This window comes from Caballeronia sp. EK (genome assembly GCF_014384845.1).
GTDB lineage: Bacteria > Pseudomonadota > Gammaproteobacteria > Burkholderiales > Burkholderiaceae > Caballeronia > Caballeronia jiangsuensis.
In genome coordinates, this window is sequence record NZ_JACSUE010000002.1 from 742,972 (window position 1) to 856,420 (window position 113,449).

At 64.0% G+C, this 113,449-nt stretch carries 102 protein-coding genes (2 of these 102 running past the window's edge); 40 read left to right on the forward strand and 62 right to left on the reverse strand.

The window, feature by feature from the left end; translation table 11 throughout:
• Nucleotides 1–195 carry the 5' portion of a LysR family transcriptional regulator gene (locus tag IAG25_RS07830; protein ID WP_187604334.1) on the reverse strand. The gene continues 675 nt to the left of window position 1, outside the view, so only the first 195 of its 870 coding nucleotides appear in the window; its start codon is at nucleotides 193–195; its stop codon lies off the left edge, out of view.
• A 101-nt stretch (nucleotides 196–296) separates the two neighbouring features.
• Between IAG25_RS07830 and IAG25_RS07835 the strand changes: the two genes are divergently transcribed.
• Nucleotides 297–1,301 (forward strand): zinc-dependent alcohol dehydrogenase family protein, encoded by a 1,005-nt coding sequence (locus IAG25_RS07835; RefSeq protein ID WP_187604335.1) that lies wholly within the window; start codon nucleotides 297–299, stop codon nucleotides 1,299–1,301.
• Between the two features lie 4 nt (nucleotides 1,302–1,305).
• Here the strand turns inward: IAG25_RS07835 and IAG25_RS07840 are convergent, their stop codons facing one another.
• Nucleotides 1,306–1,833, reverse strand: coding sequence for a chromate transporter (locus IAG25_RS07840; protein WP_187604336.1), 528 nt, complete (start codon nucleotides 1,831–1,833; stop codon nucleotides 1,306–1,308).
• A gap of 4 nt (nucleotides 1,834–1,837) precedes the next feature.
• Nucleotides 1,838–2,437 carry a chromate transporter gene (locus IAG25_RS07845; RefSeq protein ID WP_187604337.1) on the reverse strand — a complete coding sequence of 200 codons (600 nt, stop codon included), beginning with the start codon at nucleotides 2,435–2,437 and terminating at the stop codon, nucleotides 1,838–1,840.
• Between the two features lie 171 nt (nucleotides 2,438–2,608).
• Between IAG25_RS07845 and IAG25_RS07850 the strand changes: the two genes are divergently transcribed.
• The 3 genes from IAG25_RS07850 to IAG25_RS07860 all read left to right on the forward strand — a co-directional run bounded on the left by IAG25_RS07850 (nucleotide 2,609) and on the right by IAG25_RS07860 (nucleotide 4,831).
• Nucleotides 2,609–3,172: a cytochrome b gene (locus IAG25_RS07850; RefSeq protein ID WP_187604338.1), complete on the forward strand. Its 564-nt coding sequence runs from the start codon at nucleotides 2,609–2,611 to the stop codon at nucleotides 3,170–3,172.
• A gap of 119 nt (nucleotides 3,173–3,291) precedes the next feature.
• Nucleotides 3,292–4,416, forward strand: coding sequence for a VIT1/CCC1 transporter family protein (locus tag IAG25_RS07855; protein ID WP_187604339.1), 1,125 nt, complete (start codon nucleotides 3,292–3,294; stop codon nucleotides 4,414–4,416).
• A 49-nt stretch (nucleotides 4,417–4,465) separates the two neighbouring features.
• On the forward strand, nucleotides 4,466–4,831 hold the full coding sequence (locus IAG25_RS07860; protein WP_187604340.1) for a VOC family protein: 366 nt from the start codon (nucleotides 4,466–4,468) through the stop codon (nucleotides 4,829–4,831).
• A 41-nt stretch (nucleotides 4,832–4,872) separates the two neighbouring features.
• Here IAG25_RS07860 and IAG25_RS07865 read toward each other — a convergent pair whose 3' ends face one another.
• From IAG25_RS07865 to IAG25_RS07890, 6 genes are read right to left on the reverse strand one after another with little or no spacing between them, the layout of a single operon-like run.
• The gene (locus IAG25_RS07865; protein ID WP_187604341.1) at nucleotides 4,873–5,910 is read right to left on the reverse strand and encodes an NAD(P)-dependent alcohol dehydrogenase; all 1,038 of its coding nucleotides are present in this window, start codon (nucleotides 5,908–5,910) and stop codon (nucleotides 4,873–4,875) included.
• 32 nt (nucleotides 5,911–5,942) lie between these two features.
• Nucleotides 5,943–6,689, reverse strand: a complete 747-nt coding sequence (locus tag IAG25_RS07870) for an SDR family oxidoreductase (protein WP_187604342.1) — start codon at nucleotides 6,687–6,689, stop codon at nucleotides 5,943–5,945.
• Nucleotides 6,690–6,699: 10 nt separating this feature from the next.
• The gene (locus tag IAG25_RS07875; RefSeq protein WP_035505675.1) at nucleotides 6,700–7,680 is read right to left on the reverse strand and encodes a sugar-binding transcriptional regulator; all 981 of its coding nucleotides are present in this window, start codon (nucleotides 7,678–7,680) and stop codon (nucleotides 6,700–6,702) included.
• A 45-nt stretch (nucleotides 7,681–7,725) separates the two neighbouring features.
• On the reverse strand, nucleotides 7,726–8,577 hold the full coding sequence (locus IAG25_RS07880) for a carbohydrate ABC transporter permease (protein WP_035505735.1): 852 nt from the start codon (nucleotides 8,575–8,577) through the stop codon (nucleotides 7,726–7,728).
• An 11-nt stretch (nucleotides 8,578–8,588) separates the two neighbouring features.
• Nucleotides 8,589–9,518 carry a carbohydrate ABC transporter permease gene (locus IAG25_RS07885; protein WP_222946406.1) on the reverse strand — a complete coding sequence of 310 codons (930 nt, stop codon included), beginning with the start codon at nucleotides 9,516–9,518 and terminating at the stop codon, nucleotides 8,589–8,591.
• Nucleotides 9,519–9,545: 27 nt separating this feature from the next.
• Nucleotides 9,546–10,916 (reverse strand): ABC transporter substrate-binding protein, encoded by a 1,371-nt coding sequence (locus tag IAG25_RS07890; protein ID WP_187604343.1) that lies wholly within the window; start codon nucleotides 10,914–10,916, stop codon nucleotides 9,546–9,548.
• A gap of 177 nt (nucleotides 10,917–11,093) precedes the next feature.
• Between IAG25_RS07890 and IAG25_RS07895 the strand changes: the two genes are divergently transcribed.
• Together IAG25_RS07895 and IAG25_RS07900 are read left to right on the forward strand one after the other, a co-directional pair.
• Nucleotides 11,094–12,215, forward strand: a complete 1,122-nt coding sequence (locus IAG25_RS07895) for an ABC transporter ATP-binding protein (RefSeq protein ID WP_187604344.1) — start codon at nucleotides 11,094–11,096, stop codon at nucleotides 12,213–12,215.
• Between the two features lie 371 nt (nucleotides 12,216–12,586).
• Entirely contained in the window at nucleotides 12,587–13,471 is an 885-nt protein-coding gene (locus IAG25_RS07900; RefSeq protein WP_187604345.1) for an EAL domain-containing protein, read from the forward strand.
• Nucleotides 13,472–13,560: 89 nt separating this feature from the next.
• On the opposite strand, the gene IAG25_RS07905 is transcribed toward IAG25_RS07900, so the two are convergent.
• The 16 genes from IAG25_RS07905 to IAG25_RS07980 form a co-directional block, all read right to left on the reverse strand.
• Nucleotides 13,561–13,845: a type II toxin-antitoxin system RelE/ParE family toxin gene (locus IAG25_RS07905; RefSeq protein WP_187604346.1), complete on the reverse strand. Its 285-nt coding sequence runs from the start codon at nucleotides 13,843–13,845 to the stop codon at nucleotides 13,561–13,563.
• On the reverse strand, nucleotides 13,842–14,120 hold the full coding sequence (locus IAG25_RS07910) for an antitoxin of toxin-antitoxin stability system (RefSeq protein ID WP_187604347.1): 279 nt from the start codon (nucleotides 14,118–14,120) through the stop codon (nucleotides 13,842–13,844). Before IAG25_RS07910 ends, IAG25_RS07905 begins: the two co-directional genes overlap by 4 nt.
• A 61-nt stretch (nucleotides 14,121–14,181) precedes the next feature.
• Nucleotides 14,182–16,089, reverse strand: a complete 1,908-nt coding sequence (locus IAG25_RS07915) for a M60 family metallopeptidase (protein WP_187604348.1) — start codon at nucleotides 16,087–16,089, stop codon at nucleotides 14,182–14,184.
• Between the two features lie 16 nt (nucleotides 16,090–16,105).
• Nucleotides 16,106–17,491 (reverse strand): sigma 54-interacting transcriptional regulator, encoded by a 1,386-nt coding sequence (locus IAG25_RS07920; protein ID WP_187604349.1) that lies wholly within the window; start codon nucleotides 17,489–17,491, stop codon nucleotides 16,106–16,108.
• 5 nt (nucleotides 17,492–17,496) lie between these two features.
• Entirely contained in the window at nucleotides 17,497–19,197 is a 1,701-nt protein-coding gene (locus tag IAG25_RS07925; RefSeq protein ID WP_309243925.1) for a TadG family pilus assembly protein, read from the reverse strand.
• 27 nt (nucleotides 19,198–19,224) lie between these two features.
• On the reverse strand, nucleotides 19,225–19,497 hold the full coding sequence (locus tag IAG25_RS07930) for a DUF3613 domain-containing protein (RefSeq protein ID WP_255503607.1): 273 nt from the start codon (nucleotides 19,495–19,497) through the stop codon (nucleotides 19,225–19,227).
• 37 nt (nucleotides 19,498–19,534) lie between these two features.
• Complete coding sequence (locus IAG25_RS07935; protein ID WP_255503579.1) at nucleotides 19,535–20,260, reverse strand: pilus assembly protein; 726 nt, start codon at nucleotides 20,258–20,260, stop codon at nucleotides 19,535–19,537.
• Nucleotides 20,261–20,264: 4 nt separating this feature from the next.
• Nucleotides 20,265–21,209 (reverse strand): type II secretion system F family protein, encoded by a 945-nt coding sequence (locus IAG25_RS07940; RefSeq protein WP_187604521.1) that lies wholly within the window; start codon nucleotides 21,207–21,209, stop codon nucleotides 20,265–20,267.
• A gap of 2 nt (nucleotides 21,210–21,211) precedes the next feature.
• Nucleotides 21,212–22,180, reverse strand: a complete 969-nt coding sequence (locus tag IAG25_RS07945; protein ID WP_187604352.1) for a type II secretion system F family protein — start codon at nucleotides 22,178–22,180, stop codon at nucleotides 21,212–21,214.
• On the reverse strand, nucleotides 22,173–23,543 hold the full coding sequence (locus IAG25_RS07950; protein ID WP_187604353.1) for a CpaF family protein: 1,371 nt from the start codon (nucleotides 23,541–23,543) through the stop codon (nucleotides 22,173–22,175). The genes IAG25_RS07945 and IAG25_RS07950 overlap by 8 nt, the downstream gene beginning before the upstream one ends.
• Before the next feature lie 3 nt (nucleotides 23,544–23,546).
• Nucleotides 23,547–24,812 carry a fimbrial protein gene (locus tag IAG25_RS07955; protein ID WP_187604354.1) on the reverse strand — a complete coding sequence of 422 codons (1,266 nt, stop codon included), beginning with the start codon at nucleotides 24,810–24,812 and terminating at the stop codon, nucleotides 23,547–23,549.
• The gene (locus IAG25_RS07960; protein WP_187604355.1) at nucleotides 24,809–26,203 is read right to left on the reverse strand and encodes a type II and III secretion system protein family protein; all 1,395 of its coding nucleotides are present in this window, start codon (nucleotides 26,201–26,203) and stop codon (nucleotides 24,809–24,811) included. Before IAG25_RS07960 ends, IAG25_RS07955 begins: the two co-directional genes overlap by 4 nt.
• 24 nt (nucleotides 26,204–26,227) lie before the next feature.
• A complete protein-coding gene (gene cpaB, locus IAG25_RS07965; protein ID WP_187604356.1) occupies nucleotides 26,228–27,151 on the reverse strand; it encodes a Flp pilus assembly protein CpaB in 924 nt (307 codons plus the stop codon).
• A 33-nt stretch (nucleotides 27,152–27,184) separates the two neighbouring features.
• On the reverse strand, nucleotides 27,185–27,643 hold the full coding sequence (locus IAG25_RS07970; RefSeq protein ID WP_187604357.1) for a TadE/TadG family type IV pilus assembly protein: 459 nt from the start codon (nucleotides 27,641–27,643) through the stop codon (nucleotides 27,185–27,187).
• Entirely contained in the window at nucleotides 27,640–28,134 is a 495-nt protein-coding gene (locus tag IAG25_RS07975) for an A24 family peptidase (protein WP_187604358.1), read from the reverse strand. Before IAG25_RS07975 ends, IAG25_RS07970 begins: the two co-directional genes overlap by 4 nt.
• A 150-nt stretch (nucleotides 28,135–28,284) precedes the next feature.
• Complete coding sequence (locus IAG25_RS07980; protein WP_187604359.1) at nucleotides 28,285–28,461, reverse strand: Flp family type IVb pilin; 177 nt, start codon at nucleotides 28,459–28,461, stop codon at nucleotides 28,285–28,287.
• Between the two features lie 587 nt (nucleotides 28,462–29,048).
• Between IAG25_RS07980 and IAG25_RS07985 the strand changes: the two genes are divergently transcribed.
• Nucleotides 29,049–30,464, forward strand: a complete 1,416-nt coding sequence (locus IAG25_RS07985) for a collagen-like triple helix repeat-containing protein (RefSeq protein WP_187604360.1) — start codon at nucleotides 29,049–29,051, stop codon at nucleotides 30,462–30,464.
• A 98-nt stretch (nucleotides 30,465–30,562) separates the two neighbouring features.
• A complete protein-coding gene (locus IAG25_RS07990) occupies nucleotides 30,563–32,275 on the forward strand; it encodes a ShlB/FhaC/HecB family hemolysin secretion/activation protein (protein ID WP_187604361.1) in 1,713 nt (570 codons plus the stop codon).
• Between the two features lie 44 nt (nucleotides 32,276–32,319).
• Here the strand turns inward: IAG25_RS07990 and IAG25_RS07995 are convergent, their stop codons facing one another.
• A complete protein-coding gene (locus IAG25_RS07995; RefSeq protein WP_187604362.1) occupies nucleotides 32,320–32,607 on the reverse strand; it encodes a DUF4148 domain-containing protein in 288 nt (95 codons plus the stop codon).
• A 128-nt stretch (nucleotides 32,608–32,735) separates the two neighbouring features.
• Nucleotides 32,736–33,179 carry a MarR family winged helix-turn-helix transcriptional regulator gene (locus IAG25_RS08000; protein ID WP_035509686.1) on the reverse strand — a complete coding sequence of 148 codons (444 nt, stop codon included), beginning with the start codon at nucleotides 33,177–33,179 and terminating at the stop codon, nucleotides 32,736–32,738.
• A 145-nt stretch (nucleotides 33,180–33,324) separates the two neighbouring features.
• Between IAG25_RS08000 and IAG25_RS08005 the strand changes: the two genes are divergently transcribed.
• Nucleotides 33,325–34,866 (forward strand): DHA2 family efflux MFS transporter permease subunit, encoded by a 1,542-nt coding sequence (locus IAG25_RS08005; RefSeq protein ID WP_187604363.1) that lies wholly within the window; start codon nucleotides 33,325–33,327, stop codon nucleotides 34,864–34,866.
• Between the two features lie 27 nt (nucleotides 34,867–34,893).
• Here IAG25_RS08005 and IAG25_RS08010 read toward each other — a convergent pair whose 3' ends face one another.
• From IAG25_RS08010 to IAG25_RS08025, 4 genes are all read right to left on the reverse strand, one after another.
• Entirely contained in the window at nucleotides 34,894–36,963 is a 2,070-nt protein-coding gene (locus tag IAG25_RS08010; RefSeq protein WP_187604364.1) for a putative bifunctional diguanylate cyclase/phosphodiesterase, read from the reverse strand.
• 106 nt (nucleotides 36,964–37,069) lie between these two features.
• The gene (cls, locus tag IAG25_RS08015) at nucleotides 37,070–38,341 is read right to left on the reverse strand and encodes a cardiolipin synthase (protein WP_187604365.1); all 1,272 of its coding nucleotides are present in this window, start codon (nucleotides 38,339–38,341) and stop codon (nucleotides 37,070–37,072) included.
• 100 nt (nucleotides 38,342–38,441) lie between these two features.
• Nucleotides 38,442–39,251, reverse strand: coding sequence for a DUF4410 domain-containing protein (locus IAG25_RS08020; RefSeq protein WP_187604366.1), 810 nt, complete (start codon nucleotides 39,249–39,251; stop codon nucleotides 38,442–38,444).
• A gap of 235 nt (nucleotides 39,252–39,486) precedes the next feature.
• The gene (locus tag IAG25_RS08025; RefSeq protein ID WP_187604367.1) at nucleotides 39,487–40,299 is read right to left on the reverse strand and encodes a hypothetical protein; all 813 of its coding nucleotides are present in this window, start codon (nucleotides 40,297–40,299) and stop codon (nucleotides 39,487–39,489) included.
• 198 nt (nucleotides 40,300–40,497) lie between these two features.
• Between IAG25_RS08025 and IAG25_RS08030 the strand changes: the two genes are divergently transcribed.
• The gene (locus IAG25_RS08030) at nucleotides 40,498–41,286 is read left to right on the forward strand and encodes an SDR family NAD(P)-dependent oxidoreductase (RefSeq protein ID WP_035509673.1); all 789 of its coding nucleotides are present in this window, start codon (nucleotides 40,498–40,500) and stop codon (nucleotides 41,284–41,286) included.
• A 2-nt stretch (nucleotides 41,287–41,288) separates the two neighbouring features.
• Here IAG25_RS08030 and IAG25_RS08035 read toward each other — a convergent pair whose 3' ends face one another.
• Nucleotides 41,289–42,713 carry a UdgX family uracil-DNA binding protein gene (locus IAG25_RS08035; RefSeq protein ID WP_187604368.1) on the reverse strand — a complete coding sequence of 475 codons (1,425 nt, stop codon included), beginning with the start codon at nucleotides 42,711–42,713 and terminating at the stop codon, nucleotides 41,289–41,291.
• Nucleotides 42,713–43,924: a putative DNA modification/repair radical SAM protein gene (locus tag IAG25_RS08040; protein ID WP_187604369.1), complete on the reverse strand. Its 1,212-nt coding sequence runs from the start codon at nucleotides 43,922–43,924 to the stop codon at nucleotides 42,713–42,715. The genes IAG25_RS08035 and IAG25_RS08040 overlap by 1 nt, the downstream gene beginning before the upstream one ends.
• Before the next feature lie 115 nt (nucleotides 43,925–44,039).
• Here IAG25_RS08040 and IAG25_RS08045 point away from each other — a divergent pair, with 115 nt between their 5' ends.
• The 3 genes from IAG25_RS08045 to IAG25_RS08055 all read left to right on the forward strand — a co-directional run bounded on the left by IAG25_RS08045 (nucleotide 44,040) and on the right by IAG25_RS08055 (nucleotide 45,310).
• Nucleotides 44,040–44,261 (forward strand): hypothetical protein, encoded by a 222-nt coding sequence (locus tag IAG25_RS08045; protein WP_187604370.1) that lies wholly within the window; start codon nucleotides 44,040–44,042, stop codon nucleotides 44,259–44,261.
• A 67-nt stretch (nucleotides 44,262–44,328) separates the two neighbouring features.
• Nucleotides 44,329–44,700, forward strand: coding sequence for a hypothetical protein (locus IAG25_RS08050; protein WP_187604371.1), 372 nt, complete (start codon nucleotides 44,329–44,331; stop codon nucleotides 44,698–44,700).
• A 307-nt stretch (nucleotides 44,701–45,007) separates the two neighbouring features.
• Nucleotides 45,008–45,310: a hypothetical protein gene (locus IAG25_RS08055; RefSeq protein ID WP_255503581.1), complete on the forward strand. Its 303-nt coding sequence runs from the start codon at nucleotides 45,008–45,010 to the stop codon at nucleotides 45,308–45,310.
• Between the two features lie 12 nt (nucleotides 45,311–45,322).
• Here IAG25_RS08055 and IAG25_RS08060 read toward each other — a convergent pair whose 3' ends face one another.
• A complete protein-coding gene (locus IAG25_RS08060) occupies nucleotides 45,323–46,255 on the reverse strand; it encodes an aldose 1-epimerase (RefSeq protein WP_187604372.1) in 933 nt (310 codons plus the stop codon).
• Complete coding sequence (locus IAG25_RS08065) at nucleotides 46,252–47,052, reverse strand: phytanoyl-CoA dioxygenase family protein (RefSeq protein ID WP_187604373.1); 801 nt, start codon at nucleotides 47,050–47,052, stop codon at nucleotides 46,252–46,254. Before IAG25_RS08065 ends, IAG25_RS08060 begins: the two co-directional genes overlap by 4 nt.
• 211 nt (nucleotides 47,053–47,263) lie before the next feature.
• Here IAG25_RS08065 and IAG25_RS08070 point away from each other — a divergent pair, with 211 nt between their 5' ends.
• From IAG25_RS08070 to IAG25_RS08090, 5 genes are all read left to right on the forward strand, one after another.
• A complete protein-coding gene (locus tag IAG25_RS08070; RefSeq protein WP_255503582.1) occupies nucleotides 47,264–48,352 on the forward strand; it encodes a LacI family DNA-binding transcriptional regulator in 1,089 nt (362 codons plus the stop codon).
• 128 nt (nucleotides 48,353–48,480) lie between these two features.
• Nucleotides 48,481–49,488, forward strand: coding sequence for an ABC transporter substrate-binding protein (locus tag IAG25_RS08075; protein WP_035509698.1), 1,008 nt, complete (start codon nucleotides 48,481–48,483; stop codon nucleotides 49,486–49,488).
• Nucleotides 49,489–49,559: 71 nt separating this feature from the next.
• Complete coding sequence (locus tag IAG25_RS08080) at nucleotides 49,560–51,122, forward strand: sugar ABC transporter ATP-binding protein (RefSeq protein WP_187604374.1); 1,563 nt, start codon at nucleotides 49,560–49,562, stop codon at nucleotides 51,120–51,122.
• A complete protein-coding gene (locus IAG25_RS08085; protein ID WP_035509646.1) occupies nucleotides 51,112–52,092 on the forward strand; it encodes an ABC transporter permease in 981 nt (326 codons plus the stop codon). Before IAG25_RS08080 ends, IAG25_RS08085 begins: the two co-directional genes overlap by 11 nt.
• Nucleotides 52,093–52,099: 7 nt before the next feature.
• Nucleotides 52,100–53,053, forward strand: coding sequence for an ABC transporter permease (locus tag IAG25_RS08090; protein WP_187604375.1), 954 nt, complete (start codon nucleotides 52,100–52,102; stop codon nucleotides 53,051–53,053).
• Between the two features lie 55 nt (nucleotides 53,054–53,108).
• On the opposite strand, the gene IAG25_RS08095 is transcribed toward IAG25_RS08090, so the two are convergent.
• Together IAG25_RS08095 and IAG25_RS08100 are read right to left on the reverse strand one after the other, a co-directional pair.
• Nucleotides 53,109–54,503 (reverse strand): MFS transporter, encoded by a 1,395-nt coding sequence (locus IAG25_RS08095; protein ID WP_187604376.1) that lies wholly within the window; start codon nucleotides 54,501–54,503, stop codon nucleotides 53,109–53,111.
• Between the two features lie 221 nt (nucleotides 54,504–54,724).
• Entirely contained in the window at nucleotides 54,725–54,979 is a 255-nt protein-coding gene (locus IAG25_RS08100) for a DUF6723 family protein (protein WP_187604377.1), read from the reverse strand.
• Between the two features lie 308 nt (nucleotides 54,980–55,287).
• Between IAG25_RS08100 and IAG25_RS08105 the strand changes: the two genes are divergently transcribed.
• From IAG25_RS08105 to IAG25_RS08115, 3 genes are all read left to right on the forward strand, one after another.
• Entirely contained in the window at nucleotides 55,288–60,162 is a 4,875-nt protein-coding gene (locus tag IAG25_RS08105; RefSeq protein ID WP_187604378.1) for a response regulator, read from the forward strand.
• 313 nt (nucleotides 60,163–60,475) lie between these two features.
• The gene (locus tag IAG25_RS08110) at nucleotides 60,476–61,105 is read left to right on the forward strand and encodes a hypothetical protein (RefSeq protein WP_187604379.1); all 630 of its coding nucleotides are present in this window, start codon (nucleotides 60,476–60,478) and stop codon (nucleotides 61,103–61,105) included.
• A 7-nt stretch (nucleotides 61,106–61,112) separates the two neighbouring features.
• Nucleotides 61,113–61,697, forward strand: coding sequence for a hypothetical protein (locus IAG25_RS08115; protein ID WP_187604380.1), 585 nt, complete (start codon nucleotides 61,113–61,115; stop codon nucleotides 61,695–61,697).
• A 102-nt stretch (nucleotides 61,698–61,799) separates the two neighbouring features.
• Here the strand turns inward: IAG25_RS08115 and IAG25_RS08120 are convergent, their stop codons facing one another.
• Nucleotides 61,800–62,918 carry a 3-deoxy-7-phosphoheptulonate synthase gene (locus tag IAG25_RS08120; protein ID WP_222946407.1) on the reverse strand — a complete coding sequence of 373 codons (1,119 nt, stop codon included), beginning with the start codon at nucleotides 62,916–62,918 and terminating at the stop codon, nucleotides 61,800–61,802.
• Between the two features lie 166 nt (nucleotides 62,919–63,084).
• Between IAG25_RS08120 and IAG25_RS08125 the strand changes: the two genes are divergently transcribed.
• Nucleotides 63,085–63,759 carry an HAD family hydrolase gene (locus tag IAG25_RS08125; protein WP_035509627.1) on the forward strand — a complete coding sequence of 225 codons (675 nt, stop codon included), beginning with the start codon at nucleotides 63,085–63,087 and terminating at the stop codon, nucleotides 63,757–63,759.
• A gap of 13 nt (nucleotides 63,760–63,772) precedes the next feature.
• Nucleotides 63,773–64,798 (forward strand): aldose epimerase family protein, encoded by a 1,026-nt coding sequence (locus IAG25_RS08130; protein ID WP_255503583.1) that lies wholly within the window; start codon nucleotides 63,773–63,775, stop codon nucleotides 64,796–64,798.
• A gap of 7 nt (nucleotides 64,799–64,805) precedes the next feature.
• Here IAG25_RS08130 and IAG25_RS08135 read toward each other — a convergent pair whose 3' ends face one another.
• From IAG25_RS08135 to IAG25_RS08160, 6 genes are all read right to left on the reverse strand, one after another.
• Nucleotides 64,806–65,942, reverse strand: coding sequence for a porin (locus tag IAG25_RS08135; RefSeq protein WP_187604382.1), 1,137 nt, complete (start codon nucleotides 65,940–65,942; stop codon nucleotides 64,806–64,808).
• A 186-nt stretch (nucleotides 65,943–66,128) separates the two neighbouring features.
• Nucleotides 66,129–67,634, reverse strand: a complete 1,506-nt coding sequence (locus IAG25_RS08140) for an ATP-binding cassette domain-containing protein (RefSeq protein WP_187604383.1) — start codon at nucleotides 67,632–67,634, stop codon at nucleotides 66,129–66,131.
• Nucleotides 67,631–68,557, reverse strand: coding sequence for a branched-chain amino acid ABC transporter permease (locus IAG25_RS08145; RefSeq protein ID WP_187604384.1), 927 nt, complete (start codon nucleotides 68,555–68,557; stop codon nucleotides 67,631–67,633). The genes IAG25_RS08140 and IAG25_RS08145 overlap by 4 nt, the downstream gene beginning before the upstream one ends.
• Before the next feature lie 2 nt (nucleotides 68,558–68,559).
• A complete protein-coding gene (locus IAG25_RS08150) occupies nucleotides 68,560–69,435 on the reverse strand; it encodes a branched-chain amino acid ABC transporter permease (protein ID WP_187604385.1) in 876 nt (291 codons plus the stop codon).
• 84 nt (nucleotides 69,436–69,519) lie between these two features.
• A complete protein-coding gene (locus tag IAG25_RS08155; RefSeq protein ID WP_238215122.1) occupies nucleotides 69,520–70,758 on the reverse strand; it encodes an ABC transporter substrate-binding protein in 1,239 nt (412 codons plus the stop codon).
• Nucleotides 70,759–70,961: 203 nt separating this feature from the next.
• Nucleotides 70,962–71,858, reverse strand: coding sequence for a LysR family transcriptional regulator (locus tag IAG25_RS08160; RefSeq protein ID WP_187604386.1), 897 nt, complete (start codon nucleotides 71,856–71,858; stop codon nucleotides 70,962–70,964).
• 92 nt (nucleotides 71,859–71,950) lie between these two features.
• Here IAG25_RS08160 and IAG25_RS08165 point away from each other — a divergent pair, with 92 nt between their 5' ends.
• The 5 genes from IAG25_RS08165 to IAG25_RS08185 all read left to right on the forward strand — a co-directional run bounded on the left by IAG25_RS08165 (nucleotide 71,951) and on the right by IAG25_RS08185 (nucleotide 77,288).
• A complete protein-coding gene (locus tag IAG25_RS08165; protein WP_187604387.1) occupies nucleotides 71,951–72,727 on the forward strand; it encodes an NAD(P)H-dependent oxidoreductase in 777 nt (258 codons plus the stop codon).
• A 755-nt stretch (nucleotides 72,728–73,482) separates the two neighbouring features.
• Nucleotides 73,483–74,109: a glutathione S-transferase family protein gene (locus tag IAG25_RS08170; RefSeq protein ID WP_187604388.1), complete on the forward strand. Its 627-nt coding sequence runs from the start codon at nucleotides 73,483–73,485 to the stop codon at nucleotides 74,107–74,109.
• A 15-nt stretch (nucleotides 74,110–74,124) separates the two neighbouring features.
• Nucleotides 74,125–74,760 carry a glutathione S-transferase family protein gene (locus IAG25_RS08175; RefSeq protein ID WP_187604389.1) on the forward strand — a complete coding sequence of 212 codons (636 nt, stop codon included), beginning with the start codon at nucleotides 74,125–74,127 and terminating at the stop codon, nucleotides 74,758–74,760.
• Nucleotides 74,761–74,850: 90 nt separating this feature from the next.
• Nucleotides 74,851–76,494 carry an acyl-CoA synthetase gene (locus IAG25_RS08180; protein WP_187604390.1) on the forward strand — a complete coding sequence of 548 codons (1,644 nt, stop codon included), beginning with the start codon at nucleotides 74,851–74,853 and terminating at the stop codon, nucleotides 76,492–76,494.
• Nucleotides 76,495–76,508: 14 nt separating this feature from the next.
• The gene (locus IAG25_RS08185; RefSeq protein WP_187604391.1) at nucleotides 76,509–77,288 is read left to right on the forward strand and encodes an enoyl-CoA hydratase; all 780 of its coding nucleotides are present in this window, start codon (nucleotides 76,509–76,511) and stop codon (nucleotides 77,286–77,288) included.
• A gap of 4 nt (nucleotides 77,289–77,292) precedes the next feature.
• Here IAG25_RS08185 and IAG25_RS08190 read toward each other — a convergent pair whose 3' ends face one another.
• Both IAG25_RS08190 and adh read right to left on the reverse strand, forming a co-directional pair.
• Nucleotides 77,293–77,682, reverse strand: coding sequence for a DUF779 domain-containing protein (locus IAG25_RS08190; protein WP_187604392.1), 390 nt, complete (start codon nucleotides 77,680–77,682; stop codon nucleotides 77,293–77,295).
• Between the two features lie 56 nt (nucleotides 77,683–77,738).
• The gene (gene adh, locus IAG25_RS08195) at nucleotides 77,739–79,259 is read right to left on the reverse strand and encodes an aldehyde dehydrogenase (protein WP_035508704.1); all 1,521 of its coding nucleotides are present in this window, start codon (nucleotides 79,257–79,259) and stop codon (nucleotides 77,739–77,741) included.
• Nucleotides 79,260–79,785: 526 nt separating this feature from the next.
• Here adh and IAG25_RS08200 point away from each other — a divergent pair.
• Together IAG25_RS08200 and IAG25_RS08205 are read left to right on the forward strand one after the other, a co-directional pair.
• Complete coding sequence (locus IAG25_RS08200; RefSeq protein WP_187604393.1) at nucleotides 79,786–81,183, forward strand: L-lactate MFS transporter; 1,398 nt, start codon at nucleotides 79,786–79,788, stop codon at nucleotides 81,181–81,183.
• A 21-nt stretch (nucleotides 81,184–81,204) separates the two neighbouring features.
• Entirely contained in the window at nucleotides 81,205–81,342 is a 138-nt protein-coding gene (locus IAG25_RS08205; RefSeq protein WP_035508698.1) for an MFS transporter small subunit, read from the forward strand.
• An 82-nt stretch (nucleotides 81,343–81,424) separates the two neighbouring features.
• On the opposite strand, the gene IAG25_RS08210 is transcribed toward IAG25_RS08205, so the two are convergent.
• Together IAG25_RS08210 and IAG25_RS08215 are read right to left on the reverse strand one after the other, a co-directional pair.
• On the reverse strand, nucleotides 81,425–81,727 hold the full coding sequence (locus IAG25_RS08210; protein ID WP_187604394.1) for a type II toxin-antitoxin system RelE/ParE family toxin: 303 nt from the start codon (nucleotides 81,725–81,727) through the stop codon (nucleotides 81,425–81,427).
• The gene (locus IAG25_RS08215; RefSeq protein WP_187604525.1) at nucleotides 81,724–81,966 is read right to left on the reverse strand and encodes a type II toxin-antitoxin system ParD family antitoxin; all 243 of its coding nucleotides are present in this window, start codon (nucleotides 81,964–81,966) and stop codon (nucleotides 81,724–81,726) included. Before IAG25_RS08215 ends, IAG25_RS08210 begins: the two co-directional genes overlap by 4 nt.
• 520 nt (nucleotides 81,967–82,486) lie before the next feature.
• On the opposite strand from IAG25_RS08215, the gene IAG25_RS08220 reads away from it, so the two are divergent.
• Nucleotides 82,487–82,792 carry a high-potential iron-sulfur protein gene (locus tag IAG25_RS08220; protein WP_187604395.1) on the forward strand — a complete coding sequence of 102 codons (306 nt, stop codon included), beginning with the start codon at nucleotides 82,487–82,489 and terminating at the stop codon, nucleotides 82,790–82,792.
• 7 nt (nucleotides 82,793–82,799) lie between these two features.
• Here the strand turns inward: IAG25_RS08220 and IAG25_RS08225 are convergent, their stop codons facing one another.
• Nucleotides 82,800–83,396 (reverse strand): DUF4019 domain-containing protein, encoded by a 597-nt coding sequence (locus IAG25_RS08225; protein ID WP_255503584.1) that lies wholly within the window; start codon nucleotides 83,394–83,396, stop codon nucleotides 82,800–82,802.
• Between the two features lie 86 nt (nucleotides 83,397–83,482).
• Between IAG25_RS08225 and IAG25_RS08230 the strand changes: the two genes are divergently transcribed.
• Complete coding sequence (locus tag IAG25_RS08230; RefSeq protein ID WP_187604396.1) at nucleotides 83,483–84,355, forward strand: endonuclease/exonuclease/phosphatase family protein; 873 nt, start codon at nucleotides 83,483–83,485, stop codon at nucleotides 84,353–84,355.
• On the opposite strand, the gene IAG25_RS08235 is transcribed toward IAG25_RS08230, so the two are convergent.
• From IAG25_RS08235 to IAG25_RS08245, 3 genes are all read right to left on the reverse strand, one after another.
• Nucleotides 84,352–85,419, reverse strand: coding sequence for a M14 family metallopeptidase (locus IAG25_RS08235; RefSeq protein ID WP_187604397.1), 1,068 nt, complete (start codon nucleotides 85,417–85,419; stop codon nucleotides 84,352–84,354). The genes IAG25_RS08230 and IAG25_RS08235 overlap by 4 nt on opposite strands.
• 10 nt (nucleotides 85,420–85,429) lie before the next feature.
• Nucleotides 85,430–86,623, reverse strand: coding sequence for a M20 aminoacylase family protein (locus IAG25_RS08240; protein WP_187604398.1), 1,194 nt, complete (start codon nucleotides 86,621–86,623; stop codon nucleotides 85,430–85,432).
• Between the two features lie 95 nt (nucleotides 86,624–86,718).
• The gene (locus IAG25_RS08245; RefSeq protein ID WP_187604399.1) at nucleotides 86,719–87,615 is read right to left on the reverse strand and encodes a LysR substrate-binding domain-containing protein; all 897 of its coding nucleotides are present in this window, start codon (nucleotides 87,613–87,615) and stop codon (nucleotides 86,719–86,721) included.
• Nucleotides 87,616–87,805: 190 nt separating this feature from the next.
• On the opposite strand from IAG25_RS08245, the gene IAG25_RS08250 reads away from it, so the two are divergent.
• From IAG25_RS08250 to IAG25_RS08285, 8 genes are all read left to right on the forward strand, one after another.
• Entirely contained in the window at nucleotides 87,806–89,122 is a 1,317-nt protein-coding gene (locus IAG25_RS08250) for an MFS transporter (RefSeq protein ID WP_187604400.1), read from the forward strand.
• Between the two features lie 615 nt (nucleotides 89,123–89,737).
• Nucleotides 89,738–90,238, forward strand: coding sequence for a (2Fe-2S)-binding protein (locus IAG25_RS08255; RefSeq protein WP_255503608.1), 501 nt, complete (start codon nucleotides 89,738–89,740; stop codon nucleotides 90,236–90,238).
• A gap of 11 nt (nucleotides 90,239–90,249) precedes the next feature.
• Nucleotides 90,250–91,254: an FAD binding domain-containing protein gene (locus tag IAG25_RS08260; RefSeq protein ID WP_187604402.1), complete on the forward strand. Its 1,005-nt coding sequence runs from the start codon at nucleotides 90,250–90,252 to the stop codon at nucleotides 91,252–91,254.
• Between the two features lie 21 nt (nucleotides 91,255–91,275).
• Nucleotides 91,276–93,498: a xanthine dehydrogenase family protein molybdopterin-binding subunit gene (locus IAG25_RS08265; protein ID WP_187604403.1), complete on the forward strand. Its 2,223-nt coding sequence runs from the start codon at nucleotides 91,276–91,278 to the stop codon at nucleotides 93,496–93,498.
• 132 nt (nucleotides 93,499–93,630) lie between these two features.
• Nucleotides 93,631–94,344 (forward strand): YecA/YgfB family protein, encoded by a 714-nt coding sequence (locus tag IAG25_RS08270; RefSeq protein ID WP_187604404.1) that lies wholly within the window; start codon nucleotides 93,631–93,633, stop codon nucleotides 94,342–94,344.
• Nucleotides 94,345–94,512: 168 nt separating this feature from the next.
• Nucleotides 94,513–94,803 carry a nucleotidyltransferase family protein gene (locus IAG25_RS08275; protein ID WP_187604405.1) on the forward strand — a complete coding sequence of 97 codons (291 nt, stop codon included), beginning with the start codon at nucleotides 94,513–94,515 and terminating at the stop codon, nucleotides 94,801–94,803.
• Nucleotides 94,772–95,167 (forward strand): HepT-like ribonuclease domain-containing protein, encoded by a 396-nt coding sequence (locus IAG25_RS08280; RefSeq protein WP_255503585.1) that lies wholly within the window; start codon nucleotides 94,772–94,774, stop codon nucleotides 95,165–95,167. Before IAG25_RS08275 ends, IAG25_RS08280 begins: the two co-directional genes overlap by 32 nt.
• 163 nt (nucleotides 95,168–95,330) lie before the next feature.
• Nucleotides 95,331–97,508 (forward strand): malate synthase G, encoded by a 2,178-nt coding sequence (locus IAG25_RS08285; protein WP_187604406.1) that lies wholly within the window; start codon nucleotides 95,331–95,333, stop codon nucleotides 97,506–97,508.
• Between the two features lie 51 nt (nucleotides 97,509–97,559).
• Here the strand turns inward: IAG25_RS08285 and IAG25_RS08290 are convergent, their stop codons facing one another.
• The 10 genes from IAG25_RS08290 to IAG25_RS08335 all read right to left on the reverse strand — a co-directional run.
• Nucleotides 97,560–97,745, reverse strand: a complete 186-nt coding sequence (locus IAG25_RS08290) for a 4-oxalocrotonate tautomerase (RefSeq protein ID WP_187604407.1) — start codon at nucleotides 97,743–97,745, stop codon at nucleotides 97,560–97,562.
• A gap of 33 nt (nucleotides 97,746–97,778) precedes the next feature.
• On the reverse strand, nucleotides 97,779–98,555 hold the full coding sequence (locus tag IAG25_RS08295; protein ID WP_187604408.1) for a class II aldolase/adducin family protein: 777 nt from the start codon (nucleotides 98,553–98,555) through the stop codon (nucleotides 97,779–97,781).
• Nucleotides 98,533–99,444, reverse strand: coding sequence for an urea transporter (locus IAG25_RS08300; RefSeq protein WP_187604409.1), 912 nt, complete (start codon nucleotides 99,442–99,444; stop codon nucleotides 98,533–98,535). The genes IAG25_RS08295 and IAG25_RS08300 overlap by 23 nt, the downstream gene beginning before the upstream one ends.
• 110 nt (nucleotides 99,445–99,554) lie before the next feature.
• Nucleotides 99,555–99,761 carry a hypothetical protein gene (locus IAG25_RS08305; protein ID WP_187604410.1) on the reverse strand — a complete coding sequence of 69 codons (207 nt, stop codon included), beginning with the start codon at nucleotides 99,759–99,761 and terminating at the stop codon, nucleotides 99,555–99,557.
• Nucleotides 99,762–99,889: 128 nt separating this feature from the next.
• Nucleotides 99,890–100,837, reverse strand: coding sequence for a GNAT family N-acetyltransferase (locus IAG25_RS08310; RefSeq protein WP_187604411.1), 948 nt, complete (start codon nucleotides 100,835–100,837; stop codon nucleotides 99,890–99,892).
• A gap of 688 nt (nucleotides 100,838–101,525) precedes the next feature.
• Nucleotides 101,526–102,371 carry a N(5)-hydroxyornithine transformylase PvdF gene (locus tag IAG25_RS08315; RefSeq protein ID WP_187604412.1) on the reverse strand — a complete coding sequence of 282 codons (846 nt, stop codon included), beginning with the start codon at nucleotides 102,369–102,371 and terminating at the stop codon, nucleotides 101,526–101,528.
• Nucleotides 102,372–102,431: 60 nt separating this feature from the next.
• Nucleotides 102,432–104,621, reverse strand: a complete 2,190-nt coding sequence (locus tag IAG25_RS08320; RefSeq protein ID WP_187604413.1) for a TonB-dependent siderophore receptor — start codon at nucleotides 104,619–104,621, stop codon at nucleotides 102,432–102,434.
• Nucleotides 104,622–104,668: 47 nt separating this feature from the next.
• Nucleotides 104,669–106,030 carry a lysine N(6)-hydroxylase/L-ornithine N(5)-oxygenase family protein gene (locus IAG25_RS08325; protein ID WP_187604414.1) on the reverse strand — a complete coding sequence of 454 codons (1,362 nt, stop codon included), beginning with the start codon at nucleotides 106,028–106,030 and terminating at the stop codon, nucleotides 104,669–104,671.
• A gap of 13 nt (nucleotides 106,031–106,043) precedes the next feature.
• Nucleotides 106,044–111,029 carry a non-ribosomal peptide synthetase gene (locus tag IAG25_RS08330; protein WP_187604415.1) on the reverse strand — a complete coding sequence of 1,662 codons (4,986 nt, stop codon included), beginning with the start codon at nucleotides 111,027–111,029 and terminating at the stop codon, nucleotides 106,044–106,046.
• A 25-nt stretch (nucleotides 111,030–111,054) separates the two neighbouring features.
• Nucleotides 111,055–113,449, reverse strand: partial view of a non-ribosomal peptide synthetase gene (locus tag IAG25_RS08335; protein ID WP_187604416.1) — the 3' end only. The gene runs 7,166 nt beyond the window's last position; the window shows 2,395 of its 9,561 coding nt (coding positions 7,167–9,561); the start codon falls outside the window, past its right edge; its stop codon occupies nucleotides 111,055–111,057.

Sequence of the window (113,449 nt, forward strand, 5' to 3'; positions counted from 1 at the left end):
TTCGTCGGTCAGTACGAAACCATCGCTCGTACGCTGGAAAAGCACATGACCCAGCGATTCTTCGAGCGCGCGCAGTCGCCGCCCCATCGTCGGCTGGGTTTGCCCGATCATCCTCGCGGCCGCGCCGAGCGTACCGCTTCGGGCGATCGCGAGGAAGATGCGAACGTCACTCCATTCGAGATTCGCTCCATTCATTTTCGTATGAACGCCGTGCAGTTCTGTCGATTTACATGCCAACGTGCATGGCGGAGTATGAGCGCATTGCAATCAACCTTCAATGTTTCCGGGAGCCCACGATGTCCACCATGCAAGCACTCGTACTCAATCGTCATAACGGCCCGCTCGAACTCGTCGAGTTCGATCGTCCCGAACCTGGGCCGGGGCAAGTACTCGTGCGCATCGCGGCGAGCGGGCTCAATCCGCTCGACACGAAGATCCGCGCGGGCGCCGCCGCCCATGCGAAACATCCGCTTCCGCTCGTGCTCGGCATCGATATGGCCGGTGTCGTCGAAGCAGTCGGTGCGGGCGTCGATGCGTTCAAGCCGGGCGATGCGGTCTATGGCATGACAGGTGGTGTCGGCGGCATTCAGGGTTCGCTCGCGCAATATGCCGCGGTCGATGCCGCGCTTCTCGCGCATAAGCCCGCGAATCTTTCGATGCGCCACGCGGCCGCGCTGCCGCTCGCTTTCATCACGTCTTATGCGGGCATCGTCGATCGCGCGCACTTACATGTGGGACAAACCGTGCTCGTGCAAGGCGGCGCCGGTGGCGTCGGGCACGTGTCCGTGCAACTCGCGCGCGCACTCGGCGCGCATGTATTCGCGACCGCAAGCGAGCGCGATCACGCCTTCATTCATAGCCTCGATGCGACGCCGATCGATTACCGCAAGACGAGCGTCGAGCAGTACGTCGCGGCGCATACGAATGGCGCGGGCTTCGATCTCGTCGTCGATACGGTCGGCGGCGCTTCACTCGATGCATCGTTTGCAGCGGTAAAGCACTTCGGTCATGTCGTCAGCGCGCTGGGATGGGGCACTCATGCGCTCGCGCCGCTTTCGTTTCGCGAGGCAAGTTATTCGGGCGTGTTCACGCTGCATCCGCTATTGACGGGACAGCATCGCGCGCATCACGGCGAGATGCTGTATGAAGCGAAGCGGCTTGCCGAAGCGGGCAAGCTCGTGCCTCGCATCGATGCGAGACGCTTCGACTTGAACAGCGCCGAGCGTGCTTACGAAGCGCTGCTGGATGGCACGGCGCGCGGCAAGATCATCGTCGATGTGGATGCAGCGCTCGTCGGCTAGGCAATCAGCCGAACACGCCCGCGAGACCGAGGAGCGCGCTCGCCGCGACGAGATAGATCGGATTGAGCTTGCTGCGATAAGCGACCGCCGCGCATACGACCGTACAAAGCGCGCGCGACACGTTCACATCCGTCTCGCGCGCAAACACATAAGCGGCCGATACGAGCAAGCCCACGGTCACGGGTGCGAGTCCCTTGCGAATCGCGGTAACGATGCGCGAGTCCTGCCTGCGCTCCACCCATGCGCTCACGAAGTAGGCCATCAAGGAAGAAGGCAGGATCTTCGCGACCGTCGAAACGAGCGCACCGGCAAGCCCTGCCGCCTGAAAGCCGATCAACGCGACCGCCATGCCGTTCGGACCCGGCGCGGCCTGCGTGATCGAGAAGAACGTGACGAACTGCTCGCCCGTGACCCAGTGACGCGTATCGACCGCATAACGCTGGATATCGGCGAGCGTGGCATTCATGCCGCCCACGGCGAGCAGTGACCAGATCGAGCCATGCACGAAAAGATCGGCGAGCGTGCTCCACATCGCGTCAATCCTTGCGCGCGCGGCGCAGCATCGCGATCGTGCCGAGCGGCCCGAGCACGGCAAGCACGATCAGAAGCGGAATCTTCATCAGCGCAATGCCGATGAACGTTGCCGCCACGAGCACGATGCTCGCCACGCTGCGGGGCAGACTCGTCACGAGCTTGAGCACGGTCGCGATCACGAGCCCCGTCGCGGCTGGCATGAGTCCCGCGAAGAGATGTTCGGTGATCGCCGCATGTCCCCACCGGGCATACGCATAACCGACGCCGATCGTGATGATGGTCGGCGCGAGATACAGCCCGAACACCGCGATCGCCGCGCCCTTCGCGCCGCGATATTGCCGCCCGAGCACGGTCGCGATGTTCGCGACGTTCGGGCCCGGCAGCAATTGAGCGAGCGGCAACAACTCCGCGAACTCGCGATTCGTGAGCCAGCCCAGACGCTCCACCAGCATGCGCCGCGCCCACGGCAATACGCCGCCGAAACCCGTCAGTCCGATAAAAAAGAAAGCCTTGAAGAGCGCGAACGAAGTGGGCACGGGCGGTGCGCCGGACGTGTTCGTTTCGCTCAACGATGTGGCGGCGTGGATCGTATGGGGAGTCATCGTGATGCGTGTAGTCGGGAAGGAGCGTGGTCGCTGGGGGCACCTTTATGCCGCAAGCCCTGAAAGCCATACTATCTCAGTTGCCTGACCGATGAATCACGGAAAGCCGTGGCCCTAAGGCTCCGTTAAGCCTGTTCTCCGACAATTGCGGTCTCATCGGAGGATCGGCCCATGCGACTTGAATCCGCGTCTGCTTACAATACGCCCGCACGTCTCTTTCACTGGATTACCGCACTGCTCCTGCTCGTTCAGTACGTGCTCGCCTGGACGATGCCGGACGTACATCGCGACACGAAGCCCGTTGGTTTGATCGCGTGGCACCTGGGCGTCGGCGTCGCGATCGTTCTGCTCGTATTCGTGCGCCTTCTCTGGCGCAGCATGCATGCCGCGCCGCCCGAGCCCGCAACCTTGCCGGCCGCCTTGCGCGCCCTCGGGCGATACACGCACTGGCTGCTTTACCTCCTGCTGATCGCGGTGCCGTTGATGGGCTGGGCCAATGCGTCGTCGCGGGACTGGTCCGTCACGCTGTTCGCGTCGATCCCGATGCCGCCGCTTTCGCCCACCGGATCGCCGGTCGGCCACGCGCTCGGCGACTGGCATCGCGTGTTCGCGTGGGTGCTGCTCGCGCTCGTGGGCCTGCATGTCGGTGCGGCGCTGTTTCATCAGTTCGTCTTGCGCGATAACACGCTGGCGCGCATGCTGCCGTCTCATCGCAAGCAGGCTGCGACTAAATAACGACGACGATGAGACGCGATTCCATTCTCACTCAACGCGTATCTTAGGGATATTAGCGACGAGACACGTCGTTCGTCTTTACTCTTTAATCAACGAGACGAACGATAAAAGGTGACGTCATGGCGTCCCAGACCGAACTCAAACGCTTCAGCTCCAATCTCGCCGACGAACTCGACAGCGCCGCGCTATACGACACGCTCGCACAAGCCGAAAAGCAGGAAGACAAGCGGCGCGTCTATGCGGAACTGGCCGAGGCGGAGCGGCGTCACGCCGACATATGGGCCGCGAAATTGCGGGCGAACGGCGTATCGGTGCGAACGCATCGCATCGGCGCGAAAACGCGGATCATGCGCACGCTCGCCCGGACGTTCGGACCGGACTTCGTGTTGCGCTCGGTCGCCGCCGGCGAAATGGCCGATCGCGACAAATATGCGAGCCAGCCCGATGCGGCGCAGATGTCGGCGGAGGAACGGCATCACGCGGATATCGTGCAGGACGTGGCGAATCGCAACAAGGGTTTGAGCAAAGGAGGCGCGATTGCAGCGGCGGAATCGTGGCATCGCGGCGTGGCCTCGGGCAATGATTTGCGGGCAGCGGTGCTTGGCGCGAACGATGGCCTCGTGTCGAACTTCTGCCTCATCATGGGCGTCGCGGGCGCGGGCAGCGACAGCAGAACGGTGCTGCTTACGGCATTCGCGGGCCTTGTTGCAGGCGCAGCGTCGATGGCGCTCGGCGAGTGGCTCTCAGTGACCAACGCACGCGAACTCGCGCGCACGCAAATCGCGAAGGAAAAGGACGAGCTGGACCACATGCCCGATGCGGAGCGCCACGAGCTCGCGCTCATCTATCAGGCGAAAGGCATCGACGCCGCAGAAGCCAGGCGCGTCGCCGCCCAGATCATGCGCGACAAGGACAAGGCTCTGGATACGTTGACGCGCGAGGAACTCGGCCTCGATCCGCGCGAGCTTGGCGGCAATCCCTGGACCGCCGCGCTCGCATCCTTCACGTTGTTCGCGGTGGGCGCGATCATTCCGGCCATCGCGTTTCTGTGGGCCAGCGGCGCTACCGGCATCGCGCAATGTATCGTGTTGAGCGGACTCGGCCTGGCGGGCATCGGCGTGTTCACGTCGCTGTTCAATGGACGTGGCGCGATCTTTTCGGCGACGCGGCAAGTGCTGATCGGCATGGTCGCCGCGGGTTGCACGTTCGGACTCGGCAAGTTGCTGGGCGTGTCGCTTTCGTGACATGCTTGCGGCACTACACTACGCCTTTTATCCCACTCGATCCTTCCCGATGAACCAACTTCTCTCGCTGCGCCCTTTTGTCCCCGCCAAAGACTTCGACCTGTCCAAGCGCTTCTATGAAGCATTGGGCTTTCGCATCACGCATCAGGACGACAACATCGCGATGCTGAAAGCCGAAAGCTTCAGCTTCATTCTGCAGAACTTCTACGTGAAGGAGTTCGCGGAAAACTGCATGCTCCAACTGCTCGTGCGCGACGTCGACGCGTGGTGGCGCGACGTGAACCCCGAGAGCTTGAGCGAGCGCTTCGCAGTCAATCCCGCGCGTGCGCCCGCGATGCAGAGCTGGGGAATGAAGGTCGGCTTCGTGTTCGATCCCTCCGGCGTGCTGTGGCATGTGGCCGAGGCGCCGTTCTGACGCGCCGATGCAGCCTGTGGCGCGTCATATGAATCGCGATCTCATTCTTCCAGTACGATCTGCACCTTCACGTCGGTCGGCACGCCGCTCGCCGCTTCCTCGAATGCCTTGATGCCTTCCGCGAACGGAAACGTGCGCGAGATGAACGGCTTCACATCGAGCTTGCCCGATGCGATCAACTGAATTGCACGCGGAAAGATATTGGCGTAGCGAAACACCGATTCGATGCGCGCCTCCTTGATCTGCACCGCGACCACATCGAGCGGTATCGCGTGCTGCGGCATGCCGACGAGCACGAGGCAGCCGCCGGGACACAGCAGATCGACGATGCCGTCGAACGCCTTCTCGTTGCCGCTCGCCTCCAGCACGATGTCCGCGCCCCAACCGTCTGTCAGTTCGTTGACGACATCGAGTACGCGCCGGTCGCGAATGTTCACGGCGGTCACGCCTTGCACAGCGCCGATCAGATCGAGCTTCTCCTGCACGAGATCGCAGACGATCGCGCGGCTGCAGCCACCGGCGAGCGCGGCGAGCGCGCACATCATGCCGATCGTGCCCGCGCCGAGCACGACGGCCACGTCGCCCGGTTTGATCGCGGCTTTCTTCGCGGCCTGCAGGCCGATCGACAATGGCTCGACGATCGCCCCTTCCGCGAAGCTCACGTTATCCGGCAGCTTGTACGTGAACGCGGCCGGATGCACGACATAAGGCGCGAGACAGCCGTTGACCGGCGGCGTCGCCCAGAAGCGCACTTTCGGATCGAGGTTGTACAGACCTTCGCGCGATGCGCGCGACTCCATGTCCGGCACGCCCGGCTCCATGCATACCCGATCGCCGGCCTTCAGATGCTTCACTTCGTCGCCCACTTCGACCACCGTGCCCGATGCCTCGTGCCCGAGCACCATCGGCTCGTTGACGACGAACGGTCCGATGCGGCCATGCTGGTAGTAATGAATATCGCTGCCGCAAATGCCGACCGTATGAATCTTGATGCGCACGTCGCGCGGACCCACGACCTGCGGCAGGCTGAACGGACGCAAGCTGATGCGTCGTGCTTCCTCGAGAACCAGTGCTTCCATCGTCGTTCCTTTGATTAGAGAAATTGGCGGGTTCAACAGGACTGGAATCCGCCGTCGACCAACAGACTCACGCCGCTCACCATGCTCGAATCTTCGGAGAGCAGATAGGCGATCGTTCGCGCCACTTCGACCGGCTGCACGAAGCGGTTCATCGGTATGCGGGCGAGCATCGGTGCGGACTTGGCGGGATCGCTCCAGGCGCGCTCGCCCATGGGCGTCATCGTGACGGTCGGCAGCACGGCGTTCACGCGGATGCCATGCGGACCGAGTTCGTTCGCCATCACGCGCGTCATGGCGTCGAGTCCGCCTTTCGATGCGCAATACGCGGCGTGCAGCGCAAAGCCCACATTCGCCGACAGACTCGACACGTTGACGATCGACCCGCCCACGCCGTGCGCGATCATGCTCTTCGCGCACTCCTGCGCGACGATCATCGTGGCGCGCAGATTCACGTTCATCGTCATGTCGAAGGCTTCGACGGTCGTGTCGAGAAACGGCTCCAGGATAGCGATACCCGCGTTGTTCACCAGCAGATCGACGGGCTGAACCGCACGCGCCGCTTCGCGCGCAGCGTGAGCATCGGCGAGATCGACGGCGATGGTTTCGCAGCCCGTCTCCTTCTTCAACGCATCGAGGTCGGTGGCGCTGCGGCTCAGTGCGATCACGCGCGCGCCGCGCTCGATCAGCAGATGCACCGTGGCGTGACCGATGCCCTTGCCCGCGCCCGTGACGAGCACGGTCTTGCCCGCGAACTCGCGGTTTCTGTCGATGGCTGTCATGGTGTCGTCTTCAAGGCTCGTCGCACAGACGTCTTGCGGTGTCTTCGTCGGTCACGAGCACCGATGGATAACGCCCGCGCAACGCCGCGCGCGTCACATGGAATTTCTTCTTGCCGCCGCTCACGAGAATCACGCGCTTCACGCGGCGCAAGTCGTCCAGCGTGATCGCGACGGTGCGCCGGTTCAGCGGATGATCGATCAGCTCGCCGTCTTCATCCATGAAATGGCCGAGCATGTCGCCGACCGCGCCCGCCTTCTGCAGCGTGCGCAGTTGCTCGGGATTGTCGATGCCGTAAGTCACGACGAGCGATTCCGTCAGATCGCCGCACGTGAGCAACGCGAGGTCGGCGTTGCGCGCGAGTTCGTACGTCTCGCGCACGGTTTCTTCCTGAAGGATCACGTCGCGCGCCTTCTGGCTGCTCACGTAGATCGGCGCGGCGAAGAGATAGCCATCGGCGCGGCAGATGTTCGCGAAGTCCGACACGATATCGAACGTATTGATGCTCGGACAATGCGACAGCCCGCCCTGCAACGACACCGCCGACACCGCGCCATACGTGCGCTGCGGCATCGCGCGCAGCACGGCGCGAATCGTGCGGCCCCAGCCGAGACCGATGGTTTGCCCTGCCACTATCTGCTTCGCGAAGTACGACGCCGCGCCGATGCCGAGCGCCGCGTTGTTCGCTTCGTTGTTCGCGCCGGTCGGCACGACGACCGCGCATTCGAGGCCGAAGCGTTTCGCGAGCGCTTCTTCCAGCGCGACGCAAGGCGCGATCTTGCTGTTGATCGTGATCTGCACGAGACCGGATTCGCGGCTCGCGGCGAGCAGCCGGTTCACGCGCACGCGGTTGCTGCCGATGCGTTGCGCGATCTCCTGCTGCGTCAGATTGCCGACATAGTAATGCCACGCGACGCGCGCCTGCAGCTCTTCTTCCGAATCGATGGAATCGTCCGCTTCCGCGATGGCGATGGGCGGTGCGCTCTTGCTCATGCTTGTGGTCATGCTGTCCATTGTTTGATGAAAGGCCGCGGCATTCTATTTCACCGCGCCCATCGTCAGGCCTTGCACCAGTCGGCCCGACACGAGCAGCGCGAACACGACCATCGGCAGCACGATCAGCGTGCCCGTCGCCATGATCTCGCCCCACGGCAACTCATAGCCGCTCATATAGCTCGTCGCGGCGACGGGCGATGTGATCGCGTCGCTGCGCGTCAGCACGAGCGCATAGAGCAGATCGTTCCACGAGAAGATGAACGCGAAGATCGCGGAGACGACGATGCCCGGCATCGCGAGCGGCAGATTGATGCGCCAGAACACGCGCCACGGCGATGCGCCGTCGAGGCGCGCGGCTTCGTCGAGTTCCACCGGGATGTTGCGGAACTGATCGGTGCAAATCCATACAACGATCGGCAACGAGAACGTCAGATACAGCAGGATCAGCACGATATGCGTATCGACGAGATCGAGCTTCGTCGCGATCAGGAAGAACGGCACCGCGAGCACGACCGGGCTCACCATGCGGTTCGAGATGAACCAGAACCACAGGTCTTCCTTGCCGCGAAATTCGTAGCGCGCGAGCGCATATGCGGCGGGCGTGCCGAGCAGGATCGCGAGCACCGTCGTGCTGCTCGCGATGATGAGCGAGTTCAGCAGACTGCCCGCCACGTCATGCTCGAAGAGCGCCGCCGAGTAGTGATGAAATGTCGGCGAGAAGAGCCACTTCGGTGGATATGCGAGCGCGTCGGCCTGGCTTTTCAGGCTCGTCGTGACCATCCAGTAGAACGGAAACACCGAGGACAGAAACACGACGACGAGACCGAGAAAATGCCATACCGTGGCGCGTTTTCTCGCGGCGCGTGCGCGCTTGGCGCGCTGCGTGACTGGCATGTCGATCGAACTCACGCGGCCTCCCGATACACGAAACGGATATAAAGACGCGACAGCACGATCGTCAGGATGAGCAGGATGATCGCCTGTGCGGACGCCATGCCCTGATCGAAGAGACGAAAGCCCACGCGCTGGATATAGACGCTGATGAATTCCGTCGCGGCTCCGGGTCCGCCGCGCGTCATGGTGAAGACGGCGTCGAACATCTTGAGCATGTCGGCGGAGCGAAGAATGAGAATGGCCGTGAGGCCCGGAAGCAGATACGGACGCTGCAAGTGCCAGAGAATCATGCTCCACTTCGGCGTTTCGAGGCGCGCGGCTTCCTCGGCTTCCTTCGGCACCATCGACAGTCCGGCGAGCAGGATCAGCGCGCAGAACGGCGTCCATTGCCAGATATCCATGATCATCACGGAGACGAACGCGAGCGTCGGGTCCGCGAGCCAGTCCTGCGGCGGAATGCCGATGAGACCGGTCAGATAGTTCGCCACGCCGAACTGACGATTGAAGATCAACCGCCCGATGAGGCCGACGACCGCATACGTCGTCGCCATCGGAATGACGAGGCTGACACGCGCCGCCGCGCGCATCCACGGCAATTCCACGCGATGAAGCATGAGCGCGGCGAAGAGCCCGAGCGCGATCTCGATCGGCAACGTGAGGCACAGGAACAGTGCCGTGCGTCCGAGCGCGCCCCAGAAGCTCGGATCGGTCAGCGTCGCAACATAGTTGTCGACGCCGATGAACGGCGTGCCCGAAGCCAGATCCGCGAGCTTGTATTGATGAAACGAGTTATAGAGCGCGAGCAGCAGCGGGTAGATGCCGATGATCGCGAGCGCGGCGATTGCGGGTATCAGGAACCAGAAGGCGGGCGAGCGCGGCACGATGCCGAAATAGCGCGCGGGCTTGCGCGGCCCTCGCGCACGTATTGCAGGTGATGCCATTCGTCGCCTCCGGTTCCTTGAATGAAATTACTTCAGCAAAGGCTTCTTGCCGTCGTAATAGCCCGCTTTCTTCAGGATGTCCTCGGTCTTCTGACCGATGGTCTGCGCGCCTTCCTTCACCGTCACCTGGCCGAGCATCATCTTGCTGCCCCATTCGCCGATGACTTCCGACACGGCCGGCCATTCCGGGAAGCGCGGACGATAATCCGGCACGCCGCCCTGCCACGATTCGACCATCGGCTTCACGAACGGGTACTTGTCCTGCACGGCCTTGTCCTGATAGATCGCCATGCGCGCCGGCACGCCGCCCGCTTCGAGATAAGGCTTCGCCATCGCTTCGGACGTGATCCACTGAATGAAGAGCCACGACGCCGCCTGCTTCTTCGCGTTCGACTTCGCGTTCACGGCAAGCGAGAAGCCGCCGAGCGCGGGCTTGAGGCCGGCGGGACCCTTCGGCTCGGTGGTGATTGCAAGACAGTTGCCGAGCTTCGACTTGCTCGGATCGGTCAGCGTCGGATAGAACGCGGACCACTCCGTGATCATCGCGACCTGGCCTTGCGCAAGCGCGTTCACCGCTTCCGCATGATCGAAGTCGACGATGCCCGGCGGCATGTACTTCATCAGCTTCTGCCGGTATTCGAGGCCCGCCTGCGATTGCGGCGACATCAGATTCGACTTGAACTTCGCATCGAGCAGCGAGCCGCCGTTCGGCCACAGCACACGCATGAAGCTGTCCGCAGATTGTGTCTCGCCGCGCCGCGACTGCAACGCGAAGGCGAACTTGTCGCCCTTCGTGAGCTTCGGCGCATAGGTGTTGAGCAACTCGTCCCAGGTCTTCGGCGGCTCGTCGAAACCCGCGTCCTTCAACATGCACTTGTTGTAGAACATGAGACCGGAATAATTATCGAACGGCAGACCGTACGTAACCTTGTCCCACGTGCCGAACGAATCGAGCAGGATCGGGAAAAAGCCCTTGAGATTCAGGCTCGGGTCCGCGAGCTTCGGATCGTCGGTGAACTTCTTGATCGGCACGAGCCACTTGTTGCTCGCGAATTCGCCGATCCACACGACATCAACGAGCACGATGTCCTGATCGCCGCCGCCCACGAAGTTGAGCACTTCCTTCTCGCGCGTGTTTTCGTACGGAATCACTTCCCAGCGCACCTTGATGCCCGTCTCTTTCTCGAACTGCGGGATCAGTTGCTGCGCGGCCTTGTAGCCGGGACGATCGAGAAAGATGGCCTTGATCGTGGTGCCCGAATACGGCTGCGCCGCTTCCTTCAGAGTCCAGGCTTGCGCGTTCGATGCGGCGAACGCCGCGCTCGCCGCCAGAAGAACGACTGCCGCGACGTGTTTGATCGGCCCGAGCTGCGTGGCCGGGATGAAGCGCTTCTTCATGCCTGTCTCCTTGGTTTTTATCGAGCGGGTGAGGCTTGCGGGTTCGGTTTTGTCCTGCGTCGTTTCACTTGTAATTTCGGTTTTACAATTGTATATTTTGGCGCGAACAGGTTGTCAAGAAGAAATTCGACGATGCGTCCGATGCTGCATTGCCGCAGCGGCACAGGGAGACAACGTATGAGCGCAGTTCATTTGCAGCAAATTCGCAAGGCCTTTGCGGGCGTGGATGTTCTGAAGGGCGTGGACATCGAGGTGACCGATCGCGAGTTCATGGTCTTCGTCGGTCCTTCGGGTTGCGGAAAATCCACCTTGCTTCGCACCATCGCCGGACTGGAGCGCAGCGACTCGGGGCAAGTGCTGATCGGCGGCGAAGACGTGACCGATCTCGAACCCTCGCAACGCGGCGTCGCGATGGTGTTTCAGTCGTATGCGCTCTATCCGCACATGTCGGTGTACGAGAACATCGCGTTCGGGCTGCGCATGCTCAAGCTGCCCGAAGCGCAGATCAAGGAGCGCGTGCATCGCGCGGCGGAAATCCTGCAGATCGGCCAGTTGCTCGAACGGCGTCCGCGCGCGTTGTCGGGCGGGCAGCGTCAACGCGTCGCGATTGGCCGCTCGATCGTGCGCGAACCGAAGGTCTTTCTCTTCGACGAACCGCTCTCCAATCTCGATGCCGCGTTGCGCGTGCAGATGCGCCTCGAACTCATCAAGCTGCACAAGCAACTCAACGCGACGATGATCTACGTCACGCACGATCAGACCGAAGCCATGACGATGGCCGATCGCATCGTCGTGCTGAATCACGGCCGCGTCGAGCAGATCGGCTCGCCGCTCGAGCTCTATCGCACGCCGCACAATCGCTTCGTTGCGGGCTTCATCGGCTCGCCGAAGATGAACTTCATGGACGTGCGCGTGATGCGCGTCGATGCCGCGGGCGTCACCATCGAATTGCCCGGCGGCGAGCCGCTTACTCTGCCGTTCGCCGCTTCGACGGTGAGAGCGGGCGAAACGCTCACGCTCGGCATACGGCCCGAGCATTTCATCGAGGCATGCGGCGGCGATATCGACAGCGGCCTGTCCGGCGAAGTCATGGTGATCGAGCATCTCGGCGGCGAGACGCTGTTGCATGTGCGGCTGCCGAACGAGCTCGTGATTCAGGTGAAAGGCTCGGGCGAATCCACCGCCGTCGAAGGACAACGGCTGAACGCGGGCTTCAGCATTCGCCACGTGCATCTGTTCCGCGAGGACGGCAGCGCGCTCGAACGGATGCGGCCAGTGGAGCAGACCGCGACCGCCTGACGATCAAGTTCGCGGGAGATTGCTTTTTGATCGCGCGATGACCGGCACTCGCGGTCCATAGGTCGCTAGTCGGGATTGCAAATGTTCCAGGATCGTCCGGCACAAACTGCAAAATCGCATCTCAATGCCGCTCAATGCAACTGCCGCTTATGTGCGGCACCCCACATAGCGCGTAACACGTCACGAATTCGCTACGTAACCCTGAACGCAACGTAACGCTCTGTAGCGCAAGCGTGACGGTCTGAGACGGCGCGCAAACGTTATCCTGCATGGAAGACCGGCGTGAACCGCTTCGTATCGCACACAGACGCCGTGGCTGGCATGAGTCGTGCAACCGCTCCCACGACCAACTGGGAGGGGATGGCTCAAGCATGAACAGAACGACACACGGCTCGCCTGTCGCGAAAGCCGCGCCGAACTCGGATCATGCATTCAGGCATCGCATACTCGATGGCCTCAAGGCCGGAGAATTCTGCATCGCCTATCAGGGAATATACCGAGTCGACAGCGGCGAACTCGCGCAAATGGAAGCGTTGATTCGCTGGCGTCATCCGGAGTACGGCGTATTGCTGCCGGGCGCATTCAGCGATGCGTTCAAGGACGCGGAGATCATGCGCGAATTCACATGGTTCGTGCTGGACGCCGTTGCGTCGGAAGTCGAGGCATGGCGAGCACGCGGCGGCGCGCATTATTCGGTCGCGGTGAACGTGCCGCCATCGGTCGCGGCGCTGCCCGGCTTCGCGGATCGCATGGACTCGATCTGCCGCGCGCACGGGCTCACGCCCGATTGCATCGAGCTCGAATTGCTGGAGAGCGAGGATCTGGCGCGCATGCCGTCGATGCCGAAGGTAGTGAGGCGTCTGAAGAACAAAGGCGTGAGCGTGGCGATGGACGATTTCGGCACGGGCTATTCGTGTCTAGCGGCGCTCGGTCCGATCGACTTCGGCACTGTGAAAATCGCAAAGGAACTGCTGGCCGAAGCGCCGCGCTGCCCGAATGCGTGTCTGGTGTTCTCGTCGGTGCTTGCGCTACTGACGCGGCTCAAGGTGGCGATCGTCGTCGAGGGTGTCGAGACGGCGGCGCAGGCGCAGTGGCTCGCACAGTGGCCGCATGTCCTCGCGCAGGGCTTCTTTCTTGCAAGGCCCGCATTCGGCATCGATAACGTGCCCGGCGCGCGTATCGGCCGCGCGATGACAAGGCGCAGGACGACGCGGCGTGACGAGTCCCGGAGCATGCGACTCGCCGATGCGGCGTGACGTATCGAAGCGTTTCTGGCAGCCCTCGTAAAGCCAGAACTTGGCCGACGCCTCGCGCGTCGGCGTCTTTTTTTGGGATTTCCCGGAGTCTATCTACGTGGTGGCGGCCATCGACGCGACGTATGAACCAGCGCCAGCACCCAGACATCATCGCCGTCGATTTCGTAGACCAACCGATAGTTCTCGTGCGCAATCATTTCCCGCGTGCCGGCTATCTTCCCGGGTCGTCCGAGTTGCGCGTGAATAGCCAAACGCCCGGCCACTGCGCTGAACAGTTCGTCCATGCGAGCTGCCGCTGCCGGATTGTCTTCTGCAATGTAATCCCACACATCTTCGCGGTCCTGCAACGCCTCAGGCGTCCACACTACCGTCATGCTTTACCCGCCGTTCGAGCGCGGCGAGCGGCAAACTTCGCTTCGACCTCATCGTTCGATTGCCCTCGGCCGTCGCGCATCGACTTGCGAGCGACCTCGACCTTTTCACGTAGATACACATCGTATTCGCGCGCTTCACGCTGACGCTGGATGAACTCTCGCATCAACTCGCGAAGCACCTGAGATGCGGGCCGGTGCGCGGCATCGGCAGCGGCCATGAATTCTTCTCGCAACTCCGGCTCCAGCTTCATCGTAAAAACCGCTTCCTTTGGCATGACACGCTCCCGCATTCGATACTGCGAAAGTATATACGTTTTCATTACCTCGTTCGACGCTTCAAATCCTCGTACGCGTCAAATCCATCGCCGGCGCCTTCAGCTTCAACCCACCGATCGCCGCGCGCGTGCCCGCGTCGACCGGCAGTCCCCATCGCTCGAAGAAATCCCTCAAATCCAGATTCGCCGCGATACACGCGCGCAGCACGAAGTTCTGCACTTCGCGCTTCTCGCCGCCTTCATCCTCCGTCAGCGGATGCAACCGATAATACTTGTGCAGCCGCGCATAGAAGCCGTCGCCGAGCGCGCGGCGCAACTGTTCGTACATCACGAGCCTGATCCAGAGCGCTTCGGATGGCACCGGAAACGATGCATCGTCGAGAAAATTGCGCGTCGGCTGCGCAAGGTAAAGCGCCGCGAGATCCAGCCGGTTCTTTCTGCCGCGCGCATCGACCACCTGCAGCAACGGCGAGGCCATCGGCGTACCGAGACGTTGCAACGCATGCAGCGAGTAGAGGTTCACCGTCGTCTCCGTGACGCCCGGCCATGTCCAGTCCCATTGCTGATACATGTGGCCCATCTCGTGCCACACGCCCCATTCATCGGCCCTCGCGGGCTGAAGCAAAGTCTCGGCGGCGCTGTTCAAAGGCAGGCCGATCATGTAGTACGTCGCATACAGATACGTGTTCTGCAACTCCGCGTGCGTGGAAATCGCGTCCTGCACGAAATGCACGCGCAATGGCGAAGGCGCATCGAGCGCGCTCGATCCGTCGAGCCCGGCCAGTTCATCGTGATAGCCCATGACGCGCTCGACATAGCCGAGCAGCGTGGCCGGGTCCGCCGCGCCCGCCTTGTCGTACATCGAACGCGCGACGGTGAACATCGTGCGCCTGCCGACCATCTCGACGAGCGGCGCATCGGCGTAGCGTTGCAGCATCGCGCGCCATTCGAGGAGCGTCGTCGTGCCTTCGACATAGAACGGCACGGCACGGCCGCCTTCGCGCACGAAGACATCGACGGAAGTACGCGGCCGCTCGTTGAATCCGCTATCGATATATTCGAAGTAAAGCAGGCCATCGCGCGACGCGACGAATTCATTGCGCCCTTCCGTCGCGAGGATCATCTGCGGATCGCCCGCGGGCTGACGCCGGTAGAAGCCGTTCTTGTTGCCGACCATGATGACGAGGCCATCGGGGCCGTCGTCGGCGAGACCGCTTACGTCGATCACGACGGACTCGCCCTTCGACACATACAGCCCCGACGGATGAGAGTCGGTCCAGCGAAAGCCGCCGAGCCTGTCGGCTTCGATCGCATCGGGCGCATACGCGCTCAGGTGATAGCGCTTCGCGGCGTTGTCATAGGTCGATTGCGGGGCTGCATCGAGCGTGCGATACGCATGTTCGGCGTCTTCGTTGTGCACCTCGTACAGACGCCATTGCCCGGCCTGCGCGTTCGCTTCGACCAACGCGCCGTCGCGCAGCGCATGATGCGCGACGACGAGACCCGTCTTCGTGCCGGTCGCCGCGATGGTCACCGCGTTCGCATCGGCTTCGATGCTCCAGTTCTGCCGCGCTTCGCCCGATGGCGCTTCGAGATCCACGCGCGCGCCGAGCGTCACGTATCGTCCGTAGAGCTTCGAATACAGGCGAAAGCCGCTGCCCTCTTTATCGACGGTCCATATCTGCGCCGCGGCGAGCTCGGGCGTCCATTTCGACTGGACGAGCGCGATCGTGCCGTCCGCTTGCTGGTGCGCCGTCAATGCCTTGAACGAGGCGTTCGAGACGATATAGAAGTCGCCTTCCCCGACTTTCGCGCCCGCGCCGTAGGGCACCTGCATCGCGCCGGGCGTCACCGCAAAGCGCGAGACGCGCACGGCGTCGCGCGGATAGAACGTCATCGGCGCGTAATAGTGCGACGCGGCATGCGCGTCGCACAACGCCAGGATCAACAGCCACGCTCGCCATCGCATGTTCGTATCCTCCGCGCTACATCGGCCGTGTCTCCGGCTCTTCGTCGAAGATCTGGAACTTGCGCATCTTTTCCCACAGCACCTTGCGGCTGATGCCGAGATACTGCGCCGTATCCTGTCTTCTCCAGCCGTTCGCATCGAGCGCCGCGATCACGCGATTGCGCTCGTTCATGTCCCACTTGCTGCGATCGACCAGCAAGTCCGATCCGCCTTCGGGCGCGGCTCTCGCATTGCGTGCGAGCACGAGCAGGCGCTTCACGCGCGCTTCGTCCCACGCGCCGAGTTGCCGCACCGTCACGCCCACACGCTCCGCCAGATTGCGCAGCTCGCGCACGTTGCCGGGGAAATACACATCGGCGACGGCATCCGCGAGCCAGTACGGCAGCTCGGGCAACGCATCGAGCTTCTCCTTGCCGATGACTTCGCTGATGAACGCCTTGAAGAGCGCGATCTTGTCGGCCGCGCCGCGCTCTTCGAGCGAAGGGATTTTCAGCTCGATCACCGCGAGGCGGTAATACAGGTCCGCGCGAAACGCGCCTTCCTTCACGAGTTGCGGCAGGCACTTGTTGCTCGCCGCGATGAGCCGGAATTCGAGCCGCACGGGCGTCGCCGAGCCGATGCGCGTGACCGCCTGATCTTCCAGCACGCGCAGAAGCTTTACTTGCTGATAGAGCGGCAAGTCGCCGATCTCGTCGAGAAAAAGCGTGCCGCCGTTCGCCTGCTCGAAATAGCCCTTGTGCGCGAGCACCGCGCCCGTGAACGAGCCTTTCGCATGTCCGAAGAAGAGCGATTCGAAGAGGCCATCGGGGATCGCGCCGCAGTTCACCGGCACGAACGGACCGTCGCGATAACGCGTGTGCTTCTCGTGCAGCAGTTGCGCGATACGCTCCTTGCCGACGCCCGTCTCGCCATGCAGCAGAACGCTCGTGTCGCAATCGGCGAAGGTATCGACTTCATGCAGCAGCGCCTCCATGCACTCCGCATGCGCGATCAATGCGTGCGACGCCTGCGTGTCCTCGCCGTGCGCGCGCAGTTGCCGCGCGAGCTTCGCGACCATCGCGCGCAACTCCGCGCCGGTGAAATCGAGCGGCAGGATATGCGAATAGTCCGGCGGAAACATCGACGGATCGCGCTCGCGCGGCGCCGCGCCGACCCAGACGACCGGCATCGAATGACGCGCTTCCCAGTCGCGCAACACGAACGCGCCGCCATCGATCACGCTCACGCTGATGATCGCGAGCGCGGGACGGTCGGACTCGCGCGGCGCGCTGATCGACGTGCCGTCCGCGCGCAGCACGTCCACGTCCTGACCCGACATCGCACGCACCACGCGCTCGACGACGTCGGCCTTGCCCTCCCATACGTGGATATCGAGACCATCGATTTTGCTGTTCTGTCTCATGTCGTTCAATAAGCCAGTTGCGACTCGCCGCAGGTGAGCGACAGGTCGTGAATCATGCTCGTTCCCACTTGCGCGCCGAGCAGTTGCAGGACAGGCACGAGCACCTGATCGAGGCCTGTGAGCACAGTCGCGAGCATCGGCACCAGAAGACCGAGCAAGAGCGGCGCGACGGTGTCGAGCAGCAAGGGCGGCAGGATCGGTGACGTGACCGAGAGTCCGCCCGGCGCCGAGAGACTCGCGCCGAGGCCCGAGAGCGCGTTGGCGAGCGACGCGCCCGGCGCCGAAGGAACCGCCTGATAGTCGTCGCCGTTGCCGCTCACGCCGTCGAAGGACAGCGTCGTCGCGGACGCGGGCATGGTCGCCGGCAGGCTCGCGGCGAGGCTCACGGTCAGCAGATTCGGCACGGTGACGAGCGTGGCGGGCTGCGTGCAACTGAACGCGCCCATGTTCGCGGGCGTATCGCCGACGCAGACGTTCGCGATGCCCGTCTGCACGCCGATCACCGAGCGGCGCGCCGACGCCGCGCCCTGGCATTGCGTCGACACGAGCCACGCGGCGCCGGGCGCCACTTCGATATAGAGCGGCAGATGCACCATCGGCTGGGCGCCGCCGAAGCCCACGGGCAAGGGAAGTTGCAGCACGCTGACATCGACGAACGCACGCACCTGCGCCGTGCGCGCGAGCGTGCGCCAGTTGCCGCTCGCGTCCTTGCCCGCTTCGCCGATGGCGAGCACCGGCGGCTGCACGATCTGCACCTTGAGCGCCGCCGAAATCAGCCCCGGCAACGTCAGCCCCGCGCCGACGGTCGCGGCGGCCTTGCCCGCCTGCGCGATCTCCGCCGTCACGAACAAGGCTTCGAGCGGGCTGATGGTCGCATCGAGCGCGCTTTGCGTATTCGCGAGCCCGACCGACAGCAGTCCCGGCGCGCCGTCGATGCTCCCTAGCGAAATCGTCTGGTTGCCGGAAATATTCGCGTTGACGATCGCGCCCATCGCGCCGAGCGCGGTCGAGAGACTCGCGTTCGCCACATTCGTCGTCTGCAGCGCGGTGAGCATCAGTCTGGCGATCTGCGCGGCGGTGAGCTTCGTCGCGAGCAGTTGCTCGACCGTGCCGATGCCCGCCGCGGTGACGAGATCGCCGACACGCACGCGCGCATCCGCGAGCCCCTGATACGACACCAGCGACAGATTGAGATTCGTGCCGAGCAGCGCATTGAGCAGGCTATTCACCGCGCCCGCGCCGATGCTCGCGAGCGTCGTGCCGATCGAGAACGCGCCGACGTCCGTCGACTTGGCGATGGCCGTCGCCGTCACTTGCCGCGCGGGTCCGAGAAAGAAGTAAGGCACCATGCGCGAGGCCGTCGCTTTCACCGCGTTGGCAGGCGTGCCGCTCGTCGAGAAGTAGTCGGGCGCGGCGTTCACCTGCGCGTCCCAGCGCCCGCATGTGACGGTCAGGCCGTGACCCGCGGCCGATGGATCGAAGCCGTTGCTCGTCGCGCTGCCGTTCGCGCTGGCCTTCGCGCGCGTGCAGGCGGCATCGACGACTTGCGCGCCCGCGCTCGCAGCAAGATCGACGACGCTTTGCAGGCTGCGCCGCGCGAAAAAGAGATTGCCGATATCGATCGCACCGAGCGCGGCGACGGCGACCACGAGCCAGATCGCCGCGAGCGTGCCCGCCGCGCCGCGCTGGCGCTGCCGGGTTGACACGATGTATCGATGCGTCGTCATGGATCGTCAGTTCATGTCGCGATAGTTCACGTCGAGCGACGGCCGCCCGGCGTCTTCGAACGAAGAGCCGTAGCGCGCCGGAATCGGCGTGTCGAATGACTTGAGGTAGCGCTCGTAGGCCGCGCCCGCCTGCGCGCCGGGCATCGGCTGCGCGGGCGCGGCGGCCGCATTGCTCGCCTGAAGCGTAAGCCAGGCCTGCGTCGCATGGCCGATCTCGCTTGCGCTCTGCGCGCGCGTCGTGTGCTGCAATGCGCCGCAAGCCATGCACAGCACGAGCATGCCGATTCGTTTCATCCGCTTCTCCTCATCGTCGATATCAGCGTGACGCGACGCTCGCGCGCGCCGCATCGGCGACGCGCTTCGCATCGACACGAATCGCCTGCTGCACGTCCGCCGAAAACTTCTGCTGCGTCATCAGGCCCTGCGCGTTCGCCGCCTGCCCGCTCGCGAGCAGAAACAGCGCGACGTTGCTCAGGATCTTCGGATTGTTCGGCGCGAGCTCGGCGGCCTTCATGAGCGGCACGCGCGCGCCCGCGACATCGCCCATGCGCAGGCGCGCGTAACCGAGATCGGACAGCGTGAGCGCATCGGTCGGTGCACGTTTCGATGCCGCCTCGAAGCGTTGCGCCGCGCCCGCGAAATCGCCTGCCTCGCCCGCGAGCAGGCCGAGACCGCGCAGGCCGCGCGCGGCGAGCGGCGTGCCGGCGAGGCGCGCATAAGCGGCGGCGCTCGCGTCGGGCTGGCCGGTCTGACGCAGCGCATCGGCGCGCAGAAGAATCGTGTCGGGCGATTCGCCGTATTGCTGCTCGTATGCGTCGATATGCGCGAGCGACGCGAACCAGAGCCCCTGCGTCTGCATCCGGTCGATGAGCGCGAGATACATGCCGGGCGTGTCGGGCGCGGCGTCCTTTTGCTGCGCCTGATCGAGCGCGGCCTGACGCTCGGCCTGAATGCCGACGCCATAACCGTTTTCCTGCTTCGTCGCGCAGGCGGCGAGCGTCGCGCAGATCAAGGGCAGAACGAGTGCACGAATCATGAGCATCCCTTTATCGATGAAGCGCCGACAGCGAACGCACCACCGCGATGAAGCCCGGCCCCGCCGTGACGATCAGCAGCGCCGGCAGGAGCGTGATGACCATGACGCCCGTCATCTTCACGGTGAGCTTGCCGATGCGTTCGCGCAGCAGCGCGCGGCGCGTTTCGCGCAGGCGGTCGCCGAATTGCTTAAGCGGCTCCTGCACCGCGCCGCCATGCTTTTCGACCTGAACGATGAGCCGCACGATCGCGGCGAGATCCTCGTTGTCGTAACTCGTCGAGAGGCGCTTCATCGACTGCTCGCGGGTGCGGCCGGTGGCGAACTGCGCCTGCGCGAGCGCGAGTTCCATCGACAGCACGGGCAGCACGTTCCTGAAGTCCTGAATCATCACTTGCAGGCTCTGATCGAGCGACAGCCCGACGCCTTGCAGGAGCCGCAGCAGATCGACGAACATCGGCAGTTCACTGTTTACCGCGCTCTGGCGCGCATTCGCGCGGCGGCGCACGAACCACTTCGGCGCCATGAAGCCCGCCGACAACGCCATGAACAGCAGCAGCACGAAGCGCGCACCGTGCGCCGCGCCGTGCCCGAACATGAGCAATGCGAGCGGCGCCGCGAGCGCCCCCGCGATGCGCGCCGCGAGGAAATGACCGCGCGCGCCGGCGTCGAGATAGCCGCAGCGTTCGAGCAGCCGACGATCCTCCTCCGCAACCGCGACGCGCCCGAACGGCGTATCGAGCCACGCGGCGCTCGCGCGGCCGAGCGCGGCGAGCACGCCTTTTCGCGGCGTGGTCTCCTGCGCGGGCGGCGTCGTCGTGCGCTCCTTCAACGCGTGATCGAGCGTGCGCGCCGAGCGCTGCATGCGCGCGTAGCGGCCGAGCGCGAGCACGCCGCACAGACCGGCCCCGAGCGCGGCGGCTGCGAGCGCGAAAGCGCCGAGCAAGGCGGGCGTCATGTTCATGTCCTGAGCCTCGCGAGCCGGTACAGCAGCCATGCGCCGAGCATCTGAAGCGCGACGGCGACATACACGAGGCGCTTGCCGAGCGCGTCGCTCCACATCGCATCGAAATAGGCGGGGTTGGTCACGATCACAATCGCGCCGAGCAGGATCGGCAGGAGTCCGAGGACCCACGACGACAGCCGCGTTTCCGTCGACAGCGCGACGAGCTCGCGGCTCGCCTGCTCCAGATCGCGCATCATCGCGGCCATGCGGTCGAGCATCACGTCGGAGCGGCCGCCGTATTTCACCGATACGCGCAGCACCGAGCCGACGAGCTCCAGCTCGCGCACGCGATACATGCGCGCGACCGCGCCTAGCGCGTGATCGATCTCCGCGCCGGTGCGCAACATCGGCAGCGCGCGCTGGAGGCATTCGGAGAGCGGCGCTTCGGCGCTCGCGAGCGCGGCCTGAAACGCGGCGGGCACGCTATGGCCGATGACGATCATGCGCACGATGCCATCGAGAAACGGCGGCAGCTGCCGCACGATGCGCTGCTGGCGCTTCTGCGCGCGCCACGCGAGCCATGCGTACACGGCGGCGAGCACGAGCGCGGCGACGCCCGCGCCGATCACCGGCCCGGCGCGCAGCGCGCACCAGAGCCCGGCGCACGCGGCGATGCCGAGCGTCGTGCCCGCGAGCGCGCGCGGACGTTCGATGCCCGCGCGATGCATCAGATTCGCGAACGCCGCACGCCCACGCGCGATGCCGGACACGATGCCGGACGCGATACCCTTCGGCGCCGCCGTGGCCGGCGCGCTCGCGACGGGCCGTGGAGCGCGTTGCGGCCGAGGCGCCTGCACTTGCCGATCGACGAAACGCTCGGTCAGCGCGCGCTCGCGCGTGTGCGTGCCGCGCCGCCACAGCATGAGCGCGGCCGCCGCGCACAGCAGCGCGAGCATCGCGATGATGGCGACGGCTCTATACATTGAAGCCCCCGCCGAAACGCCCCGAATGTCCGAAGCCTTCCGACAGCGCGACGCCGAGCGCCTGCCGGAACTTCGCGAGCTTCGTCGAACTCGGATGGATGCCGAGCCAGGTCCAGCGATCTTCTTCGTTGCCGCTGGCGTCGACGGAAGGCTCGTAGCGATACAACTCCTGCATCGCGATGATGTTGTCGGAGAGGCCGGTGACTTCGGTCACGGAGAGAATGCGCCGCCGCCCGTTCGAGAGCCGTCCGATCTGCACGATGAAATCGATCGCGTTGGCGATTTGTCTTCTGAGGCTCGCTTCCGTGCCCTGAAAACCCGCGAAGCCCGCGAGCATTTCCAGCCGATAGAGACACTCGCGCGGCGAGCTTGCGTGAACGGTGCCCATCGAACCGTCGTGGCCGGTGTTCATCGCCTGAAGCATTTCGAGCACTTCGCCGCCGCGCACTTCGCCGACGATGATCCGGTCCGGGCGCATCCGCAACGTGTTGCGCAACAGATCGCGGATCGACACGACGCCCGCGCCGTCGAAACCGCCGGGCCTGCTTTCGAGCCGCACGACATGCGGATGATTCAGCGAGAGTTCCGCCGTATCCTCGATCGTCACGACGCGCTCGTGCTTCGGAATGAAGAACGCGAGCGCGTTCAGCAGCGATGTCTTGCCCGAACTCGTTCCGCCCGACACGAGCACGTTGCAGCGCGCGTCCACCGCCGCCTGCAACAGCGAGGCAATGTCCTGACTGAACGTGCCGTTGGCGAGCAGATCGTCGGGGCGCAGCGGATCGCGCCTGAACTTGCGGATCGATACGACGGGACCATCGATCGACAGCGGTTCGATCACGACATTCACGCGGCCGCCGTCGGGCAGGCGCGCATCGACCATCGGATTGGACTCGTCGAGCCGCCGTCCGATCGGCGCGAGAATGCGACGCACGATGCGCAGCAAGTGCGCGTTGTCCGCGAAACGCACCGGAATCTTTTCCAGCATGCCGTGGCGCGACACATACACGTCGCTGTAGCCGTTGATGAGGATGTCTTCGACGGCGGCATCGGCGAGCAGATCTTCCAGCGGACCGAAGCCCGCGAGTTCCTTCGTCAGCGCCGCCGCAACCAGCCGCACTTCGCTCTCGTTCAGCGGCACGCGCCGCAGCCGCACGAAGCTGTCCATCTCCAGATCGACGAATTGCTGGATCGCCTGACGCGACCATCGGCCGAACTCCGCGCCCAGTTCCTCGATGCGCGTAAGCAGATGCTCGTGCGCCGCCGTCGCGACATCCTGAAACTGCTGCGAATGCGCGAACGCGACGGCGTCTTCGGCCAGATCGTTCGCGAACGCGATGTCCTTGCTGAAGTCCTGAGCCATCGTCTATGACCGTCTGAGAAAGTTGGGAAGGAGATGCGCGACGTTGATCGCCGCGCGCGCGCTCAGCCGCCCGCCGCCCGCCTTCGGCTCGTGCGCGGCTTCATCGGGAAGCTCGCCATGCAGACGCGCGAGACGCGCGACCAGCGGTGCGAGCGCGCGCACGTAGGGATCGCGTTCGGCGCAATCGGCGAGGAGGCGCCCCTGATTCACCGCGCGGCCCAGCGCCTGCGCGCGCTCCGGCAACACGCCGACGAGCGGCAGATCGAGCCGCTGCGCCAGTTGATCCGCGCCAAAATTCAGCGCGGCATCGAACTTGTTCACGACGAGACCGATCTTCGCGGGCGGCGCGTTTTCATCGGCGGGGCGCAAGGCGTCGAGCAGCGCCATCGCCGATACCGCCGACGCGACGTTCGCATCGCAGACGAGCCATGCTTCGTCCGCCGCCTGCAAGGTCTCGCCGACGAATTCCGTATTCGAGAAGCCGCACAGATCGACGATCTGATGATCGAAATACGCGCGCAGCCGATTCAACGTGCTCACCGCCGACGCGAACGAGATCGCGCGCATTTCCGCGAGATCGGCGGGCAGCGTCGTGAGCGCGAGGCCGCTCGCGTGACGCGCGAACGCGGTGTTCACGAAGGTGTCGTCGAAGCGGCGCAGGTTGCGCACGGCATCGACGAAATGCAGCTCGCAGCGCATGTCGAGCAAGAGCGCGCTGTCGGCGGCGGGCAGGCCGAGATCAAGCAGCGCCATCGCGCGGCCCGCCCGCGTGCCGCGCCTTTGCAGACTCACCGCGAGATTCGCGGCGAGCGTGCTCACGCCCACGCCGACGCGCGCGCCGAGCAGCACCGTCAGCTTGCCGTGACGGCTCGGCGGCTCGCCGCGCGCAAGCGGCCGCTCGTCGATGAGGCGCTGCGCGATCGCGAGAACATCGTCGCCGGGCCCGCCGATATCGATGAAATCGCGCACGCCCGCGCGCAATGCCGCGAGCGCCGGGGCGGGCGTCGCGAGCGTGCCGAGCGCGACGATCGGCACGTTGGGAAAGGCATCGCGGGCGGCGTGGGCGAGCGTGCTCGCGCCGGCGTTGCTGAAATCGACGAACACGATCGCCGGCGCGCTTTCACCGATGCGCGCGACGAATCCCGCGGCATCGCACGGCGCGGCTTCGACCGCGCCCGCGTCCGCCAGCGCGCGTTGCAGCCAGTCGCGGCGCGTGGCGTCGGGGCTCGCGCAGAGAAAGCGTGTCGGCGGCGCGGAGGCGGCGCTCATCGCGAGAACCCCGGCGCGGCATCGGACGACAGCGCCCCGCCGATGAACGAACGCCACACCGGACCGTCGCGCTGTTCGGATTGCTGGCCCGGCGTCGACGGCAAGGCCGCATTCTTCGCGATCGGCGCGACGAGATGCGGCGTCACGATAATCACGAGTTCGCGATCCTGCTGCGAGTACTGCAAGGTCTTGAAGAACGCGCCGATGATCGGCAGATCGCCGAGCAGCGGCACCTTGTTGACGTTGGAGGCCGTTTCGCGATCGACCAGCCCGCCGATCACGAAGCTCTCGCCATCGCCGAGTTCGACGGCGGTTTCCGCGCGGCGCGTGGTGAGCGCGGGCACCGACACGCCATCGATGGTGATCGCGTGCGCGAAGTCGAGCTGGCTCGCTTCGGGCGCGACCTTGAGCGCGATGCGCTCGGGGCCGAGCACCGTCGGCGTCAGCGCAAGTCCGATGCCGTAGGGCTTGTAGACGATGGTCGTCGTGCCGAGCGATTGCGGCACCGGCACCGGAATCTCGCCGCCCGCGAGAAAGCTCGCGCTTTGCCCCGACAGCGCGACGAGCGTCGGCTGCGCGAGCACGCGCGCGAGGTTGTTGCTCTCGAGCAGGCTCAGGTTCGCGAACAGCCCGCGCGAGGTCGAGTTGAGCAGCAGATTGAATGCGGAGCCGATCGGCGATGTCGCGGTCACGGCGAGCGGACTGGTCGCGCCGCCCGTGACGCTCGTGAGCGCGCTCGGCGCGAAGGTGCCGAACGCGAAGCCCGCGTGGTTCTGCGAGAACAGATTGAAGCCCGCTTCCTTGAGCACGGTCTTGCTGAACTCGACCACTTTCACATCGACCTGGACGACGCTTTTCGTTGCCACCGCCGACGCATCGACGAGCGCGCCGTCCTTGCCCACCGACGCGCGCGCCGCCGCCACCGCGCGCTGATGCTTGTCCATCGTCGGCGTCGTGCCGGTGAGCACGGCGGTTTTTCCCAGCACGCGCACTTGCGGCGCTTCGGCGTCGGCGAGCGCGGCGCTGGCCGCCGCCGCGACCTCGACCGTGTACGACAGCGGCGCATCGCGGCCGCGTTCCCACAGCATCAGGTTCGTCGTTCCGGCCGATTTGCCGACGAGCAGCACGCCGCCGCCCTTCAGCACGTTCACATCCGCGACCGACGGATCGCCGACCGCGACGCGCGTGATCGTCCGGCCGCGCGCGAGCGGTTTCTGCGCGCCCGTCGATAGCGCGATGACGCTCGCGTCGGCGGTTGAAAACGCTTCGGCTTGCGAAGCATCGCGCGATGCCGCGTACACATCGACGGCGAGCGCGGCCGCCACGCATGCGGCGAGCGCCGCGCTCTTCCATCGATTCGATCCGGTGCTGCGTTGCCGTTTTCTTGTCATCGTTATGTATGGCCTGCGGTTCGTTCAATACGCGACGCGTTCCGCGCGCCCGCCGCGAATCACTTCGATCTCGTCGCTCGCTGGCGGCCGTGCGCTGCGTGGCTTATCGACGGCACGCGCCGCGACACGCGCGCCCGCGAGCGTGCCGAGCGAAATGCCTGCGGCTGCGCGATCGGCGGCGCTGTCGGCCCGCGCCGATGCATGCAGCGGCGCGAACGCGGGCGGCGCGGGCGTTTCGTCATCGGTGGCATTGCGCAGCGCGAGCACAAGGCGGCCCGCGCTTTCCGCGAGCGTGAGCGCGTCGATATCGGCGGTGCGGATCGCGAGCACCGCCGTGCGCGGGCTCGCCTGAGCCGCGCTTTTTCCCTTGGTCTCGCCCGATCCGAGCGACGCGTCGCCCATGCTCAGCACACGCACCTTCGACAACAGCAGCCGCGCCTGCGTCGCCGCGATCTCGGCATCGCCGTTCGCCGCGCCGCCCTCGCGCTTCAGCGTGAAAAACACGTCGACGTAATCGCCCGGACGCACGTAGTTGCCGACCGCATTCGTCTCGTCGATGCGCACGGCCACCGCGCGCTGGCCCGCCACGACGACATCGGCGAGGCCGCTCGACAGCACGTCGGCGGTCAGCGGCGCGCCCTTTTGCACCGCCGAGAGCGGCACGCGTCCGACCAGCGCGGCGCTGTCGCCGAACGCGCCCGGTGACGATTCCGCCTGCATGCGCACCGTGAGGGCGTCGGCGTCGATCGCCTTGCCCGCGGGCAGATCGCGCGCCGCGACGACAACCGGCACGAGACGCTGCGGCGTCGCCATCGCCGATGCATGCGCGGGCGCGCGGTCATGCTCCGGCGCGGGCGAGGGTTCGCGTGCGAGCATCACCGCGAAGATGCCCAGGACGAGCGCGAGCCCGAATAGCAGGATGGCGAAGGTGCGGGTGAGATGGGCCATGACGTCATCAGAAGTGGATGCGAACGCGCGCGCTCATAGCACGTTGTCCGGATCGAGTTGAACCATCGCGCGCGCGACGAGCGCATCGGGCAGCGCCAGATCGAAGAGCGGCAGCGTCGGCACGAGCGGCCGTTGCGCGTAGCCATAATCGAGCGTGATTTCGATGCAGCGCAGCGTCGCGTCATACGCGCACGGCGCGGGCGCGGCGCTGCATTGCGCGAAGCCCGCGAGCCAGTTCGTCAGGCCCTTCGCGGTCTCGCACGCGGCGGCGCCACGGCGCGCGAGGGCGTCGTCGACGCTCTGTGCGTTCGCCTGAAAGCGCAGCGCGGCGCGGGCGCCTTCTTCGGCCGCGAGCGTCAGCGATTGCTGCGCGACGAAGATGAGGCTGTAGGTGACGATCGCGTAGAAGACGACGAAGAACAGCGGAAACACGATCGCGAATTCGATCGCCATGTTGCCGCGTTGAGCGTGACGGCCGGGCCGGCGCGTCATGCGTGCGCTCCGGTCGCGACAAGCGCGAGATGCCCGATCGCGGCCGCCGCCAGCAACGCACCGTACGGCGTGCTGTTGCGCCTGCGTTCTTCGAGCGTCGCGGTGTCGGGGAGATCGCGCAATGCGAACACGGCGCGGCGGCGCGCGAGCAGCACGAGTGCATGCACGAACGCCGCGAGGCTCGCCGCCACCCAGATCCCGACGAGCGCACGCGGTCCGCACCACGCGCCGAGCACGGCGAATGCCTTGACGTCGGCGGCGCCCATCATGCCGAGCACATGAAACGGCATCAGCGCGACGAATCCCGCGCCGAAGCCGATCAGCGCGATGCCGATGGATGTATCGAAAGGAGAGATGTGCGCGGCGGCAAAAGCGAGCGCGCACGATGCACCCACGATAATGAGCGCATTCGGAATCAGCCTGCGCCGCCAGTCGAATATAACGATGGCGAGCGCCCAGGCGATAAATATCGCGGATTCGATTGAAAGCATGGCAAAGCGAAACCCTCATCCGGTTTAATACGGATGCTTGATTAAGAGACGCCCGATAATAGGAATGCCCGCGCCGGAATTAACCGGCGCGAATTTCCGCGATTAGCCGATCAGGCGCGAACCGAATAGCGGAGAATGCCGCTCATCGCTTCAAGACGTGGTTTTCGACAGCTCCGTCTTGATCGCCTCGAACGTGCTTTTCAGTTGAGTGGCGACATCGCCGACCGCCGTCATGATCCCGAGTGCGAGGACACCGGCGATCAGTCCATATTCGATGGCGGTAATCCCGCGGCGGTCGCGAATGAATTGCAGGATGTTTGCGTTCATTTTTATGTCCTCGGTCTGGTGCTGCTTCTCTCTGGCCGCATATGTTTTTCCGCCGTGCGTCGGGCAGGCGCGTGCAACGCCCCCGGCCGGACCACACGTCGAATGTGCATTACAACTCTGATTTTCTTGTCGCCTTCTCTCTCGATAACACCTCGCGAACGTTTGCCAGGGAAAGAGGTTTCGGTTAGCCGATTTATAACGCAAGCCTATCTCAAAATCAATTATTGTCTGACCGTTTATTTGGACGCGTCCTTTACGAATGCTGCATTTTGGCAACCGTATCCGGAATATCAGTAGAAGCAACTGTTTCGCGCGATGACACAGAGCATTTATTTCCTGCTTATCGGCAGCACAGCGCGATTGCGTAACCCAGCGCGGCGTAACACAGCCAGCCGTTCGTAACGTTACATAAGGCGCTGCGGAACCGATTTCACAAACGACGGTAAAGCCCGCGCTTCTACGTAAGTCCTTGACGCGTGGGATCAAATCGCTCACCGATTCATCGACCGCCCTCTTTGTCCGTGCGATGGCACACCTAATGCAGTTAATTCCCCGCGGTTCGTTCAATACAAGACATCGAGGGCCAAATGAATACGAGGAATATCGGACGCGAAATTCTGGCGAAGACCGTCATCGCGGCGGCGGTCGCCAGCGTGCTCGCACTCGGCGCATGCGGCGGGTCGGGAACGATGAGCAAGTCGGCGGGTTCGGGCGCGGGGTCCGGCGCGATCGCGACCGGCGATGGCGGCGGCTCGGGCTCGGCTGGCGGCAGCGGTTCGGGAACGGGGTCGGGCGGCGGTTCGGGGACCAGCACCGGCAGCACCGGTGGCGGCAGCGGGGGGACCGGCGGCGGAAGCGGCGGGAGCGGCGGCAGCGGCGGATCGGGCAGCGGCACGACCCCGCAGCCCGTCGCGGCCGTCGCGGACAAGACCGGCAACGTGGTGTCCGCCGCTGGCGGCGCGGTATCGGGCGTCGGCACGGCGATCGGATCGACGGCCGCGCCCGGCGTCGGCGCGGGCACCACGAAAGCCGCCGGCGATGTCGTATCGAATCTCGGCGGGGCCGTGTCCACGCTCGGCGATGGCGTCTCGGCCGGGCTCGGCACCATCGGCACGAGCGCGAATCCGGTGGGCACGACGGCGGCGAGCCTCGGCGGCGTCGTCGAAAAGACGGGCGCGACGGTATCGAGCGCGGGCACGCTCGTCTCGAGCATCGGCAGCGGCGCGCTGTCGCCGCTCGCGCCCGTGACGACGCCTGTCGGCAGCATCGTCGGAATCGCGGGGAACGCCGTCACGCAGACAGGCGGCGTGCTCGGCCAGACGCTCACGAGCGCGCCCGTGCAACAACTCACGCAGACGGTCAGTCAGGCAATCACGCCGATCACCGCGCTCGCCGGTTCGACGACGCAGACCGTCGGCGCGGCGAGCGGACTCGGCACGCCCGTCAACACTCTGCTGACGACGCTCGGCGGCACGCTCAACAACGCGGGCAAGAACATCGCCGCGACGGGCGGCAATCCGGTCACGGCGGGCGTCGGCAATCTCGTGTCGACGACGGGGCAGACGGTGGCATCGGCGGGCGGGCTGGTGCACGGCGCGCCGGGGGCGAGCCCGCTTGCGCCGCTGACGGGCGTGCTCGGCGGGGTGAGCGGATCGGGTGCGGGCGGCGTGCTTGCGCCCGTCACGGGGGTCGTCGGCGGACTGACGGGCGCGACCGGCGCGACCGGCGCAGCGGGCGGCGTGCTCGCGCCTGTCACTGGCGTCGTCGGCGCATTGACCGGCTCGCCGGGCGCCGCGGGCTCCGTGCTCGGCACCGTGACATCGGTGACAGGCGTGGTCGGCGTGACCGTCGCGGCCAACCAGGGATCGGCGACGGCGGGTGCGGGCGCAGGCGCGGGTCTTTCGACGACCACCGGCAACAACACCGGCAGCGCGAACAACGGCGGCTTGCTCGGCGCGGTGGGATCGCTCGTCGGCGGCGTGTTGGGAGGCACGCGGCGCTAGTCATCACGCTCACCGGGGAGCGAGGTCGATGAACGGCCTCGCGCCCCGCATCGACGAAGAACGCGACGACGTTCTCGCAACCCTACGAGGGCATCACAATGAAGATCCGTGAATGGACACGGGCGCTCATGCTCGCCGCGCTTGCGGCGCCGATCGCATCGCATCACGCTTACGCTCAGACGCAGCCCGCGCCGCGCGCGAATCTCGGCGGCAATCCGCTCGACGCGCTGCCGCAGGTCAACGCCCCGCCCAAAGCGCCGGTCTCGGTGAACGTCGCGCCGCCCGCCCCCGCGCTCGATGCGCTGCTCGCGCGTCATCTCACGCCGACGAAGATCGAGATCGAAGGGGTGAAGGCGCTGCCGTTCGCGCAGATCGCCGCGCGCTTCACGCCAGTCGTCGGCAAGGACGTGACCATCGGTCAGTTGATCGAGGCCGCGAACGGCGTCACCGCGCTCTACAAGGAGCACGGCTACGCGCTGTCGTTCGCGTTCGTGCCGGCGCAGACGTTTCAGGACGGCGTCGTGCGGGTGACCATCGTCGAGGGATATATCGCGAAGGTCGTCGTGAAGGGGAACGCGGGCGCGGCGGAGAAGCGCATCCGCGCGGTCGCAGAGCGTCTGCAAGGGGACCGGCCGCTGACGCAGGCGAGCTTCGAGCGCTATATCAACGTGCTCGGGATGATTCCGGGCGTGAAGACCAAAGCGACCGTCGCGCCGCCGCAGAATACCGATGGCGCGACCGCGCTCGAACTCGATGTCGAACGCAAGCCGTTCAATGTCAGCACCGGCATCGACTTCAATCATCCGGGCGTGCAGGGCATTCTGAGCGCGACGGAGAACGGCATGCTCGGCCTCGGCGAATCGCTGACGGCTTCCGCGCTGCTGCCCAAAGGCCGCGACGATCAGACGTATTACGCGGTGAACGGCGCGTTGCCCATCGGCGCCGACGGCTTCACCGCGAAGATCGATGCCTCGCATTACCACGGCCACCCCGTCGACAATCCGGGCCTGCCCTCCTATATCGAGCGCACGGTCGTGAACGACAAGCTCGCGTTTTCCGGCGTGTATCCGTTCATGCTGAGCAATGCGCGCAGCGTCGTCGGCACGGCGACCGTGTATGCGTCGCACGACGAAGACCGCCTGAAGAACACGATCGCGGCGGGCAATCCTTATCTGTCGCAGCGCTCGCAGATTCGCGTCGCGCAAGTGCAGCTCGATTACACCGGCATCGGCACGGGCATCGTGCGGCGCGCGAGCTTCAATGTCGCGAAGGCGTTCGACGTGCTCGGCGCATCGAAGAGCGCGCAAACCAATATCGCAGGCTATGCGCCGGTCAATCCGGTTTCACTGACGTTCGTGCGCACCGGCGCGACCTACACGCAAAGCAACGAATGGCCGTGGAAAATCGGCACGGTCGTTTCGATGACCGGCCAGTATTCGCCCGATACGCTGCCGACCTCCGAGCAGATCTCGTTCGGCGCGCAGCGTTTCGCGCTGGGTTATCAGCCGGGCGAGGCGTCGGGGGATTCGGGCTGGGGCGCGTCGTTCGAAGTGAACCGTCCGATCGGCGCCGACATGACGTATCTCAGAAGCTTCACGCCATACGTGATGGTCGATGCCGCGCGCGTGTTTCTGCACGGCGGAACGGCGAATCCGCGCAGGTTATCCTCGGTGGGCGTCGGCTTTCGGGTGTCGGATGCGAAGCACTACAGCATCGATTTGTCGGTGGCGAAGGCCGTGGGCGACGCACCGGTCGAGAGTTCGTCGCGCAGTCCGCGGATCAACGCGACGTTGTCGTATCAGCTCGACTGAAAACGCGGGAAGCGTCCCGCGTCCTCACGCTACGAATCGACAGATCACGGCGCCGACGCCGGGGCCGGCTTTCCGGCCTTCTGCGCGTTGATCTTCGCCTGCGCGTTCTGCAGATTCTGCGGATAGTTCGTCTGTTCGCCCGCCGGGTTGTAGCCGTTTTGCTCCAGTTGCTTCAGCTCGGCATTCTTCTTCGCGCGCGCTTCCTTGCTCTGGGCCTTCTTGATCTGCTTCGGCGTGGATGCGGCCGTGTCCTGCGCCTGCGCGACGGGTATCGCGACGAATGCGGCGACGGACAGCGCGAGGACGGCCAACGGTGCGGTGCGTTTCTTCATGATCGATCTTCTCCGGATGGATGGCGACAGTTGACAACAGCGCTTGCGTGGATCGCGCAAGCAATCCGCGATCCACGCGCGGCACGTTAGCACGACGCGCCGAAACCGGCAGAGGCGGCCACGACCGCTCAACGGTCGACGATGCGGCTCAGATTCCCGCGCACCCGTTGCAGCAGCGCGATGAGTTGCTCGCTTTCCTGCCGGCTGAAACCCGCGAGCGCCTCCGACGTGATCTCGTCACCGACGCGCCGCGCCTTGTCGAGCGCCTTTTCCGCCTTCGCGGTCATGCGGACCTGGCGTTCGCGGCGGTCGTCGGGATTGAGGCGCCGCTCGATCCATCCGCCCTCTTCCATGCGGTCGAGCAGACGTCCGGCGGAGATCGGCGCGACTTCGAGCAGTTCCGCGAGCCGCGCCTGATTCACTTCGCCGTAATGCGAAAGATAGGCCAGCACGCGGCACTGCGCGCGCGTGAGATTGAGCGATGACTTGGCCAATACGTCGAAACGATTGCCGCACAGGCGGTCCACGTCCGCGACGAGAAAGCCGAAGCGCTTGTCGAGTTGGGTTTCCATCGCGCGATTATATGGAAGAGCTTTCGATGCGTGCAGTCGGCGCGCACCCGGTGATTGACCGAATTGCGCCGCGTCGCGCATGGCCTATAATAAGCCTGCTTATCATCACCCTACTTACAAACGCCGCCAGTTCGCGGCCACGTCCATGTCCTCCGAAGTCTCCACGGAAAGCGCCGCGGCGCCCCTGAACCGCGGCATGCTGACCGTCTCGATCATGCTCGCGACGCTGATCCAGACGCTCGACAGCACGATCGCGAACGTCGCGCTGCCGCATATGCAGGGCAGCCTGTCGGCGTCGCAGGACGAAATCACATGGGTGCTGACGTCCTACATCGTCGCGGCGGCGATCGCGACGCCGCTCACCGGCTGGCTCTCCGACCGGTTGAGCGTGAAAAAGCTCCTGTGCATTTCGATTGCGGGCTTCACGGTGGCGTCGGCGTTTTGCGGGCTGTCGGAGACGCTCGCGCAGATCGTCGCGTCGCGGCTGTTGCAGGGCGTTTTCGGGGCGTCGCTCGTGCCGCTGTCGCAATCGATCCTGCTCGACATCAATCCGCGCGAGAAACAGGGCCAGGCGATGGCCGTCTGGGGCATGGGCGTGATGGTCGGGCCGATTCTCGGTCCGACGCTCGGCGGCTGGCTCACCGACAGCTACAACTGGCGCTGGGTATTTTTCATCAACGTGCCGATCGGCGCGTTCGCGCTCTTCGGCGTGACGACGTTCCTGCCCGCGCAGGCCGCGCGGCGCGCGGTGAAGTTCGACGCGTTCGGCTTCGCGACGCTCGGCCTTGCGATCGGCGCGTTCCAGGCAATGCTCGATCGCGGCGAACAGCTCGACTGGTTCGGCTCGATGGAAATCCGCATCGAGGCGCTGCTCGCGGCGCTCAGTTTCGTCTTCTTCATCGCGCATACGGCGACGGCCGGCGCGCGCTCGTTCTTCAAATACCAGTTGCTGAAGGATCGCAATTTCGCGACGGGCACGTGCTTCATCTTCGTGATCGGCGCGGTCATGTACGCGACGCGCGCGCTGTTGCCGCCGATGCTGCAGAATCTGATGAACTATCCCGTCGCGACGACGGGCCTCGTCACGGCGCCGAGCGGCGCGGGCACGATGATCGCGATGCTCGTCGCGGGGCGGCTCCTGAAGCACATCGATGCGCGCTTGCTGCTGCTCTCGGGCTTCCTGATTTCGGCGCTGGCGCTCTGGCAGATGATGCATTACACGATCGTGCTGTCGGCCTCGGATATCGTGTGGCCGGGCGTGATCCAGGGCTTCGGGCTTGGGCTCGTGTTCGTGCCGCTGTCGGCGCTGACGTTCTCGACGCTCACGCCCGAGCTGCGCGCCGACGGCACCGCCACCTACAGCCTCATGCGCAATATCGGCAGCAGTATCGGCATTTCGATCGTGCAGACGCTGATGACGCGCAACACGCAGGTCGCCCACGCGGACCTCGCCGCGCAGGTGACGCCGTTCAATCCCGCGATGCAATCGATCCTGTCCGGCGGCTCCATGCAGGACATGGCGATGCTCAATCAGACCATCACGCAGCAGGCGTCGATGATCGCGTATCTCAACGATTTCAAGCTGATGTTCGTCGCGACATTACTGGTGGTGCCGTTGTTGTTGCTGATCCGGCCGGCGGGCAAGGGTGCCGCGGATGAATCGGTTGCGCATGCGGCGATGGATTGAGGGCGTCAGTGTTTTTTAGAAAGCGCCCTACACACTCACCTCGCCCCGCTCCAGCATCACCCCGAACGCATCGGCCGAAAGCGGCATCGCCAGCAAAAAGCCCTGCATCTCGTCGCACATCATGTCCTGCAACCGGTCGAGCTGCGAGCCCGTCTCGACGCCTTCCGCGACCACGTCCATGTCGAGCGAATGCGCGAGCGCGATGATCGCCGAGACGATCGCGCGCCCTTCCTGCCCGTTCTCGTCGAGTCCGTTCGTGAAGAAGCGGTCGATCTTCAACTGCTTCGCGCGAAAACGCTGCAAGTAGGCGAGGCTCGAATACCCCGTGCCGAAATCGTCGATGGCGATCTCGAAACCATTCTCCTGAAACGCGCGGATCATCTCGATGGTGCGCGGCGCGTCCTGCATCGCCACCGTCTCGGTGATCTCGAACATGATCTGCTCGCTTTGCACGCCTTCCTTGCGCACGATCGTCATGATGTTCTCGACGAGATCCGCCTCGTGCAACTGCCGCGGCGACAGGTTGATCGCCACCTTCACCGACGGACGCCCTTCCGCGCGCCAGTGCGCCAGATGCCGGCAGGTCTCGCGCACGACCCAGTAGCCGATCTGCACGATCTGACCGGAACGCTCCGCGATCGGGATGAATTCGAGCGGCGTCAGCGTGCCGATCTCCGGATGATCCAGCCGGATCAGCGCCTCCGCGCCCGCCAGTTCGCCGCTCCTGCCGCGGAACTTCGGCTGGAACAGCAGATAGAAATGACCGCCGTTCAACGCCTCGTGCAGCGCCTGCTGTATCTGCAAGGTGCGTACCGCCGCCTCGTTCATGCTGGCCTCGAAGAAGCGGTACGTGCTGCGCCCGCCGCGCTTCGCCTCGTACATCGCCACGTCCGCGTGCTTGAGGAGCGATTCGACGCTGTCGCCGTCCTGCGGATAGAGCGCGATGCCGATGCTCGGCATCACCTGCAACGGATGATTCCCGACGAGCAGGCCTTGTTTCATCGCTTCGAGGATGCGTTCGGCCATCTTCTCGGCATCGGTCGGCGCGTGCAGGTTTTCCAGCATCACGACGAATTCGTCGCCGCCTAAGCGCGCCACCGTATCGCCGCCGCGCACGCATTCCTGCAGGCGGCGCGCGAACGCTTTGAGCACCTCGTCGCCGACCGTATGGCCGAGTGAATCGTTGATGGTCTTGAAGCCGTCGATATCCATGAAGAGAATCGCGAAGCGGCTGCCGCTATGCTTCGCGTGTCTGATCGCGCGATCGATGCGCTCGTTCATCGTGCGGCGGTTCGGCAGGTCGGTGAGCGTGTCGAAGGTCGCCATGCGCACGATCTGGCCATTCAGGCGCGACACCGAGCCGGCGAGCAGCGCCGTGCGCGCGTCGAAGCGCGACAGCACGAGCGTGATGATCAGGATCGCCAGCGTGAAAAGCACGATGGTGGTCGCGAGCCAGTTCGCATCGACATCGTTGGCCGCGCCGCAGATCGAGCCCGGCAGGAACTCCGCCGCCGCATTGCCCGTGTAGTGCATGCCGGTGATCGCGATGCCCATCACCAGCGCCGCGCCTGCGCGCTTCCCCAGCACGTTGGTCTGGTTCGCGTCCGAGAGCGTGTGCGCGATCCACAGCGCCGCGCCCGAAGCGATCACCGCGATCGCGATCGATGCGGCGAACAGGCGCGGGTCGTACACGATCGCCGGCTGCATGCGCATCGCGGCGTCGCCGGTGTAGTGCATCGCCGCGATGCCCGCGCCCATCAGCAGGCTGCTCGCGATGAGGCGTCGCGCCGTGAGCCGTCTGCTCGTGATGACGAAGAGCGCGAAGAACGACACGAGCACCGCGATGCCGAGCGACCCGGCCGTGATCTTGAAGTCGTAGCCGAGCGGAATCGGCAGTTCGAAGGCGAGCACGCCGATGAAATGCATCGACCAGATGCCGATGCCCATCGACGCCGCCCCGCCCGCGAGCCAGATGTGCCGGACGCGCGATTGCGCGAGCGAGGCGATCCGGCCCGAGATGTCGAGCGCGGTATAAGAGGCGAGCGTCGCGACTACGAGCGATGTCGCGACCAGCCAGAGGTTGTATGTGCCGTGCATAGTTGCGAATAGCCCGAAGACTCGATTGCGTGAGCGTCTTATCGGCTTACGTCCGGCGATCTTTAGCCCCGGACGAGGAATATTCGCAATGCGCTTTCCGCGAACGTCAAAGCTGCGAATCGAGCAGCGCGGCGACGTGCTCCAGCAGCTTTTCGGCGAGCGGACGGCGGCGCCAGTCGTCGAGCGTGATGCGTTTCGCGCGGGCGACGTCTTCATCGAAAATCACCGTCTGTTGGCGCGCGAAATCGCGGTCGTAGATATTCAGGTTGGCCTCGTCGTTGAGCTTGAACGAGCGGCTGTCGAAGTTGGTCGAGCCGACCGACACGAGATATTCATCGACGACGATGAGCTTGCAATGGAACATCGTCGGCTGATATTCGTACATTTCGACGCCCGCCGCGAGCAGGTCGCCCCAGCACGCGCGCGACGCCTCGCGCACCGTGTGCGTGTCGATACGCTTGCCCGGCGTGATGATGCGCACGCGCACGCCACGCTTCGCCGCCTCGACGATCGCGTTGATGGTCAGCTTGTCCGGCACGAAGTACGCGCTCGACAAGTGGATGGAGCGCGTCGCGGCGGTAATCGCCATGAGATACATCAACTGCATGTCGTCGCTGCCGCCCGAGGGCGAGCTGCTGAACATGTGGGCGCAGCCTTCGCCCACGGCCTCGATGTGCGGAAAGTAGGTCGGGCCGTGCAGCACGTTGCCCGTCGCCTTGATCCAGTTGTCCATGAAGACCGCCTGCATCTGCCCGACCGCGGGGCCTTCGACGCGAAAATGCGTGTCGCGCCAGTGCTTCTCGTCTTGCGCGTGCCCGGTCCATTCCTCGGCGATGCCGACGCCGCCCGTGAACCCGATGTGCCCGTCGATCACGAGCAGCTTGCGGTGCGTCCGGTCGTTCATGCGCCCGAGCCCTGTCCAGTGCGGCTTGTGATACTGGATGACCTCCGCGCCCGCGTCGCGCAGCATCTTCAGATAGCGCTTGTCCATTTTCGACGAACCGACCCAGTCGAGCAGCACGTGCACCGCGACGCCCGAACGCGCCTTGTCGGACAGCGCGTGTGCGAAGTCCTCGCCGATCGCGCCCGACCAGTAGATGAAGGTCTCGAAGGTGATGGTTTCGCGCGCCCCGCGGATGCCTTCGAGCATCGACGGAAAGATCGCGTCGCCGTTCACGAGCACCTCGAAGCGGTTGCCGCCGATGACGGGCGGCCCGAGCAGCAGGCCCATCGAACGGATGAATTGCGGATCGTCGCTCGTGTAGAGCCGTTCGATCTTGTGCTCGATCTTCTTCTCGCCGCTCGTCAGATTCGCGATCACCAGCACGACGACGAGCGTCACGACCACGGTCAGGATAATCAGGGCAATCGTCAGCATGCGTGGGCCTCGCGAAGCGAACATTCGTCCGGAATCATAGTGCAAGCAGGTTCCGGACCGCGCATGTTTCGACTTCGCTGCGCTTCGATCTGCGCTTCGATCAGCTCTTCGCCGGCATCCAGCCCTGTTCCTGGCCGAGCTTGGCGATCTGCTTGGCGATGGTGTCGCCGAGACGCTTCTCGTCGGACGACACGCCCGCGTGCTTCGTCTCCGACACGGCATGCAGCCCGCCCGACACCGCCAGCGAACTCGCGACATGCCCCGCCGCCGCGCCGACGCCCGCCATTTCCGCGACGCCCGGCGCGTGGCCGCTGTCGGCTTTCGCGTCGAACTGTTCGAGCAGTTGCGGCGCGCCATGCGCCGGCTTGAAGACGAGCTGCACGGTCGCGCCGACCTTGCTTTCGCCCGCGCCCAGGCCGATCACCATGCGGCGGCGGCGATTGCCCGCGTCGATCGTGTTGATGCTGCCTTCGACGACCAGCACGTTCTGGTCTTGCGGCGGCGGCACGTCGGCGCGGATCGCGCGCAGGCCCATCGACTGGAGCTTCGCGACGATCTCGTTCGCGACTTCCTCGCGTGCCGCGACTGCATCTTGCGCCTGCTTCTGCGCCTGCGAGTCACCGGACATCGAGGAGCTGATCTTCGAGATCAGGCCGTGGTTGTCGAGCTTGACCTCGCTTGCATCGCTCGCGAAGGTGTAGACGTAGATGTTGTCGGGACGCACGGCGGGCGCGGCCGCGACGGTCTGCACATACTGGCCGCCGTACTGGTTGTATTGGCCCGATGCCTGCGCGGGATTGCTCGCGCAGCCGGCGAGCAGCGCCGTGCCGACGACCAGGCCGGCGAGCGCCGCGCCACGCGCTTTCTTGAAGACCGCGTTGAGCGACGAGAGTTTGATCGAGCTGGACATGTTGCGCCTCCGTACCGGCCGCGCCGGCAATTAATGTGTGGATTCGTGGATGCGTGACACGGCTCTCGGTTCTCGCTGCTGCTTTCGTTCTCGATCACGCAGACGCAACTATGGGCGATGGCCGCGGCGGAGGCTATCGAGCATTTATGTCGCGGGGTTTCACGAGCCGCTAACGCCCGTGGGACAAGGCTTACGCGGATTCTGGAACCTAGCGGATCGATTGGATTGACGCGCCCTATCCAGGCGTGTTGTGACCGGCTTCATTGCGCCTCGATTCGAACCATCGGCCGAAGCTGCCTTCGAATTTCACGCTGCCCTGATGGATCAGACTGGAACGCGTGTCGATGACCGGCCGCACGCCGATTCGCGCCACGCGCCGGCAGAACGCGTAATCCTCGGACAGATAGAAACCCGTTTCAGGATCGATCATGGTGTCGAAGAACGCATAGTGGAAATCAGTGGCTCCACGCGTGGCGGTTACACCCAGATCGCTTTCGTAGGGCGTGTAGCGTAAGTCCGGAAAGTGCCGCATGAGAGCGACGAAAACCTCGCGTTTGATCAGCATGAAGCCGGTAGGCGCATCGACGACTTCGAGGAAACCGTCAGCGTCCGGGGCATCGGCGGCCACGCGTGCGCTGACCGGAAACCGGCTATAGCGCGCACGGAAATCGGAATGCCGCGTGCCCGCTGGCAATGCCTCTTCGAGACCGCCTTGCGGCCAGCCATCGGTTTTCTTCGGATAGACGCCCGCCGCGACCAGACGGTCCGCCCGCACGAGCCGCAGCACGTCGGCGGCCGTGAAGCCGATATCGCTGTCGATCCACATCAGGTGCGTGAACTCCTCATTCGCGAGAAAGTTCGCGACCATCACGTTACGCGCCCGCGTGATCAGACTTTCGAAGTTGTTAAACCCCACGGTGAAGGTAATTCCGCTGTGGAAACGGCTGTTCACCAAATCGAGCAGGCCGTTGATGTAGCACGTCGTGGCGGAGCCTCCGTAGCTCGGCGTCGCGATATAGATATGCGTCGGCTTGACAGGCGCGTTCATGGGTTTCCACGGAGGAGATCGATTACGCGCAGTATAGTTTTTTTATTCTGTGATCCTAACTAGAAAGCTCCTAAGTGCAGGTTATATCGTCAATGATGCGCACGGTTGCTGCAAACCGGTCCGCTTCTGGTTACCATCCTCGGAACCCGTCGCGCAGGCGCGTCGACGCAATCCGCAAACTCGTTCGAAGGAGCAGAGATGGATCTCAAGATCGCCAACAGGCTCGCGCTGGTATCCGGATCGACTAAAGGCATCGGTCATGCGATCGCCGTGGCGCTGGCGCGCGAAGGTGCGCGCGTGATCGTCAACGGCCGTTCGCAGGCGTCCGTCGATGCGGCGCTCGCGAAACTGCGCGAACTCGTGCCGAACGCGCAGGCCGAAGGCTTCGCCGGCGACGTCTCGGACGCCGCGCAGGTCGCGGAACTCGTGAAGCGCTTTCCTCAGGTCGATATTCTCGTCAACAACATGGGCATCTTCGATCCGAAACCGTTCGAGGAAATCGCCGACGAGGAATGGCTGCGCTTCTTCAACGCCAACGTGATGTCGGGCGTGCGGCTCGCGCGCGCGTATCTGCCGAAGATGAAGGAGCAGAACTGGGGCCGCGTCGTGTTCATCAGCAGCGAAAGCGGCATCCAGATTCCCGTCGAGATGATTCACTACGGCATGACGAAATCGGCGCAAATTTCGATCGCGCGCGGCCTCGCGGAAACCTGCGAGGGCACGGGTGTCACGGTCAATTCGGTGCTGCCGGGGCCGACGAGCTCCGAGGGCGTCACCGATTTCGTCGAGAAACTCTCGGGCGGCAAAAGCTTCCACGACTTCGAGACGCAGTTTTTCGAGGAAGCGCGTCCGACGTCGATTCTCAAGCGCTTCATCACGCCCGAGGAAATCGCGAACATGGTGGCGTATGTGTGCTCGGAACTCTCATCGGCGACGAACGGCGCGGCGTTGCGCGCGGACGGCGGCGTGATTCGCGCGGCGTTCTGAGCTTACTGGCTGCCGAGTTCGCGCGCCCTTTCGAGCGCCTCGACGATGGCCGCGACGGTTCGTTCGCGCGCGGCTTCGTCGTTCTGGCGCAGCGCATACGACGGGTGATACGTCGCGACGACCCATTTGTCCCGATACGGCACGACGCGCCCGATATGCGCCGATAACGTCGCGCGTCGTCCGAAAAGCGCCGCCAACGCCGTCGCGCCGAGCGTGACGATCACGCGCGCGCCGACCTCGTGCAACTCCTGTTCGAGCCAGTACGAGCACGCTTCGACTTCCTGCTGCGCGGGCGTCTTGTGCAGACGCCGCTTGCCGCGCGGCTCCCACTTGAAATGCTTCACCGCGTTGGTCAGATAGACCTGCTCGCGCGGCATACCGGCACGCTGCATCGCGTCGTGAAGCAGTTGCCCCGCCGGGCCGACGAACGGCTCGCCCTTCAAATCCTCCTGATCGCCGGGCTGTTCGCCGAGCAGCATGATGCGCGCATCGGACGGACCCGCGCCGCGCACCGCCTGCGTCGCGTTGCGCCACAGATCGCAGCGGCGGCAGGTGTCGAGCGACGTGGGCGCGTCGCGTTCGGGCTGCGCGTCCTGCGCCTGCACCTGCACCGCCCTGCCGCCGAGCGCGCCGACGCTTTGCGCCTGCGCGACGCGTCGTGCGCCGCCGCGCGCATCGCTCACGAGTTTCGGTATCAGCGCGCCTTCCGGCAGCCCTTTCCAGAAACGCACCGGCATATGCTGTTCGAGCGCGGATTCGTTCAGGCGCGCGGGGTTGAAAATGCTGCCGTAGTAGGTCATCCAGAGCGCTTCGGCGGCGTCGGGCGTATCGACCGCATGTTCCGATGCCAGCGCGCGGCGGCGTTCCAGTTGCAGGCGCTCGCCGTCGAACATCGCGGCACCGTCGGGCGTCGCGATCAGCCACGTCGAGCGTCCCATGCGCGCCGCGAAATGCTCCGCGCCCCAGGCGAGCACGTCGTGTCCGGGCTCGTACCACGCGACATATTCGGGCGCGCCGAGCGACGCCTCGCGCTGCCGGAAGCGCACGTACGCGATCATGTCGTGCTGTGCGCGGCGCACCGCCTTCGCCATCTTGTAGAGGCGCGCGCCGTCTTCATCGGCGGGCGATGCAACCGCGCGGTCGCCTTGCGCCCAACGCCAGAGAACGCGATAGAGAAAGCTCCAGCGATGCGAGTCGCGGAAATGCGCGGCGTCCTTCAACAGCGACGCGAGTTCGCGTGACACGCGAATTTGCGGTGCGTCCGCCGCGTTTGCCCCGCTTACCGATTGCGCCGGTTCGCTGAACAGCGCCGGTTCCCCTTGCGGCGTGCGCCAGTCGATCGATTCGGGCGTGAGTCCTCGCGCGAGCGCATCGAGCGCGGCGGCGCGCCAGGCGTCGAAATCGTCGTCGATGAGGAGGACATGCATCAGATCAGCGAAAGCTGCACGGGCTCTGTGGCGAGCGCGCGCCGGAGATTGTCCGAGGGCGCCTCGCCGAGCGGCGGCCGGTAATCCGCCGTGACGACGAAAGGCTTCACCTTGTCCATGGCGCAGCGCAATTTCACGAGATCCTGATAGCGCACGCGCCGCGCGCGCCGCAACTCGACGATCCGCTTCGCGTTGCGCATGCCGATGCCCGGCACGCGCGCGATCATGCGCGCGGGCGCGATGTTCAGATCGACGGGAAAGCGGTCACGATGCGCAAGCGCCCAACCGAGCTTCGGATCGATATCGAGCGGCAGATTGCCGGCGTCGGCGAGCAACTCGGCGGCCGCGAACCCATAGCCCCGCATCAGAAAGTCGGCCTGATATAGCCGATGCTCGCGCAAAAGCGGCGGCGCTTTCGACGGCACGCCGGACGGGCTGTCGGGGATCGGACTGAACGCCGAGTAATAGACGCGCTTTAACTGATATGAGCCGTAAAGCGTTTCAGCGGTGCCGAGGATCGTGCGATCGTCGGTGTCATCCGCGCCGACGATCATCTGCGTGCTTTGCCCCGCCGGCGCGAAACGCGGTGCGCGCGGCTCCGCTTCCGACTCCTCGCGCGCGACGCGGATATTGCCCATCGCCAGCTTGATCGTGCGGCCGCTCTTTTCGGGCGCGAGACGCTCGAGGCTGATTTCCGTCGGCAACTCGATATTCACGCTCAGGCGGTCAGCGTAACGTCCCGCTTGCGCGATGAGTCCGGGATCGGCATCGGGAATCGTCTTCAGATGGATATAGCCGCGAAAATGATGCTTCTCGCGCAGCGTCTTCGCGACGAGGCCGAGTTGCTCCATCGTGTAGTTCGATGAACGAATTACCCCGGAACTGAGGAAAAGGCCGTCGATGTAATTGCGGCGATAAAAGTCCAGCGTCAGGCTAACGACTTCGTCCGGCGTGAAGCGGGCGCGCGGCACATTGCTGGACCGGCGGTTGATGCAGTAACGGCAGTCGTAGAGACAAAAGTTCGTCAACAGAATCTTGAGCAGCGAGACGCAGCGGCCATCCGGCGTAAAGCTGTGGCAGATGCCTGAGCCGGTGCTGGCTCCGAGGCCGTCGATGCCGCGCGACTCGCGTTTCGGCGCGCCGCCGCTCGCGCATGACGCGTCGTATTTTGCAGCGTCGGCGAGGATTTCGAGCTTTTCGGAGAGATCCATCTTGAATATGATACTGTATGTATATACAGTATCTCACGAGAGGTAAGGAGTCAAACGCAAATATGCTTGCGCACGCTTCGCGCCTGCCCGCGAGTCATCTTCCCGGAGCCCTTTTATGCGATTCGACTACAAGACGTTCCATATCGATTGCACCGCGCATCACGACCAGGACGGCAGCTACTACGCCCACGCGAAGATCACACATCTGCCGGACGAACACACAGCGCATGTGGAAGTTTTCGAATCCGGCGAACTGGATTCCTTTGCCAGCGAATCGGACGCTGTCCATTGCGCGCGGGCATGGGCCATCGAATGGTGTGACGAGGCGCTTGCGTAGTTATCGCGCGTCTTCCCTCGGCATGGTCTGACGCACCGCCGCCGCGCGCTTGCGCGCGGCACGGCGATTGCGCAAGTCAAACGGTGACACCGCAGCATTTTGCGAGGCGGTGCGCATCGAGACCATCGATCAACGGGAGGACACCATGAAAAACGCGAAGAGAACTCTGCTTGTATCGGCACTGATGCTGGGCTTGTCGGGCGCAGCGTTCGCGCAGGGCGCGGGCGGCGGTGCCGGTGGCGGTACGGCCGGCGGAAACGGCGCTGGCCAGGGCGGGACGGGTATGAGCACGCCAAACGCCAACGGTGTGACGGGCACGACGTCGGGCGCTTCGGGCGCAAGCACGATGGACTCGTCTCACAGCAACAAGATGCACAAGAACAAAAAGAGCAGCATGGACTCGGGTGCGTCGAGTGGCGGTGCCGGGAAGTCAAACTAAGTGTATTGAAGTCAGTTCCTAAGCGCGCTCGGGCCTCTTCGTGAGCCCGAGCGCGCTTTTTCTTCCATTCCCCGACACTCCCCACCAAAGTATCCCTACGAGATAGGGATTTCTCCCGCTCCCGCATCGCCGTAACTTGAGCCCTGAGCGCTATTCATTGCGCCGACGCTTCTTCTATCGTCGCGTCGGGCGAAGCATGTTGCGGCGAGTTAGCCATTGCGCTCGATCCCATCCATCGATAAAGCTGCAAGGAGTCCGAGAATCGTGTTTCCCGGCTGCTTGTGCATTCGTTTCAAGGAGCTGGAGCATGAAGGCAAAAGTCAATCCAAAACTCTTCGCGATGATGGCCGCGTGCGCGATCGTCGCCACCGTCGGCACGGCACACGCTCAGGGCATGCCCGCCGACGCGCAGCAACTCGTTCAGACCATGCGTCCGATGTACATGTCGCAAGCCACGCCCGAACAGGACCAGACCATCGCAACGCGCGCTGCCCAAACCGATGACGCCGCGTACGGCGGCATGGCCGCGGGCGCAAACGCATCCGCAAGCGGTCGCGCTCAGAGCGGCTGCCGCGACGCGGCCCGCTGCGACATCTTCTTCGGTCAGTAAGCGGAGATCGTCCTACCCGAAGCGAGTCGTCCATGCGAATGACGCGATGACCGACTCGCCCGGTTTCAGCACCGCGCCGCCCTTCATTGCGTGTTCGGCATCGAGGTTCACCCAATCCGCCACGTTGCTCACCGGCTCCACGCAGAGCAAATCGGGATGCGACGCCGGCGCGTACACCACCATGTGATCGAACGGCGTCTCGGCGTCGAGCGTGATCGCGCGCCCTTCGTCCGGCCACGCGATCGTCGCCGTGCGCGACCAGCTGGCGAAGTTGTTGTCGAGATCGAATGCATCGGCGGACATGCCTTCGTTCGACGCCATCGCATCGACGCACGGATGCGCTCCCGCATGCGTCGGCAGCAGATCGGGCGTGCTATGCCACATCGCCGCGACGCGCGCGTGAACGCGTGTGTTCCGCGTGCGTGGATAGTATGGATGATGTCCCATGCCGAAGGGCATCGGCCGATCGGACAGGTTGCGCGCGGAGATCGTGACCGTTAGCGTGTGGTCATCGAGCGCGAATTCCTGCGTCGCGTCATATGCAAACGGCCAGTGATGCGCCGCTGCGCGCGACGGCTCGTGCGAAAAATGCAGGCACGCGCGCGACTCCGACACCTCGCCCACGCGCCACGGCAAGCGCCATGCGTTGCCGTGAAGCGCATGCGCAAAGGCATTGCCATCGCCGGACAGATCGACGAGCGCACCATCGAACCTGAAGCGCGCATCGCGGATGCGGTTGCAGTACGGCAGCAACGGAAAGCTTGCCATGCCGAGCGGATCGCGGGCGGCGAGCGCGGTGGGCGTCGCGGGACGCAGCCAGTCGATCGAACGGCCATCGCGTATTTCGTCGAAGGCCGCGATCGAGCCGCCCACATGCGGCGCGAGCAGCACGCGCCGTGCGCCGCAACGCAGCTCGACGAGCGTATCGGACAGTGCGGCGCTCAATATGCAAACTGCCGGTAGCTTTCGTCGAAGGTGCGCGCCGTCTTCTCGACCAGCGGATTGAAACGCAGCAGACGCCGCGCGCGCGCGGGAAATTCGGCGAGCACGTCGCGCGGCACGTCGATATGCACTTCGGGCCGGAAGTACCACGCGCGGCTGTAGCCGATCACCACCATCGGACGCGGCTCGCCGCTCAGATTCGGCGTGCCCCGATGCAGCCCGCGCACATCGCGAATCATCACGTCGCCGACTTTCATCGGCATTTGCTCGGCGGCGAAGCGCCCTGCCTCCAGACCGGCGAGCGCGTCGTCCCGCGACATGCGATGCGTGCCGCGTGTCGTTTCGAGCGGGCCATTGCGCTCATCGACATCGACGAGCGGGAAATTCACCGCAAGCTGAAATGAGGGCGTCTCGGGCGCGTCGTCGAAAAGCGGCGGCGTATCGCGATGCCAGTCCTGGAACTCGGAGCCGGCCACGGGCGTATCGGTGGCGAGTTGACACATCACCGGATCGCGCCCGGCCACGCGCTCGACTATGCCGACGATGTCTTCATCGCAAAAGATCGACGGGTCCGCGAACGCGCCTTCGAACGGCAGCGTGACGTAGTAGCGGCCCGGTCCGCGATTACCGCTCGTCGATGCTGCGCGCGCGGCTTCGATATGCGGCTGCAAGAGCGGCGCGAACGCATTGTTCCAGGCTTCGAGCGCGGCACGCGGGAAATGGTCGCGCAACAGCACGAAGCCGTCTCGTTCGAACGCTTCGGCGAACGCGTCTCGCGTGCTCTCGTCGTATTTGCCCATGCGCCCTCTCCTCGTTGCGAGTGCGAGGACAGAATCGCACGCGTGTAATCCGTTCGTCAATATTATTAGTAATAACCGGTGAAAACCCTGAGCTGAAATGACCAATAAGCCCGTGCTTTCCGCGGCATTCATCACTAATATTAGTGGCAAGTTCCTTCGGCCCGCGCAACACGATTCGCGGAAGCTTCAGACGCCGCACGCGGCACGCACAATGAAAAAATCCACGCAACGCCGCCCGACGATGACCGACATCGCGAAGCTCACAGGAGTCTCGCAATCGACGGTTTCGCTCGTGCTGAACAACGCAAGCGGCGCGAAGTTTTCCGATACCACGCGCGACAAGGTGCTGCGCGCCGCGCAGGAGCTCGGCTATCGCATGACGCAGCGCGAACCGGTCGCCGCATTGGAGAGTCAGGGCGAACGCAACCTGATCGTCTATCTCGCCGACGAAATTTCGACGAGCCCGCATCCGGTCGTCAGCATCGACGGCGCGCGCGACGCCGCGTTCGCCAACGGGCGCATGCTCGCGGTCTATTCGACGCACGGCAACGCGGAGATCGAGGCGCGCGTGCTCGACGCGACGCTCGGCAATCCGGACGTGCTCGGCGTGATCTACGCGACGGTCTACACGCGCCGGGTGACCTTGCCCGCGCTTCTCGCCAGAGTTCCGACCGTGCTGCTCAACTGCTATACGAGCGATGCGAGCGTGTCGTCGGTCGTGCCCGCGGAAGTCGCGGGCGGCCACAGCGCGACGGATCATCTGCTGGCCGCGGGCCACAAGCGCATCGGCTATATCAACGGTGAGCCGTGGCAGGATGCGGCGCGCGATCGGCTGAAGGGTTATCGGACCGCGCTCGCGACGGCCGACTTGCCATACGCGCCGGAACTCGTGCGCGAAGGCGACTGGAGCCCGGGCACCGGCTTCGAACAAACGCTCTCGCTGATGCGCGAGCCGAATCCGCCGACCGCGATTTTTTGCGCGAACGACCTGATGGCGCTCGGCGCGATAGAGGCGCTCAAACAGCTCGGCCTGCGCGTACCCGATGACGTCTCCGTGCTCGGCTATGACGATCAGGAAATCGCGCGGCACACGCATCCGCCGCTTTCCACCGTCGTCCTGCCGAACTATGAGCTCGGGCGCTGGGCGGTCGAAACGCTGCTTCAGGAAGAAGAAAACCGTGCCGCCGGCGCGCCGGTGCGACGCCGCACCGTGAAGCTCGACGGTCCGCTGATCGAACGCGGCTCGGTCAGGGAAATCACCGAAGCAAAACAGCTCGAAACTAATAATATTAGCGATTGACCAGTAATAAAACGCGATGAAATAATCGCCGAAGTCGCAGTACGCATGACCACTCTCGCAGCAGGCAGACCGGGCAACACAAGCATCGGCACCACTAGAAAAAGGCAAACCATCCTATGGAGGAAGACATGCTGTCGCTAGAGAAGAAATCGCGCCTGGGCCTGCGCCCGCTCGCCGCCGCACTGACCGCCCTGACGCTCGCGGCCGGCTTCACCGCCGCCCACGCCGCCGATGACGGACTGCCGAAAATCCCGAACAAGAAGCCGTTGAAGGTCGGCTTCGCGCAGACGGAGAGCAACAACCCGTGGCGTCTCGCGGAAACGAAGAGCTTCAAAGATATCGCCGCGAAATGCGGCTGGCAGATGGTCATGACCGACGCCAACAGCTCGGCGGCCAAGCAGGTCTCGGACATCCAGAGCATGATCGCGCAGCACGTCGATCTGCTGGTGTTCCCGCCGCGTGAAGAGAAGCCGCTCGTGCCCGTCGTGATGCAGGCGAAGAAGGCGGGAATTCCGGTGATTCTCGTCGATCGCAACATCGACCAGTCGATGGCGAAGGCGGGCAAGGACTACATCACGTTCATCGGCTCGGACTTCATCGATCAGGGTCACCGCGCCGCCGACTGGCTCGTGAAGGCGACCAACGGCAAGGCGACCATCATCGAACTGGAAGGCTCGACGGGCGCCTCCGCCGCGAACGATCGCAAGAAGGGCTTCGACGAAGTCATCGCGAAGAATTCGGGCATGAAGATCGTCGCGTCGCAAAGCGGTGACTTCGCGCGCGACAAGGGCCGCCAGGTGATGGAGACGCTGCTGCAGGCGCATCCGGACGTGACCGCCGTCTATGCGCACAACGACGAAATGGCGCTCGGCGCGATCGCCGCGATCAAGGCGGCGGGCAAGCAGCCGGGCAAGGACATCGTCCTCGTGACGATCGACGGCACCAAGGGTGGCCTCGAAGCGATCAAGGCGGGCGAGCTCGGCGCGAGCGTGCAGTCGAGCCCGTTCTTCGGGCCGCTCGCGTGCGATGTCGCGCAGAAGTACGCGAAGGGCGAGACGATTCCGCCGTGGGTGAAGGTTTCGGATCGCTTCTACGACAAGAGCAACGTCGACGCGAGCATGCAATACGGGTACTGAGCGGAGTGTGTGTGTGTCTTGCGGGCGCCTGATCGAAGGCGCTCGCTTTTTCATTTCGACGGACTCACGGTATGGCTCAGACTCCCCTTCTCGACATGCAGGACATCGACATCGCGTTCGGCGGCGTCGCTGCGTTGAAGCGCGCGCGTCTCTCGGTCGCGGCGGGCGAAGTGCACGCGCTCATCGGCCAGAACGGCGCGGGCAAGTCCACGCTCATCAAGATTCTGACGGGCGCATATCGCAAGAGCGCGGGCACGATTCGCTTCGATGGCCGCGAAGTCGATTTCCGCACACCGAAGGACGCGCGCGAAGCAGGCATCAGCACGATCTATCAGGAGATCAACCTCGTGCCGTTCCGCTCGGTCGCGGAAAACATCTTTCTCGGGCGTGAGCCGCGCCGTCTCGGTCTCATTGACTGGAAGACGGTGCAGCGGCGCGCGGCTGAATTGCTTGAATCGTTCGGATTACGAATCGATGTGAAGAAGCCCGTGCGCGAATATTCCACCGCGATCCAGCAGATGGTCGCGCTCGCGCGGGCGGTGTCGTCGGATGCGAAGCTCGTCATCATGGACGAATCGACGTCCTCGCTCGACGAGCGTGAGGTCGAACTGCTCTTCACCGTCGTGCGCCGTTTGCGCGACGACGGGCGCGCGGTGATCTTCGTGTCGCATCGGCTCGATGAACTGTATGCGCTGTGCGATCGCGTCACCGTGATGCGCGACGGCCAGACCGTCGCCGAAAATTCGATGCAGGAGATGGACAAGCTGAAGCTCGTCACGACAATGCTCGGCCGCACGCTCGCCGCTGTCGTGCACGAAGATAGCGCGGTGAAGGAAGCGAATCTCGCCAAACGCGGACCTGTAGCGCTCTCCGCACAAGGCCTCGCCGCAGGCACGAAAGTCACGGACGTATCGCTCGATGTGCATGCGGGCGAAGCCGTCGGTCTCGCGGGTCTGCTCGGCTCGGGACGCACGGAGACGATGCGCCTTCTCTTCGGCGCGGACCGCCCGGCGAAGGGCGCGCTCGCGGTCGGCGGCGAGAATGCCGCGTTCAAGTCACCGAAAGATGCGATCGCACGCGGCATCGCTTATCTGACGGAAAATCGCAAGGCCGAAGGCATCGTGCCGGAGCTATCCGTGCGCGATAACCTCACGCTGGTGTGCCTGCCCGCGTTGACGAAGCGCGGCGTGGTCGATATCGCGAAACAGCGCGAGATCGTCGATGGTTTCGTCGAATCGCTCGGCATCAAGCTGCGCTCGCCGGATCAGCCGATACGCGAGCTCTCGGGCGGCAATCAACAGAAGGTGCTGCTCGCGCGCTGGCTCGCGACCCACCCTCGCCTTCTGCTGCTCGATGAACCCACGCGCGGCATCGATGTCGGCGCGAAAGCGGATGTCGCGAAGATCGTGCGTGAGTTGCGCGATGCGGGACTCGCGGTGCTGCTGTCCGCATCGGAACTGGAAGAACTCACGGCCGTGGCCGATCGCGCGGTCGTGATCCGCGATGGCGAAACGGTCGCGCAACTCGACGGCGCGAAGATGAACGAGGCATCCATCATGGACGCGATCGCGTACGGCGCGGGCGCGGAATCGACGCTCGCCGAAGCGGTGGAGGAAGCGAAACATGATCGATGACACGCAACGCGCCGCACCGATCGTGCAGGCGCCCGTGAAAAAGAAACGCGGCGTCGCGATCCAGCGTGAAGTCGCCGTGCTGCTCGCGATGATCGTCTTCAACCTGATCTTCACGCAGCACTTCCTTTCGTTGCAGACGTTCAACGTGAATCTCACGCAAGTGGTGACGATCGTGATCGTCGGCATCGGCATGACGCTGGTCGTTGCAACGGGCGGCATCGATTTGTCGGTCGGTGCTTCGATGGCGATTGCCGGTGCGCTCGCGCCGATGCTCTTCATGAATATCGACGGGCCGCTCGGCATCATTCTCGCGTTCACGTTGCCGGTCATCGCCGCTGCGTTATGCGGCGTGTTCAACGGCTTTCTCGTCACGCGTCTGAACGTGCAGCCGATCGTCGCGACGCTCGTGCTGTTCATCGCGGGTCGCGGCATCGCGCAGGTCGTCACCGATGGCAGCCTGCAAGCGTTCAACAATCCCGCGTTTCAGTGGATCGCGCTCGGAAAGGTGGCGGGCGTGCCCTTCCAGATCCTGTTGATGCTCGTGCTCGTCGCGCTCTTCACATGGATCGTGCGCAAGACGCTCTTCGGCAAATACCTGCTCGTGACGGGCGGCAACGAGGACGCCGCGTATCTCTCCGGCATTCCGACCGCGCGCGTGAAGATGATCGCGTACACCGTATGCGCGGCGCTCGCGGGACTCGCAGGGCTTATTTCGATCTCGGTAAATTCGTCGTCGGATGCGAACGTGGTGGGTCTCGGCGTCGAACTCGATGCGATCGCGGCGGTCGCGGTCGGCGGCACTGCATTGACCGGCGGCAAGGCGTATATCACGGGCACGCTGATCGGTGCGCTCATCATTCAGTTGTTGCGTTACACGCTGCTCGCGCACGGCATTCCGGATGCCGCCGCGCTCGTGCTCAAGGCCGCGATCATCATTGCCGCGGTGTACGTGCAACGCAAGCGAGGCTGACTTTTCCATGAAGAAGAACCTGCCCATTCTGATCGCGCTCGTCGCGTTGCTCGTGCTGGGCGTCACGCGTTACGAGCATTTTCTGTCGGCGTATAACGTGACGTCGTTCTGGCGATACAACTCGATGTTCCTGTTGATATCGATCGGCATGGCGTTCGTGATCATCACGGGCGGCATCGATCTGTCGGTCGGTGCGGTGGCTGCGCTCGCGAGCGTCGTATCGGCGTTGGCGAGTCCGCATGGCGCGCTGGCCGGCGTGATCGCCGGGTCGTTCGCGGGACTTGCGGTCGGCGTGTTGAACGGGCTCGTCATCACGCATATGCGGATTTTGCCGTTCATCGTCACGCTGGCGACGAGTCTCGGCGCGCATGGCCTCGCGCTTTTGCTCGGTCATAACGATGCAGTGGCGATATCCTCGGATACGAACTTCGCCGCATTCGGCCAAGGCGATTTTCTGAGCCTGCCGATTCCCGGAATTGTCTGCGCGGCGGCGGCGGTGATCGGTTGGATCGCGTTGCGCAGTTCGCGCTTCGGGCGGCATGCGCTGGCGATCGGCGGCAGCGAAGAGGCATCGCGTTTGATGGGACTGAACGTCGATCGCACGCTGGTCTTCGTTTATGCCGTTTCGGGTTTGCTTGCAGGCATCGCCGGCGCGATTCTCGCCGCGCAGTTCGGCGCGGGGCAGCCGAACGAGGGCGTCGGCTGGGAGTTGTTTGCGATTTCGGCTGTGGTGCTTGGGGGCACGCGATTGACTGGCGGCGAAGGTTCCATTGCGATGACGATCGCCGGTGTCGCGCTGCTTGGGCTCGTGTTCAATCTTTTGAACTTTGAAAACGGGTTGGGGTATATCTCGCTTTCGGCTTATTGGCAGTCGGTGATACGTGGGTTGTTTTTGTTGCTTGTGATCGTGTTGCAGGCGCGGGTGCTGAGTGGAAAAAAAACGGTAAAGGTGGCGCGCTGAAAACCAATGCGGCCCGATCGCATCGGGCCGCAGGTGGATTAGCTCACGCGATTCATCAAGCGTGCCGATGCTCCGGCAACCCCTCATGCGCAACATCCTCACGACGCGCCCCGCCGCCCACCTTCGCACCAGGTATCTCCCGCCCACGCAGCGAGCACCCCACCGTCTCGGTAACGAACAACAACGCAATCGCCCCCACCGCGCAAGCGCCCATCATGTAATACGCCGGCACCAGCGTGCTGCCCGTGCGGCCGATGAGCCAGTCGGTGACCATCGGCGCGGTGCCGCCGAAGATCGACGTCGAAATGTTATAGGCGATCGCCATCCCCGCATAACGCGCCTGCGTCGGAAACATCGCGGGGAACATCGCCGAGATGCTCGCGAGTTGCGGCACATAAAGCAGCCCCAGCACGCCAAGTCCGATCAGCGCGCCGGCGATGCCATGCGACATGAGCGTGAACATCGGCACGGCCGCGACGAAGATGCCGACGAGCGAAAGCCACCACACCTTCTTGCGCCCGATGCGATCCGACAACGCGCCCGCGAAAGGCAGCAGCACCATCATCGACAACATGCCGATCAGGGGCAGCAGCAGCGAAAGGTTGTCGCTCATGCCGAGTTCCTTCTTCATGAAGGTCGGCATGTACGCGAGCAGCACGTAGTTCACCACGTTCAGCGCGACGACCAGTCCACCGAGCTGAAGCAGCGGCTTCCAGTAGCTCGTGAAAAGCTCACGCAACGGCAAGCCCGCGTGGTGCTCGCGTTCGGACGCTTCGGCGCACTCGCGGAACACCGGCGTGTCTTCCATCTTCGAGCGCAGATACAGTCCGATCAGACCGAGCGGCGCCGCGACGAGGAACGGCAGACGCCAGCCCCATGCGTGCATCGCGTCGTTGCCGAGCAGGACCGAGCAGCCGAGCATCAGGAACGCGCCGAGCGAGAAGCCCGCAAGCGTGCCGAATTCCAGAAAACTGCCGCAGAAGCCGCGCTTGTGATCGGGCGCGTACTCGGCCATGAAGGTCGCCGCGCCGCCGTACTCGCCGCCCGTCGAGAAACCCTGGATCATGCGCAAGGCGACGAGCGATGCGGGCGCCCACAGGCCGATGCTCGCATACGATGGCAGGACGCCGACAAGCAGCGTCGCCATCGACATGATGATGATGGTCAGCGCGAGCACATGCTTGCGCCCGAGCCGGTCGCCGAGCGGTCCCCAGAAGAGTCCGCCGAGCGGCCGGACGAGGAAGGAAATCGCAAAGGTCGCGAGCGCGAAGAGCGTGGCCTGCGCCGTGCTGCCGGGAAAGAGCGCGGCTGAAATATAGGTGAGGCCGTAGCTGTAGATGCCGTAGTCGAACCACTCGGTCGCGTTGCCGATGGCCGAAGCCGCCATCGCGCGTCTGATGGGTGCGCGCGACTGCGCGTCTTGCCTCGTGGAGGGTTGCACGTAACTCATAGTCGTTGTCCGGATGCGTCAGTGACCCGGTGCTGCGCCCGAGTTCGCGCGCCACGCACCGCCTTGAGTTCAAGATACAGGCGCATCCCGCATGCCTCGCATGTCCTAGGACGATCAGGACGCTGGGGTTTTCCCCGAAGCACGGGCGATTCTTGCCGATGGGTCGGGGATATCGCGGGGCTTTTTACCGCGTGTCATAGGACATTCGCGCTGACACGCGATCAAGGCTCGGGATTGGCGATGTCCGCCGTGACGATGCGTCTGCCGAGCGCTTCGGCGGCATGTCGCGCATCCTCGCTGGATTCGAACGGGCCGATGGTCTCGCAGCCATCGAATGGATAGAGCACGCGCTTGTCGCGCCTGCGAACCACCTTGAGTGTGCCGATGTGCATGCCCGTCGCGTTGACCACATACGACGCGTAGATATCGAAGCCTTCGTACGTCCCTGCTTCGGAGGTGAGTGTGGTTCTGGGCATCGATCTGGACATGTTCTCGAACGTCGTGGCTGCGTGAGTACGCAATGTGCTTGGGTCGGCATCGTTTCAGCAAAATGCGTTCCGAACGTCCGGCGCGTTCCCGTCTGATGATCCGCGGACACCGGAGCGCGTTTGCAGGCGGGCCTGCCGCGCGCAAAGCCGACACAAACCGAAGCCGTTTTCCGTGCGAGAATTCGAAATCGCTGGCGTGCCATGAAGCGCGTCGCGCAAGCGATTCGAACCTTAATACGTGCATTGCCGGCACATGACGTCGCCGCATCGAGACCGGGCGAGGAGACCAAGCGTCGATGAAAGCTGACAATCTGATCGCGGATACGAGAATGAACGGGCTAGACCCGAGCTTTCTCCTGGGCGGCGGCGAAATGGGCGCGCTCATCCGCGAGGTCGATTGGACACAGACTGCGCTCGGCTCGCCCGAACACTGGCCGCAAAGTCTCAAGACGGCCATCCGCATCATGCTGACGTCGCGCCAGCCGATCTGGGTCGGCTGGGGGCCCGACCTGCTCTTCTTCTATAACGACGCGTACAAGCCGATCATCGGCGGCAAGCATCCGCAGGCGCTCGGCCGGCCGACGTCGGTCGTGTGGCGCGAAATCTGGAACGAGATCGGCCCGCTGCTCGACACCGCGCTCGTGGGCGTCGAAGGCACTTACGTCGAACAGAAGCTCCTCATCATGGAGCGCAACGGCTTTCCGGAGGAAACGTATTACACGTTCTCCTACAGCCCGATTCCCGACGACCGCGGCGGCGCGGGCGGCATCATCTGCGCGAACAGCGACGACACCCAACGCGTGCTCGGCGAGCGCCAGTTGAACGTGCTGCGCGAGCTGGCGGCATCGGCGGCCGACGCGCGCACCTGGCGCGAGGCGTGCGAACGTTCGATGAACGCGCTCGAAGGCGCATCGCGCGACATGCCCTTCGCGCTGCTCTATGCGGTCGAACCCGGCGGCGACACGGCGACGCTCGTCGGCGCGTGCGGCATCGGGCCGGAGCATCGCGCCGCGCCCGCGGTACTGCACGCGGCGCACCCGAACCCGTGGCCCTTCCACGAGGTGCTGCGCGACAACGAGGCGCGCATCGTCACGAAACTCGATCGCCTCATCGACGCGCCGCTGCCCACCGGCGCATGGAGCGTCGCGCCGGCGAGCGCGGTGATCGTGCCCATCGCGCCCTCGGGCGACACGGGCCGCTCGAGCGTGCTGGTCGCCGCGCTCAATCCCTATCGCCTGTTCGACGAAGGGTATCGCGCGTTCGTCAATCTGGTCGCGGGCCAGATCGGCGCGGCGATCGGCTACGCGCACGCCTACGACGAAGAGCGCCGGCGCGCCGAAGCGCTCGCCGAAATCGACCGCGCGAAGACCACGTTCTTCTCCAACATCAGCCACGAGTTCAGGACGCCGCTCACGCTGATGCTCGGCCCGCTCGAAGAGCTGCTCGCGAGTCCCGACCGCGTGAGTCAGGAGGACATGCGGATCGTCGAGGTCATGCATCGCAACGGCTTGCGGCTCCTGAAGCTCGTCAACGCGTTGCTCGACTTCTCGCGCATCGAGGCCGGGCGCATCGAGATTCATCGGCAGCCGACGGATATCGCCGTGTTCACCGCCGAGCTCGCATCGCTCTTTCGCTCGGCGATCGAAACGGCCGGCCTGCGTCTGGAAATCGACACCGGACCGGCGCCCGTGATCGCGGAGATTGACCGCGACATGTGGGAAAAGATCGTGATGAACCTGCTGTCGAACGCGTTCAAGTTCACGTTCGACGGCGTTATCCGGATTGCGCTCCATACGAACGCGGAGCACGGCATCGAACTCTGCGTGAGCGATACCGGCATCGGCATTCCGGAGCAGGAGCTCGCGCGCGTGTTCGAGCGCTTTCATCGCGTCGCGGGCGCGGCGGGCCGTTCGATGGAAGGCAGCGGCATCGGGCTCGCGATGGTGCAGGAGCTCGTCAAGCTGCACGGCGGCACGATCCGTGTGGACAGCACGCCCGGCGATGGCGCGTGCTTCACCGTCACGTTGCCCGCGCCGCGCGAACCCGCCGCCGACGCAGAAGGCGCGCCGCATGCCGAAGCGAGCATACGCGCGCGTTCGTATGTCGATGCCGCCATGCGCTGGATGCCCGACGCGAATGAGCGGCCCGTCGTCGAGAGCGATGACGACGCGCCGCTCGGCGTGAACGCGACCGATGAGCCGACGCTCGCCGACGCGCTGCCGGGCCGCGTGCTCGTGGTCGACGACAACGCCGACCTGCGCGACTACATGCGCCGCATGCTGATCGCGGCAGGCCACGAGGTCAGCGTCGCCGCCGATGGCGAAGCCGCGCTCGAGATCGCGCGGCGTGTGCATCCCGAGGTGATCGTCTCCGACGTGATGATGCCGCGCCTCGACGGCTTCGGGCTTTTGCGCGCGCTGCGCGAGGACGAGGCGCTGCGCGAGACGCCGGTCGTGCTGCTGTCGGCGCGCGCGGGCGAGGAGGCGCGCGTCGGCGGGCTCGAAGCGGGCGCGGACGATTATCTGACCAAACCTTTCCCGGCGCGCGAACTGCTGGCACGCGTGGCGAGCAATCTGCGCCTCGCGCGATTGCGTCACGCGACCGAACAGAAGCTGCGCGACGAATCGCGCACGCTGGAGATTCTCAACCGCGTCGGCACGACGGTCGCGGGCGAACTCGAACTGAGCCGCGCGGTGCAGGTCGTCGTCGATGCCGCGACCGAGCTGACGGGCGCCGCCTTCGGCTCGTTCTTCTACAACGTGCTCGACGACAAGGGCGCCCGCTATACGCTCTACACGCTCTCGGGCGTGCCGAAGGACACGTTCTCCCGATTCCCGATGCCGCGCAACACCGCCGTGTTCGGCCCGACATTCGCGGGCGAAGGCATCGTGCGTTCGGACGACATCACGAAAGATCCGCGCTACGGTCACAACGCGCCGCATCACGGCATGCCGAAGGGCCATCTCGCCGTGTGCAGCTATCTCGCCGCGCCGGTCGTCTCGCGCAACGGCGAAGTGCTCGGCGGGCTCTTCTTCGGCCATCCCGAGCCAGGCGTCTTCACGGACCGCGCGGAGCGGATCCTGACCGGCATCGCGTCGCAGGCGGCGATCGCCATCGACAACGCGCGTCTTTATCAGGCCGCGCAGGACGAGATCGACGAGCGCACGAAGGCGCAGGACGCGTTGCGCGATCTGAACGAAACGCTGGAACGCCGCGTGGCCGATGCCGTCGCGGACCGCGACCGTTTATGGGAACTGAGCGAGGATCTGTTCTTCGTCGCGAGCTTCGAGGGCGCGCTGCTGCGCGTCAGTCCTTCATGGACGACGGTGCTCGGCTTCGATTCGCAGCGCCTGCATTCGCACACGGTGATGGACCTCGTGCATCCCGACGACGCGCACGCCGCCACCGCCGAACTCGGCAAGCTGCGCGCGAACGGCCTGCCGGTGCGCTACGAATGCCGTCTGAGCCGCTCGGACGGCGGCTGGCGCTGGATCGCGTGGACGGTATCGCTCGATCCGCGCACGCGGCGCATTCACGGCGTGGGCCGCGACGTCACGGCGGACCGCGAAACCGCCGACGCGCTGCGTCACGCCGAAGAAGCGCTGCGCATGGCGCAGAAGATGGAAGCCATCGGCAAGCTGACGGGCGGCGTCGCGCACGACTTCAACAACCTGCTGCAGGTGATCGGCGGCAATCTGCAATTGCTCGCGAAGGACGTCGCCGGGAAGGACAAGCCTGAGCAGCGCGTGCGCAACGCGCTCGCGGGCGTCGCGCGCGGTGCGAATCTCGCGTCGCAGTTGCTCGCGTTCGGCAGACGTCAGCCGCTCGCGCCGAAGGTCGTGAATCTGGGGCGCTTCGTGCGCGGCCTCGACGACATGTTCCGCCGCGCGCTCGGCGACGGCATCGAGATCGAGACCATCGTGTCGGGCGGCTTGTGGAATACGCTCGTCGATCCGTTTCAGGTCGAGAACGCTTTGCTCAATCTCGCGATCAACGCGCGCGATGCGATGAACGGTCACGGCAAGCTCACGATCGAAGCGGGCAACGCATCGCTCGACGAAGCCTACGCGATGCGCAACGCCGACGTATCGCCCGGCCAGTACGTGATGGTCGCCGTGACGGACACGGGCTCGGGCATGTCGCCCGAAGTGCAGGAACGCGCGTTCGAGCCGTTCTTCACGACCAAGCGCGAAGGCCAGGGCACGGGCCTCGGGCTCTCGATGGTGTACGGCTTCGTCAAGCAGTCCGGCGGCCACGTGAAGGTGTACAGCGAGCAGGGACACGGCACGACGGTGCGCCTCTATCTGCCGCGCGCGCGTGCCGAGGAAGACCTCGAAATCAATATCGATGCGGGCCCGGCGAAGGGCGGCAGCGAGACCATTCTCGTCGTCGAGGACGATGAGGAAGTGCGCGCCACTGTCGTCGAACTGCTCGTCGATCTCGGCTATCGCGTGCTGCGGGCGAAGGATGCGCAGAGCGCGCTGGCGATCGTCGAGAGCGGCGTGCCGCTCGATCTGCTCTTCACCGATGTCGTGATGCCCGGGCCGTTGCGCAGCACCGAACTCGCGCGCAAGGCGCGGGAACGCGTGCCGGGTATCGCGGTGCTGTTCACGTCGGGCTATACGGATAACGCGATCGTGCATGCGGGACGGCTCGACGAAGGCATCGATCTGCTGAGCAAGCCTTATACGCACGAGGCGCTGGCGCGCAAGGTGCGGCATGTGCTCGGGCTGTCCGCGCAGGCATCGGAAGCCGTTGTCGCGGACATCGACACGCATGTGCCGCGTGTCGCCGAGGACGATGCGCCGTCACGCATGCGCGTGCTGTTCGTCGAAGACAACGAACTCGTGCGCACGAGCACCGCCGAGTTGCTGCGCACATTCGGGCTGGATCTGATCGATGCAGGCAGCGTCGATGAGGCGCTTGCGTTGCTGCGCGAGCATCGCTTCGAAGTGCTGCTGACGGATGTGGATCTCGCGGGGCAATCCGGCGTGGATCTGGCCATCGACGCGTGTCGCGAGGCGCCGGAGCTGGGCGTCGTGTTCGTGACCGGCTACGATCTCGCGCTCGGCGATGACGAGCGGCGCGCATTGCCGAGAGCGGTTCAGGTGCGCAAGCCGTTCGATCCGCTGGCGCTGGTCAACGCGTTGAATGCGGCGGTGGCGAGGTAGGGATGATCCGCGGACCTCGCGTTCAGTCGCAGCCTGTTTCGATCGCGTAGCGTTGGCAAACAGCGCCAGTCGCGGCAATCAATCCATTCTCACGCTCGAACCACATCGAGATCATTCGACACGTCCCTCGCCTGGTCGAAAACCAGAGCCTCGTCCGGCTTTTCGTTGACAAAATACAATCTTTTGACGTTCAAGTTTGGTGTTTCGCTCTGCTACCATCGCCGTGCGTTAGCCGGCCGATGCTGAGTTCAACATCGCACGCGATGTCGCTACGCTCGACGAATAAAACATCACTGACCATGCCCATATAATTATGCATAACGAATCAAATACGTTGGGGAACCTGGCGATCATTCGCCGCATTGTCACCGCATCGGTACTCCTCGCTACAGCGCTTCTCGCTGCCTGCAGCAGCGTCTATGTCGACACACAGACGAAACAAGTCCCGGTTGCACAAATGAAGAAGGTCGCTGACCCGAAACCAGTGCAACTCGTGTTCGAGTTCCAGACGAAGGGAGCGCCCAATGCACGGGCAACGGATAGGTTGAGCAGCGTGGTAAGCAAGGAAGTCAAGGATTCCGGCCTGTTTTCCACGGTTTCCTCAAACCCGCAGCCAAACGCGGGCATGCTCAGCGTCACCCTCAACAACGTCCCCATCACCGAAGACGCCGCTTCCAAAGGCTTTGTTACCGGTTTGACCTTCGGGCTCGCCGGCAATACCGTCACGGATGGATACATCTGCACCGTTAGCTATCTCGCTCCCAATCGGACGACACCGATCGTCAAAACGGCCCGCCACGCGATCCACACAACTGTGGGAAACACCAGTGCGCCACCGAACGCGCAGAAGTCGCCGTCGGCCGTCGATGCTGTCAATCAAATGACGCTCGATGTGCTGAGCAACGCGCTTGACGACTTGTCGCGCGATCCGGCGTTCGAGTGAGGTCGTCATGAGAGCAATCAACTGGATAGCACCGCTGTCTTTGAGCGCGGTCATGCTTTTGGCCGGATGCATGCAGATCCCGATGCATGCCCCGCAACCAAGCGTCGAAAATCTCGCCAAGCTGCGCCGCGCCGATCCTCCTCCCGGCAAGGTGGAGATCGGCAGGTTTTCGCTGGACCCATCGCAACCGGAAGGCATGGATCGCAGTGTCAGCGTCCGTGGCAGTACCGTGACCTCTCCCGTGAAGGACTCGATGGCTCAATATCTGGGTGAGGCATTGCGCGTCGAGTTGCAATCGGCAGGATTACTCGATCCGCAAGCCAACACGATAATCTCGGGCACGCTTCTCGACAGCACATTGAATGGACCTATTGGCACAGGCAACGCCTCGTTGACGGCGCGCTTTGTCGTCAAGCGTTCCGAGGCTGTACAGTACGATCGGACACTTCATGTGGATTCGACGTGGGACTCGCCGTTTGTGGGTGCCATCGCGATTCCTGAGGCAGCGAGGCAGTATGAAGGTTTGTACCGAAAGCTGATCGGCATGCTGCTCGATGACGAATCGTTCATCAAGTCGCTTGCCGCGCGTTAATCAGCCGCATTCGGCAGCTGGGTCAATGGGTTGAATGCGGCGGTGGCGAGGTAGCGTTCCATCGAAGACGCTACCTCGCCACCACATCGACCGCTACCCCGCTCAGCCCGCGCGGCGCTTTCTCACGGCTTGCGCAAGCAGTTCGAGCACCGGCTCGCTCTGCGTCCAGCCCAGGCACGCATCGGTGATCGACACGCCATGCTTGAGCGGCACGCCGGGCTTGAGATCCTGACGCCCCTCTTCCAGATGGCTCTCGATCATCACGCCGGTGATGCGCCGCTCGCCCGCTTCCAGTTGCCGCGCGATATCCTGCGCGACGTCCACCTGACGCAGATGCGACTTGTTCGAGTTGGCATGCGAGCAGTCGATCATCACTTGCTCGCGCTGGCCGAGCTTGGCCAATGCGCCGCATGCCGCCGCCACACTCTCCGCGTCGTAGTTCGGCCCCTTCGTGCCGCCGCGCAGGATCACATGGCAATCGTCGTTGCCGCGCGTTTCGAAGATCGCGGCCATGCCCATCTTCGTCATGCCCATGAACGCGTGGCTCGCGCGCGCCGCGACGATCGCATCCGCCGCGACCTGCACGCCGCCGTCGGTGCCGTTCTTGAAGCCGATCGGGCAACTCAGACCCGATGCAAGCTGCCGATGACTCTGGCTCTCCGTCGTGCGCGCGCCGATCGCGCCCCACGCGATCAGATCGGCGATGTATTGCGGGCTCAGCAGATCGAGAAACTCCGTCGCGGTCGGAAGACCCAGCGCACTGATGTCGAGCAGAAGTTCGCGCGCGCGGCGCAGGCCTTCGTTGATGCGGAAGCTGCCGTCCAGACGCGGATCGTTGATATAGCCTTTCCAGCCCACCGTCGTGCGGGGTTTTTCGAAGTACACGCGCATCACGATGAAGAGATCGTCGCGCAACTGGTCGGCGACTTTCTTCAGACGCTGCGCGTATTCCATCGCCTGATCGTGATCGTGAATGGAGCACGGACCGACGACCACGACGAGCCTGTCATCGCGGCCATGCAGTATGTTCGCGATGGCGCCGCGACTTTCCTCGACGAGCGTCTGCACGTCGGGCGTAACCGGCAGTTCGTCGAGCAGCAGGGCCGGCGAGATCAGCGGACGCACGGCGCCGATGCGCGTATCGTCGATACGGGTCGTGTCTTGCGTGGCGTCGGCCACGCCTGCTTCCTGATCGCGGGAGGGATTGTCGATGCGGGTCAAGATAGGCTCCGTCATGCGTAATTGATGCAAAATTCAGGGACTTTGTGCGTATTGTCCGCGAGATAACCGGCTCGCGGCGCAAACATCCATTATCGCACTTGCAGCAGCCCGCTTGCCCGATCGTGCGTATCATGAAGTCGCTCGGACACACTCATTGGAGAAGATCATGCGTATCGAAACGTCATTCCTGTTCGACCTGGACGGCACGCTCGTCGATAGCGTCTATCAGCACGTGCTCGCGTGGAAGGAAGCGCTCGACGCCGAAGGGATCGAGTTGTCCGTGTGGCGCATCCATCGCAAGATCGGCATGAGCGGCGGGCTCTTCACCAATCAGTTGCTGCGTGAAACGCATGGCGAGATCAGCGCGGATCGCGTCGAACGGCTGCGTCTGTTGCATGCGGAAGCGTACAAGCGGCTGCGCGCGCAGGTCTGCCCGCTGCCGGGTGCGCGCGAGCTGCTCGAAGCGCTGACGCAGGCCGGTACGAAATGGGCCATCGCGACGAGCGGACGCATGGAGACCGCGCAGGTCAATCTCGAAGCGCTGGGCGTCGATCCGTCGAAGCAGGTGGTCATCACGCGCGACATGGTGAAGTACGCGAAGCCCGATCCCGATCTCTTCCTCGCCGCGGCCGCGCGCCTGAACGTGCCGATCGAACATACGGTCGTCGTCGGCGACAGCATCTGGGACATGCTGGCCGCGCGTCGATGCCGCTCGCTCGGCGTCGGCCTGCTCTCGGGCGGTTATGGCAGCGACGAACTGGAGCGCTCGGGCGCCTTGCGCGTGTACGAAGATCCCGCGGATCTGCTGCTGCATCTCGATGAAGTCGCGGCGCGTCCGTGAGATGATCGCGCGCATGACCTCCTCTTCTCTCATCGACATTCGGCCCTGGGGCGACGCGCATCTCTACACGTTGCGCAATGCGTCGGGTATGCGCATCGAGATCAGCGATCTGGGCGCGACGCTCGTCTCATGGCTCGCGCCCGACCGCGACGGACATCTCGCCGACGTGCTGCTCGGTCACGACACGCCCGCCGACTATCTGAACGGCAGCGCATTCATGGGCGCGATCATCGGGCGCTGGGCCAATCGCATCCGCGATGGACGCTTCTTGCTCGATGGCCTCGCGTATCAGGTCGAGCGCAACGAAGGCGCGAATCATCTGCATGGCGGCTCGGCGGGTTTTCATCGGCAGATGTGGCGCGTGGAAGTAGCCGATGACGCGCTCGTCATGACGCTGCATTCGCCCGCGGGCGCGGCGGGCTTTCCCGGCAATCTCGATGTGACCGTGCGCTACGCACTGAACGACGCGGGCACGCTATCGATCGATTACGAAGCGCGCACCGATGCCCCGACGCCCGTCAGCCTCACGAACCATGCGTATTTCAATCTGGGCAATGACGCGAGCATTCGCGATCATGAAATATCGATTGCATCGGACATGTACCTTGCGATCGATGCAAGCTCGATTCCCGTTGCACGTGAAGCGGTAGCAAACAGCGTGTTCGATTTGCGCGAGCCCGCATCGATCGGAGCGCGTCTCGATGCATCGCATCCGCAACTCGCGCTCGCGGGCGGCTTCGACCATTGCTATGTGCTGGGCGAAGATGCGAAAGAGCCGCGCACGGTCGCCGTGCTGTTCGATCCGTCGAGCGGACGCGAGTTGAGCGTCGCCACCGATGCGCGCGGCTTGCAGTTCTACTCGGGGAATTATCTGGAAGGCGTGAGCGCGCGCAATGGGTCGCGCTATCGCAAGCATGCGGGACTGTGTCTCGAAGCAGGCGGCTTTCCAAACGAGATCAACATGGACGGCGAACGCGCCGTGCTGCGTCCTGACTCGGTGTATCGTCAGCGCACGCGCTATACGTTGCGCGTGCGCTGACGCGCGATCAGAAGATGTTGCGCAAGCCGATCGATACGCCCGTCTGATTCGAGCGGCCCGGCAATTCGACATCCGCCGCGCCCGTCACCTTGTTGAAGTCGACGGTGCCATACACTTCGGTGCGCTTCGACAATGCATACTCCGCCAGCGCGACGCCCGTGTAGCGATTGCCGCTGCCCGTCGCGCCGCCGCCGATGGCCGCGTTCTTTATATGGTCGTAGTAGAACGCGCCCGTGAGCAACAGCGCCGGCGTGACCTGATACGTGATGCCCGCGAACGGACCGTCGTCGCGGCGGCCCGAGCCCTTCAGGATATCCGTGCCCGACACGAGCCCGCGCTGTTGCAGGATGCTGTCGACGAAGCCGGTGTCGTCGGTCGAATGCAGATAGCCCGCATAGAGTTTGGCCGCGCCGATCGTATAGACCACGTTCGCATTCCAGATCTTCTGCTTGTTCGACGAGTTGTCGCTGTTCTGCTGATAACCGCCGCCGATGGACAACGGGCCCATCGCATACGACGCCGTGAAGCCGTACATGTTGCCCGCGCCCATGTGGCCCGGCACCTGACCCGAGAAGCCGCCCGCGCCGGTCGCCGTGTAGTTCGTGCCGAACGAGTACATCGCGCCGAGCGTGAGGCCCGCGAACGTGCCGTTGTACTTCACCGCGTTATCGGCATAGAGACCCGCGCCAAGTGCGACCGGCAGCCATGCGTTCTCGAAGTAGTTGCCGACGGTGAGCGGATCATACGTGTCGCCGAGCATGTCGAAGAGCGGCGTCTTCTGGCGGCCGAGCGTCAGCGTGCCGTACTGGTTCGACAGACCGACGTAGGCCGCGCGGTTGAATGCGCGCGCGCTGTCGGAGTACTGGCCGTTCTCCAACTCCACACCGCTTTCCAGCCGGAAGATCGCCTTCAGGCCGCCGCCGAGATCTTCCTCGCCCTTCAGGCCGATACGGCTATTGGTGATCGCGCCGTTGGTCATGAACAGCTTGCCGTCGTTATTGGCGTTTGCGTTCGTGAGATAACGCACGCTGACGTCGGCGACGCCATAGAGCGTGACCGAGCTTTGCGCGAATGCGGACTGACAGGCGAGCGCGATGACCGATGCACCCATTCCTGCGATGGCACGCGATGTGATTGTCTTCATGATGTGTTGGAGCGTCTATTTATTAGCGATTTTGTGGGGCTTCGATGCGTCGCCTTTCAGTTCACTGTCTAGATGAACGCGGCTTCGGCGTGACGCATGAAGGCACGCGTTTTTTAACACATCAATTGTCGCGATGCGTGGTTTCGTGCACTACGTGTGGTGTTTTTGCGCAACAGGCTTAGGCGTTCACGCTCTCGCCTGCATCGGCTCGGACGGCACCGCTTCGAGAAACCCGCGTCCCATCTCCTTCTCGAAACGCGACGGGCTGCCCTCCCACACGATGCGCGCATGTTCGAGCACATAGACGCGGTCCGCATGCGGCAGCGCGAACGTGACGTTCTGCTCGCCGAGCAACACGGTGATCGGCGTGGTCTTCTGCATCAGTTCCATCGCCTTCGACAATTGCTCAAGGATCACCGGCGCGAGGCCGAGCGTCGGCTCGTCGAGAATGAGGAGCTTCGGCTGCATCATTAGCGCGCGAGCGATGGCGAGCATCTGCTGTTCGCCGCCCGACAGCGTGCGCGCGGTCTGCTTCTCACGCGCTTGGAGAATCGGAAAGAGTTCGAAGAGCCACTTGAGCTGATCGGCGCGCGCCTTGTCGGAGAGATGATAGCCGCCGAGATCGAGGTTCTCGCGCACGGTCATATCGCCGAAAAGCTCGCGCGTTTCCGGGCATTGCACGATGCCCCCGCGCGCGATCGCCGCGCCGCTCATGCCCTTCAGATCCTTCGAGCCGTAGCGGATGGTCCCTTCGTAAGGCACGAGCCCGGAGATCGCGTTGAAGAGCGTCGTCTTGCCCGCGCCGTTCAATCCCACGACCGACACGAACTCGCCTTCGCGCACATGCATGTTCACGCCGTCGAGCGCGCGCGCCTTGCCGTACAGCACGCCGACATTGTCGACCTGAAGGATCGAAGGCTTGCTGTTGACCACTTCCGCGCCGCGCTCGCGCGCCTCGATCTTGCCGCCGAGATACACGCGGCGCACGGTTTCGTTTCGCATCACCTCCTCGGCGGAGCCTTCCGCGACGTACTCGCCGAGATACATCGCGAGCACGCGATCCGCGAGCGCCGCGAGGCTCTTCACGTTGTGATCGACGAGCAGCACCGCGCGCCCTTCCGCACGAAAGCCGCGGATCAATTCGGAGAAGGTTTCCGACTCGGCCGCGGTGAGTCCCGCGAAAGGTTCGTCGACGAGCACGACGCGCGGATCGCGCGCGATCGCCTTCGCCATTTCCATGCGGCGCAGATCGGCGAAGGGCAGCGTCGCCGGATGACGATGCATCACCTTCGCGAGACCCACGCGCTCCGCGATCTCGCGCGCGCGGCGATTGACATGCGGATCGGCGGCGAGCTTCACGAGCGAATCGGGCAGCAGCGCGAGCTTGATGTGCTCCAGCACCGTTTGCCGATGCAGCGGCCGCGAATGCTGAAACACGATGCCCACGCCCGCGCGCGCGATGCGATGCGGCAGCCAGCCGGCCATCTCGACGCCATCGACCTTGATCGAACCCGCATTGGGTCGCTCGATGCCCATGATGAGCTTCATCACCGTCGACTTGCCCGAGCCGTTCGGACCGATCAGGCCGAGTATCTCGCCGGGTTCGATATCGAAGCCGATATCCTTCACCGCGACGAGACCGCCGAAGCGCTTCGTCAGACCGCGCACGGAGAGCAGAGGTGAATCGTTCATTCGCGCTCCTTCACGCGGAGGATGTTGCCGAGCAAGCCATCCGGAAAGAACAGGATGACCGCGAGCGCGACGGCCGCGACCACGAACGTGTTGATCTGCCCGAGCGGACGCAGGAATTCGCCCGCGACGATGAGAAAGATCGAGCCGAGCACCGCGCCGAGTATCGTGCGCCGCCCGCCCAGAACAGCCGCGATGATGATCTGCACGCCGATGCCGATATCGACCACCGTGCTCACCGACGCCGTGCCCTGATAGAACACGAGCATCGCGCCCGCGACGCCCGAGAACACCGCGCTGATGCAAAACGCCGCGAGCTTGTGCTTAACGACGTTGAAGCCGAGCGCCTGCGCGCCGATGGTGTCCTGCCCGCTCGCCTGCAGAATGAGGCCGATCGCCGAACGCGACAGGCCGAACAGAATGATCGCGCAGCCGATCAGGAACGCGAGCGCGATCCAGTAGTTGTTGCTTGCGTCGACGGACATCACGTCGGGCACCATCATGCCGATCTCGCCGCCCGTGACGCCCGCGAAGATCACGATCGCGTTCTGCAGCAGCAACACGGCGACGAGCGTCACGAGGCCGAAGTACGGCCCGCGCAAACGCAACGCGGGCACCGCGAGCAACAGGCCGCCGACGAGCGCGACGAGTCCGCCCGCCATCACGCATATGGGTATCGGCGCGGCGGCGTGCGCGTTCAGTATCGCGGCGGAATAGGCGCCGAGTCCGATCAGGAAGGTCGGACCGAAGTTGACCTCGCCGGCGAAGCCGAACAGCAAGTCCCACGACATCGCGAAGACGCCGAAGTAATACGCGACGGTCAGCACGCCGAGGATATAGCCGGTGAGCCACCACGGCAGCGTCGCGGCGACGATCGCGAGCAGGATCGCGGACATTGTCAGACGCGAGCGAACGATGTCTTTCATGATCAGCGCCGTCCGAGAAAGCCTTGCGGCCGCACATACACGACGAGCACGAGCAGCAGCAGCGCGGGCAGCGGCCGCAGCGTCGGCGCGATGAGATACGCGGTGACGGTCTCCAGATAGCCCACCACATACGCGGCCATCAACGAACCCGACACGCTCCCGAGACCGCCCAGCACGACGATGGAGAACGCGCTCGCCGTGAGTTGCCCCGTGTTGTTCGTGCTTACGCCGAGAAACGATGCGAGCAGCACGCCCGCGATGCCCGCGAGCACGCCGTATAGCGTCCACGCGAGCAGATAGATGCGCGACAGCTCGAAGCCGAGCAGCGTGAGGCCGCGCGGATTCATCGATGCCGCGAGCAGCGCCTTGCCCGCTTTCGTGCGATTCACGAAGAGCCACAACAGGCCGATCACGACCCAGCACACCACCGCGATCATGATCTCGTTGTACGGCACGCGCACGCCCGCGACGCTCGCGACGCCGGGAATCAGCGGGCGCATCGTGATGGGGTTGTCGGAGAAGAGATAGGCCATCCCCTGCTGGATCATGATGCCCCAGAGGAGCGTGCCCGTCAGCACGAAGATCTCCTTCTCTTCACGCGGAATCGCGGCGGAATTCTGAATGGGCCGCACCACCATGAAATAGGTGATGAAAGCGGCGATCATCCCGCAGATCACGCCGAGCGGCGTGGCGATGTACGTGCCCAGACCCGCTTCGCCGGCGAGCGCCCAGCCGAGCAGCGCGGCGATCAGCATCACGCCGCCGTGCGCGAGATTGAGCACCCCGGAGACGCCGAAGATCAGCGTGAAGCCGATCGCGCCGAGCGCGTAAAGCGAACTGATGGCGAAGCCATCGATGAGTATTTGCAGTGGCAGCATGGCGGCCTTTTTAGTCGATGTCCACGTGGAACCGGTCCCCGCAACATGCGCAAGGCGCACGCGCCTTGCGCGACGCAAAGGCGTTCAGTTCGCGGCCGCCTGCACCTTCACGAAGGCCGGAAACTTGACCTTCCCGTTCGCCACCGACTTCGGCCAGATCGCCACCTGCTTGCCGTTCTGCCATTGCAGGTTGATGCCGGTGATATAGCCTTCACCGTACTTCAACGCATGGGTGAACTGATCGTTCTTGCCGTAGAACTGCCAGCGTCCGATGGTGCCGACATAGTCGGTCTTCTCCAGTGCATCGACCATCTTGTCGGGATCGGTCGAGCCCTGGTTGCGATGAATCGCGTCGGCGATGATGTACACGAGGTCATAGCTCGTGAAGCCGTCGTATGCGGGCGATACGCCGGCAAAGTGCTTCTGGTACGACTCGACGAAAGGCACGGTCTTCGGCGTCATCGCGACGCCGGGCGCCGCCGCCGATGCCGTGATGACGCCTTCGGTCGCGCCGTTGGTGTCTTTCCAGAAGCTCGTCGTCGTGGCCTGCGAGCTTTGCCCCGACATCGGAATCGGCACTTGCTGATCGTGCCATTGCACGGTCGGCTGCACACCGACATGGCTGATGCCCGTCGTGATCGTGTCCGGATGCTTCGCTTCGATCTGGTTGAAGATCGGCGTGAAGTCCGACGTGTCCGGATTGAAGCGGATGTGATCCAGCACTTTCAGGCCCGCTTTCGGCAGGCATTCGAGGTAGCGTTCGTCGAGCGGCTTGGTCCACGCGGCGTCTTCGCTCATCACGACGGTCGTCTTCATCTTGAACTCGCCGACGAGCACGTCATGCGAGAAATCGCAGATCGACTGCGCGATGAACGCGGACGTCATCCAGCCGTGAAAGGTGTACTTGTAGTTGGCGTAGTCATCGTGGACGCGCTTCGATATTTCATTGCTCGCCGCGCCCGGCGTGATGAACGGCATCTTCAGGCGCGCGGACCAGGGCTCCATCGCGAGCGCCACTTCGCTGATATAGCTGCCGATGATCGCGACCACCTTGTCCTGACTCGCGGCGCGCTGGAACGCACGCACGCCGTCCGATGCGGACGAGTGGTCGTCGTACGCGATGATCTGGATCTGCCGGCCATCGACGCCGCCCTTGGCGTTGATCTCCTCCGCGGCGAGTTGCGCGGCCTTGCTGATCGACGCACCGGCCACGGCGGACTCTTCGCTGATGACGCCGATCTTGATCGGCTCGCCCGCTGCGTGCGCCGTGGCCGAGAGGCCCAGCCCCGCCATTACCGTACCCGTTGCGATGACGGTACTCATTCCCCGCCGCGACTTGCCCTTTGACATCATCAGTCTCCTCTTTGTAATCGCGAATCGATCGTGGAGCGACGCCAACCAGACACATGACACATGCAGCAATTAAGGATTTGCCGACAAACAGTAGCACTCGCGTTTCATGCGCTGAATCGGTACTAACGATAAAGACGGTCATGCGGAAACTTCATCAATGATGCGCGATGCTTTCAGACAGCTTGCGCGATGAAGTCGCGCAACCATCGATGCGCGGGATCGCGATGCACGCGTTCGTGCCAGTACATCGACATCTCGTGGCCGGGTACATCGACGGGCGGCGCGACACTGCGCAGTTCGGGCCAGTGTTTCGCTAGCCTGAGCGGCTGCATCGAAACGAGATCGGTCGTCGCGAGCACGGAACGCACGAACAGGAAGTGCGGCACCGAAAGCGCCACGTGCCGTTGCATGCCGAGCGTCGCGAGTGCGGCATCCGTGGGCCCGGCGAATCCGCCGCCATCGGGCGACACGATCACGTGTTCCAGCGCGCAGAACTGCGCGAGCGTAGGCCGCCGTTTCAATCGCGGATGATCCTTGCGTCCCACGAGCACATAGCTTTCCGTGTACAGCACCTGCTGATGAAAGCCGGCCGTTTCAGGCGATGTGATGTGAAACGCGAGATCGATCTCGCCGTTCTCCGCCTGCTTCGCGAGCCGCTGCGGCATGATCTCCAGCACTGCGATCCGCGTATGCGGCGCGGCCGCGCGCAAGCCGCTCAACGCGGGCAGCAGCACGGTCGATTCGGTGTAGTCGGTGGCGGCGATGCGCCATGTGTTGTCGGCGGTCGCGGGATCGAATGCGGCTTCCGGCGACACCGCGCGTTCGAGCGACGCGAGCGCCTCGCGTAATGGCTCGCGCAGACTTTCGGCGCGCGCCGTCGGCCGCATGCCGCGCGGTCCGGGCAACAACAAGGGATCGCCGAAGATATCGCGCAGCTTGGCGAGATGCACGCTCACGGACGGCTGTGAGAAATGAAGACGCTCGGCCGCGCGCGTGACGTTCTGCTCGGCGAGCAGGACATCGAGCGTGACGAGCAGATTGAGATCGAGCCTTCTCAAGATATTATTCATGGCAATGCCTGCAATTTCAGATATTCATTTCCACTATACCCGTGCAGTCTCTAAGCTGGCCATCATTCCTGAACCGATTTGGAGATTGCCTGATGAAAGTGTTGATCGTGTATGCCCATCCGGAACGCCGCTCGCTGAACGGCGCCATCAATGATTTCACCGTCGAGCGCCTGCGCGCCAATGGCCACGAGGTGCAGGTTTCCGACCTGTACGCGATGAACTGGAAAGCCTCGCTCGATGCGAACGACGTCCGCGAACGCAACGGCGATGCGCCGTTTCATGCGGCCCTCGACTCGAAGCACGCATTCGAGAACGGTCTGCAGAGCCGCGATATCGAAATCGAGCAGGACAAGCTGCGCTGGGCCGACGCCCTGATCCTGCAATTCCCGATGTGGTGGTTTTCGATGCCCGCGATCATGAAGGGCTGGGTCGAGCGCGTGTATGCGTATGGTTTCGGCTACGGCGTGGGCGAGCATTCGGATACGCACTGGGGCGATCGCTACGGCGAGGGTCTGATGGCGGGCAAGCGCGCGATGATCGTCGTCACGACCGGCGGGTGGGAATCGCATTACAGCCCGCGCGGGATCAACGGACCGATCGACGATATTCTGTTTCCGATTCAGCATGGGATGTTGTTCTATCCCGGGTTCGATGTGCTGCCACCGTTCGTTCTCTATCACACGAGCATGATGGACGATGCGCGTCTTCGTGCGACTTACGATGCGCTCGGGCAGCGGCTCGACCGACTCTGGGATGACGCGCCTATCGCGTTTCGCAAGCAGAATCACGGGGATTATGCGATTCCTCTTCTCACGTTGCGTGAGGGACTGGCTGCGGGGAAGACGGGGTTCGCTGCGCACGTCGATTGAGGTAGGGCGCGGGAGAGGTCGATGGGGGTTTCGCCGGATCCCGTTAGCGTGGTGGTCTATTAGCACTGCCCCTCCCCGGGGCGGGGGTCACTTTCTTTGCTGCTGCAAAGAAAGTAACCAAAGAAAGCAGCTTCTCATCGCCCGCGGTCACACGCACGTTGGCCATGCTTGCCAGCCCGCAGTGGCCCTCGCCTAAGTGTCGCCCTCACAGGCCCAGTCGGGCTTGGCTCGCGCACGGTCTGACGCGCTAGACGTTTTAGCGCGCTGGTTCAGCACCAAATAGCTTCGGCACAGCGCTTCGCGCTGCCGTTGGGTATGCGAGGGAAACCATCGAAGAAGAAGCACGCGCACACCCGATTGACCCATCGGCCGCAAAGCGGGCCGGAGCTATTTGGTGCTGAACCAGTGAGGCAAAACATTTGGTGCGGCAGACCGTGCGCGGTCCAAGCCCCGCGAGACCTTCGAGGGCACTCGCTACTGCCGGGCCATTCAGCCAATCGCCTGTGCCGCGGCCGGTGTGAAGTGCTTAGGCTGGGGATAGCTGTTTCTTTGGTTACTTTCTTTGCAGCAGCAAAGAAAGTAACTGCCGCCCCGCACAGGGGCAGTGCTAATAAACCAACGCGAATACGGGATCCGGCGAAAACCCAAAAACCCAAACCCAACCGATAAGCAAAATCCAGCGAAACTCCCCAACTCACTCTAAGATTGACCCTTCGACGCGCCGAACGCGGCGCACTACCGGAGGATGACATCGAATGCTGACGATCTGGGGCAGAGCCAACTCGGTCAACGTGCAGAAAGTGCTGTGGTGCTGCGATGAACTAAAACTCGCGTACGAACGCATCGACGCAGGTCTGCAATTCGGTCGCAACAACGAACCCGGCTATCTCGAGATGAACCCGATGGGCCGCGTGCCCACGCTCGTCGACGGCGATTTCGTGCTGTGGGAATCGAATTCGATCATCCGTTATCTCGCGATGCAATACGGCCCGGCCACCACGCTCTACCCCGCCGAGCCGAAGATTCGCGCAAGCGCGGATCGCTGGCTCGACTGGGCGCTCTCCACGCTGCAACCGACGGAGCGCCCGCTCTTCTGGGGCTATATCCGCACGAGCGCAGCGGATCGCGACGTCAAGCAACTCGCCGCCGCCGCAAGCGAAGTCGAAAAGCTCTGGCGCGTCATCGATACGCATCTGAAAGGCCGCGACTATCTCGAAGGCAACTCGTTCACGCTCGCCGATATCGTCATCGGCGCTTATGCGCGCCGCTGGTTCGGCATCGCCGAACTCGTGCGGCCCGCGCTGCCCGAGCTGGAACGCTGGTACGTGGGCATCACGCAGCGCACAGGCTTTCAGCATCATGTGTCGCCTGCATTGACCTGACCGGGGCGCATCGCCATGACCATCGAACTGCATACCTGGAACACGCCCAACGGACGCAAGATCAGCGTCGCGCTGGAGGAAATGCAACTGCCCTACAACGTGAAAACGGTGAACATCACGAAGGGCGAGCAGCATGCTCCCGGCTTTCTGCGCATCAGCCCAAACAACCGCATTCCGGCGATCGTCGATCCGGACGGCCCCGACGGCCAGCCGATCAGCATCTTCGAATCCGGCGCGATCCTGCTCTATCTCGGCGAGAAGACCGGCAAGTTCCTGCCGGCGAATTTACGCGAACGCGTGCCCGTGCTCGAATGGCTGATGTGGCAGATGGGCGGCTTCGGCCCGATGCCCGGACAGGTGCATCACTTCCGCATGGTCGAGGCGGAATGCGACCGGCGCTACGCACTGAAGCGCTATTCCGATGAAACCCGCCGTCTGTACGGCGTGCTCGACAAACGTCTCGCGCAGGTGGAATACGTGGCAGGCGATTTGTCGGTGGCCGACTTCGCGATTCTCGGCTGGGCGTGGCGACACGAACGTCATCAGGTTTCGCTCGATGATTACCCCAATGTCAAGCGTTGGTATGAGGCGCTCTTCGCGCGCCCGGCCGTCAAACGCGGCTTCGAGGTGAAGCTCGACGATCTCGTCTGACGTTCGCGTGGTGCGCGGGCGTCAGTCGTGTGTAAGGCTTGCGGGCATAATCGAAGAAAACGCATCGAAATGCGCGCACAGGAGACGACGATGACACCCGGCATGTACGACGATGGCCTTCCCAAAACGGCCGCCAACTTCGCGGCGCTGACGCCGCTCATGTTCCTCGAGCGCGCGGCGTCCGTGTATCCGACGCGCCCCGCGGTCGTGCACGGCGACGTGCGGCGCAACTGGGCCGAGACCTACGCGCGCACGCGGCGGCTCGCGTCGGCGCTGGCGGCACGAGGCATCGGTCTCTCCGATACCGTCGCCGCAATGCTGCCCAACACACCGGAAATGGTCGAAGCGCACTTCGGCGTGCCGATGACGGGCGCCGTGCTCAATACGCTCAACACGCGACTCGACGCCACCACGCTCGCCTTCATGCTCACGCATGGCGAAGCGAAAGCGGTGCTCGTCGATCGCGAGTTCTCCGACGTGATGCGTAAAGCGCTCAAGGACGTGCCGCAGGACGTGCTCGTCATCGATGTCGACGATCCGCAGTACACGGGCGCGGGCGAACGCATCGGCGAAATCGACTACGAGACGTTGCTCGCGAGCGGCGATCCCGCATACGAATGGTCGCCGCCGTCGGACGAATGGAACGCCATCTGCCTGAACTACACGTCGGGGACGACGGGCAATCCGAAGGGTGTCGTCTATCACCATCGCGGCGCGTACACGAACGCGGTCAGCAATATCCTCGAATGGGACATGCCGAAGCACGCCGTGTACTTGTGGACGCTGCCGATGTTCCATTGCAACGGCTGGTGCTTTCCGTGGACCGTCGCGGCCCGCGCGGGCGTGAACGTGTGCCTGCGCCGCGTCGATGCGAAGTCCATCCTCGATCTGATCCGCAGCGAAGGCGTCACGCATTACTGCGGTGCGCCGATCGTGCAGAACCTGCTCGTCAACGCGCCCGACGAGATGAAGGCCGGCATCGAACAAAAAGTTCACGCGATGGTCGCAGGCGCCGCGCCGCCAGCCGCGATGATCGAAGGCATGGAGCGCATGGGTTTCGAGCTGACCCACGTCTACGGTCTCACTGAAGTCTATGGCCCGGCCACGGTCTGTCCGCAGCAGGCCGAATGGAGCGCGCTCGATATCGGCGAACGCGCGCGGCTCAACGCGCGGCAAGGCGTGCGCTATCACCTGCAGGATGCCGTGACCGTGCGCGATCCGATTTCGATGGAGCTCGTGCCTTCGGACGGCGAGACCATCGGCGAGATCATGTTTCGCGGCAACATCGCGATGAAAGGCTATCTCAAGAACCCTGCCGCGACGGAAGAAGCGTTTCGCGGCGGCTGGTTCCATACGGGCGATCTCGCGGTCGCCTATCCCGATGGCTACGTGCGCATCAAGGATCGCAGCAAGGACATCATCATCTCGGGCGGCGAGAACATATCGAGCATCGAGGTGGAAGATGTGCTGTACAGGCATCCGGCCGTGCTCGCGGTGGCCGTCGTCGCGAAGCCGGATGCGCGCTGGGGTGAAACGCCATGCGCGTTCGTCGAACTGAAGTCCGGCGCGCAAGTCAGCGCCGAGGATTTGATCGCGCATTGCAAGAAGCATCTCGCGGGCTTCAAGGTGCCGCGCGCGATCGAGTTCTGCGAGTTGCCGAAGACATCCACCGGCAAGATCCAGAAGTTCGAATTGCGCAAGCGTGCGGGTTCGGTGACCGCGATCGACGTCTGAAGGAGAGCATGAGCATGAGCGAACTCGTTCTGATCGAACGCGATGCGTATGAAACCCGGGGCGTCGTCAAGCTCACGCTGAATCGGCCCGATGCGTTCAACGCGTTATCCGAAGCGATGCTCGAAGCGCTCGAACACGCGCTGAAAGACATCGCCCAATCGGATGCGCGCGTCGTCGTGCTCGCGGGCGCGGGGCGCGCGTTCTGCGCCGGCCACGATCTCAAAGAGATGCGCGCGGAACCCGCGCTCGATTACTATCGCGAGCTGTTCGCGCGCTGCTCGCGCATGATGCTGACGATTCAGCGCATGCCGCAGCCGGTCATCGCGCGCGTGCATGGCGTCGCGACCGCGGCGGGCTGCCAGCTCGTCGCGATGTGCGATCTCGCGGTGGCATCGAGCGAAGCGCGTTTCGCCGTATCGGGCGTGAATCTCGGGCTCTTTTGCGCGACGCCGGGCGTGGCGCTGTCGCGCAACGTATCGCGCAAGGCCGCGTTCGAGATGCTCGTCACCGGCGAGTTCATCGATGCGGCCACCGCGTGCGAACGCGGCCTCGTGAATCGCGTCGCGTCGCCAGCCGAACTCGACGATGCCGTGCGCACGCTTGCCGCGACCATCGCCGCCAAACCGCGCGAAGCGGTCGCGGCGGGCAAGGGTTTGTTCTATCGGCAACTCGAAACCGGCATCGAAGCTGCATATGCACTCGCATCGGAAACGATGGCCTGCAACATGATGCAGGACGCCGCGCTCGAAGGAACGCAGGCGTTCATCGAAAAGCGTCCGCCGCGTCGGGATTGAACGCCTAGGTCACGTGCTCGACCGGATGCTTGTCGAGCCACGCGTTCTCTTCATCGCTGTATAGACGGGAGCGCGTGAGAAAGCGCAGACCGGAAGGACGCTCCAGCGAAAACATGCCGCCATTGCCCGGCACGGCATCGATGATGAGCTGCGTGTGCTGCCAGTACTCGTACTGCGATTCGGTCATGTAGAACGGCACGCCGCCGATCGCGCCCAGCTTCACGTCCGAGCCGCCGACCATGAATTCGCTGACCGGAAAGCACATCGGCGCACTGCCGTCGCAGCATCCGCCGGATTGATGGAACAGCACCTCGCCGTGCTCGGTCTTGAGCTTTTCGATCAAGTCGATCGCGGCGGGCGTCGCGGTCACGCGCTGCACTTCCTGTTCGCTCATGATGTCCCCGTTGTTCGAGTCGGCCGCCGCCGGAAACGGCGGCGGCCCCGCAGGCTTTAGAAGAAGCCGAGCGGCTTGTCGCTATAGCTGACGAGCATGTTCTTCGTCTGCTGATAGTGATCGAGCATCATCTTGTGATTCTCACGTCCGATGCCCGACTGCTTGTAGCCGCCGAACGCCGCGTGCGCCGGATACGCGTGATAGCAGTTGGTCCACACGCGTCCCGCCTGAATCGCGCGGCCGAAGCGATAAGCCCGCGTGCCATCGCGCGTCCACACGCCCGCGCCGAGACCGTAGAGCGTATCGTTCGCGATTTCGAGCGCCTCTTCCTCGGTCTTGAAGGTCGTCACCGACAGCACCGGCCCGAAGATTTCTTCCTGGAAGATGCGCATTTTGTTGTGGCCTTTGAATACCGTCGGCTTGATGTAATAGCCGTTCTTCAGCTCGCCGTCGAACGTGGCGCGCTCGCCGCCGGAGAGGCACTCCGCGCCCTCCTGCTTGCCGAGATCGATATACGACAGGATCTTTTCCAGTTGCTCCTGCGACGCCTGCGCGCCGATCATCGTCTTCGTGTCGAGCGGATGGCCCTGCGCGATCGCGGCGACGCGCTTCAACGCGCGTTCCATGAAGCGCTCGTAGATCGATTCCTGCACGAGCGCGCGCGACGGGCACGTGCACACTTCGCCCTGATTCAGCGCGAACATCGTGAAACCTTCGAGCGCCTTGTCGAAGAAGCTGTCGTCGGCGTTCAGCACATCCTCGAAGAAGATGTTCGGGCTCTTGCCGCCCAGTTCCAGCGTCACGGGAATCAGGTTCTGGCTCGCGTACTGCATGATGAGGCGGCCCGTCGTGGTCTCGCCGGTGAACGCGATCTTCGCGATGCGCTTGTTCGACGCGAGCGGCTTGCCCGCTTCCAGACCGAAGCCGTTCACGACGTTGAGCACGCCCGGCGGCAGCAGATCGCCGATCACTTCGAGCAGCACGAGAATCGACGCGGGCGTCTGCTCGGCCGGCTTCAGCACGACGCAGTTGCCTGCGGCGAGCGCGGGCGCGAGCTTCCACACGGCCATCAGGATCGGGAAGTTCCACGGAATGATCTGCCCGACGACGCCGAGCGGCTCATGGAAGTGATACGCGACCGTATCGTGATCGATCTCGGAGATGCCGCCTTCCTGCGAACGCGCGGCGCTCGCGAAATAGCGGAAGTGATCGATCGCGAGCGGAATGTCGGCGGCCATCGTCTCGCGTAACGGCTTGCCGTTATCGATGGACTCGGCCAGCGCGAGACGCGGCAGGTTCTGCTCCATGCGATCGGCGAGCTTGAGCAGCACGTTCGCGCGATCGGTGACGGAAGTCCTGCCCCACGACACCTTCGCCGCGTGCGCCGCGTCGAGTGCGGCTTCGATATCGGCTTCGCGCGAACGCGGAATCGACGTGAAGGGCTCGCCCGTGATCGGCGAGATGTTGTCGAAATACTCACCGCCCGCCGGCGGCACCCACTTGCCGCCGATGTAGTTGCCGTACTGCTTCTTGTAGGGGTATTCGGTGCTCAGGAACTGCATCTCTGCGTGATTCATTTCTATGTGCTCCTCGCATGTCGACGTGAACGGGCCGGTAGTGCCGATGTCCGGCGCCGGTCGCTCTTGATTGCGAGTTCCATGCCATGGCGCGCGCGACGATGCGACCGGCGCGCAAGCCGCATCGGTACGCGGTTTCGGGACGCATCGTCAGGGTTTCTACGAGGCCGATGTGAACTGTTCACATTCAGAACACCTGCCCCGTCGCTGTAGCGATGCGACACAGCATCCCGGCAGACCGGACGCGCCCGGTTCGCCTCGGGCAAACGCTTATGGCACGGGTGTTCATATTGCAAAGCCTTACGCAGTTGTCTATGGTCATGCCAGCCGTGGCAAAGCGCCGCACCTATATGGCATTTGATCGCATGTTTGGATGGCGCGAAATGGCCTTGCGAGCGCGCGATGCAGACCGCATCGACGTTCGCACGACCACGGCGGGCTGCTCGTGTCCGGCCACCCCGGACGCCGGCACCTCAAGCAAACGATGAGCGCGCACGTGCATGCATGACGCGCCACGGAGACCACAATGAACAGCACAATCAATCAGGGGGCCGTGCACGGCCCGACAAGCTTCTTCTCCAAGGAGGCGACCATCGCCCGGCCCGGGTTCTCACGCTGGATGGTGCCGCCCGCCGCGCTGGCTGTTCACTTGTGCATCGGGCAGGCGTATGCGTTCTCGGTGTTCAATGCGCCGCTCACGAAGATCATCGGCATCACGAAGTCCGCGCCGGATGACTGGTCGCTGACGACGCTCGGCTGGATCTTCTCGCTCGCGATCGTGTTCCTCGGCTTGTCCGCCGCGTTCGCCGGCAAGTGGCTGGAGAAGGTCGGCCCGCGCCGCACGATGTTCACCGCGGCCTGCTGCTTCGGCGGCGGCTTTCTCGTTTCGGCGCTCGGCGTCTATCTGCATCAGATCTGGCTGCTGTATCTCGGTTATGGCGTGATCGGCGGCATCGGGCTCGGGCTCGGCTATGTGTCGCCGGTATCGACGCTCATCCGCTGGTTCCCGGACCGCCGCGGCATGGCGACGGGCATGGCGATCATGGGCTTCGGCGGCGGCGCGATGATCGCCGCGCCCGGTTCCGTCGCGCTGATGAACCACTTCAAGAGCGCGACGAGCGCCGGCGTCGCGGAAACGTTCGTCGTGCTCGGCGTGCTCTACTTCATCTCGATGACGATCGGCGCCCTCGCGATCCGCATCCCGCCGGCGGACTGGAAGCCGGCTGGCTGGACGCCGCCCGTGACCGCCAGCAAGATGATCACGAGAAACCACGTGCACATCGATCAGGCGCTGAAGACGCCGCAGTTCTATCTGCTGTGGCTCGTGCTGTTCCTGAACGTGACGGCGGGCATCGGTGTGCTCGGCCAGGCTTCGGTGATGATTCAGGAGAGTTTCAAGGCGTCGATCACGGCGGGCGCGGCGGCGGGCTTCGTCGGATTGCTGTCGCTCTTCAACATGGGCGGGCGCTTCGTGTGGGCATCGGCATCGGACTGGATCGGGCGCAAGAACACTTACTTCGCCTTCTTCGCGCTGGGCGCGGTGCTGTACTTCCTCGTGCCGCATTTCGCGGGCTCGGGCAATATCGCGCTGTTCGTGCTGGCGTACGGGATCATCCTGTCGATGTACGGCGGCGGCTTCGCGACCATTCCCGCGTATCTCGCGGACATGTTCGGCACGGCGTTCGTCGGCGGCATTCACGGCCGGCTGCTGACCGCGTGGGCGGCGGCGGGCGTCGCGGGTCCGGTGCTCGTCAACTACGTGCGCGCGTATCAGGTGGCGCACGGCGTCGTCGGCGCAGAAGCGTACACGATGACGCTGCACATCATGGCGGCGCTGCTCGTCGTCGGCTTCGTCTGCAATCTGCTCGTCACGCGCGTGCATGAGAAGCATCACATGGACACGTCGGCGCAGACGGCAAGCTAAAAATCAAAGAGGAGATTCGCGATGAATACCCGCATCGATACTCAGGAAGCGCATCCGTCGAATAAGGGGCTGCTGGTGCTGTTCTGGGCGTATGTGCTGATTCCGCTCGCATGGGGCGTCACGAACACGCTCACGCAGGCAGTCAAGCTGTTCCACTGATTCGGCAGGTGATGGTTCCGCGCGCCGGACGGCCGATGTGATTCATCGGCTCACGGCGCGCGTTTTATTTGGCGACGGGAAGTTATTCGGCTTCGCCGAGGTGAGCTGAAAGATCCATCTGCTGATGGAGAATCCGTACGATCTGGATCGTGTCCGCAGCATCCCTGAAGAAGAGCACGTGCATGCCGACGAGCGCCTTCCGATAGCCGTCACGAATGTCTTGTGCAGACAGGCTGCGCTGCGTGCCCGCGCCGAGTCCGACGACCGTGTCCTGAATCATGCGCAGATAGCGCTCGGCCTGCGCGGGACCCCACTTGTCAAACGTGTAATCCCAGATGCCATCGATATCCTGAATGGCCGCAGGCGTGAATACGCACTGCTTCATCGGGTGGACTTGCGCTTACGTGCGATGAACGCATCGAAATCGACGGGCTTCGATGGGCCCGACTGCTCCCCCGCTTCAAGCGCAGCGCGCAATGCACTGAGCTTTGTTTCCTGTTCTTCGAGCAGGCGCAAGCCGGCGCGGACCACATCGCTCGCGGTGCTGTAGCGGCCAGCGCGTACCCGATCCTCGACGAAGTCCGTGAAATGATCACCGAGCGAGACTGACGTGTTCTTGGGCATGACATTCCCCCGTTGCTTGAGCGTCAAGAATACCAAAAATTGGTATCGACGAGCGCGGGGGAATGCAAACCGACTAGTCCGGATGCTCTCAGTGCCCGCGATCCTCCACCCTGCTCAAGCTACGGCGCGCGAGCACGCTCATGAAAGCGTGCTGCTTACGAGCGCCGCCATGTACACGCCTGCCATCATCCAGTCCAAGTCACTCACGGTGGTTCTCCTTCGAATTGAGCCGCGGCCGGGGCGCCGCGGGGTTGATTCACGCAATTTCAACTACGTTCTGGCCTGATTTACGGCACGCACGCGCAAAGGTTTAGTGCGATGGAATGAACGACGTTGGCATCACGTTGAAAGAGAATGCGAAAACAGGCTTCGGAGAAACCGATCGCGCGTGCGATTCCGCAAACGTATGGCATCGAACAACCGCGATCCGGGCAGGCCGGCGTGCGTCGAGGTATCGTTCGACTAGCGCCCCGAGAGCGCATGAAAACATTCCCCGCAGACAGAAAAACGGTCCACGACAATGAACACGTCCCGTCGCAGCTTCATGGTTGTCAGCATCGGCATGGGCACGGCGCTGTGGCTCACGCGAGCCCGCGCCGATGCGCCGCACTTGAGCGAATCCGATCCGGCGGCGGTCGCCGTCGGGTATAAGGAGGATGCCGCGCACGTGGACAAGGCGAAATATTCCGACTTCGCGGCAGGACAGACGTGCGCGAACTGCTCGCTGTATGAGGGCAAGTCGAGCGACGCCTGGGGTGGCTGCTCGCTATTCAGCGGCAAACTCGTGGCCGGACGAGGATGGTGCGCGTCCTACACGAACATGTGAAGCCGGTTCAGCGCACCGAATAGCCGGCGAAACGCCAGACCTTGTCCGAATCGAGAAAGAACGTCACCATCTCGCGCGACGACTGACCGGGCTGACTGAACTGGGTGTCGTAGAGAACGTTGATATATGCGCCCGCGGGCAGATTGCCGGTGCCGTCGTAGCGATAGTGCTTCTCGCCCATGGGCATGCGCAGACCCGGTGCGCCGAGCGGCGAACGGTCGCGCGCGACCTTCTTCATGAAGTCATCGCGGGAAATGATCTGCTTCGCGATGGGCGAGGCTTGGTCCCACACCTCCCCCGCCTTGTTCTGATCGATCAGCGTGACGACAGCCGACGCGACTTGAGCGACGTCACGGTCCTGCTGGTCGAGCGCCGTTTGTTGCTCCTTCGTAAGCGATCGAGGAGCAGCAGACTGAGTCGGGTTCTGCGGCAACTGAGATTGCTGTGCACGGCAGGCAATGCTGGCGGAGAAAAAAAGGAGCGTGGCAAGCGCGGCGGAGATGCGTGATTTCATGATACAGACGACATAGGTTTCCAGGGCGTAGATTGTATCGCCGGCAGCGGCTGAAAACGGTAAGAAATACTTAGTTTCAGAATTTTGCATGGAAGCGCGGGCGGACCATATCAAGCACACGTCTTGCTGCCGGGAAAGTACGATCACCTTCCAACGTTTTTTCGCCGAGGCTGAACATGCGACTCGTCGACTGGAACATCCAATGGGGACGCGGCGTGGATGGCCGCGTCGATCTCGCGCGCATCGTCGCCGAAGCGAAGGCGCTGCACGACTTCGACATCCTGTGCCTCCAGGAAGTGACGCGCGGCTTTCACGAAAGCGAACAGGCGGGCGGACTCGCGGGCCATCCGAGCGCGGACCAATTCGCGGAACTCGAAGCGCTGATTCCCGGCGCGACAGTCATCGATGCAATCGGCTCGGATCTGCCGCCCGTGGGCGCCGGCATCGCACGCCGTCAGTTCGGCAACGCGATCGTCAGCCGCCTGCCGGTGCGTCAGGTTCTGCGTCATTCATTGCCGTGGCCCGCCGATCCCGCGAAGCCGTCGATGCTGCGCGTCGCGCTCGAAGCCGTCATCGATACCGACGTCGGCCCGCTGCGGATCATCAGCACGCATCTGGAGTTCTATTCGGAGAAGCAGCGGCTCGCGCAAGTCGCGCGTTTGCGCGAACTTCACGCCGAAGCGTGCGCGCACGCGCGTGAGCCCGCGAAGGCCGAAAGCCAGGGAAGCCCGTTCGCCGACACCGCGCGGCCGATCTCCGCGATCGTCTGCGGCGACTTCAACAGTGCATTCGACAGTTCGGCGTATCGCGCGATGCTGGAGCCGCTTGCCGATGCGCCCTCGTTCGTCGATGCATGGACCTGCGCGCATCCGAACGAGCCGCGCGCGGCGACCGTCGGTCTGTACGATCACGATCAATGGCCCGACGGCCCGTTCGCATGCGACTTCATCTTCGTCACAGAAGACCTGAGGCCACGCATTGCGGGCTGCGAAGCGGACCAGTCGAGCCGGTCATCGGATCATCAGCCGATGTGGCTCGAACTGCGCTAAGCGCCCTCCTCGCGCGATAGGCCGTAGAGCGCCTGCAACACCGCCGCCCGCGCCTGACCGACGATCATCCCGCGCCAGATATCGTCGTCGATATAGAACGCCGCGCGAATCTGGCGGCGAATGTCGGCCTTCAGCGCATCGGGCGCATCCGCGTGATGGCGCACCCAGACATCAGCGCGCAGCATGTCGAGCATGTCGGTGAGCGGCACGGTGCCGTACTCGATCGCTATCGAAGCAATCGCGGCATGGGCGCACGTCTGCCGCAAGGTATCGAGCAAGGGCCCGGCGACATCGGCCGCGATCGACGTGCCATCCGCCGGGCTCGTCACGTCCGCGCCCCACCAACGCCGCGCTCGCGCCACATCGCCGACGCAGATCTTCGCGCCGAAGCCGCTCGGGCCGAGTCCCGTATGAAAATCGATCCAGCCGATCGCCGTGCACGTCTCGCCGTATTCCGCGAGCAGATTGCGCATCGTGCGCGTGCTCCACGCCGCCTCTTCGCCGCCGTAGAACATGCCCTGCGCGTGCGTGTACTGGCCCGTCGTCACCGCCTGCTGATACGCCCATTGACCGCGCGTGTCGATATAGGCGCGAATCGCCGCGACGTTCGCTTCGTCGGGCGGCCAGGTCGCGGGAACCAGCAAGTCATGCAGTTCCGCGTAGCCGGGGTTCTGCGGCAATGGCCCGCTGAAATCCACGCTGTTGCGATTCAGATCGACATTGCCTTCCGTCGTCCGGCTCAGATACGAAAAGCCATACGGATTGATCGCATGAACGAGCAGCATCGCGACGCCGAGCTTCTCCATCAGCGCGGGCAACGCTTCGTCGCGCATCAACGCGATCTGCGCGCCCGAGCCGCAAAAGCCTTCGACGCCATGCGTCGCGGACGTGAGCACGAGCAGACGCTTCGCATCGGCCGGGCCGATACGCACGACATCGGTTGCGAGCGTCTCGCCTTCGAGACCGTCGACACCTTCGAGCACGCGCGTATCGACTGCGAGTTTTCGATGGGCGGCCGTATCGAGAAATCGCTGACGCGCCTCGCGATATGTCGATGAAAACATGTCCGCCTCCTCAGGCGCGCGAGAGAAATGCTTCGACCAGACGCACCCAGTACGTCGAGCCGAGCGTGAGGACCTCATCGTTGAAATCGTAGCTGCTGTTGTGCAGCATGCACGGCCCGATCCCATGACCGTGATCGCGATGCGCACCCAGTCCGTTGCCGATATACGCGTAGCAGCCAGGCCGCTCCAGCAGCATGTACGAGAAGTCTTCCGCACCCATCGTCGGATCGATGTTCGTATTCACCTTCTCCTCACCGACGACATCGCGCATCACGCCGAGCGCGAAGTGCGTCTCGCTTTCCGTATTCACGGTCGGCGGATAGTTGCGCACGAACTTGACTTCGGCCTTGCATCGATACGCCGTCGCCGTCGCCGCGACGATCTCCCTCATGCGCGTCTCGATCAGATCGAGCACATCGACGGAGAACGTGCGCACGGTGCCGGCAAGCGTCGCGGTCGTCGGGATTGCGTTGATCGCGTGGCCCGCCTGCATGCGCGTGATCGAGAGCACGGCGGCGTCGATGGGCCGCTTGTTGCGCGTCACGATGCTCTGCAAACCCGTGCCGATCTGAAGCGCGGTGAACACGGGATCGACGCCATCGTGCGGGATCGCGGCATGCGCGCCCACGCCTTCGATGCGTATCTCGAACTCGTTGCTCGACGCCTGCGTCGCACCGACACGCGCGCCGAACTCGCCCGCCGCCATGCCCGGCCAGTTGTGCAGCGCGAACACGGCATCGACGGGAAAGCGCTCGAAAAGGCCGTCTTCGATCATCGCCTTCGCGCCGCCGCCGCCTTCCTCCGCGGGCTGAAAAATGAAGACGACCGTGCCGTCGAAGTCGCGATGCTTCGCGAGATATTGCGCGGCGCCGAGGAGCATCGCGGTGTGGCCGTCGTGGCCGCACGCATGCATCTTGTTCTCGTGGCGCGACGCATGCGCGAAGGTGTTCAGCTCGGGGATCGGCAGCGCATCCATGTCGGCGCGCAGTCCGATCGCGCGCTTGCTCGTGCCTTTCTTCAACACGCCGACGACGCCCGTCTTGCCGAGCCCGCGCGTCACTTCGATATCCCAGCTCTCGAGCTTTTGCGCGACCAGTTCGGCCGTGCGCGCTTCTTCGTAGCAGAGTTCGGGATGCGCGTGAATATCGCGGCGAATGGCCTGAATCTCGTCGCGCGACCGGGCGATCTCGGGAATGATCGACATGCTTTCCTCGTGTGTGATTGAGTGACCGAAGCATTGTCGATGGCCGGAAATAACAGCGAAAGCTGATATTTCTTGTCCGTGACTTAAGGAAAGCTTTAGCTTTCCTTCGACGGTATCGCGCCCCGCGAACGCATGCGGATACGTTCCTGCACGACGCTCATGACCGCATGACGGTCGTGAATCCTGCGCTCCAGCATGCCGACGACGCGGCGCGGCGTATTCTTCGCGAGCGGCATCACGCGCAACGCCGGATCGCTCGCCCACGAGCCGTATTCGAGCAGCGGCACGACGGAAACGCCCGCATCCTGCCGCACGAGTTCGACGATCACTTCGAGCGAATTCAGTTCGAGAAACTCGTTCACCGCGAGACGGTTGTGCTTCAGCGCGCGATCGATCAACGCGCCGGTACGCTGCGCGCGATCGAAACGCAGGAATGGCCGGCTCGCGAGCATGTCGGCCACGCTGGCCGGGGCGATGGCGCGCGAACCGACCGCGACGAGCGGCTCCGAATAGAGCGGCGTCCAGTTGAGACTCGCCGGCGTCTTGCCTGCCATCTCGACAATCACCGCGGCGTCGATCTCGCCCGCTTCGACTTGCGGCGCGAGCGCGAGCGCCTTGCCGGTGAAAAGCCGCACATCGAGCCGCGAATACTGGCCTTTCAATTCGGTGACGACAGACGCGAGCGCGCCCATCGCCGAATCGACCGCGCCGATGGCGACCGATCCGGCGATTTCATCGTCGAGGCCGGTGAGACGCATGCTGTCGTACAGCGCAACGATGCGCTCCGCCTGCGGCAAAACCTGCTTGCCGATGCTCGTCAGCCGGTTGGTGCGCCCCACGCGATCGAAGAGCGGCCGCTTCAGGTCGTCTTCGAGCGATTGCATCTGCATGCTCACCGCGGCTTGCGTGAGCGCGACTTTTTCGGCGGCGGCGGCGAAGGAGCCGTATCGCGCGACGGCGATGAAGGTGCGCAAAAAGCGAATGTTGCTCATCGTGCGTTGGGGACAACCCGGATCGTTCGATCAGGTTTCCTTGAGTGTCAGTTCAGAAATTCTATATTTTCTTATTTCAACTCGGCGTAATGTTTGCGTGTTGCAGCGGCTCGCGTGCCTGGTGCGAGCCGACATAAAAGCGGATGTCGTCGCCCCTGATCAATCGCCCCACGCCCACGGAGTGCATTCGATGAGCACCGTACTACCCGCAGCCCACGCGGCCGAAGAGAACGCCGCGATCAACATGTCCGGCCGGCGAGCGATCGTCGTATCGACCATCGGCAATGCGCTCGAATGGTTCGACTTCATGGTCTACGGCTTCTTCGCCGTGATCATCGCCAAGCTGTACTTTCCCGCGACAAACCCCACCATCTCGTTGCTCGCGACCTGGGCGACGTTCGGCGTCGGCTTCCTGACGCGGCCGCTCGGCGGCATCGTGCTGGGCGCGGTCGCGGATCGCGTCGGGCGCAAGTCGGCCCTCACGCTCACCATCTCGCTGATGGCGGTGGGCATCGCGATCATCGCGTTCGCGCCGACGTATGCCGCGATCGGCATCGCCGCGCCCTTGCTGATGCTGCTCGGCCGCCTGATTCAGGGCTTCTCGGCCGGCGGCGAAGTAGGCTGCGCGACGGCGTTCCTCGTCGAATACGCGCCCGCCAACAAGCGCGGCTATTTCGGCAGCTTCCAGATGGTCGCGCAAGCGGCGGCGAGTCTCGCGGGCTCGTTCTTCGGCGCGGTGCTCACGCGCACGCTGAGCCCCGAGCATCTGAATAGCTGGGGCTGGCGCGTTCCGTTCGTATGCGGTCTGCTCATCGTGCCGGTCGGTCTGTATCTGCGCTCGAAGCTCGACGAATCGCCGGTGTTCGTCGAGAAGGCGCAGAAGAACGAACTGAGCGCGCGGCCGATCCGCGACACCGCCACGAAGCACTGGATGCCCGTGCTCGCGGGCTTCGGCCTCACGGTGTTCGGCACCATCGGCACGTACATTTTCCTGCTGTATCTGCCGACGCACGCCACGCGCGTGCTGCACATGGCGCTCACCGACGGCCTCATCAGCTCGACGATCGGCGCGCTCGTGTATCTCGTCTGCTGCCCGATCTTCGGCCGGCTGTCGGATCGCGTCGGCCGCAAGAAGCTGATGGCGACCGCGCTCGCGCTGTCGCTCGTCACGGCCTATCCGATCTTCGCCGTGCTCACCGCGCATCCGAGCCTGCCGATGCTGATCGTCTGCCAGGCGCTCCTGATGACGTATCTCGGCATCTTCCAGGGCTGCTATCCGGCGTTCATCTCCGAACTGCTGCCTTCGAGCGTGCGTTCGACGGGCATTTCGGTGAGCTACAACGTCGCGGTGATGATCTTCGGCGGCTTCGCGCCGGCCATCGTGCAATGGCTGACGATGACCACGGGCGACCCGCTTTCGATCTGCTACTACGTGATCTTCGGCAGCGCGGTCGCGCTCCTGACGATCCTCCCGCTGCGCGACCGCTATAGCGACGCGCTGCGGTAAGCCTGCTGCATTGCGCTCGCAAAGGAAGGAGAATGGGCGGCCCGCACGGAAATCCGGCTCGCTTAAGTCTGAATTAAGAAAGCGCGCTTACGCTGAAGACTGACTGACCCAACCCCTCCTTCCGGCCGCGCATGCGGCCATTTTTTTTGGAGCGCCACGATGCAGATGATTCTTCGCCTGATCCTGATCCTCGTGGCGCTCGTCGTCTTTACGACGGTCGGGGAGTTCCTTCTGTCGCTCGTCGCGCGGGCCGTGCTCACGCACTGAAGCGTTTTGCCGCTGCGGGCATGCTTCGTGCACCCGCAGCATCTCGTGGCCCGCGTCAAGCTTTCGATCGGGAAAGTTTCGCGTCAGGTGCCTATACTGGCTGAGTGTCGTCTTCGCCGCATCGCCGGCGCACGAAGGTCCTGCGCCCGCCGCACAGACCCTTTTTCGCCGTCCTTCCTTCGCGCCATCGGCGCCCGACACGCTTCGCCGCATCTTCGCCTCTCTCACGCCGTGCCGCTTCATCGCCGCATTCGTGCAGCAGCTTGCTGCACAATTCCAGGAGATTGCCCGATGCCACAACGTCACATCCCCCAATCGAAAACCACGCACGCCGACACACCCAACAAGATGCGGCGAGCCAAAGCCGACGACTCGACCGCCACGTTCACCTTCACCGTCAACGGCAGCAGCCACACGCTGTCGCTCGATCCGCGCACGACGCTATTAGATGCATTGCGCGAGCATCTTCATCTGACCGGCACAAAGAAAGGCTGCGATCATGGCCAATGCGGCGCATGCACCGTTCATGTGAACGGCCGCCGCGTGAACTCGTGTCTGTGCTTCGCCGCCGCCTGCGATGGCGACACCGTCACGACGATCGAAGGCATCGGCGAAGTCGAGGCGCTGCATCCGCTGCAGGCCGCGTTCGTCGAATGCGACGGCTATCAGTGCGGCTACTGCACGGCCGGCCAGTTGATGTCGGCGGTGGCGCTGCTCGATGAACCCATCGGCCCGAGCGACAGCGACGTGCGCGAAGCGATGAGCGGCAATCTGTGCCGCTGCGGCGCGTATCAGAACATCGTCAGCGCGATCCAGTCGGTGCGGGCGACCAAGCCGTCATCGAAATAAGGAGAGCCGACATGGACACGTTCCAACTCTCCCGAGCGCGCGACATGCGCGACGCGATCAACGCGGGCGCGCTCGCGCATACCGCGCAGCAAGGCGCGGAAGTGCGCTTTCTTGCGGGCGGCACGACCCTCCTCGACCTGATGAAGCTCAATGTCGAGCGGCCGATGCGCGTCGTCGATATCAGCCGCCTGCCGCTCGACAAGATCGAGGAAACGAAGGACGGCGGCGTGCGTATCGGCGCGACCGCGCGCAACTCGGATCTCGCGCATCATCCGCTGATTCGCGATCGATATGCGGTGCTGTCGCAAGCGGTGCTCGCCGGCGCGTCTGTGCAGTTGCGCAACATGGCGACCACCGGCGGCAATATCCTGCAGCGCACGCGCTGCGTGTATTTCCGCGACACGACCTCGCCGTGCAACAAGCGCGAGCCGGGCAGCGGCTGCTCGGCGATTCAAGGCTTCAATCGCATGATGGCGATTCTCGGAACGAGCGAGTCGTGCATCGCGAGCAATCCGTCGGACATGTGCGTGGCGCTGCAGGCGCTCGAAGCGACGGTTCATGTGGAAGGCACGGCCGGCAAGCGCGCGATTCCCATCGATGAATTCTTCCTCGTGCCCGGCGCCACGCCCGATCGCGAGAACGTGCTCGATGCCGGCGATCTGATCACGCACGTCACCTTGCCGCCGCCGGTCGAAGGCGCGCGCTCGGCTTATCTCAAGCTGCGCGACCGCGCGTCGTATGAGTTCGCGCTGGCGTCGGCGGGCGTCGTGATCGGCGTGAAGGACGGACGCATCGCGCATGCGCGCGTGGGTCTCGGCGGTGTCGGCACGAAGCCGTGGCGATCGCGCGAGGCGGAGAAGGAATTGCAGGACGCCGCGCCCGATGAAGCCACGTTCAGGCGCGCCGCCGATGCCGCGCTCGCCGATGCGAAGCCGCAAAGCGAGAACGGCTTCAAGGTCGAGCTATCGAAGCGTTGCATCGTGCATACGCTCAAGATGGTCACGCAAACATCCTGAACCCGACCGAGGAACCCGAACATGTCCACCGCGCCCGACATCACGCAGTCCTTCATTGGACGGCCCCAGTCGCGCATCGACGGACCGCTGAAGGTCTGCGGCCGCGCGACTTACACCTCCGACGTCGACTTGCCCGGCATGCTGTACGCCGTGCCGGTCGGCGCCACCATCGCGAGCGGCAGGATCACGTCGCTCGAATTCGCCGCCGCGCAAGCCATGCCCGGCGTGAAGCTGATTCTTCATCGCGGCAATATCGGCCGCTTCTATCGCATCTCCGGCAATTCGATCGATACCGGTTTCGTCGACGAGAACCGCCCGCCGTTCGAAGACGACGTCATTCGCTATTACGGGCAATACGTCGCGCTCGTGGTCGCGGACACGTTCGAAGCGGCGAGCGCCGCGGCCGGCGCGGTCAAGGTCGGCTACGACAAGACGCCGCACGACGTGAGCGCGACGCTCGATACGGACAAGAAGCTCGACGTGCACAGCGAGCGCGGCGATCCCGACAAGGCGTTCGACGACGCGCCCGTGAAGATCGACGAAAACTATGTGACGCCGGTCGAAACGCATAACCCGATCGAGCTGCACGCGACCGTCGCTCATTGGAACGGCGAGAGCTACACGTTCTATGAGACGAGTCAGGCCGTCGCCAACCATCAGGGCACGCTGATGCAGATGCTCGGCCTGCCGAAAGAGAAGGTGCGCGTGATCTCGCGTTATCTCGGCTCCGGCTTCGGCGGCAAGCTGTGGATGTGGCCGCATTCCCTGCTCGCCGCGGCCGCGACGCGGCAACTGGAGCGGCCCGTCAAGCTCGTGCTGTCGCGCAAGATGATGTTCCAGAACGTCGGGCACCGGCCGACCACGCAGCAGCGCGTGCGGCTCGCGGCGACGCAGGACGGCAAGCTCGTCTCGCTGCAGCACGATTTCGTGAACCACGAAGCCATCGCCGACGACTACGCGGAAGACTGCGGCGAAGCGACGCCATCGATGTACAGCACGCCCAATCTGCGCGTGACGGGCGGCACCGTGAAACGCAATGTCGGCTCGCCCACGTCGATGCGCGGACCCGGCGCGGTGCCTGGCCTCTTCGCGCTCGAATCGGCGATGGACGAGCTGGCCATCGCGTTGAAGATCGATCCTGTCGAGCTGCGTTTGCGTAACGAGCCGAGCGTCGATGAAAGCAGCGGCCTGCCGTTTTCGTCGCGGCATTTCGCCGAGTGCCTGAAGACGGGCGCGGACAAGTTCGGCTGGTCGAAGCGCACGCCGGAAGTCGGCTCGATGACGCGCGACGGTCTCACGCTCGGCTGGGGCGTCGGCGCGTGCAGTTGGCCGGGTCTGCGCTTTTCGGCGGACGCGACCGTCGATCTGCGTTCGGATGGCACCGCGCGAGTCGCGTGCGGCACGCAGGACATCGGCACGGGCACCTACACGATCCTCGCGCAGCTCGTCGCGGAGCATACGGGCATACCGCTCGACAAGATCGAAGTCGGTCTCGGCGATACGTCGCTGCCGCTCGGTCCGGTGTCCGGCGGATCGGCGGCGACGGCATCAGTGATTCCGGCGGTATCGGACGCCGTTCGCGCGGCCATCAAGACGCTGCTCGCGCGTGCGGTGAAGGCGGAGGGAATGCCGTTCGCGGGCGCCAAGGCGGAAGAACTCGCGATGAGCGGCGGGCATGTGCATCGCAAGAACGAGCGGCCCGAAAGCGGCGTGCCGTTCGGGCGCATTCTCGAAGCCGCGAAGCTGCATGCGGCGTCGGGTAGCGGCAGCGCGAAAGGCGGCTTCGACGATCCGCTGAAGAAGAAGTGGTCGATCCACTCGTACGGCGCGCACTTCGCCGAAGTGACGTGGGAACCGTCGACGGCGCGCTTGCGGGTGAGCCGCGTCGTGACCGTGATCGATGCGGGCAAGATCCTCAATCCGCGTGCGGGACGCAATCAGATCGAAGGCGCGGTCGTGATGGGTGTCGGCATGGCGCTCTTCGAACACACCGTCTACGACGAACGAAGCGGCGCGCCGGTCAACAGCAGCCTCGCGGATTACGTCGTCGCGACCAACGCCGATACGCCGAAGATGGACGTCACGTTCCTCGACTATCCCGACACGATCTTCAACGAGCTCGGCGCGCGCGGGATCGCGGAAATCGGGCTGGCGGGGATCGCGGCGGCGATTACCGGTGCGGTGTATCACGCGACGGGCGTGCGCGTGAGGAAGCTGCCGGTGATGATCGAGGATTTGTTGTAAGCGCGTTTGCGGCGCGTCCCGGCTTCCGTAGCATTCGACGATGCGGAAGCCGGGCTGATTCGGCGCGACCGGTTTGTATAATGAGGTCCGTGGCGAATCGGATTTCGAATCGCGCATCCACTGGGCAAACGCATGAAAGACCGCACTTACAAAGCGCTAACCGAGCGCGAATTCGAGCGCCTGGAAGACTTCCTCGACTCCCTCGGCGATGAAGCGATGACCGTCGAAATGATGGACGGCTTCTTCGCCGCGCTCATTTGCGGCCCTGAATTGATCATGCCCAACGAATGGCTCTCCGCAGTACTGGGAAATAGCGTCCCCTTCACGACAACCAAGGAAGGCGAGCAGATCCTCGGTCTGATGATCCGTCACTGGAACACGATCGCAGATGAACTCGAGCGAACGCTGTACGATGAAGAGGCGCTTTATTTTCCGGTGCTGTCAGTGGACGAAGACGGCACTGCCTTGGCCAATGAGTGGGCCGTTGGCTTCATGAGCGGTGTGGAGATGCGGCACGGAAGCTGGCACGAGTTGTTCGATGACGACGACCACGCTGGATCGTTGGTGCCTATCTTGATGCTGTGCCACGAGCATGATCCAGACCCCAAGGCACGCACCGACCCGAAGGGACTCGAAAATCGGGAAGACGTGATAACAATGATGATCGCGGGCCTGAGCCACATCTACCGCTATTTCGAACCGTATCGACGGGCAAGAGCGAATGCAGGCGTGCCGCAAACGGCGCGGCTGAAAGTGGAGAAAATCGGCCGGAATGAGCCGTGCCCGTGCGGCAGCGGACGCAAGTACAAACACTGCTGCGGCGCCGACGCGTCTTCGCTTCATTGAGTGGCGCGTGGCCCTTCATATGAGCGAATTCGAGTCAGCCGGCAACGCCCTTTCCCAGGAGGCGCTACGGCAAAATCGCTATGCTAGACTGCCTGCGCGGTGCTACGTCAAGGAAACAGACACCGGACAACCGTCGAGTCGGGCAACAGATCAACCTTCCAGACAGCCATGAAGCCCTCGATCGCACTAGAAGCTCACCGTGACGAGATCCGTCGCATTATCGAAGCGCATCGCGCGAAGAACGCACGCATTTTCGGTTCGGTCGCACGCGGTGAAGATACGGAGGAAAGCGACCTCGATCTCCTGATCGACCCTACCCCGAAAACATCACTGCTCGATATCGGTGCGATTCGCCATGAGTTGCGCGAATTGCTTGGCGTGAAAGTGGATGTGTTGACTCCCCGCTCGCTGCCTGACCGGACTCGCGATGCAATCATCGCAGGCGCCATTCCGGTATGAGCCGGGACGCGCTTACGTTAAGCGAATACGTCGATCACGTTATACGGCGATCGGACGAATCGCCCGCTATACCGACGGGTTGAACGAAGCAGCCTTCAGCGCTGACGAACTGGTGCAAGACGCCGTGGTCCGCAATATCGAAGTCATCGGCGAAGGGTGTCGAAATATCCGCCGATACTTTCCTGCCTTCGTCACCCAGCATCCCGAAGTCCCGTTCCAGTCCGCGTACGAAATGCGAAACGCCTTGACGCACGGCTACCATAAGATCGATTTCGGCGTCGTCTGGGTGACGGTCCGTGAAGACCTGCCCGCGCTTGGCAAACAGTTCGAGTCGCTCGCCGTCGAACTGAAGAGCGCCAGTTAGCGTCCTACAGGACGATTGCATCAGGGCGCCGCTCCGGTCCCGCGCGCACACGGGCACACCGCTTGCAACACCTCCACGCTTCGATCCTCCCCCAAGACGCGCTACCATAGCTACCTGCCCATCCCCAAACCCCTGTGCAGCAGCAAACTCAGCCGGAGTGCCCATGACCGACATGATCAAACAACACGGCCTTCAGGTCGACGCGAATCTCGCGAAGTTCGTCGATGAAGAAGCCATCCCCGGCACGGGCGTCGATAGCGCGTCCTTCTGGAAGGGATTCGATGCCATCGTCCACGATCTCGCGCCGAAAAACCGCGCGTTGCTCGCCGAGCGCGACCGTCTTCAGACCGAGCTCGACAACTGGCATCGCAGCAACCCCGGCCCGGTGCGCGATCCGCGCGCCTATCGCAAGTTTCTCGAAGAAATCGGCTATATCGTGCCCGCGCCCGCGCATGTGCAGGCGAGCACCGCCAATGTCGATCGCGAAATCGCCGAGCAGGCCGGCCCGCAGCTCGTCGTGCCGCTCTCGAACCTGCGCTATGCGCTCAACGCCGCCAACGCGCGCTGGGGCAGCCTCTACGACGCGCTCTACGGCACCGATGCAATCGATGAAAGCGACGGCGCCGAGCGCACCGCGCAGTTCAATCCGAAGCGCGGCGCGAAGGTGATCGCCTATGCGCGCGCGTTCCTCGACGACAACGCGCCCCTCGCGCACGGCTCGCACGCCGACGCGACGAAGTACAGCGTCGAACAGGGCAAGCTCGTCGTCACGCTGAAGGACGGCGCCAAGATCGGCCTCGCCAACGCCGAGCAATTCGCGGGCTATCAGGGCGACGCGAAAGAACCCGTCGCGATCCTGCTCAAGCACAACGACCTGCACTTCGAGATCCAGATCGACGCGAGCAATTCCATCGGCAAGACGGATGCCGCGCATGTGAAGGACGTGCTCATCGAAGCGGCGGTGAGCACGATCATCGACTGCGAGGATTCGGTCGCCGCCGTCGATGCCGCCGACAAGACGCAGCTCTATCGCAACTGGCTCGGGCTGATGCAGGGCCATCTCGCCGAGCAGGTGACGAAGAACGGCAAGTCCTTCACGCGCAGCATGAATCCGGATCGCGAATACACCGCGCCGAACGGCTCGACGCTCAAGCTGCACGGACGTTCGCTCTTGTTCGTGCGCAACGTCGGCCATCTGATGACGAACCCCGCCGTGCTCGACCGCGACGGCCACGAGATTCCCGAAGGCATCCTCGATGCCGTGATGACCACGCTCGGCGCGTTGCACGATCTGAAGAACAAGATGAACTCGCGCACGGGTTCCATCTATATCGTGAAGCCGAAGATGCACGGTCCCGCCGAAGTGGCGTTCGCCGACGAACTCTTCTCGCGTGTCGAAGACCTGCTCGGCCTGCCGCGTCACACCATCAAGATGGGCATCATGGACGAGGAGCGCCGCACGAGCGTCAACCTCAAGGCGTGTATCGCTGCGGCGGGCGCGCGCGTCGCGTTCATCAACACGGGCTTCCTGGACCGGACCGGCGACGAGATGCATTCGTCGATGGAAGCCGGCCCGATGATGCGCAAGGGCGACATGAAGTCGTCGAAATGGATCAGCTCGTATGAGCGCAACAACGTGCTCGTCGGCCTGAACACCGGCTTGCGCGGGCGCGCGCAGATCGGCAAGGGCATGTGGGCGATGCCTGATCTCATGCACGCGATGCTCGAACAGAAGATCGCGCATCCGAAGGCCGGCGCGAACACCGCATGGGTGCCCTCGCCCACGGCAGCCACGCTGCATGCGCTGCACTATCACATGGTCGATGTGCAGCAGGTTCAGCAGGAACTCGAAAGCATCGACTACGACGGCCAGAAGAACGAACTGCTCGATGGCCTGCTGACGATTCCCGTCGTCGACAAGCCCACGTGGTCGGAACAGGACATCAAGAACGAAATCGAGAACAACGCGCAGGGCATTCTCGGTTATGTCGTGCGCTGGGTCGATTCGGGCGTCGGTTGCTCGAAGGTGCCGGACATTCACGATGTCGGCCTGATGGAAGACCGCGCGACCTTGCGCATTTCCAGCCAGCACATTGCGAACTGGCTGCGTCACGGCATCGTCACGGAAGAGCAGGTTCGCCAGACGCTCGAACGCATGGCCGCCGTCGTCGACAAGCAGAACGAAGCCGACCCGTACTATCGCCCGATGGCGCCCTCGTTCGACAGCTCGTTCGCATTCAAGGCCGCGTGCGCGCTCGTATTCGAAGGACGCACGCAACCGAGCGGTTATACGGAACCGTTGCTGCACAAGTTCCGTCTCGCCGTGAAGGCATCGGCGTAAAGCGATGAATCGCGCACATACGGCATCGCGCCGTATGTGCGCATCGACAACTTACTGCTCCGACCAGAGCTTGCCCGCGGTCGCCCAGTTCTCGCGCTTCACGTCCGTCAGAATGATGTCCACCGAGCCCGGCTCGCAGCCGAGCGTCTCGCACGTCGTGCGCGTGATCGCCTCGACGAACTTGCGCTTCTCTTCCGTCGTGCGGCCTTCGAAGAGTTGAATGTTGAATGTCGGCATGCCGTTGATCTCCTGTTTGAGTTGAACCGGTATTCAGTCGCGATACGACGCGTCGATGCGGTCGAGCTTGCGCAATAGCGCGGGCCATTCGAGCGCGCCTTCGACGGCGTCGTCGTCGTGCAATTGCGCCGCGGTGCGCGTGACCACGTCCGGCGTCGGCACGATCATCTTGCTCACGCCCGCGAGCGCGCGCAGTTGAATATCGCATGCCTTGACGAGCATATCCATCAGCACATAAGCCTCGGCGATGGTGCGCCCGAGTGTGAGCGGCCCGTGATTGCGCAGCAGCATCGCGCGATGCGCGCCGAGACTCGCGACGAGGCGTTCGCCTTCCGCCGGCGAAAACGCGAGGCCTTCGTAGTCGTGATACGCGAGATGGCCGTGAAAGCGCATCGCGTGTTGCGACGCGGGCAGCAGGCCATGCGGTTGCGCCGAGACGGCAATCGCCTCGCGCACGTGCAGATGCATCACGCACGCGGCGTCTTCCCGCGCGGCGTGCACGGCGCCGTGCAGCGCGAAGCCCGTCGCGTTCACCGGATGCGCGCTCTCGCCGATCACGTTGCCGTCGATATCGATTTTCACGAGATTCGACGCCGTGACTTCATCGAATGAAAGCCCGAACGGATTGATCAGAAAGCGCCCCGGCTCGCCCGGCACGCTCGCGGAAATATGCGTATAGACGACATCGTCCCAGCCGTTGAGCGCGACGAGCCGGTACGCCGCGGCGAGTTCGACGCGCGTCGCCGCTTCGGCTGCCGAGCGCGGCCCGCTTTCCGCGATCCTGCGCTCAGGCGTGTGGGTGAACGACATGCGAATCTCCTTGTATCGATGGTCCGGTCAAGCGCCGCTGCAGGGCGATGACCGCCCACGACGCCAGCACGAACGGCGCGGTCAATGCAGCGATGCCGATGCAATCGATCACGCGCTCGATCAGCACCGCCGCGACGACCGCGATGATCGCATAGCGCTTGCCGAGCGGCGCGGCCGCGAGCGCCGCAAGCGCCGCGTTGAAGCCGCACGCGCCCGAGAGCACGACGGCATCGCTCGCGCCGCCGAGGCCGTGCAGCGTCGCGCCGAGCGCGCTGCCCGCGAGCGCCCAGCCCGCCTGCGATGGCCGCGACGCGAACAATCCCGCTGCGATCAACGCGCCCGCGAGCGCGCCGGTCGCGAACGTGATCGGCGCGAGCCCGGCGAACGCGGCCTGAAGCAACGGAATGACGCCGGCGGCGACTTGCGGGATCGCGCCCGTATCGCCGCGATCGGCGAAGAGCGGCAACCAGCACCACGTGACGAGGATGGCCGGGCTCGAAAAGGTCGGCACCCGGTAGCGAGCGAGGACGTGCGTGAGCTTGCTGGCGAGAAAGGTCGCGAACATCGCCGCGACGATGGCGACGGCCGTGGCCTGCGACGCATCGCCGATGAACGCGAACGCGGCGAGCGCGGCGAGCGCGCCATTGAAGCCGTAGAGAGCGTCGCGAAACGCGGGCGCGTCGTCATCCTCGATGATTACGCTGATGACATTGCCCGTCAGCGTGCCGATCAGCAGGCCGCACGCGAGGCGCGGGCTCGCGCACAGGACCGCGAGAAACAGGAGCGCACCGGTCGCGGCATTGCGCTGAAGCACGATTTGCCCGATCGCGCGGGCGAAACTGCGGAGCTGGTCGCCGAAGGCGGCGTTCGAATGGAGAGCGGAAGACATGCTGGGCGGCGACGGCACGGGAAGCCGCCAGCATAAAGCAGTCAGCGCGCGCCGGGCGGCGGTGCGCCGAATAACCTGTATGTGACCTGAAGCAGAGGGTGCGGCAACGCTTAATTGAAGGCCATCGGAACCAGCGGAGTCGGCTCGCCGACGCCCGGATTGGCCAGCGACAGATCCGCGCTCATTTTCACGATTTCCGTGACGTTTTCGCGGAAGTTGGGGTGGCTTTCCCAGGTGATGTAGCTTGCGTCCATGACAGCGGACAGCGTGAGCAGGGCAAAAGCGACTTTTTCGATGACTTCGTAACGGCGGCGCATGGTAAAGGTCCTCAAACTTTGTGACATTGTAACAGATTTAAGGGTTTTCCCTTAAGGGTATGTTGCAACGCCGCAAATCCGCCGCCGTTACTGCGTTTGCGCTCCGGCCCTCATTCGACGAACCCGTTTCAAAAGCGAAAATCGTTGAAGAACTTTTCGCGGTCGATCACGGTGAGCGCGGCGCGCTTGTGCGGGAAGTCGAATTCCTTCAGCGTATGAAAGCCCATGCGGTGCATGTACGCGATATGCCGCACATGATCGACGCGCGGTTCGCCGACGAGCCGCTCCGTGCGCGGATCGTCGATGAACATGTAGTGCAGCACGCCGCTCCACCACGCCTTGAGCTTGCCTGCGCTCTGGAACTGCGCATCGCCGATGAGCAGATGCAGGCCGCGATCGAAGTCGCCCGCATCGTAGAACGGGCCCAGGCGATCTTCTTTCGCCCAGTAGAACTCGAAGTAACCGAAGGGATGGTCGTCGAAATAGCCGATCATCGGATGCATGTGCGGATCTTCGCGACGTTCCTTCAGGTAAGCCGCGTGCTCGGCGCGTGTGCCGCGCTGGTCCCAGAAGTGCGCGACGCGGTCGAGATTCATCCAGTCGCTGAAGACTTGCGAATCCGCTTCGGGGTCGGCGGTGCGCAGGCTGAAGGTCATGTCGATCTGTGGGAAGCGACGTTCGTAGATCGTGCCTTCGGTGTTGTTTGGTCTCACCGGATGGGTGACATCGCCGGTTTGCGCGTAGCTGAGCAAGGTTTCGCTCGATGCGGGGGCCTTGAGCCACGGTTTGGCGATTTGCCAGAACGTCTGGCGTGATGTCGTCAGCCGCAGTTGGTCTTCGACGTGTTCTGCGTTGTCGATCAGGTTTTGGTTTTTCGCTTGTGCTATGAAGGCTTCGGCTCTTTGTGCGTCGGTGCTCGGATAAGGTAGTGCAAGCGTCGCCGTGCGGCGCTCAGGTTCGTTGCAGTAGATATCGCAAAGCGCTTCTAGCAACGCGTCTGCGTTCCATGTTGTTAACGTGCGGTTCGCTGGTTGCTTTGCGGTAGCCGCTAGGTCTGGATCGAAACGTATGTTCATCGGTGAGTCTCGGATAGGTTTGGGGTTGGGTTTGGGTTCGCTTGGGCTCTCGTTAAATCCTGTTTTCGTGTCGGTCTATTTGCTCTGCCCCTCCCCGGGGCGGGGGTCACTTTCTTTGCTGCTGCAAAGAAAGTAACCAAAGAAACAGCTATCCCCAGCCTAAGCACTTCACACCGGCCGCGGCACAGACGATTGGCCTAATGGCCCGGCCGTAGCGAGTGCCCTCGTAGGTCTCGCGGGGCTTGGACCGCGCACGGTCTGACACCTCGCGCCGCTCGCGTCACTGGTTCAGCACCAAATAGCTCCGGCCCGCTTCGCGGCCGATGGGTCAATCGGGTCTGCGCGTGCTTCTTTGCTGATGCCTCTCCTATAGATGGTTTCCCTTGCAAACCCCACGGCAGCGCGTAGCGCTGTGCCGAAGCTATTTGGCGCTGAACCAGCGCGCTAAAACTTCTAGCTCGTCAGACCGTGCGCGAGCCAAGCCCGATTGGGCCTTTGACGGCGACACTTAGGCGAGTGCCACTTCCGGCTGGCAAGCATGGCCAAACTGCGTGTGACCGCGGGCCTAAACGAGCTGCTTTCTTTGGTTACTTTCTTTGCAGCAGCAAAGAAAGTGACCCCCGCCCCGGGGAGGGGCAGTGCTAATAGACCACCGCGAATCCGGGATCCGGCGAAAACAAAAAACCCCCTAAACAACATCCCCGGCAAGCGTTTCGGCCATAGCCAAAAGCCCTCCTTCAAGCGCAGGAAACAAACTCCGCTGAAAGTTATTCCAGCGCAGTTCGAGAATAGTGTCGACGGGATCGATACTCGTGCCGAGCACATCAAAAATCACTTCACCCGAATCGATCCCGTTATCGACATAATGAAACGAAGCCCCCGTCCGATCGATCACCGGAGCGGACTGCACGCGCATCGTGCTCCAGTCCACCACACGCTGACCCCGCGCGCCATAGAGCGCATCGAGCGTCGCGTAAGCCCCGCGCCGCTCGAACGGCGAACCCAACCGCGTGACACCCGGATGAATATTCGCGATACGCCGACAAAACTCCGCCCCCGGCCGAACGAGCTCATCGAGAATCACGAGCAATCCATCGAGCACGACGAAATCCGCATCGAGCGCACGAAGCTTGTCGAGCAGACGCTTCTCGAACACGCTCTTCTGCACCGCGCGTTCGCCAACCGCATCCACGGCCAAACGTCGATAACAAGAAGGAATCGCATGCAGCAGACTCGTCACCCGCACGCCCTGCACCGCAAGCTCCGGCGGATGAATCCACTGTCCGCCCGGCGCGTGACGAAAACCATATCCTGCGAGCTTTTCGCGATCTCGCAGCGAGTCTTCGTCGTCGTCATAGATCACGCCTTCGAGCGAATAGAGATCGCCCAGCGGCGAAACATTGAGTTGCTCGACAAGGTATTCCAGCGGCGACTTCATATAACGCGTGCCGCCCTTGTACTCGATATGCTGTCCCGCGCGATCCGCCGCGGCGTTGCGCAAGGACATGATGTAGACCAGCTTTATCTTCGTCATTGAATCCTGCTCGAAAGAATGGCGGCGCGAATCATGAGCCAAGCGCGCCGCCGACGATCATCACCAGTTATAACGGGCGCTCGCAATCACCGTGCGCGGATTGCCATAGAAGCAGGCCGAATCAGACTGGCATCCGCTCACGAACGTGCGATTGAAAATGTTCGACGCGTTCACCGCGAAACGCCAATGCTGCGTGTCGTAATGAACGGCCGCGTCGTAGACCGTATAGCTCGGGATATAGAGCGAGTTGTCCGCCGCGCCCGCAAGGCCGCTTTGATAGCGGATGCCCGCGCCGAAGCCAAGGCCGTCGAGCGGTCCCGAATGCCACGTCCAGTCCGCCCACAGCGACGCCATCTGGCGCGGCAGCGGAATCGACACCGGCCACTTGTCGAGCGTCACGTCGTTCGCGCGGATGTTCTTCACATCCTGATAGACGTATGCCGCGATAACGGACAGATTGCGCGTCACGTTGCCCACTGCGGAAAGCTCGATGCCGCGCGAACGCACCTCGCCCGTCTGCACGGAAAACGTACCGGTGGGATCGGTCGGATCGGGCGTGAGGACGTTCGTCTGGTTGATCTGATACACGGCCGCGCCGAGCATCAGGTTCTTGCCCGGCGGCTGCCAGCGCAGACCCGCTTCGATCTGACGTCCCTTCGTCGGCGCAGGCAGGCCGCCATCGGCCATCTTCACGCCGATGATCGGATTGAACGAAGTCGAATAGCTGATGTACGGCGAAAGGCCGTAATCGCCGAGATACGTCAGGCCGACGCGTCCCGTGAATGCGCTGTCGTCCTGCTTCAGTTGCGTGCCGCCGACGATGTCATCCTGCTTCGTGTTGCTCCAGTCCTCGCGGGCGCCCACGGTCAGCATCCAGCGATTCCACTTCACCTGATCCTGCGCATAGAGGCCGAAGTTATCGAGCGTCGTGCGCGTGTTCGTCTGGCCGAAGGAATCCGGGCCGCTGAAGATCGCGGTCGATACCGGCGTATAGACCGGGTTGTACATGTTCAGGCTCGGAGCCTGCGCGAGCCATTCGCTATCGGTCGAATTCTGCCGGTTGTACTCGAAGCCGAGCAGCACCGTATGTTCGAGCGGCCCCGTGCCGAAGCGCGCCTGCGCGTTGTTATCGATATCGAAGCGGCTGTAGTTCGGCTGGAATAGACCCGCATAACGCGCGAGTGTCTGCTCGCTCGGATCGCTCGGATCGAGACCGCCGCCCCACACCGCGCCGTTGTCGAGCGAGAGATGCATCCAGCGCGTGTTCTGGCGGAACGTCCAGATGTCGTTGAACTTGTGCTCGAACTGATAGCCGACCGACCATTCCTTCTTGCGATAGTACGAGTAGGTCGGATCGCCCGTATAAAGGTTCTCCGAAATCTTGCCGTTCGGATTGGGCAGCACCGTGCCTTGCGCGGGCAGGAAGTTATTCGATGCATCGCCCCAGTCCTGCAGATAACTCGCCGCGATCGTCAGCGACGTGTTCGCGTTCGGCTGCCAGCGCACCGATGGCGAAACAGCGAAGCGCTGCTCCGCATGCGGACCGGTCATCGAATTGCCGTCGCGCCCGACCGCGAGCACGCGATACGACAAGGTGCCGTCCTTGTCGATCTTGTCGCCGATATCGAACATCACCTGCTTGCGCGCATAGTTGCCGATCTGCACGCCCGCCTCGCGATAACGCCCGCCATCGGCGAGCTTGCTCTGCACATCGACGATCGCGCCGGGATCGCCCTGACCGTATAGAACCGATGTCGGTCCGCGCAGGATCGTGATGCTGTCGATCATGTACGGATCGACACGCCAGCTCGACAGATTCAGCGTATTCGGCACCTGCAGTCCATCGACGAAGACCGTCGGCGTGAAGCCGCGCAACGCCGAATACCAGTCCGAGCGAACGTCCGAGCCATACGACGAAAAGCCCGGCACATAGCGCAGCGCTTCGTTGATGGTGGTCGCGCCCGTTTCCTCGATCTGCGTCGACGTGACCACGTTGATCGTCTGCGGAATCTCATCGATCGGCGTATCGGTCTTCGTGCCCGTGCGGCTCTTGCGTGCGACGAGCCCGACGGTATCGTTCTTGTCCGCCGCCGCGTTCACGCGAACCGCTGGCAATGTGCTCGTCTGCGGCGCATCCTGCTGCGCTGCCTGTGCCTGTTCCTGTGCCAGCGCATGATCGGCCGCCGCCAGGCTGAATGCCATGCTCGCCGCTATGGCAATCGCACGGCGCGTCCCTCTTCCCCACGTCATTCTTCTACTCTCCATCGCAATGCGGCTTCCTGTGCGCCGCTACTTTGTCAAAGAGCCACGGCCACGCGGCCGCCGCTCACCCCGGTTTTCCTCGTATCCGCCGCTGGTTCCGCGGCGTGTTCCTGTCCCGCGCCGGCAAGCGATGCGGCGATCTCGTCCGAGCGCACCGCAAGCACCGAAAGCAGCGTGTCGGAGAGACCGTGGCTGTCTTCACAGCAGCCTTGCAGATAGATGCGCGCCTTGAACTTCGAAGGCGTGACGAGCCGATAATCACGGCCGACATTGCGTTGCGCGAGCGCGTCGTCCAGATGCGGCGCGAGGTCGTCGAGCAGTGCGAGATGCGTGTCGCGCCGATAGCCCGTCGCGAGCACGAGCGCGTCGAACCGCTCCGCGCGCGCGTGGCCGGTCAGCACATCGCGCATCGTCAGTTCGATCTCGCCGTTCGCACGGCGCGCGGTGTTTTCGATCGCCGTATTCGCGAGCAGCCGATGCCGCGTTTCATCCGAAACCTTCTGCAGATAGAGCATTTCGTAGATCTGCTCGATCAGCGGACGATCGACGACCGCGTAGTTCGTGTCGCGAAAGCGCTCGATCAGCGAGCGTCGTCCGTCTTCCGATTGCGCGAAGACGACATCGGTGAATTCGGGGCTGAAGATCTCGTTGACGAAGGGCGTGTCGTCCGCGGGCTTGAGTGCGCTCGCGCGAATCACGAGCGTCGCATCGATATGCGGGAAGCGGCGCGTGAGATCCGAAAATACTTCCGCCGCGCTCTGTCCCGCGCCGATCACCGCGATGCGCTTCTTGCCATCGCGTCCATCTCCCGCGACGCGCTCGATCGAACTCAGATACGCCGACGAATGAATCACGTTATGCGGCCCGAGCGATGCGAACGGTTCCGGCACGCGCGCCGTGCCGCCTACGCCGACCGACAACGCCTTCGTCACGCGACGCCATTCGCGGCCGTCTTCGTCCTGCGAAACCACGCGCAGCGCGCTCACGTCGCCGTTCGCTTCGAACACCGGTTCGATGGCCGTGACGCTCTGTCCGTAATGAACGCGATCGTCGAAGGCTTGAGCGACCCAGCTCAGATAATCGTGAAACTCGACGCGCGTCGGATAGAAGTTCTTCAGATTCACGAATTCGTTCAAACGTCTGCGCTCGAACAGATAGTTGATGAACGTGAAGCGGCTCGTCGGATCGCGCTGCGTGACGAGATCCTTCAGAAACGAAATCTGCATGCGGCAATCGTCGAGCAGCATGTCGCGATGCCAGCCGAACTCGGGCTGCCGCTCGATGTAGCACTGCTTCATGTCCGACGTGCCGCGCTCTTCGGCCAGGCGCACGGCGAGCGACAGATTCGACGGCCCAAAGCCGACGCCGATCAGATCGAATACGTTTTCTTTCTTCATTTCCCTGTGTCTCTCAGATGTCATTGGTCGATGCCAGCGAGAAGCGGCGTGCGAGCGTCGAGGCGAGGCCCGTGAAATGCGGTGTGGCGAATACGTCGCGAATGGCGATATCGAAACCGGCCTTGCGTGCCGCTTCGACGAAGCGCACGACGGCGAACGATGTCGCGCCTGCTGCGAAGAGATCGTCGTGCGGCGTGAGGGTTTTGCCATCGAAGAGTTCGCTCCAGATGGTCGCGAGCGTTTGCGCTTCGCCGGTCTCATCGTTCTCTTTGCTCTCTTCGTTCGATGGCTGCGGCGTGATACGCGCCACGCTTTCGAGCGTGGCTTCACACGCGTCGAAGACTTCCTGCGGCGCGTGCGCGAACTGTTCGACAGTCGCGAGATAACGCTGCGCAAGCATCTCGACGAACGCAGCATCGACGCGTTCGTTCGCATAGGAAAACGCGCAACTCACGCGGCCATCGGGATGTTCGGTCACGTCCAGTTCCAGATCGAACACCACGCGATGACGCACGTCATCGAAGCCTTCGATCGCGAGGCCCGCCCAATCGCGCGAGGCCATCGCGGCCGGGCGAAGGTAATTGAACATCACCTGGAAGAGCGGATTGGCCGCGCCGGGGCGCTCTGCGTTCAGCGAGGACACGACATCGGCGAACGGCGCATCGGCGTGTGCATAGGCGGCGAGCGCCGCGTCTCGCACGGTGGCGAGCAAGCTCGCGGGCGTATCGGCCCTCGACATGCGCGTACGCACGACGACCGCGTTGATGAAGAGCCCGAGCGCATCGCGTGCGGCATCGCCCGTCGATTCGCGTGTCGATGCAAGCACGCCGATCGGCTGATCGAGCGCGCCCGTCAGATGATGCAATGCCGCGTTGAGCGCCGCATGCAACAGCATCGGCAGCGTGGCGTGGCATTCCATTGCGAGCGCGCGGCCACGTTCGACGAGCGCATCGTCGAGATCGAACGCGATGCGGCTTGCGAGCCATTGCGGGTCGTCCACGCGACCCGATGCCGGCGCGGGCAGTGCGATCGCGGGCAGCGCCTTCAGCGCGTCGCGCCAGAACGCGAGCCGCGCGCCCGTCGCGGACGAAGGCAGCACCAGCGCATTCGATACACGTTCCGCCACCGACGCGCCCTTCTGCAACGCTACGTACGTCGCGCGGATATCGTCGAGCCAAAGATCGATCGACGTGCCATCCGACACGATGTGATGCACGACGAGCGACAGCACGTGATCGTCGTCGGCCAGCCGCAGCAGACGCGCGCGCCATAGACGCTTCGCGTGCGCGAGATCGAAGGGCGTGAGCGCGTCTTCATCGGTGACGCGCTTCGCTTCATCGATGCGGCCCGCGACATCGATCACCGGCAACTCGAAACGCCACATCGGCGCGATGCGTTGACCCGGCGCTGCGCCCTCACGCTCGACCAGTTGCGTGCGCAACGCCGGATGACGCGCGGCGGCTTGCGCGAGCGCTTCGCGCAACGCGTCGGCATCGAGCGGACCGCGCAGGCGCACCGCGACCGGAATGTTGTACGCGGCGCTTTGCGGCTGCGCGCGCCACAGGAACCAGAGGCCGAGTTGCGCGGCGGACAGCGGCCATATGCCGTTCTCGTCGGGCTCGAAGGTGTCTTGCACCGTATCCGCTGCGCCTTCGCATGCGCTCGCCTGCTGCACGCGTTTCGCGTATTGCGACAACACCGGCGTTTCGAACAATGCGCGCACCGGCACATCGCGTCCGAGCATCTCCGCGATGCGCGTGACCACGCGCACAGCCGCGAGCGAATGCCCGCCGAGTTCGAAGAAATGATCGGCACGTCCCACGCGCTCGACGTTAAGCACTTCGCGCCAGATTTTCGCGAGCGCGGCTTCGGTGCCCGCTGAAGGCGCTTCGTAGCGACGCTCCTTTTTCGGCGGCTCCGGCAACATCGCGCGATCGACCTTGCTGTTCGCGTTGCGCGGCAATGCATCGAGCACGACGATATGCGCCGGCACCATGTAATCGGGCAACGTGCGGCGCAGATGCGCATCGAGTTCGGTGGCATCGGCGGCACGGCCGAGCGCAGCACGTTCGCGCGCATCGGCCTTCAGTTCGACATACGCGACGAGCGCCGCTTGCGCGCCCTTGCCGCGCACCACGGCGCATGCTTCGCGCACATCGTCATGCGCGGCGAGCTGCGCCTCGATTTCACCAAGCTCGATACGCAAGCCGCGCAGCTTCACCTGATGATCGACGCGGCCGATGAAGTCGAACACGCCATCGGCGCGGCGTCGCACGAGATCGCCCGTGCGATACAGACGCGCGCCCGGCTCGCCATACGGATCGGGCACGAAGCGCTCGGCAGTCAGCGCGGGACGGTCGAGATAACCGCGCGCGACGCCGACGCCTTCGCCGCCGAGATACAGCTCGCCGATCACGCCGACGGGCAGCGGATTCAAACGTTCATCGAGCACATGCGCGGTACGCGCGCCGACGAGCGTGCCGATCGGCAGATACGCGCAATCGGCGAGCTTCGCGGGATCGTCGCCGGGATTGAACGTCCACAGCATCGGCGTGATGACGGTTTCGGTCGGACCGTAGCCGTTGACGATGCGCGCGTTCGGAAAGGCGCGGCGCATGAGCGCGAAGGCTTCGCGCGACGTCGCTTCGCCGCCGACCGTGATCGACTTCAACGTGGGCGGCGCGCCGTGCACGAGCGCCCATTCCGCGAGTTGCGTCGCGCAGCCAGGCGGCACATAGGTCATCGTCACGCCTTCTTGGCGCATGAGCTTGCATGTCAGCGCGGGCGGCCAGAGCGTGTCGGCGGTGATCGCGACCGCCGCGCCCGAGATGTACTGCGAGAACCAGCCTTCGTGCGCGCCGTCAAAATTAACCGACTGGAACAGCATGAACGTGTCGCGCTCGGTCGCGCCATAACGTTCGGCGATGGCCACGCAATGTCGCGCGAACGAACCGTGATCGACGATCACGCCTTTCGGCTTGCCAGTCGATCCCGATGTATAGATCGCATAGGCCGCCTGTTCCGCCGCGACTTCGGGCAACGCGACGCGCGATGTGTGATCGTCGGCGTAGAGGCTTTCATCGTCGAGCAGCAGGATGCGCGCGTTCGCGGGCACGGGCAGCGCATCGAGGCTCGCGCGTTCGGTGACGATGTGATCGATGCGCGCATCGTCGAGAATCTGCGCGAGCCGTTCGCGCGGATGGCTCGGATCGAGCGGCACGAATGCGCCGCCCGACTTCAGCGCCGCGATCAGCCCCACGAGCAGATCGACCGAACGGCCCAGCGCGACGCCCACGCGCATCTCCGGACGCACGCCCGCGTCGATGAGACGTTGCGCGATACGCGTCGCGCGCGCATCGACTTCGGCGCGCGTGAAGGCTCTTTCCATATCCGCGACGCCGCGCGCATCGGGCATCGCCCGCGCATGACGGGCGATGCGTTCGTGCACCGCGATGAATTCGGGCTTGCGCTCAGACGCATTGCGATTCCACGCAGCAAGTTGCGCGCGCTCGTCTTGCGGCAGCCATTGCAGATCGCCGACGAGCGTGTGCGGCGCATTGAGCGCGTTGCGCAACAGTTCGACAAAGCGGCGCGCGAGACGCTCGATCGCATCGGCATCGAAGAGATCGAGCGCATAGATGAACGCGGCATCGAGCGAGCCGTCCGCGCGTTCCTCGAAGTTCGCGGTCAGATCGAATTTCGCGAACGGCGTGCCGGAAGGCAATTCGGTTGCCCGCACATCGGCGAATAAAGGCAGTGAACGACGGGCGCCAAAAGCCGCCATGACCTGAAATAGCGGATGATGACTCGCGCTGCGCACGACGCCGAGCGCTTCGACCACTTGCTCGAACGGCACGTCCTGATGCGATTGCGCATCGACGAGCGCGCCTTGCGCGGCATCGACGAGTGTCGAAAACGGCTGCGTTACATCGACCCGCGCCGCGAGCGTCAGCGTGTTGACGAAGAAGCCGATCAGCCCCGCCGTTTCCGCGCGCTCGCGATTCGCGGCGGGCACGCCGATCTGGATATGCGCTTCGCCCGACGCGCGCGCGAAGAGCGCATCGAGCGCGGCGAGCAGCACGGCAAAAGGCGTCGCGCGGCGTTCGCTGGCAAAGGCGCGCAGACGAGCGGCGAGCGCCGCATCGAGCGTGAACACATGACGCGCGCCGCGCGCGCTGCGTTCGCCGGGACGCGCCGCCGCGCCCGGCAACATGAGCACGTCGCGCGATGGGTCGAGCCGCGCGCGCCAGAAATCGAGTTGCCGTTCGCGCTCGCCCGCATCGAGCCAGCGACGCTGCCAGAGCGCGTAGTCGGCGTATTGAGTCGGCAATGGCGCGACGGACACCGCTTCGCCCCGTGCATACGCGCGATAGAACGATGCGATCTCGGCCAGCGCGATATCGGCGGACCAGCCATCCGACACGATGTGATGCGTCGTCAGCGAAAGCCAGTGCGTGTTTGCATCGAGCCTGATCAGATGCGCGCGCACAAGCGGCGCATGTGCGAGATCGAAGGCGCGCGATTCGTCGGCGAGTGCGAGCGCGGCGGCACGCGTCTCACGCTCCGCGACGGGAACATGCGTGAGATCCACCGATTGCCACGGACAGCGCATCGGTGCATGCACAGTTTGCAGCACGCCGTCCGCGCCTTCCGAGAAGGTCGTGCGCAGCGCTTCATGACGCGCGATCAACGCATCGCACGACAGGCGCAGCGCGTTCGCATCCAGCGCGCCGTCGAGTTGCATGCGCTCGGTGATGTGATACGCGGCGGGCTCGTCGATCATGCGCGCGTGCAGCCACAGACGCGTCTGCGCAAACGATGCGACAATGCCTTTCATTGGCTCGTCGCAGCCCTCGCTTCTTGCGCGAGGCGGAATCGGCAGCATGCGGAAGTCGATGCCCGCGTCGGCGAGCCGCGCGACGAACACCTTGCGCTGCGCATCGGGCAACTGCGCGAAGCGCGTCGCGAGCGAGAGCAGATCGGGTTTGGCCTGCGTCATGCGTTTCCTCTTTTTCTTGCGATTCTCATTGCGTCTCCAGTTCACCGAGCAGCGCGTCGATGGCGCTCGCCGCGTCATGTGCGCCGCCCTTGGCATCCCGTTGCTTGATCGCGGCATCGATCGCGGCGGCGCAGCGTGCAAGCGTCCGTTCATCGAAGAGCGTGCGCAGCGGCAATGTCAGTGACCAGTGCAGGTTGGCCTGCGCGTTGGCCTGTGTCGCGAGCAGCGAATGGCCGCCGAGCGCGAAGAAGTCGTCATCGCGGCCGATGGCCTCGAGATGCAGCACGCGCTGCCAGATCGCGGCGAGCTCGCGTTCCGTCGCCGTATGCGGCGCTTCGACGCTTCCTCGCGTGCGCATCGGCACGGGCAGCGCGTTGCGGTCGCACTTGCCATTGGGTGTCACCGGCAGCACGTCGAGCGCGATCACATGCGACGGCACCATGTAGGCGGGCAGTTGCGAACGCAATGAATCGAGCGCGGCGGATTCATCGAACGTATCGGGCGCGGCGCATGCGATATAGCCGATCAACTGCTCGTCGCGCACGATCACGACGGCATCGCGCACATTCGGCTCGGCGCGCAGCAGCGCTTCGATCTCGCCCGGCTCGATGCGCTGCCCGCGCAGCTTCACCTGCGTATCGATGCGGCCGAGATAGTCGAGCGCACCATCGTCGCGACGACGCGCAAGATCGCCCGTGCGATAAAGACGCGCGCCGGCGATGAACGGATCGGGCACGAAGCGTTCGGCGCTCAGCGATGCACGCCCGAGATAGCCACGCGCGAGACCCGCGCCGCCGAGATACAGTTCGCCGATGCCGCCGGAAGGCACCGGATGCAGCGCCGCATCGAGCACATGCAGTTGCAGATTCGCGATCGGATGACCGATCGGCACGGAAGCCGATTCGATATCGCGCGCACCGCATGTCCAGTGCGATACATCGATGGCGGCTTCGGTCGGACCATAGAGGTTGTAGAGCCGCGCGTTCGGCAGCAGCCTGGCGACGCGCGCGACGAGTTCCGGCGCGAGCGCTTCACCGCTTGCGACGATTCGTTCGATGCTCGCGCAGCGATGCGCGTCGCCGAACTCGTCGATATGCGCGACGAACGCCGCGAGCATCGACGGCACGAAGTGCAGCGTGCTCACGCGATGCGCTTCGATGGCCGCGACAAGCCGCGCCGGATCGCGATGATCGCCGGGCGCAGCAATGGCGAGCTTCGCGCCCGTTGCGAGCGGCCACACGAATTCCCACACGGACACGTCGAAGCCGAATGGCGTCTTGTGCAACACGACGTCGTCGCGCGTCAGGCGATAGGCGTCCTGCATCCACGCGATGCGATTCGCCAGCGCGCCGTGCGTGTTGCCCGCGCCTTTGGGCTTGCCGGTCGAGCCGGATGTGTAGATGAGATACGCGAGTTGCGCATCGCTGACTTCGATGGGCGTTGCGAGCGTCGCATCGTTCTGCATGAGCGCGGCGATATCGAAGACGCGCGCGTTCGCAGCGACGGCTTCCACGCGTTCACGCAAATGCGTTTGCGTCAGCACGACGGCGGGCTTCGCATCGTCGAGCAAGTACGCGATGCGTTCGGCCGGATAATCCGGATCGATCGGCAGATACGCCGCGCCCGCCTTCAACACGCCGAATAGCGCGACGACCATTTCGAACGAACGCTCGACGCACAGCGCGACCGCCGTGTCCGGCTCGACGCCCACGCTCACGAGCGCGGCAGCGACGCGCTCCGCGCGCTCGTTCAACACGGCATACGTCATATGCTTCGAAGCGCCATCGCCGGCGTTCATTTCAAGCGCGATGGCATCTGGCGCAGCCTTGACCATGCGCTCGAACTGCCGATGCAGCGGCGCGCGTTCAACATCGTTCCATTCGCGGGCCGTTGCATTGAAACGCGCGGCGTCTTCGGCAAGCGAGATCGCGCCCAGCGGCGCATCGGCGTTCGCGGCGAATGCATCGAGACAGACGGACATCGCGCGATGCAGCGCCGCCACGCGCGATTCATCGAGACGCGCCGCGTCATACCCGTAATCGATGACGATGGACTCGCCCGCCTCCACCACGAGCGTCAGGGCGAAGTCCGTCGCTTCGATATTGCGCAGATCGCGCATCGCGAGCGCGCGTTCATCGCGGCCGGCCCACGCTTCATCGACGGGATAGTTTTCGAAGACGACGAGCGTGTCGAACAGCGCACCGCCGCCCTGGCCCGCCCAGCGTTGAATCTCCGCGAGCGGCGTATGGGCATGTTCGTTGGCCGCGGTGTTGTCGGCTTGCAACTCGCGCAGCCACGCGGACGCGGCACGCTGCGGCAACGGCGCGGTGATCACCGGCAGCGTGTTGATGAAGAGGCCCAGCACGTCGTCGATATCCGCGAGCGTGTCGGGGCGGCCCGCCACCGTCGCGCCGAACGCG

What these genes read in the sequence shown, in the direction of transcription:
- IAG25_RS08175 (WP_187604389.1), top strand. Translation starts at nt 74,125, where the DNA reads ATGACCATCGAACTGCATACCTGGAACACGCCCAACGGACGCAAGATC.
- IAG25_RS08045 (WP_187604370.1), top strand. Translation starts at nt 44,040, where the DNA reads ATGCGATTCGACTACAAGACGTTCCATATCGATTGCACCGCGCATCAC.
- IAG25_RS08185 (WP_187604391.1), top strand. Translation starts at nt 76,509, where the DNA reads ATGAGCGAACTCGTTCTGATCGAACGCGATGCGTATGAAACCCGGGGC.
- IAG25_RS08225 (WP_255503584.1), bottom strand. Translation starts at nt 83,396, where the DNA reads ATGCAAAATTCTGAAACTAAGTATTTCTTACCGTTTTCAGCCGCTGCC.
- IAG25_RS07975 (WP_187604358.1), bottom strand. Translation starts at nt 28,134, where the DNA reads ATGCTTTCAATCGAATCCGCGATATTTATCGCCTGGGCGCTCGCCATC.
- IAG25_RS08300 (WP_187604409.1), bottom strand. Translation starts at nt 99,444, where the DNA reads ATGTCTTCCGCTCTCCATTCGAACGCCGCCTTCGGCGACCAGCTCCGC.
- IAG25_RS07960 (WP_187604355.1), bottom strand. Translation starts at nt 26,203, where the DNA reads ATGACAAGAAAACGGCAACGCAGCACCGGATCGAATCGATGGAAGAGC.
- IAG25_RS08330 (WP_187604415.1), bottom strand. Translation starts at nt 111,029, where the DNA reads ATGACGCAGGCCAAACCCGATCTGCTCTCGCTCGCGACGCGCTTCGCG.
- IAG25_RS08280 (WP_255503585.1), top strand. Translation starts at nt 94,772, where the DNA reads ATGCAATCATCGCAGGCGCCATTCCGGTATGAGCCGGGACGCGCTTAC.
- IAG25_RS07885 (WP_222946406.1), bottom strand. Translation starts at nt 9,518, where the DNA reads ATGGCATCACCTGCAATACGTGCGCGAGGGCCGCGCAAGCCCGCGCGC.
- IAG25_RS08095 (WP_187604376.1), bottom strand. Translation starts at nt 54,503, where the DNA reads ATGAGTTACGTGCAACCCTCCACGAGGCAAGACGCGCAGTCGCGCGCA.
- IAG25_RS08125 (WP_035509627.1), top strand. Translation starts at nt 63,085, where the DNA reads ATGCGTATCGAAACGTCATTCCTGTTCGACCTGGACGGCACGCTCGTC.
- IAG25_RS08215 (WP_187604525.1), bottom strand. Translation starts at nt 81,966, where the DNA reads ATGCCCAAGAACACGTCAGTCTCGCTCGGTGATCATTTCACGGACTTC.
- cpaB (WP_187604356.1), bottom strand. Translation starts at nt 27,151, where the DNA reads ATGGCCCATCTCACCCGCACCTTCGCCATCCTGCTATTCGGGCTCGCG.
- IAG25_RS07945 (WP_187604352.1), bottom strand. Translation starts at nt 22,180, where the DNA reads ATGTATAGAGCCGTCGCCATCATCGCGATGCTCGCGCTGCTGTGCGCG.
- IAG25_RS08065 (WP_187604373.1), bottom strand. Translation starts at nt 47,052, where the DNA reads ATGGGCAAATACGACGAGAGCACGCGAGACGCGTTCGCCGAAGCGTTC.
- IAG25_RS08165 (WP_187604387.1), top strand. Translation starts at nt 71,951, where the DNA reads ATGAAAGTGTTGATCGTGTATGCCCATCCGGAACGCCGCTCGCTGAAC.
- IAG25_RS07835 (WP_187604335.1), top strand. Translation starts at nt 297, where the DNA reads ATGTCCACCATGCAAGCACTCGTACTCAATCGTCATAACGGCCCGCTC.
- IAG25_RS08245 (WP_187604399.1), bottom strand. Translation starts at nt 87,615, where the DNA reads ATGAGCAACATTCGCTTTTTGCGCACCTTCATCGCCGTCGCGCGATAC.
- IAG25_RS07855 (WP_187604339.1), top strand. Translation starts at nt 3,292, where the DNA reads ATGGCGTCCCAGACCGAACTCAAACGCTTCAGCTCCAATCTCGCCGAC.
- IAG25_RS07860 (WP_187604340.1), top strand. Translation starts at nt 4,466, where the DNA reads ATGAACCAACTTCTCTCGCTGCGCCCTTTTGTCCCCGCCAAAGACTTC.
- IAG25_RS07980 (WP_187604359.1), bottom strand. Translation starts at nt 28,461, where the DNA reads ATGAACGCAAACATCCTGCAATTCATTCGCGACCGCCGCGGGATTACC.
- IAG25_RS07955 (WP_187604354.1), bottom strand. Translation starts at nt 24,812, where the DNA reads ATGAGCGCCGCCTCCGCGCCGCCGACACGCTTTCTCTGCGCGAGCCCC.
- IAG25_RS08220 (WP_187604395.1), top strand. Translation starts at nt 82,487, where the DNA reads ATGAACACGTCCCGTCGCAGCTTCATGGTTGTCAGCATCGGCATGGGC.
- IAG25_RS08115 (WP_187604380.1), top strand. Translation starts at nt 61,113, where the DNA reads ATGAGAGCAATCAACTGGATAGCACCGCTGTCTTTGAGCGCGGTCATG.
- IAG25_RS07850 (WP_187604338.1), top strand. Translation starts at nt 2,609, where the DNA reads ATGCGACTTGAATCCGCGTCTGCTTACAATACGCCCGCACGTCTCTTT.
- IAG25_RS08320 (WP_187604413.1), bottom strand. Translation starts at nt 104,621, where the DNA reads ATGACGTGGGGAAGAGGGACGCGCCGTGCGATTGCCATAGCGGCGAGC.
- IAG25_RS08030 (WP_035509673.1), top strand. Translation starts at nt 40,498, where the DNA reads ATGGATCTCAAGATCGCCAACAGGCTCGCGCTGGTATCCGGATCGACT.
- IAG25_RS08285 (WP_187604406.1), top strand. Translation starts at nt 95,331, where the DNA reads ATGACCGACATGATCAAACAACACGGCCTTCAGGTCGACGCGAATCTC.
- IAG25_RS08160 (WP_187604386.1), bottom strand. Translation starts at nt 71,858, where the DNA reads ATGAATAATATCTTGAGAAGGCTCGATCTCAATCTGCTCGTCACGCTC.
- IAG25_RS08155 (WP_238215122.1), bottom strand. Translation starts at nt 70,758, where the DNA reads ATGAGTACCGTCATCGCAACGGGTACGGTAATGGCGGGGCTGGGCCTC.
- IAG25_RS08250 (WP_187604400.1), top strand. Translation starts at nt 87,806, where the DNA reads ATGAGCACCGTACTACCCGCAGCCCACGCGGCCGAAGAGAACGCCGCG.
- IAG25_RS08210 (WP_187604394.1), bottom strand. Translation starts at nt 81,727, where the DNA reads ATGAAGCAGTGCGTATTCACGCCTGCGGCCATTCAGGATATCGATGGC.
- IAG25_RS08305 (WP_187604410.1), bottom strand. Translation starts at nt 99,761, where the DNA reads ATGCGCCGCCGTTACGAAGTCATCGAAAAAGTCGCTTTTGCCCTGCTC.
- IAG25_RS08005 (WP_187604363.1), top strand. Translation starts at nt 33,325, where the DNA reads ATGTCCTCCGAAGTCTCCACGGAAAGCGCCGCGGCGCCCCTGAACCGC.
- IAG25_RS07870 (WP_187604342.1), bottom strand. Translation starts at nt 6,689, where the DNA reads ATGACAGCCATCGACAGAAACCGCGAGTTCGCGGGCAAGACCGTGCTC.
- IAG25_RS08295 (WP_187604408.1), bottom strand. Translation starts at nt 98,555, where the DNA reads ATGTCGTTCACCCACACGCCTGAGCGCAGGATCGCGGAAAGCGGGCCG.
- IAG25_RS08310 (WP_187604411.1), bottom strand. Translation starts at nt 100,837, where the DNA reads ATGAACATACGTTTCGATCCAGACCTAGCGGCTACCGCAAAGCAACCA.
- IAG25_RS08135 (WP_187604382.1), bottom strand. Translation starts at nt 65,942, where the DNA reads ATGAAGACAATCACATCGCGTGCCATCGCAGGAATGGGTGCATCGGTC.
- IAG25_RS08270 (WP_187604404.1), top strand. Translation starts at nt 93,631, where the DNA reads ATGAAAGACCGCACTTACAAAGCGCTAACCGAGCGCGAATTCGAGCGC.
- IAG25_RS08325 (WP_187604414.1), bottom strand. Translation starts at nt 106,030, where the DNA reads ATGAAGAAAGAAAACGTATTCGATCTGATCGGCGTCGGCTTTGGGCCG.
- IAG25_RS08145 (WP_187604384.1), bottom strand. Translation starts at nt 68,557, where the DNA reads ATGAAAGACATCGTTCGCTCGCGTCTGACAATGTCCGCGATCCTGCTC.
- IAG25_RS08055 (WP_255503581.1), top strand. Translation starts at nt 45,008, where the DNA reads ATGAAGGCAAAAGTCAATCCAAAACTCTTCGCGATGATGGCCGCGTGC.
- IAG25_RS08100 (WP_187604377.1), bottom strand. Translation starts at nt 54,979, where the DNA reads ATGCCCAGAACCACACTCACCTCCGAAGCAGGGACGTACGAAGGCTTC.
- IAG25_RS08180 (WP_187604390.1), top strand. Translation starts at nt 74,851, where the DNA reads ATGACACCCGGCATGTACGACGATGGCCTTCCCAAAACGGCCGCCAAC.
- IAG25_RS08035 (WP_187604368.1), bottom strand. Translation starts at nt 42,713, where the DNA reads ATGCATGTCCTCCTCATCGACGACGATTTCGACGCCTGGCGCGCCGCC.
- IAG25_RS08075 (WP_035509698.1), top strand. Translation starts at nt 48,481, where the DNA reads ATGCTGTCGCTAGAGAAGAAATCGCGCCTGGGCCTGCGCCCGCTCGCC.
- IAG25_RS08080 (WP_187604374.1), top strand. Translation starts at nt 49,560, where the DNA reads ATGGCTCAGACTCCCCTTCTCGACATGCAGGACATCGACATCGCGTTC.
- IAG25_RS08205 (WP_035508698.1), top strand. Translation starts at nt 81,205, where the DNA reads ATGAATACCCGCATCGATACTCAGGAAGCGCATCCGTCGAATAAGGGG.
- IAG25_RS07840 (WP_187604336.1), bottom strand. Translation starts at nt 1,833, where the DNA reads ATGTGGAGCACGCTCGCCGATCTTTTCGTGCATGGCTCGATCTGGTCA.
- IAG25_RS08290 (WP_187604407.1), bottom strand. Translation starts at nt 97,745, where the DNA reads ATGCCGACATTCAACATTCAACTCTTCGAAGGCCGCACGACGGAAGAG.
- IAG25_RS07845 (WP_187604337.1), bottom strand. Translation starts at nt 2,437, where the DNA reads ATGACTCCCCATACGATCCACGCCGCCACATCGTTGAGCGAAACGAAC.
- IAG25_RS08085 (WP_035509646.1), top strand. Translation starts at nt 51,112, where the DNA reads ATGATCGATGACACGCAACGCGCCGCACCGATCGTGCAGGCGCCCGTG.
- IAG25_RS08170 (WP_187604388.1), top strand. Translation starts at nt 73,483, where the DNA reads ATGCTGACGATCTGGGGCAGAGCCAACTCGGTCAACGTGCAGAAAGTG.
- IAG25_RS07875 (WP_035505675.1), bottom strand. Translation starts at nt 7,680, where the DNA reads ATGAGCAAGAGCGCACCGCCCATCGCCATCGCGGAAGCGGACGATTCC.
- IAG25_RS07990 (WP_187604361.1), top strand. Translation starts at nt 30,563, where the DNA reads ATGAAGATCCGTGAATGGACACGGGCGCTCATGCTCGCCGCGCTTGCG.
- IAG25_RS07920 (WP_187604349.1), bottom strand. Translation starts at nt 17,491, where the DNA reads ATGAGACAGAACAGCAAAATCGATGGTCTCGATATCCACGTATGGGAG.
- IAG25_RS08105 (WP_187604378.1), top strand. Translation starts at nt 55,288, where the DNA reads ATGAAAGCTGACAATCTGATCGCGGATACGAGAATGAACGGGCTAGAC.
- IAG25_RS08200 (WP_187604393.1), top strand. Translation starts at nt 79,786, where the DNA reads ATGAACAGCACAATCAATCAGGGGGCCGTGCACGGCCCGACAAGCTTC.
- IAG25_RS07985 (WP_187604360.1), top strand. Translation starts at nt 29,049, where the DNA reads ATGAATACGAGGAATATCGGACGCGAAATTCTGGCGAAGACCGTCATC.
- IAG25_RS08235 (WP_187604397.1), bottom strand. Translation starts at nt 85,419, where the DNA reads ATGTTTTCATCGACATATCGCGAGGCGCGTCAGCGATTTCTCGATACG.
- IAG25_RS07895 (WP_187604344.1), top strand. Translation starts at nt 11,094, where the DNA reads ATGAGCGCAGTTCATTTGCAGCAAATTCGCAAGGCCTTTGCGGGCGTG.
- IAG25_RS07905 (WP_187604346.1), bottom strand. Translation starts at nt 13,845, where the DNA reads ATGACGGTAGTGTGGACGCCTGAGGCGTTGCAGGACCGCGAAGATGTG.
- IAG25_RS07900 (WP_187604345.1), top strand. Translation starts at nt 12,587, where the DNA reads ATGAACAGAACGACACACGGCTCGCCTGTCGCGAAAGCCGCGCCGAAC.
- IAG25_RS08025 (WP_187604367.1), bottom strand. Translation starts at nt 40,299, where the DNA reads ATGAACGCGCCTGTCAAGCCGACGCATATCTATATCGCGACGCCGAGC.
- IAG25_RS07890 (WP_187604343.1), bottom strand. Translation starts at nt 10,916, where the DNA reads ATGAAGAAGCGCTTCATCCCGGCCACGCAGCTCGGGCCGATCAAACAC.
- IAG25_RS08260 (WP_187604402.1), top strand. Translation starts at nt 90,250, where the DNA reads ATGGACACGTTCCAACTCTCCCGAGCGCGCGACATGCGCGACGCGATC.
- IAG25_RS08110 (WP_187604379.1), top strand. Translation starts at nt 60,476, where the DNA reads ATGCATAACGAATCAAATACGTTGGGGAACCTGGCGATCATTCGCCGC.
- IAG25_RS08090 (WP_187604375.1), top strand. Translation starts at nt 52,100, where the DNA reads ATGAAGAAGAACCTGCCCATTCTGATCGCGCTCGTCGCGTTGCTCGTG.
- IAG25_RS07865 (WP_187604341.1), bottom strand. Translation starts at nt 5,910, where the DNA reads ATGGAAGCACTGGTTCTCGAGGAAGCACGACGCATCAGCTTGCGTCCG.
- IAG25_RS07910 (WP_187604347.1), bottom strand. Translation starts at nt 14,120, where the DNA reads ATGCCAAAGGAAGCGGTTTTTACGATGAAGCTGGAGCCGGAGTTGCGA.
- IAG25_RS08265 (WP_187604403.1), top strand. Translation starts at nt 91,276, where the DNA reads ATGTCCACCGCGCCCGACATCACGCAGTCCTTCATTGGACGGCCCCAG.
- IAG25_RS08000 (WP_035509686.1), bottom strand. Translation starts at nt 33,179, where the DNA reads ATGGAAACCCAACTCGACAAGCGCTTCGGCTTTCTCGTCGCGGACGTG.
- IAG25_RS08255 (WP_255503608.1), top strand. Translation starts at nt 89,738, where the DNA reads ATGCGGCGAGCCAAAGCCGACGACTCGACCGCCACGTTCACCTTCACC.
- IAG25_RS07950 (WP_187604353.1), bottom strand. Translation starts at nt 23,543, where the DNA reads ATGGCTCAGGACTTCAGCAAGGACATCGCGTTCGCGAACGATCTGGCC.
- IAG25_RS08140 (WP_187604383.1), bottom strand. Translation starts at nt 67,634, where the DNA reads ATGAACGATTCACCTCTGCTCTCCGTGCGCGGTCTGACGAAGCGCTTC.
- IAG25_RS08275 (WP_187604405.1), top strand. Translation starts at nt 94,513, where the DNA reads ATGAAGCCCTCGATCGCACTAGAAGCTCACCGTGACGAGATCCGTCGC.
- IAG25_RS07915 (WP_187604348.1), bottom strand. Translation starts at nt 16,089, where the DNA reads ATGCGATGGCGAGCGTGGCTGTTGATCCTGGCGTTGTGCGACGCGCAT.
- IAG25_RS07935 (WP_255503579.1), bottom strand. Translation starts at nt 20,260, where the DNA reads ATGCTCATGATTCGTGCACTCGTTCTGCCCTTGATCTGCGCGACGCTC.
- IAG25_RS08240 (WP_187604398.1), bottom strand. Translation starts at nt 86,623, where the DNA reads ATGTCGATCATTCCCGAGATCGCCCGGTCGCGCGACGAGATTCAGGCC.
- IAG25_RS07930 (WP_255503607.1), bottom strand. Translation starts at nt 19,497, where the DNA reads ATGCTCGTGCTGTGCATGGCTTGCGGCGCATTGCAGCACACGACGCGC.
- IAG25_RS07995 (WP_187604362.1), bottom strand. Translation starts at nt 32,607, where the DNA reads ATGAAGAAACGCACCGCACCGTTGGCCGTCCTCGCGCTGTCCGTCGCC.
- IAG25_RS08020 (WP_187604366.1), bottom strand. Translation starts at nt 39,251, where the DNA reads ATGTCCAGCTCGATCAAACTCTCGTCGCTCAACGCGGTCTTCAAGAAA.
- IAG25_RS08150 (WP_187604385.1), bottom strand. Translation starts at nt 69,435, where the DNA reads ATGCTGCCACTGCAAATACTCATCGATGGCTTCGCCATCAGTTCGCTT.
- IAG25_RS08315 (WP_187604412.1), bottom strand. Translation starts at nt 102,371, where the DNA reads ATGACGAAGATAAAGCTGGTCTACATCATGTCCTTGCGCAACGCCGCG.
- IAG25_RS08070 (WP_255503582.1), top strand. Translation starts at nt 47,264, where the DNA reads ATGAAAAAATCCACGCAACGCCGCCCGACGATGACCGACATCGCGAAG.
- adh (WP_035508704.1), bottom strand. Translation starts at nt 79,259, where the DNA reads ATGAATCACGCAGAGATGCAGTTCCTGAGCACCGAATACCCCTACAAG.
- IAG25_RS08010 (WP_187604364.1), bottom strand. Translation starts at nt 36,963, where the DNA reads ATGCACGGCACATACAACCTCTGGCTGGTCGCGACATCGCTCGTAGTC.
- IAG25_RS08040 (WP_187604369.1), bottom strand. Translation starts at nt 43,924, where the DNA reads ATGGATCTCTCCGAAAAGCTCGAAATCCTCGCCGACGCTGCAAAATAC.
- cls (WP_187604365.1), bottom strand. Translation starts at nt 38,341, where the DNA reads ATGCTGACGATTGCCCTGATTATCCTGACCGTGGTCGTGACGCTCGTC.
- IAG25_RS07880 (WP_035505735.1), bottom strand. Translation starts at nt 8,577, where the DNA reads ATGCCAGTCACGCAGCGCGCCAAGCGCGCACGCGCCGCGAGAAAACGC.
- IAG25_RS07940 (WP_187604521.1), bottom strand. Translation starts at nt 21,209, where the DNA reads ATGACGCCCGCCTTGCTCGGCGCTTTCGCGCTCGCAGCCGCCGCGCTC.
- IAG25_RS07970 (WP_187604357.1), bottom strand. Translation starts at nt 27,643, where the DNA reads ATGACGCGCCGGCCCGGCCGTCACGCTCAACGCGGCAACATGGCGATC.
- IAG25_RS08230 (WP_187604396.1), top strand. Translation starts at nt 83,483, where the DNA reads ATGCGACTCGTCGACTGGAACATCCAATGGGGACGCGGCGTGGATGGC.
- IAG25_RS08130 (WP_255503583.1), top strand. Translation starts at nt 63,773, where the DNA reads ATGACCTCCTCTTCTCTCATCGACATTCGGCCCTGGGGCGACGCGCAT.
- IAG25_RS08190 (WP_187604392.1), bottom strand. Translation starts at nt 77,682, where the DNA reads ATGAGCGAACAGGAAGTGCAGCGCGTGACCGCGACGCCCGCCGCGATC.